Origin of the sequence: Alcaligenes faecalis (assembly GCF_002443155.1) — a bacterium.
In the GTDB taxonomy this organism is placed as follows: Bacteria; Pseudomonadota; Gammaproteobacteria; order Burkholderiales; family Burkholderiaceae_B; genus Alcaligenes; species Alcaligenes faecalis.
In genome coordinates this window covers 1379897-1495239 of the sequence record NZ_CP023667.1, presented here as the reverse complement: position 1 = coordinate 1495239, position 115343 = coordinate 1379897, and the positions used below count along the sequence as shown (strand labels likewise).

105 protein-coding genes and 1 riboswitch (2 of these 106 running past the window's edge) are annotated in these 115343 nt (G+C 56.2%); of the genes, 46 read left to right on the top strand and 59 right to left on the bottom strand.

Annotated features, from left to right (window positions below; translation table 11 throughout):
- The 4 genes from CPY64_RS06860 to CPY64_RS06845 form a co-directional block, all read right to left on the bottom strand.
- Window positions 1-243, bottom strand: partial view of a 3-oxoacid CoA-transferase subunit B gene (locus CPY64_RS06860; RefSeq protein WP_026482745.1) — the 5' portion only. Its footprint begins 426 nt before the window's first position; the window shows 243 of its 669 coding nt (coding positions 1-243); its start codon is at window positions 241-243; its stop codon lies beyond the left edge, outside the window.
- A gap of 26 nt (window positions 244-269) precedes the next feature.
- The gene (locus CPY64_RS06855) at window positions 270-965 is read right to left on the bottom strand and encodes a 3-oxoacid CoA-transferase subunit A (protein WP_009454565.1); all 696 of its coding nucleotides are present in this window, start codon (window positions 963-965) and stop codon (window positions 270-272) included.
- Between the two features lie 125 nt (window positions 966-1090).
- Window positions 1091-2026, bottom strand: coding sequence for a catechol 1,2-dioxygenase (gene catA / locus CPY64_RS06850; protein ID WP_042480043.1), 936 nt, complete (start codon window positions 2024-2026; stop codon window positions 1091-1093).
- 68 nt (window positions 2027-2094) lie between these two features.
- Window positions 2095-3270: a muconate/chloromuconate family cycloisomerase gene (locus CPY64_RS06845; RefSeq protein WP_171902900.1), complete on the bottom strand. Its 1176-nt coding sequence runs from the start codon at window positions 3268-3270 to the stop codon at window positions 2095-2097.
- 143 nt (window positions 3271-3413) lie between these two features.
- On the opposite strand from CPY64_RS06845, the gene CPY64_RS06840 reads away from it, so the two are divergent.
- Complete coding sequence (locus tag CPY64_RS06840) at window positions 3414-4286, top strand: LysR family transcriptional regulator (RefSeq protein WP_042480036.1); 873 nt, start codon at window positions 3414-3416, stop codon at window positions 4284-4286.
- Window positions 4287-4292: 6 nt separating this feature from the next.
- Here the strand turns inward: CPY64_RS06840 and CPY64_RS06835 are convergent, their stop codons facing one another.
- Window positions 4293-5813, bottom strand: coding sequence for an SIR2 family protein (locus CPY64_RS06835; protein ID WP_042480033.1), 1521 nt, complete (start codon window positions 5811-5813; stop codon window positions 4293-4295).
- 214 nt (window positions 5814-6027) lie between these two features.
- On the opposite strand from CPY64_RS06835, the gene CPY64_RS06830 reads away from it, so the two are divergent.
- Both CPY64_RS06830 and CPY64_RS06825 read left to right on the top strand, forming a co-directional pair.
- On the top strand, window positions 6028-6903 hold the full coding sequence (locus CPY64_RS06830) for an alpha/beta hydrolase family protein (protein WP_042480029.1): 876 nt from the start codon (window positions 6028-6030) through the stop codon (window positions 6901-6903).
- A 33-nt stretch (window positions 6904-6936) separates the two neighbouring features.
- A complete protein-coding gene (locus CPY64_RS06825; RefSeq protein WP_042480027.1) occupies window positions 6937-7410 on the top strand; it encodes a MarR family winged helix-turn-helix transcriptional regulator in 474 nt (157 codons plus the stop codon).
- Window positions 7411-7496: 86 nt separating this feature from the next.
- Here the strand turns inward: CPY64_RS06825 and leuA are convergent, their stop codons facing one another.
- The gene (gene leuA, locus CPY64_RS06820) at window positions 7497-9167 is read right to left on the bottom strand and encodes a 2-isopropylmalate synthase (RefSeq protein ID WP_042480024.1); all 1671 of its coding nucleotides are present in this window, start codon (window positions 9165-9167) and stop codon (window positions 7497-7499) included.
- Window positions 9168-9452: 285 nt separating this feature from the next.
- Between leuA and CPY64_RS06815 the strand changes: the two genes are divergently transcribed.
- On the top strand, window positions 9453-10289 hold the full coding sequence (locus CPY64_RS06815) for an AraC family transcriptional regulator (RefSeq protein ID WP_042480022.1): 837 nt from the start codon (window positions 9453-9455) through the stop codon (window positions 10287-10289).
- A 221-nt stretch (window positions 10290-10510) separates the two neighbouring features.
- Here CPY64_RS06815 and CPY64_RS06810 read toward each other — a convergent pair whose 3' ends face one another.
- From CPY64_RS06810 to CPY64_RS06795, 4 genes are all read right to left on the bottom strand, one after another.
- Window positions 10511-10699 (bottom strand): hypothetical protein, encoded by a 189-nt coding sequence (locus CPY64_RS06810; RefSeq protein ID WP_009454580.1) that lies wholly within the window; start codon window positions 10697-10699, stop codon window positions 10511-10513.
- Window positions 10692-11240, bottom strand: coding sequence for an ATPase (locus tag CPY64_RS06805; RefSeq protein WP_009454582.1), 549 nt, complete (start codon window positions 11238-11240; stop codon window positions 10692-10694). Before CPY64_RS06805 ends, CPY64_RS06810 begins: the two co-directional genes overlap by 8 nt.
- A gap of 197 nt (window positions 11241-11437) precedes the next feature.
- Complete coding sequence (locus CPY64_RS06800; protein WP_042480017.1) at window positions 11438-11635, bottom strand: YgaP family membrane protein; 198 nt, start codon at window positions 11633-11635, stop codon at window positions 11438-11440.
- An 88-nt stretch (window positions 11636-11723) separates the two neighbouring features.
- The gene (locus CPY64_RS06795) at window positions 11724-12035 is read right to left on the bottom strand and encodes an ArsR/SmtB family transcription factor (RefSeq protein WP_026482752.1); all 312 of its coding nucleotides are present in this window, start codon (window positions 12033-12035) and stop codon (window positions 11724-11726) included.
- 119 nt (window positions 12036-12154) lie between these two features.
- Here CPY64_RS06795 and CPY64_RS19100 point away from each other — a divergent pair, with 119 nt between their 5' ends.
- Window positions 12155-12331, top strand: a complete 177-nt coding sequence (locus CPY64_RS19100; protein WP_165589465.1) for a carboxymuconolactone decarboxylase family protein — start codon at window positions 12155-12157, stop codon at window positions 12329-12331.
- Between the two features lie 22 nt (window positions 12332-12353).
- The gene (locus CPY64_RS06790; protein WP_042480014.1) at window positions 12354-12728 is read left to right on the top strand and encodes a DsrE family protein; all 375 of its coding nucleotides are present in this window, start codon (window positions 12354-12356) and stop codon (window positions 12726-12728) included.
- Window positions 12729-12842: 114 nt separating this feature from the next.
- On the opposite strand, the gene CPY64_RS06785 is transcribed toward CPY64_RS06790, so the two are convergent.
- The 10 genes from CPY64_RS06785 to CPY64_RS06740 form a co-directional block, all read right to left on the bottom strand.
- Window positions 12843-13883, bottom strand: coding sequence for a hypothetical protein (locus CPY64_RS06785; protein WP_042480010.1), 1041 nt, complete (start codon window positions 13881-13883; stop codon window positions 12843-12845).
- 4 nt (window positions 13884-13887) lie between these two features.
- Window positions 13888-15078 carry an MFS transporter gene (locus CPY64_RS06780; protein WP_021446681.1) on the bottom strand — a complete coding sequence of 397 codons (1191 nt, stop codon included), beginning with the start codon at window positions 15076-15078 and terminating at the stop codon, window positions 13888-13890.
- Window positions 15075-16268, bottom strand: a complete 1194-nt coding sequence (locus tag CPY64_RS06775) for an acyl-CoA dehydrogenase family protein (RefSeq protein WP_042480008.1) — start codon at window positions 16266-16268, stop codon at window positions 15075-15077. The genes CPY64_RS06780 and CPY64_RS06775 overlap by 4 nt, the downstream gene beginning before the upstream one ends.
- Complete coding sequence (locus CPY64_RS06770; protein WP_042480006.1) at window positions 16265-17926, bottom strand: AMP-binding protein; 1662 nt, start codon at window positions 17924-17926, stop codon at window positions 16265-16267. Before CPY64_RS06770 ends, CPY64_RS06775 begins: the two co-directional genes overlap by 4 nt.
- On the bottom strand, window positions 17923-19734 hold the full coding sequence (locus tag CPY64_RS06765) for a CoA transferase (protein ID WP_042480003.1): 1812 nt from the start codon (window positions 19732-19734) through the stop codon (window positions 17923-17925). The genes CPY64_RS06770 and CPY64_RS06765 overlap by 4 nt, the downstream gene beginning before the upstream one ends.
- An 83-nt stretch (window positions 19735-19817) precedes the next feature.
- Entirely contained in the window at window positions 19818-20090 is a 273-nt protein-coding gene (locus tag CPY64_RS06760) for a MoaD/ThiS family protein (RefSeq protein WP_003801260.1), read from the bottom strand.
- 73 nt (window positions 20091-20163) lie between these two features.
- A complete protein-coding gene (locus CPY64_RS06755; RefSeq protein WP_042479999.1) occupies window positions 20164-20571 on the bottom strand; it encodes a M67 family metallopeptidase in 408 nt (135 codons plus the stop codon).
- A gap of 19 nt (window positions 20572-20590) precedes the next feature.
- A complete protein-coding gene (gene moeB / locus CPY64_RS06750) occupies window positions 20591-21763 on the bottom strand; it encodes a molybdopterin-synthase adenylyltransferase MoeB (protein WP_042479995.1) in 1173 nt (390 codons plus the stop codon).
- A 160-nt stretch (window positions 21764-21923) separates the two neighbouring features.
- Window positions 21924-23159 (bottom strand): MFS transporter, encoded by a 1236-nt coding sequence (locus CPY64_RS06745; protein ID WP_042482042.1) that lies wholly within the window; start codon window positions 23157-23159, stop codon window positions 21924-21926.
- Between the two features lie 5 nt (window positions 23160-23164).
- Entirely contained in the window at window positions 23165-24199 is a 1035-nt protein-coding gene (locus CPY64_RS06740) for a methyltransferase domain-containing protein (protein ID WP_042479993.1), read from the bottom strand.
- 175 nt (window positions 24200-24374) lie between these two features.
- Between CPY64_RS06740 and CPY64_RS06735 the strand changes: the two genes are divergently transcribed.
- The 9 genes from CPY64_RS06735 to CPY64_RS06690 all read left to right on the top strand — a co-directional run bounded on the left by CPY64_RS06735 (window position 24375) and on the right by CPY64_RS06690 (window position 35977).
- Window positions 24375-25352 carry a helix-turn-helix domain-containing protein gene (locus tag CPY64_RS06735; RefSeq protein ID WP_052362840.1) on the top strand — a complete coding sequence of 326 codons (978 nt, stop codon included), beginning with the start codon at window positions 24375-24377 and terminating at the stop codon, window positions 25350-25352.
- Between the two features lie 317 nt (window positions 25353-25669).
- A complete protein-coding gene (locus CPY64_RS06730) occupies window positions 25670-28837 on the top strand; it encodes a TonB-dependent receptor domain-containing protein (RefSeq protein WP_042479987.1) in 3168 nt (1055 codons plus the stop codon).
- 64 nt (window positions 28838-28901) lie between these two features.
- On the top strand, window positions 28902-29780 hold the full coding sequence (locus CPY64_RS06725; RefSeq protein ID WP_042479985.1) for a Slam-dependent surface lipoprotein: 879 nt from the start codon (window positions 28902-28904) through the stop codon (window positions 29778-29780).
- A gap of 118 nt (window positions 29781-29898) precedes the next feature.
- On the top strand, window positions 29899-31386 hold the full coding sequence (locus CPY64_RS06720) for a surface lipoprotein assembly modifier (protein ID WP_042479982.1): 1488 nt from the start codon (window positions 29899-29901) through the stop codon (window positions 31384-31386).
- A 457-nt stretch (window positions 31387-31843) separates the two neighbouring features.
- Window positions 31844-32446 carry an ATP-dependent Clp protease proteolytic subunit gene (locus CPY64_RS06710; RefSeq protein WP_042479978.1) on the top strand — a complete coding sequence of 201 codons (603 nt, stop codon included), beginning with the start codon at window positions 31844-31846 and terminating at the stop codon, window positions 32444-32446.
- A gap of 21 nt (window positions 32447-32467) precedes the next feature.
- Window positions 32468-33088, top strand: a complete 621-nt coding sequence (locus CPY64_RS06705) for a glutathione S-transferase family protein (protein ID WP_042479975.1) — start codon at window positions 32468-32470, stop codon at window positions 33086-33088.
- Between the two features lie 204 nt (window positions 33089-33292).
- Window positions 33293-33718, top strand: a complete 426-nt coding sequence (locus CPY64_RS06700; protein ID WP_042479972.1) for a DUF2946 family protein — start codon at window positions 33293-33295, stop codon at window positions 33716-33718.
- A 52-nt stretch (window positions 33719-33770) separates the two neighbouring features.
- Window positions 33771-34307, top strand: a complete 537-nt coding sequence (locus CPY64_RS06695; protein WP_042479969.1) for a YcnI family copper-binding membrane protein — start codon at window positions 33771-33773, stop codon at window positions 34305-34307.
- Between the two features lie 47 nt (window positions 34308-34354).
- A complete protein-coding gene (locus CPY64_RS06690; RefSeq protein WP_042479968.1) occupies window positions 34355-35977 on the top strand; it encodes a copper resistance CopC/CopD family protein in 1623 nt (540 codons plus the stop codon).
- 16 nt (window positions 35978-35993) lie between these two features.
- On the opposite strand, the gene CPY64_RS06685 is transcribed toward CPY64_RS06690, so the two are convergent.
- Entirely contained in the window at window positions 35994-36875 is an 882-nt protein-coding gene (locus CPY64_RS06685; protein WP_042479967.1) for a LysR family transcriptional regulator, read from the bottom strand.
- 121 nt (window positions 36876-36996) lie between these two features.
- On the opposite strand from CPY64_RS06685, the gene CPY64_RS06680 reads away from it, so the two are divergent.
- Both CPY64_RS06680 and CPY64_RS06675 read left to right on the top strand, forming a co-directional pair.
- Entirely contained in the window at window positions 36997-37611 is a 615-nt protein-coding gene (locus CPY64_RS06680; protein ID WP_042479966.1) for a glutathione S-transferase family protein, read from the top strand.
- Window positions 37612-37636: 25 nt separating this feature from the next.
- Window positions 37637-38047 carry a VOC family protein gene (locus tag CPY64_RS06675; protein ID WP_042479965.1) on the top strand — a complete coding sequence of 137 codons (411 nt, stop codon included), beginning with the start codon at window positions 37637-37639 and terminating at the stop codon, window positions 38045-38047.
- A 223-nt stretch (window positions 38048-38270) separates the two neighbouring features.
- Here CPY64_RS06675 and CPY64_RS06670 read toward each other — a convergent pair whose 3' ends face one another.
- Window positions 38271-39500 carry a glycosyltransferase gene (locus CPY64_RS06670; RefSeq protein WP_042479964.1) on the bottom strand — a complete coding sequence of 410 codons (1230 nt, stop codon included), beginning with the start codon at window positions 39498-39500 and terminating at the stop codon, window positions 38271-38273.
- Between the two features lie 88 nt (window positions 39501-39588).
- Here CPY64_RS06670 and CPY64_RS06665 point away from each other — a divergent pair, with 88 nt between their 5' ends.
- Window positions 39589-40194 carry a TetR/AcrR family transcriptional regulator gene (locus CPY64_RS06665; protein WP_042482040.1) on the top strand — a complete coding sequence of 202 codons (606 nt, stop codon included), beginning with the start codon at window positions 39589-39591 and terminating at the stop codon, window positions 40192-40194.
- Between the two features lie 235 nt (window positions 40195-40429).
- Here CPY64_RS06665 and CPY64_RS06660 read toward each other — a convergent pair whose 3' ends face one another.
- Complete coding sequence (locus tag CPY64_RS06660; protein ID WP_042479963.1) at window positions 40430-40816, bottom strand: hypothetical protein; 387 nt, start codon at window positions 40814-40816, stop codon at window positions 40430-40432.
- A 156-nt stretch (window positions 40817-40972) separates the two neighbouring features.
- Entirely contained in the window at window positions 40973-41227 is a 255-nt protein-coding gene (locus CPY64_RS06655) for a hypothetical protein (RefSeq protein WP_042479962.1), read from the bottom strand.
- 94 nt (window positions 41228-41321) lie between these two features.
- Between CPY64_RS06655 and CPY64_RS06650 the strand changes: the two genes are divergently transcribed.
- Both CPY64_RS06650 and CPY64_RS06645 read left to right on the top strand, forming a co-directional pair.
- The gene (locus CPY64_RS06650) at window positions 41322-42107 is read left to right on the top strand and encodes an AraC family transcriptional regulator (RefSeq protein ID WP_042479960.1); all 786 of its coding nucleotides are present in this window, start codon (window positions 41322-41324) and stop codon (window positions 42105-42107) included.
- Between the two features lie 94 nt (window positions 42108-42201).
- Window positions 42202-43170 carry a LysR family transcriptional regulator gene (locus tag CPY64_RS06645; protein ID WP_193216156.1) on the top strand — a complete coding sequence of 323 codons (969 nt, stop codon included), beginning with the start codon at window positions 42202-42204 and terminating at the stop codon, window positions 43168-43170.
- A 4-nt stretch (window positions 43171-43174) separates the two neighbouring features.
- Here CPY64_RS06645 and CPY64_RS06640 read toward each other — a convergent pair whose 3' ends face one another.
- From CPY64_RS06640 to CPY64_RS06625, 4 genes are all read right to left on the bottom strand, one after another.
- Window positions 43175-44107: an NAD(P)H-dependent flavin oxidoreductase gene (locus tag CPY64_RS06640; RefSeq protein ID WP_042479958.1), complete on the bottom strand. Its 933-nt coding sequence runs from the start codon at window positions 44105-44107 to the stop codon at window positions 43175-43177.
- A gap of 3 nt (window positions 44108-44110) precedes the next feature.
- Window positions 44111-44656: a cytochrome b gene (locus CPY64_RS06635; RefSeq protein WP_042479956.1), complete on the bottom strand. Its 546-nt coding sequence runs from the start codon at window positions 44654-44656 to the stop codon at window positions 44111-44113.
- A 63-nt stretch (window positions 44657-44719) separates the two neighbouring features.
- A complete protein-coding gene (locus CPY64_RS06630) occupies window positions 44720-46396 on the bottom strand; it encodes a cation acetate symporter (RefSeq protein ID WP_042479954.1) in 1677 nt (558 codons plus the stop codon).
- Window positions 46393-46695, bottom strand: a complete 303-nt coding sequence (locus tag CPY64_RS06625) for a DUF485 domain-containing protein (protein WP_042482037.1) — start codon at window positions 46693-46695, stop codon at window positions 46393-46395. Before CPY64_RS06625 ends, CPY64_RS06630 begins: the two co-directional genes overlap by 4 nt.
- Window positions 46696-47126: 431 nt before the next feature.
- On the opposite strand from CPY64_RS06625, the gene CPY64_RS06620 reads away from it, so the two are divergent.
- The 3 genes from CPY64_RS06620 to CPY64_RS06610 all read left to right on the top strand — a co-directional run bounded on the left by CPY64_RS06620 (window position 47127) and on the right by CPY64_RS06610 (window position 50392).
- Window positions 47127-48644 (top strand): CoA-acylating methylmalonate-semialdehyde dehydrogenase, encoded by a 1518-nt coding sequence (locus CPY64_RS06620; protein ID WP_042479951.1) that lies wholly within the window; start codon window positions 47127-47129, stop codon window positions 48642-48644.
- A gap of 92 nt (window positions 48645-48736) precedes the next feature.
- A complete protein-coding gene (gene hmpA, locus CPY64_RS06615) occupies window positions 48737-49921 on the top strand; it encodes an NO-inducible flavohemoprotein (protein ID WP_042479949.1) in 1185 nt (394 codons plus the stop codon).
- Window positions 49922-50002: 81 nt separating this feature from the next.
- Window positions 50003-50392, top strand: a complete 390-nt coding sequence (locus CPY64_RS06610; protein WP_042479946.1) for a tautomerase family protein — start codon at window positions 50003-50005, stop codon at window positions 50390-50392.
- Between the two features lie 15 nt (window positions 50393-50407).
- Here the strand turns inward: CPY64_RS06610 and CPY64_RS06605 are convergent, their stop codons facing one another.
- The 5 genes from CPY64_RS06605 to CPY64_RS06585 all read right to left on the bottom strand — a co-directional run bounded on the left by CPY64_RS06605 (window position 50408) and on the right by CPY64_RS06585 (window position 56115).
- On the bottom strand, window positions 50408-51841 hold the full coding sequence (locus CPY64_RS06605) for an efflux transporter outer membrane subunit (RefSeq protein ID WP_226791342.1): 1434 nt from the start codon (window positions 51839-51841) through the stop codon (window positions 50408-50410).
- A 9-nt stretch (window positions 51842-51850) separates the two neighbouring features.
- Window positions 51851-52780 (bottom strand): HlyD family secretion protein, encoded by a 930-nt coding sequence (locus CPY64_RS06600; RefSeq protein WP_042479944.1) that lies wholly within the window; start codon window positions 52778-52780, stop codon window positions 51851-51853.
- Window positions 52773-52967: a DUF1656 domain-containing protein gene (locus CPY64_RS06595; RefSeq protein WP_042479943.1), complete on the bottom strand. Its 195-nt coding sequence runs from the start codon at window positions 52965-52967 to the stop codon at window positions 52773-52775. Before CPY64_RS06595 ends, CPY64_RS06600 begins: the two co-directional genes overlap by 8 nt.
- On the bottom strand, window positions 52957-54984 hold the full coding sequence (locus CPY64_RS06590) for an FUSC family protein (RefSeq protein WP_226791341.1): 2028 nt from the start codon (window positions 54982-54984) through the stop codon (window positions 52957-52959). Before CPY64_RS06590 ends, CPY64_RS06595 begins: the two co-directional genes overlap by 11 nt.
- Before the next feature lie 198 nt (window positions 54985-55182).
- The gene (locus CPY64_RS06585; RefSeq protein ID WP_042479936.1) at window positions 55183-56115 is read right to left on the bottom strand and encodes a LysR family transcriptional regulator; all 933 of its coding nucleotides are present in this window, start codon (window positions 56113-56115) and stop codon (window positions 55183-55185) included.
- 132 nt (window positions 56116-56247) lie between these two features.
- Window positions 56248-56366, top strand: a riboswitch (TPP riboswitch).
- A gap of 44 nt (window positions 56367-56410) precedes the next feature.
- On the opposite strand from CPY64_RS06585, the gene CPY64_RS06580 reads away from it, so the two are divergent.
- Window positions 56411-56884, top strand: coding sequence for an NUDIX hydrolase (locus CPY64_RS06580; RefSeq protein ID WP_042479933.1), 474 nt, complete (start codon window positions 56411-56413; stop codon window positions 56882-56884).
- On the top strand, window positions 56881-57705 hold the full coding sequence (gene thiD / locus CPY64_RS06575) for a bifunctional hydroxymethylpyrimidine kinase/phosphomethylpyrimidine kinase (protein ID WP_042479929.1): 825 nt from the start codon (window positions 56881-56883) through the stop codon (window positions 57703-57705). Before CPY64_RS06580 ends, thiD begins: the two co-directional genes overlap by 4 nt.
- Window positions 57706-57783: 78 nt before the next feature.
- Here the strand turns inward: thiD and CPY64_RS06570 are convergent, their stop codons facing one another.
- A complete protein-coding gene (locus CPY64_RS06570) occupies window positions 57784-59001 on the bottom strand; it encodes an MFS transporter (RefSeq protein WP_042479927.1) in 1218 nt (405 codons plus the stop codon).
- A 61-nt stretch (window positions 59002-59062) separates the two neighbouring features.
- Between CPY64_RS06570 and CPY64_RS06565 the strand changes: the two genes are divergently transcribed.
- The 5 genes from CPY64_RS06565 to CPY64_RS06545 all read left to right on the top strand — a co-directional run bounded on the left by CPY64_RS06565 (window position 59063) and on the right by CPY64_RS06545 (window position 64551).
- A complete protein-coding gene (locus CPY64_RS06565; protein ID WP_042479924.1) occupies window positions 59063-60061 on the top strand; it encodes an AraC family transcriptional regulator in 999 nt (332 codons plus the stop codon).
- Between the two features lie 298 nt (window positions 60062-60359).
- Window positions 60360-61079 carry a response regulator transcription factor gene (locus CPY64_RS06560; RefSeq protein WP_042479922.1) on the top strand — a complete coding sequence of 240 codons (720 nt, stop codon included), beginning with the start codon at window positions 60360-60362 and terminating at the stop codon, window positions 61077-61079.
- A complete protein-coding gene (locus CPY64_RS06555; protein ID WP_042479919.1) occupies window positions 61072-62430 on the top strand; it encodes a sensor histidine kinase in 1359 nt (452 codons plus the stop codon). Before CPY64_RS06560 ends, CPY64_RS06555 begins: the two co-directional genes overlap by 8 nt.
- 147 nt (window positions 62431-62577) lie before the next feature.
- Window positions 62578-63027 (top strand): tripartite tricarboxylate transporter TctB family protein, encoded by a 450-nt coding sequence (locus tag CPY64_RS06550; protein ID WP_052362838.1) that lies wholly within the window; start codon window positions 62578-62580, stop codon window positions 63025-63027.
- A 3-nt stretch (window positions 63028-63030) separates the two neighbouring features.
- Complete coding sequence (locus CPY64_RS06545; RefSeq protein WP_042479914.1) at window positions 63031-64551, top strand: tripartite tricarboxylate transporter permease; 1521 nt, start codon at window positions 63031-63033, stop codon at window positions 64549-64551.
- Between the two features lie 165 nt (window positions 64552-64716).
- On the opposite strand, the gene hisI is transcribed toward CPY64_RS06545, so the two are convergent.
- The 12 genes from hisI to metE form a co-directional block, all read right to left on the bottom strand.
- Window positions 64717-65181, bottom strand: coding sequence for a phosphoribosyl-AMP cyclohydrolase (gene hisI / locus CPY64_RS06540; RefSeq protein WP_042479912.1), 465 nt, complete (start codon window positions 65179-65181; stop codon window positions 64717-64719).
- Window positions 65182-65221: 40 nt separating this feature from the next.
- Window positions 65222-65680: a ferric iron uptake transcriptional regulator gene (gene fur / locus CPY64_RS06535; protein ID WP_042479909.1), complete on the bottom strand. Its 459-nt coding sequence runs from the start codon at window positions 65678-65680 to the stop codon at window positions 65222-65224.
- A 25-nt stretch (window positions 65681-65705) separates the two neighbouring features.
- On the bottom strand, window positions 65706-67100 hold the full coding sequence (locus CPY64_RS06530) for a dihydroorotase (protein ID WP_042479906.1): 1395 nt from the start codon (window positions 67098-67100) through the stop codon (window positions 65706-65708).
- Window positions 67097-67654 carry a SufE family protein gene (locus tag CPY64_RS06525; RefSeq protein ID WP_226791340.1) on the bottom strand — a complete coding sequence of 186 codons (558 nt, stop codon included), beginning with the start codon at window positions 67652-67654 and terminating at the stop codon, window positions 67097-67099. Before CPY64_RS06525 ends, CPY64_RS06530 begins: the two co-directional genes overlap by 4 nt.
- On the bottom strand, window positions 67551-67826 hold the full coding sequence (gene yidD, locus CPY64_RS06520) for a membrane protein insertion efficiency factor YidD (RefSeq protein ID WP_080723664.1): 276 nt from the start codon (window positions 67824-67826) through the stop codon (window positions 67551-67553). The genes CPY64_RS06525 and yidD overlap by 104 nt, the downstream gene beginning before the upstream one ends.
- Window positions 67827-67956: 130 nt before the next feature.
- Complete coding sequence (folE2, locus tag CPY64_RS06515) at window positions 67957-68898, bottom strand: GTP cyclohydrolase FolE2 (RefSeq protein WP_042479896.1); 942 nt, start codon at window positions 68896-68898, stop codon at window positions 67957-67959.
- Between the two features lie 63 nt (window positions 68899-68961).
- Window positions 68962-70185: a zinc metallochaperone GTPase ZigA gene (zigA, locus tag CPY64_RS06510; protein WP_042479893.1), complete on the bottom strand. Its 1224-nt coding sequence runs from the start codon at window positions 70183-70185 to the stop codon at window positions 68962-68964.
- Between the two features lie 275 nt (window positions 70186-70460).
- Window positions 70461-72173 carry an acyl-CoA dehydrogenase family protein gene (locus CPY64_RS06505; RefSeq protein ID WP_042479890.1) on the bottom strand — a complete coding sequence of 571 codons (1713 nt, stop codon included), beginning with the start codon at window positions 72171-72173 and terminating at the stop codon, window positions 70461-70463.
- 21 nt (window positions 72174-72194) lie between these two features.
- Window positions 72195-72842, bottom strand: coding sequence for a TetR/AcrR family transcriptional regulator (locus CPY64_RS06500; protein WP_042479888.1), 648 nt, complete (start codon window positions 72840-72842; stop codon window positions 72195-72197).
- Window positions 72843-73093: 251 nt separating this feature from the next.
- Window positions 73094-74122, bottom strand: a complete 1029-nt coding sequence (locus CPY64_RS06495) for a methionine synthase (RefSeq protein WP_042479886.1) — start codon at window positions 74120-74122, stop codon at window positions 73094-73096.
- Between the two features lie 28 nt (window positions 74123-74150).
- Window positions 74151-75128, bottom strand: a complete 978-nt coding sequence (locus CPY64_RS06490) for a DUF1852 domain-containing protein (protein WP_042479884.1) — start codon at window positions 75126-75128, stop codon at window positions 74151-74153.
- Window positions 75129-75366: 238 nt separating this feature from the next.
- Window positions 75367-77658 carry a 5-methyltetrahydropteroyltriglutamate--homocysteine S-methyltransferase gene (metE, locus tag CPY64_RS06485; RefSeq protein WP_042479880.1) on the bottom strand — a complete coding sequence of 764 codons (2292 nt, stop codon included), beginning with the start codon at window positions 77656-77658 and terminating at the stop codon, window positions 75367-75369.
- A gap of 111 nt (window positions 77659-77769) precedes the next feature.
- Between metE and CPY64_RS06480 the strand changes: the two genes are divergently transcribed.
- The 8 genes from CPY64_RS06480 to CPY64_RS06445 all read left to right on the top strand — a co-directional run bounded on the left by CPY64_RS06480 (window position 77770) and on the right by CPY64_RS06445 (window position 86855).
- Window positions 77770-78684 carry a LysR family transcriptional regulator gene (locus CPY64_RS06480; protein ID WP_042479878.1) on the top strand — a complete coding sequence of 305 codons (915 nt, stop codon included), beginning with the start codon at window positions 77770-77772 and terminating at the stop codon, window positions 78682-78684.
- A gap of 193 nt (window positions 78685-78877) precedes the next feature.
- The gene (locus CPY64_RS06475; RefSeq protein WP_042479874.1) at window positions 78878-79615 is read left to right on the top strand and encodes an SDR family oxidoreductase; all 738 of its coding nucleotides are present in this window, start codon (window positions 78878-78880) and stop codon (window positions 79613-79615) included.
- A gap of 107 nt (window positions 79616-79722) precedes the next feature.
- Complete coding sequence (locus CPY64_RS06470; protein WP_042479872.1) at window positions 79723-80046, top strand: DMT family transporter; 324 nt, start codon at window positions 79723-79725, stop codon at window positions 80044-80046.
- Entirely contained in the window at window positions 80043-80681 is a 639-nt protein-coding gene (locus CPY64_RS06465; RefSeq protein WP_042479870.1) for a TetR/AcrR family transcriptional regulator, read from the top strand. The genes CPY64_RS06470 and CPY64_RS06465 overlap by 4 nt, the downstream gene beginning before the upstream one ends.
- 36 nt (window positions 80682-80717) lie before the next feature.
- A complete protein-coding gene (locus tag CPY64_RS06460; protein ID WP_042479867.1) occupies window positions 80718-81440 on the top strand; it encodes a haloacid dehalogenase type II in 723 nt (240 codons plus the stop codon).
- A 412-nt stretch (window positions 81441-81852) separates the two neighbouring features.
- Window positions 81853-82320, top strand: a complete 468-nt coding sequence (locus CPY64_RS06455) for a helix-turn-helix domain-containing protein (protein ID WP_042479864.1) — start codon at window positions 81853-81855, stop codon at window positions 82318-82320.
- A complete protein-coding gene (locus CPY64_RS06450) occupies window positions 82317-82922 on the top strand; it encodes a PIN domain-containing protein (RefSeq protein ID WP_435301247.1) in 606 nt (201 codons plus the stop codon). Before CPY64_RS06455 ends, CPY64_RS06450 begins: the two co-directional genes overlap by 4 nt.
- Before the next feature lie 96 nt (window positions 82923-83018).
- Window positions 83019-86855, top strand: coding sequence for an SIR2 family protein (locus CPY64_RS06445; RefSeq protein ID WP_042479862.1), 3837 nt, complete (start codon window positions 83019-83021; stop codon window positions 86853-86855).
- A 258-nt stretch (window positions 86856-87113) separates the two neighbouring features.
- Here the strand turns inward: CPY64_RS06445 and guaA are convergent, their stop codons facing one another.
- Window positions 87114-88700, bottom strand: coding sequence for a glutamine-hydrolyzing GMP synthase (gene guaA / locus CPY64_RS06440; protein WP_042479859.1), 1587 nt, complete (start codon window positions 88698-88700; stop codon window positions 87114-87116).
- Between the two features lie 161 nt (window positions 88701-88861).
- On the opposite strand from guaA, the gene CPY64_RS06435 reads away from it, so the two are divergent.
- Complete coding sequence (locus CPY64_RS06435) at window positions 88862-89752, top strand: alpha/beta fold hydrolase (protein ID WP_080723663.1); 891 nt, start codon at window positions 88862-88864, stop codon at window positions 89750-89752.
- Here CPY64_RS06435 and CPY64_RS06430 read toward each other — a convergent pair.
- Window positions 89749-90555, bottom strand: a complete 807-nt coding sequence (locus CPY64_RS06430) for an AraC family transcriptional regulator (RefSeq protein WP_042479856.1) — start codon at window positions 90553-90555, stop codon at window positions 89749-89751. The genes CPY64_RS06435 and CPY64_RS06430 overlap by 4 nt on opposite strands.
- A gap of 85 nt (window positions 90556-90640) precedes the next feature.
- Between CPY64_RS06430 and CPY64_RS06425 the strand changes: the two genes are divergently transcribed.
- Complete coding sequence (locus CPY64_RS06425; protein WP_042479854.1) at window positions 90641-91546, top strand: DMT family transporter; 906 nt, start codon at window positions 90641-90643, stop codon at window positions 91544-91546.
- A 446-nt stretch (window positions 91547-91992) separates the two neighbouring features.
- Here the strand turns inward: CPY64_RS06425 and guaB are convergent, their stop codons facing one another.
- From guaB to CPY64_RS06380, 9 genes are all read right to left on the bottom strand, one after another.
- Complete coding sequence (gene guaB, locus CPY64_RS06420; RefSeq protein WP_042479851.1) at window positions 91993-93453, bottom strand: IMP dehydrogenase; 1461 nt, start codon at window positions 93451-93453, stop codon at window positions 91993-91995.
- 43 nt (window positions 93454-93496) lie between these two features.
- A complete protein-coding gene (purL, locus tag CPY64_RS06415) occupies window positions 93497-97558 on the bottom strand; it encodes a phosphoribosylformylglycinamidine synthase (RefSeq protein ID WP_042479850.1) in 4062 nt (1353 codons plus the stop codon).
- 232 nt (window positions 97559-97790) lie between these two features.
- Window positions 97791-98384 (bottom strand): transcription elongation factor GreB, encoded by a 594-nt coding sequence (gene greB / locus CPY64_RS06410; protein ID WP_035268090.1) that lies wholly within the window; start codon window positions 98382-98384, stop codon window positions 97791-97793.
- 17 nt (window positions 98385-98401) lie between these two features.
- On the bottom strand, window positions 98402-99250 hold the full coding sequence (locus CPY64_RS06405) for a 3',5'-nucleoside bisphosphate phosphatase (protein WP_042479845.1): 849 nt from the start codon (window positions 99248-99250) through the stop codon (window positions 98402-98404).
- A 6-nt stretch (window positions 99251-99256) separates the two neighbouring features.
- A complete protein-coding gene (locus CPY64_RS06400; protein WP_042479837.1) occupies window positions 99257-100153 on the bottom strand; it encodes an alpha/beta fold hydrolase in 897 nt (298 codons plus the stop codon).
- A 121-nt stretch (window positions 100154-100274) separates the two neighbouring features.
- A complete protein-coding gene (locus tag CPY64_RS06395) occupies window positions 100275-102743 on the bottom strand; it encodes a DNA internalization-related competence protein ComEC/Rec2 (RefSeq protein WP_042479833.1) in 2469 nt (822 codons plus the stop codon).
- Window positions 102744-102941: 198 nt separating this feature from the next.
- Entirely contained in the window at window positions 102942-103775 is an 834-nt protein-coding gene (locus CPY64_RS06390) for a TatD family hydrolase (RefSeq protein ID WP_042479831.1), read from the bottom strand.
- Window positions 103776-103848: 73 nt separating this feature from the next.
- Window positions 103849-104562 (bottom strand): ABC transporter ATP-binding protein, encoded by a 714-nt coding sequence (locus CPY64_RS06385; RefSeq protein WP_026482826.1) that lies wholly within the window; start codon window positions 104560-104562, stop codon window positions 103849-103851.
- The gene (locus CPY64_RS06380) at window positions 104555-105829 is read right to left on the bottom strand and encodes a lipoprotein-releasing ABC transporter permease subunit (RefSeq protein ID WP_042479828.1); all 1275 of its coding nucleotides are present in this window, start codon (window positions 105827-105829) and stop codon (window positions 104555-104557) included. The genes CPY64_RS06385 and CPY64_RS06380 overlap by 8 nt, the downstream gene beginning before the upstream one ends.
- A gap of 42 nt (window positions 105830-105871) precedes the next feature.
- Here CPY64_RS06380 and CPY64_RS06375 point away from each other — a divergent pair, with 42 nt between their 5' ends.
- Window positions 105872-106813 (top strand): hypothetical protein, encoded by a 942-nt coding sequence (locus CPY64_RS06375; RefSeq protein ID WP_042479827.1) that lies wholly within the window; start codon window positions 105872-105874, stop codon window positions 106811-106813.
- Window positions 106795-108504: a single-stranded-DNA-specific exonuclease RecJ gene (gene recJ / locus CPY64_RS06370; protein WP_042479824.1), complete on the top strand. Its 1710-nt coding sequence runs from the start codon at window positions 106795-106797 to the stop codon at window positions 108502-108504. Before CPY64_RS06375 ends, recJ begins: the two co-directional genes overlap by 19 nt.
- A 60-nt stretch (window positions 108505-108564) precedes the next feature.
- On the opposite strand, the gene CPY64_RS06365 is transcribed toward recJ, so the two are convergent.
- Window positions 108565-109479, bottom strand: coding sequence for a DMT family transporter (locus tag CPY64_RS06365; protein WP_042479820.1), 915 nt, complete (start codon window positions 109477-109479; stop codon window positions 108565-108567).
- Between the two features lie 348 nt (window positions 109480-109827).
- Here CPY64_RS06365 and CPY64_RS06360 point away from each other — a divergent pair, with 348 nt between their 5' ends.
- Window positions 109828-110763: a bile acid:sodium symporter family protein gene (locus CPY64_RS06360; RefSeq protein ID WP_042479818.1), complete on the top strand. Its 936-nt coding sequence runs from the start codon at window positions 109828-109830 to the stop codon at window positions 110761-110763.
- 113 nt (window positions 110764-110876) lie between these two features.
- Here the strand turns inward: CPY64_RS06360 and CPY64_RS06355 are convergent, their stop codons facing one another.
- Window positions 110877-111788, bottom strand: coding sequence for a DMT family transporter (locus tag CPY64_RS06355; protein ID WP_042479815.1), 912 nt, complete (start codon window positions 111786-111788; stop codon window positions 110877-110879).
- A gap of 694 nt (window positions 111789-112482) precedes the next feature.
- Between CPY64_RS06355 and infA the strand changes: the two genes are divergently transcribed.
- The 3 genes from infA to prfB form a co-directional block, all read left to right on the top strand.
- A complete protein-coding gene (infA, locus tag CPY64_RS06350) occupies window positions 112483-112755 on the top strand; it encodes a translation initiation factor IF-1 (RefSeq protein WP_009458008.1) in 273 nt (90 codons plus the stop codon).
- 111 nt (window positions 112756-112866) lie between these two features.
- Window positions 112867-114576 carry a methyl-accepting chemotaxis protein gene (locus CPY64_RS06345; RefSeq protein ID WP_042482031.1) on the top strand — a complete coding sequence of 570 codons (1710 nt, stop codon included), beginning with the start codon at window positions 112867-112869 and terminating at the stop codon, window positions 114574-114576.
- Between the two features lie 110 nt (window positions 114577-114686).
- Window positions 114687-115343, top strand: a protein-coding gene (gene prfB / locus CPY64_RS06340) for a peptide chain release factor 2 (RefSeq protein ID WP_096917380.1) whose coding sequence is annotated in 2 segments (ribosomal slippage) — window positions 114687-114767 and window positions 114769-115343 — 1104 coding nt in all; it runs 448 nt beyond the window's last position. Because the reading frame shifts where the segments join, the coding sequence is not laid out codon by codon here.

The window sequence follows — 115343 nt, the reverse complement described above, 5'->3', positions numbered from 1 at the left end:
CAGCGTCACCGCCTGCTTGCCCGCATTGATCAAGTCGTAATCTTCCTGCCCGGCTGCCGGTGCCGGGCCCATGCCCAGAATACCGTTCTCGCTATGCAGCACCACTTCCACACCGGCGGGCAAATGGTTGGCCACCAGGGTTGGCATGCCAATACCCAGATTTACGTAGGCGCCGTCATGGATGTCCTGGGCGACGCGCTGCGCCAATTCGTCTTTACTGCGGCGCTGATAATTGAGCGTCATGCTGTCCCCCTTCATGCTCTGTCCGTTCATGCCTTGAACCCACCTGCTTCTGTGCGACTGCGTGGCACCACCACGACGCGGCGCACGTGAATGCCGGGCGTCACAATGGTTTCAGGGTCCAGCTGACCCAATTCCGCCAGTTCAAACACACTGGCAATGGTGGTGCGCGCCGCGGTCGCCATGACCGGACCAAAGTTGCGCGCCGCCATGCGGTAGGTCAAATTCCCCCAACGGTCCCCCCGCTCGGCCTTGATCAGGGCGACATCTCCATGAATGGGCTCTTCATAGACATGCCAGCGACCATTGATCAAACGTGTTTCCTTGCCCTTGGCCAGCTCTGTGCCATAGCCTGTGGGGCAGAAAAAGCCACCGATACCCGCACCGGCGGCGCGCAATCGTTCGGCCAGATTGCCTTGAGGCACCAGCTCCAGCTCGATCTTGCCGCTGCGATACAAGTCATCAAATACCCAGGAATCAGCCTGACGGGGGAAGCTGCAAATAATCTTGCGTACCCGGCCCGTTTTAAGCAAAGCCGCCAGCCCCACATCGCCATTACCCGCGTTGTTGTTAACGATGGTCAGGTCGCGAGCGCCTTGCTCGATCAGACCGTCGATCAACTCCGTGGGTATGCCAGCCGTTCCAAAACCACCGACCAGAATCGTGGCGCCGTCCTGCACATCATGCAAAGCCTGTGCAACACTGCTTACCTGTTTATCGATCACTCCGTTCTCCGTATAAAGCACTGACGCCACGGATGGGCTTGGCCCTTACGTCAGGCACAGCAAAAACAAGTCAGCCCAGGGCCTGGTTTGACTTGGCAAACACAGGCCCTGGACTGAATCAGTACTTAGGCAGCCAGACGTGGACGATTCACGATCTGGTTGTCCTTGCCATCGACCAAGGGGGTCAAGGAAATATCAAACACGATCTCTGCAAAAGGACCATCCAGGTTTTCGGCAGCGATACGGGCAGGATCCGTGTGCTCGGTCAGTGGTGGCACCAGACCGTCGCGAGTGGCGTAGGCGAAGTCGTCATACACCAGCGGATCACCGTCAATATTGATCTGCGTGGTCAGCTTGCGGTGGCCAGGAGCCGTCACAAAGAAGTGAATGTGCGCAGGACGGTTACCGTGGCGGCCCAGCTCGTTCAGCAGGCCTTGGGTAGGACCATCCGGAGGACAGCCGTAGCCCTTGGGCACAATGCTCTGGAACTTGTAGCGACCGTTCTCATCGGTAATGATGGTGCGGCGCATATTGAAGGGCTGTTGCTCGCCGGTGGGGTCAAAGTGCGAATAAAAGCCTTTGGTATTGGCGTGCCAGACTTCAACCTGAGCACCCGCGATAGGCTTGCCGTCCGCAGCAGCCACGACACCGTGCATGATCAAAGTTTCGCCAGCGGTATCGGAACCGTCATCCAGGCGAACAAAACCTTGCGCCACAGGAGCTCCCGATACGTACAAAGGACCTTCAATGGTGCGTGGAGTCCCGTTGTCCAGACCCAGTTCCTTGTCCATGGCGTCCATGCGCATGTCCAGGAAACGGTCAAAGCCCAGACCGGGAGAAAGCAGACCGGCTTCGCTGGCCGTACCCAGACGGTTCAGGTAAGCCACGGCTGCCCAGTACTCGTCGTTGGTAATTTCCAGATCTTCAATGGTCTTGAACAGATCGCTGATGATGCGGTACATGATCTGCTTGACGCGTGGATTGCCACCAGGCTGATCCAGGCCGGAAGCCAAACGCAGGAAGTCTTGTACATCGGGGGTATCAAAAATCTTAACGCTCATTCTGTGTCTCCTAATATCCTGAAAAAAGTGTTCCAAGCAAAGCCGCTACGACTGGCTTCTTATTGCGCCTAGGCAGCCGAGCCAACACTGATTTGTGTCCTGTCGCGGCGGAAATACTGGACACGATCCTCGTCCAGTACGATACCCAAACCCGGCCCTTGAGGTATCTGTAATTCAAAATTGCTGTAATTCAACGGCTCTGCCAGGATTTCCTCGGTCAAGAGCAAGGGCCCGAACAGTTCCGTGCCCCACTGCAATTGGTTCACTGTGGCAAACACATGGGCAGCGGCAACCGTACCGATCGCGCCTTCCAGCATGGTGCCGCCATACAATTCAATACCAGCGGCTTCGGCAATCGCGGCGACTTGCAAGCCTGCACGCAAACCACCGGACTGTTCAATCTTGATGGCGAACACGTCGGCAGCACAGTCACGGGCCAGCTCAAAGGCAGAGGCCGGGCCAGTCAGGGATTCATCGGCCATCAAGGCAATCGGGAAGCGACCTTTCAGGTCAGCCAGCGCATCGGCGCGTCGTACCGGCTGCTCTACCAGGGAGCAACCTGCATCAACCAGACCAGCCAGCCCGTACTGGGCTTGCAAGGGGCTCCAGGCCATGTTCACATCCACGCGAACATCTGCACGGTCACCCACCGCTTTCTTGATGGCCGCCACGTGCGCCACATCGTCCTTTACCGGGCGGCGACCAATCTTCAGTTTGAAAATACGGTGACGAGCCTGCGCCAACATGCGCTCGGCTTCATCAATATCCTTGGCGGTATTGCCCGACGCCAGTGTCCAGGCCACCGGCAGGCTGTCGCGCATGCGACCACCCAGCAGGTGCGAAACCGGCAGACCGGTGCGCTTGCCCAAGGCATCAAACAGCGCCGTTTCGACCGCACTCTTGGCAAAACGGTTATCCTGAATCGCCGTGTTCAAGCGGGCCATGATGGCAGGCACAGCATTGGCATTGGCGCCCAGCAGCAAGGGAGTGAAATAGGTGTCGATGGCCAGCTTCATGCCTTCGGGCGACTCGGCGCCGTAGGCCAGACCACCAATGGTCGTGCCCTCGCCGACACCCACCGTACCGTCCGAACAGTACAAGCGCACCAGCATCAAAGTCTGGCCTTGCATGGTCGTCATCGCCAATTGATGAGGACGGATCGTAGGCAGATCCAGCAGCAAAGTCTCCACCCGTTCGATCAGGGCCGGAGCTGCTAAAAGTTGAGAAGATCGCGTGTGTTCCATGGCTTGATTGAACACGAATCAGGCCCGCTATTTCCAAGACTAAATAGGTCTAGTTCTATACCTTAAGAGTATAGTTTCTGATATAAATATTAAAAATCAAGAAACTAAACACCATCAATTCAGCCTAGGTATGGTTTTCCCTTATGGATCTACGTCAGCTCAAATATTTTGTGGCCGTTGCCGAAACCCGCAACTTCACACGGGCATCCGAACGCCTGCATATGGCTCAGCCCCCGCTCAGCCGACAGATCCAATTGCTGGAAGAAGAGCTGGGTGTCACGCTGCTACTGCGCAATAACCGCCCCTTGCGGCTGACCGAGGCCGGACGGGTGTTTTATGAGCAGGCCTTGCAGATATTGAGCCGGGTGGATCAACTGGTGCATACAACACGGCAGATCGGGCTGCATCAACGACAAACCCTCTCGATAGGCTTTGTGGCTTCTACTCTGTATGGCGGCCTGCCCGCCTTGATGCGCAAGCTAAGGCATCAGTATCCGGAAGTGGATATGCAGACGGTGGAGCTGACCTCCATGCAGCAGTTGGAGGCTTTGAAGTCGGGACGGATTGATGTGGGCTTTGGGCGGATACGGCTAAATGATGCGTCGGTGCAAAGAACGGTGCTGCGGGAAGAACAGCTGGCTTTGGCACTTCCACCCAGCTCGGATTTAGCAGATTCGGATGAACCTATAAGCTTGAAAAAGGTACAGGGGCAAAAACTGATTGTGTACCCAAAAGAACCTAGACCGAGTTTTGCCGATCACGTCCTGCATTTATTGCACGACCAGGGCGTCCGACCGGCGGAGGTCTATGAGGCAGGTGAGATCCAAGCCGCCCTAGGTCTAGTGGCCGCCGATTCGGGGCTGTGCTTAATCCCCACATCGGCGCGCCTGCGTAATGACCTGCACTATCGCTTAGTGAAAGAGCCGCAGGCGACTTCGCCGATTATCTTGACACATAGAATTAATGATCAGGCCTGGTATATCGAGGCGATAAAGAGCCTGGCGGAGAAAATGTAAAGACATTTAAAATCCGTACAATTTCCAATCATAATATGCCATCAATCTCCGAAAATGATACCTATTACCACAACCAATAAGATAGGAATAATTCCTCTTAAGATAATCCCCCAATACATCTAAATCTACATTCGATAGCAATGGGGTAATACTTACTATTTCAGACTCAGTTGCATTTTCCATAAAATCAGAAAAAGAATAACCACTATATCTTGAGGCCTGCATAACACTGCCTGTGGCAAAGTCAGCATCTTTTTTAACGACAAGCCTATCAAGATCAAACCCTGATTTATCGTAATCGCTCTTAGATATAACCCCAAGCTCTCTTAAATACTTAAAAATAGGGACAAATCTAGTTCTTCTCGGCAACAATGAAATCGTACTTTTAATTAGCATATCAGGATCGAATCCTTTATTTTTCATAATAAGATCCTCAAACAAATCCTCAACCGAAATCCCTTTATAGCCAGTCTCCCCAAGCTTACCTATCACGCCAAGTCCAAAAACAACCTCTATATCATCTTTATGCTCTATCTCATCATAATCAACAACAGCAATTTTCCTATCCGGATTTTGCCCTTTAACTATCTCGTAAACCCTTTCCTTACAAAACCTTAAAACCCTAGCGGGAAGCTTACGCTCAAATTGAGAAATTGCATCATAGATAGGAGTAAAATTTTTTGTTTTTACCACTTTAATAGGTATTTGAACAGACTCAAACTGAAGATATGAGACCTCAATCACTGGCCCTCCAGGAGGTTCATTTCTATCAATAAAAATTAGATTATCCCTAAGCTTATCTATATTTTCCGCACCAATACACAATGATATAGATTTTAAAATCTCACGAATATTTGGATCAGAAATAGAATAACCTATAAAAATAATTGGATGCTCAACAAAAATTGTAATTAACTTTGACGCTAAATATGCATTTCTATTATTATAATCCTCATAGTCCGATTGAGTTAAAACTAAAGACTCAGGAAAATTACAACATCCATGAATTTTATAAATCTCCCCAACATTCATCGTATTGGAAAAAAGAAGCTCTTTTTGCCCTACATATACCTTATGACCCGGAAACAGGCTCTCCGCAAAAACATCCCAATTTGTAGTAATTACACCATCAACATCACACTCCTTAAGAGCTTCTATTTCCTCGGAAATATCTGACGGTATTTCTTGTAAATTTTTATTCTTAATATAATCGCAAATCTCTAATCTAAGAGGAGAAGTCCTATCAGAGATTAGGCTAGAATAACGTTCCCTACTAGGCGCATAATCAGCTCCCTCCCACCAAAAATCATGAAACTCATCTGCTATTATTTGAGCAGAAACTGGAGTTTTATTATTAGAGCTACTTTTATAAAAATTATAAGGCCTTCCCATTAAACAATAACGACTCAACAACCCATCCCAATCCTCTAATCCAATATATCTTCTAGAAAACCCAGAACCTAAAAACAAAAAAGGCCCAGACGATCTCTGAGAAAAAATAGAACTTAATTCAGCCTCAATATCCATAAAAAACCTATAAAATTAAATATAAGAAACCAACACCAAAACAACACAATAAACAGGACAAGTAATAGCAATAAATTAAAAATTTTACTGCCAATAACAAATAATCCAAAAACAATACTACAACCCACCAAAAAAATCATGCTACCCAAACCTATGTTGATGTTTTCATACTCTACTTTTATTATTAACACGTTAAATAAAATCAGAGGTAAACATGCAACAGGTGACGATCCAGCAAGCTGGCAAGGACCCGATCAGTGCAACCTTATGGCCTGCTGCTGATGCCAAAGCGAGCATCATCATCCACCCCGCCACAGCCGTTCCACAGGATTTTTATCGTCCTTTTGCTGAGCATCTGAACAGCCTGGGTTTCATTGTTCTGAGCTACGACTACCGGGGCATAGGCCGATCTCGTCAGAAGGACATTCGGCAATGCGATGTCTCCATGTCCGACTGGATGCTGGAGGATGCGGTTTACGTCACGGATTGGCTTGCTCATCACTTTGAAGGTCTGCCCATTTTGGCCATTGGTCATAGCGTTGGTGGGCATGCGATTGCTATCTCTCCCGCGACACGTTCCGTGAAAGCTGCCGTCATGATTGCGTCTCATGCGGGGATTACCGCTTTGATCGAAAAGCCCATGGAGCGCTTCCGGGTGGGCTTGATCATGCGGGTGCTCACTCCTGTGCTTTGCGGCCTTTGCGGCTATATGCCGACTCGGCGTTTGGGCTTTGGCGAGAACCTTCCGCGGGGTGTCATGCAGCAATGGAGCCGCTGGACACAAAAGCCCCATTATTTTTATGACGATCCACAGCTGGATGCCAAAAAACGCGCCAGCCAGGTCGATATTCCCTTGCTGGTTCTGGGTTTTGATGATGATCCCTGGGCCAATCCGCAAGCTATTTCCCGGCTGCTGGAACCACTGAGCAAAGCCCCTATAGAAAGGCTGCAACTGGAGCATAAAAAACTGGGTTTGGCGCATATTGGTCACATGGGTTTCTTTCGTAAACGCAATGCCGAGGCACTTTGGCCTATAGTGATTGACTGGCTGATCGCACAAAGCGAATCCGGCCCCGCCTCAAACCCGTAACGCCTAACCCATACCCCTTCAGCCGTCGCCAAAATGAGCCAGAAATCACAGCCACGCTTTGTCTTTTTGTTGAACCACGCCCACAAGGCTTTGCAGCGCTGGATTCAGAAGCAGCCATCGGCCTGGACAGATATCAGCGCGGCTCAAGTTGGCATGTTGTTCTTGATTCGCTCTCAAGGCTCTGTCACGGTGGGGGAAGCAGCCAGCGCCTTGCAAGTGGCTCCGGCTGCGATTACCGGGCTATCCAAACGCATGCAGGCAGCAGGCTTGATTCAACGTCTGACGGATGATGTGGATACGCGCAAGATTTGCCTGACACTGACTCCGGCTGGTGAGGAAGCCAGCATCAAGGCCAAATCAACGTTGCAGGGCTTGAATCAGCAACTATCCGACGGCTTTACGGAGGATGAACTGAAGGTGGTGGCACGCTGGTTAAGCCAGGTGATAAATCTAGACCTGCCCACAGACAACTATGTAAAGCACTCTTCAAGCAGAGTCGCCCCCTGACTCAGAGCCACTAACGCGTCAAAGGTGGCCCGCGCCTTTGTATTACACACAGAAGCTAGCGCGGCCCACCGCAGCTTGACAGCTGCTTATGCCTCCACCTCCTCGAAACGCGCCGCCGCATTCATCACCGCCATCACACTGGCCGTAATGATATTCGCGTGCTTGCCCACGCCAAATTTCGATCCAGGCACACCCGGCATGACCGCTTCCACAATCGCCATTGCGCAGGCGTCTGCACCAGAACCCAGGCTACGTTCCTCGTAGCTGTCGATACGCAAAGGCAGACTCAAGGCTGCCACCGTCGCCGCAATCGGGCCATTGCCTGTTCCGGTATAGGTTTCAGTCTCGCCATTGGCATTCACGCATTGCAGCTCTATACCTTGCTGACCTTGTGCCTCATCGAACAGACGATGCGTACGGTAGCTTATGTTGCTTTGGCGCTGATTGGCTTGCAGATAGGTAGTTTCAAACAGTTCCCAGATCTGCTGACTGTTCAACTCCGTTTCGCTGGAATCGGCTATCTGCTGAACAACGGCACTGAACTCCACTTGCATGCGGCGCGGCATCACAATGCCGTAGTCGCGTTGCAGCAGGAAAGCGATACCGCCTTTGCCGGACTGGCTGTTGACACGCACGATGCTGTCGTAAGTACGGCCCAAATCCTTGGGGTCAACCGGCAGATAAGGCACACGCCACGGGGCGTCTTCTTTCTGCACCGCGAAGCCCTTGGCAATCGCGTCCTGATGAGAACCGGAAAAAGCGGTAAAGACCAGATCGCCCACATAGGGATGACGCGGGTGGATAGGCAAGGAGGTTGCTTCTTCCGCGATACGGGCCACTGCTGAAATGTCGGAGAAATCCAGGTGTGGCGAAATACCCTGGGTATACAGATTCAGAGCCAAGGTCACCACATCCAGATTGCCGCTGCGCTCGCCATTGCCGAACAGGCAGCCCTCGACACGCTGCGCACCAGCCAGCATGGCTTGTTCGGCGCAAGCAACGCCTGTGCCACGGTCGTTATGCGGGTGTACCGACAGGACGATATGTTCACGTCTATCCAGATGGCGATCCATCCATTCAATCTGATCGGCAAAGACGTTCGCGGTCGTCACTTCTACTGTGGTGGGCAGATTGATGATCATGGGTCGAGCTGGACCAGCATCCCAGGCATCGATAGCGGCATTGCAGACAGCCAGCGACACATCCAGTTCCGCCATGCAAAAGGTTTCAGGCGAATACTGCAACACCCACTCCGTTTCCGGGTGCTGGGCGGTCAGGCGCTTGAACAGCTCCACATGGTGCCGCACCATGTCAATGATTTGCGGCACTTCCATGCCAAAGACAATTTCACGAAACGCCGGTGCAATGGCATTGTAGAAATGCACAATCACACGACGCGCCCCCGCCACGCTGCGTACCGTGGTTTCAATCAGATCCTCTCGCAGCTGGGTGATGACCATGGGCGTGACGTCATTCGGAATCATGCCCTCGTCAATCAGTTGGCGGACGATATCAAAATCTGTTTGCGAGGCAGACGGAAAACCCACCTCGATTTCCTTGAAACCAATGCGAACCAGCTCCTGAAACAGGCGCAATTTGCGGTCGCGATTCATGGGCTCGAACAGGGCTTGGTTGCCGTCACGCAAATCGGTAGACAACCATACGGGCGCCTTGTTCAGGGTGCGTTGGGGCCACTGGCGATCGGGCAAGTTGACGACGGGAAAGGGACGGTATTTGTGGGAAGGATCAGTCAGCATGAGAACCTCGAATATAGGGAATGACATACCTGGCTTCCCTGCTCCAAGGAGCTGGCTACAGTCGGGGTCTGGGGAAACCAGGATAGGACCATTCGCACACACAGGCGTACGGACCCCGACCGGATGTCAGGGCTAGTAGGCCTAGCGATAGCAAGTGCAAATGAGTCACAGCAGGTTCAATCCCAAGATGCTTGATGAAGACGATAAAAGCAATTTAGACTGCAAGGCACTTGGCTTTCTATCAAAAAATAGTCATTTGTTTTATCTTTTTGGACATTTCTGAACATGGGCTACGCATCCCCTGAACGCGGTGGGCGGGCGCTGGACTTGTCGCACTCCGATACCTCGCCCTTGCTGGTCAGCGGGGTGATCGAGCATTACCCGGCCGGGCATGAAGTGCCCCGCCATAGCCACCATCGTGGGCATCTTTTGTATGCCACTGAAGGCGTACTGCTGGTGCAGGCCGATACCGGTCAGTGGCTGGTGCCACCCACCACCGCCGTCTGGTTGCGACCCGGTGTGCCGCATCAGCTCAATGCCACCACCGCAGTGAATGTGCATGGTCTGTTTATTGATGAAATTCTGGCCGCGCAACTGCCGGACCACGATTGCGTGATCCATGTCACGCCACTGGTACGTGAATTGATTGCCGCACTGGTGCAGGTGATTCCGCAAGAAAACCCACCTTTGCGAGACGCACTGCTGGGCCAGCTATTGATCGAAGAGCTGCGCGTGCTGCATCCCCTGCCTTTTCATTTGCCCTGGCCAGAAGATGAGTTGATGCGGCGGATTTGCGAAGATCTGGTGCGCTCGCCCGCCCAGCAAAAAACAATGGATGAGGTGGCGCAGCAATACGCCTTGACGCCGAAAACCCTGCATCGGCGTTTTCTGAAAAGCACGGGGATGAATCTGGGGAAATGGCGGCAGCAGATGCGGCTGATGGCCTCGATCCAGTTTCTGCTGCAAGGCAAGTCCATCACGCAGGCGGCGCTGGAAAGCGGCTATGAAAGCCTGAGCGCGTATTCAGTGGCCTTTAAAAAGACCTTTGCCTATCCACCTTCGGAGTTTTTGGCGACCTTGAGCCAGTACCTCGATGCAGGGCAGGATGCAGGCATGGTCTGAGGCCGATCTGTATGGCAAGAGTGCCTGGCAGACTGCAGTAGCAACTCAGTCCACCAGCCTGCTTCCAGGCTAATTCAATGCTCTATATGGATATTCATGCGACCACCCCAAGTCGCTCTACAAGACCCATCGCCCCCTTGAGCACGTCAAGAAATCGGCCGCTCAGCAGAAATAAAAGTACCGTATGAGCAGGCCAGAACAGCGATAGCATCCCAACGTCATCAGCTTTTGCAGACTTCCTGCCGCAATTGCTCTGCAGAGAGCTTGATCATCTTGCCGTTCTCCACCAACACCACCGAGGTATTGGTTTGCATGGCCACAAAACGTGCCGACTGCGCGGCACGCTCCAGAGCGGCCAGGGAGGCCCGCAAGTCCGGGTTCTTTGCTTTGGAAATATCTTCTTTATTCATCTTTCTCTCCCCACTCCAACAGGACTGGCACACTACCTGCGTTATCGTACAAAACCCAATCATCCACGGTATCCCGATAATGATGCAGGAAGTTCTTCATGCCAGCCGCAAAGCGGCGACGAATGACGGGTTCGGGGATGTTATGACCACCCTGACGTACCCGTTCTGCCACCCGCGCGATCGCCATATCCGCATCGGGCAGACTTAAAAAATACAAGCTGACTCGATAGCCCTGCGCCTGCCATTTTTCAATATGACGCACATAGCCCTGGCCAGACAAGGTCGTTTCCAGCGCGAAGCTCTCGCCCAGGCGAACCGCTTCTTTCAGCTCATCCAGCATCAAACGACCGGCCTTGATGGCCGCGCTTTCTGGTGCAAACGGAGACAGGCCCGCTGCGATCAGATCTGCATTGATAAAGCGCAGCACCTCCGCCTCGGCCGGGAGGAAAGAGCGCGCAAACGTCGTCTTGCCTGCCCCGTTCGGGCCAGCAATGATCAGAATCTTTTTGCTCTTGCCCGTGTCAGCGTTGTTGCCAGACATAAATACACCTAAACAATGTCCACATTGAACAGATTTGTATCATACATTGGCGAAAAGGCCAGCCAAGCGCCTTGCTTTGGCCGCCACGCATCCGCTGGGCAAAGCCGATTCTCAGGCAATAAAAAGGCTCCTTGAGCCGAATGAATCCTCTCAAGGAGCAGGTGGGAATGGCCCGCTATTGGGCTATGGGGACTGATTTACTGACGCTTTTTCAGCGGGCAGGTACTCAGACCCAGCATGGGGTACAGCGGGCAAAAACCGACCAGGCCCGTGATCAGGGGAATCAGGCCCAGCCAGCCCCACCAGCCTATGACCTGCGTGGCTGCCAGCGCAATCAGCACCACACCCACAACGATACGAACAATACGATCCAAACCACCTACATTGCTTTTCATGGCGAATCCTTTCAACAAAGAAGCAAGGGAAAAACGGGTCGGGCGATGGCTGGAAGGCGATGCGCCCTGCTCCCTGCGGCCTTCAGGCTCAGGGACAGAAAATATCTTTCAAGGTGCCAATCAACTTGGCGACGTTCGGATCCTCAATGCGGTAATACAAGGTCTGCGCCTCGCGCCGGTAGCTGACCAGGCCTTCCTGGCGCATACGCGCCAAATGCTGTGACAGGGCCGAAGGGCTTAGCGCCACCATCTCGTTCAGTGCTCCTACACTCATCTCGCCTTGCTGAATCAAGAGACACAAGATCACCAGGCGTTTGGGATTGCCCACCGCTTGCAACAAGGCCGCGGCCTGATCAGCGCTCTCTTGTAAGAGCTCGATGTCCGATTTGCTTTGGATCATGGTTTATCCAGCTTTTCTTGCTTATTAATTTAGATAAATATTAATTTAGCATATACTTAATTAATGCAGTCAATAATTTCAGCATTCCTTTGCTTTTGTTAATACGACAGGAGTTATGCATGAGTGAAACTAGCTACAAGCGACTGACCCAAGGTATTTCCAGCAATCTGGCGCAGATGGGAGCCAGTCTGGAAGAAGAGCACGAAGCCTTGAGCGTGGCGATTTATATGGGCGGTGGCCCGTCCGTGATGTACGCCGCCAATGCCGTTGCAGCATTCAACGAATTCAAGTCTTGAACCGAAACCAAGGAGAACTGTGATGCCTAAACCCGCTGCTTTCGTATCCACGCTGTTTCATGCACAGGGCAATCCCGATAAGGTAACCGTAGCCCTGACCATGGCGGTCAATGCGGTTCAGAAAGGACATAGCGCCTGCCTGATTCTGATGGCTGAAGGAGTCGCGCTGGGTGTACCCGGTGCCGCCGAACCTATCAGTATTGGCGCACCCTTTGAACCGGCCGCAGATCTGTTGAAGAAGTATCTGGAGCAAGGTGGACGCGTGGCCGTGTGCAAGTCCTGCATGCTGCATAACGGCCTGAGCGCCGAGCAGATGGACCCGCGTTTTGAGATCATTACCGCACCGGATGTGATCGACCTGCTGATGGGTGCGACCGGATCTTTACAGATTTCCTGATACGCTGCATCGTCAAATGCAAAGCAGGCCAAAACCATTTCTGTGTTTTGGCCTGTTTGTTATCGACACGCCATGCCCCTGTTCAGTAAAGCAAGCAACCGACCTGTAAGCGCATCAAGCCGAATGCGCCAGCAAGGCCTCCAGCAAAAAGAAGCTGGCGCAGGCCGATTCCACCAGTTCAGACTGCCCCGGTGCAACTTTATAAAGATGCCCCACAAAGCGCCCTGTCTCACTTAACTCGGGAGTCAGCAAGGCATCCAGGTACAAGCGCGATTGCTCGTGCAGCCATTGCTGTTCCGGCAGAATCTGCCACAGCTCATACATGGCCAAAGAAGCAATCGCCCAGGCTGAACGGTCTACCGGGCTCAGTGGGGACTCTTGCGTCAAAAAGCCATGCGCAAACTTCCCCCAACGCTCGTGCCAATATCGGCAGGCATTCAGGGCTGCTTGAGCATAGGACTTTCTGTCATACAAGCGCGTTGCGGTTGCCATACCCAACATGGCCCAGGCCTGCCCTCGTTGCCAGGTTTCAGCCCCCTGCTCGGCCAGCACATCGTTCCCGCGTAGCAAGACCGTATCCCGCCAGGCTCCGCTGCGCTTCTGCAGATAACGCAGGCAGGCATCCACATGCCATTGCCCAAACTGACGCGCCACCGGCCCGCCCTGCGCATCCAGCACCAAGAGCGTAGGAGCCAGAGCATCCACATTCAAAATGTGATTGCCCGCTTCCCCGCCCCCCATTCCGGAACCCAAGGGCCAGAATCCGCTGGAGGCATCAAAGCTGTTCAGCAGAGCCTGAGCAGCCTGATCGACATGGGCTTCGGCCTCTCTATCCCCATGCCAGATGCTGCCCAGGCCGGAGCCATACCAGAACACAAAGCTGCGATTGATGCTGGGCTCTTCCAGCCAGACTTGCAGCTTCTGGCTCCAGTTCAACGCCTGCTCCCTATCCTGCTCCTGACCACTGATCAAGGCACGTCGCCACCACAAGCCCGCCCAGAAGCCCCCCAACCAGGAGCCGCGTCGCGACAAGGTCCATTGCTCGGACGAGGACTGTCTGAACAAGGGAAACTGCTCCCCACATTGCTCGGCAACCTGGTCCATATTCGCAAAAATGGACTCTATGCTGGCTGATCCCAATACATCTACAGACATCCCATCATTCCCCTTTCGCCATGCGACGAACCTGGTACAGAATCAGGCACAACAAGCTGGCGCACACCAGAATGCCCATCAGGAAAGGCCAGGCAGCGGCAAAGCCTTCGGGCGAGCGCAGCAGCACACCAAACAGTGGCGGGCCAAAGGCAAAGCCACCAAAGAACCCGACGGACAACAGCCCTGCTGTACGAGCCGGTGCTCCAAAGCGGGCATCTCGCAGCAACATGCTCATGGCAATTGCATTGGTCGCCACCAGGGTCAGGCCAATGGCCAGCACGCCGGCTCCCAAGGGCCAAAGCCTGTCCGGTGCGGCCATCATCATCAGCAACAAGGCCACAATCGGGATGACAAACAGGATGCCCAGCAACAAGGTTTCATCACCAAAGCGGGCAGCGATAGGCGTCAAGAGCACTCGGGACACAATCCCCATCACCCCAAAGCCACTGACCAACATCCCTATCCAGTACGGCGACACGCCCAGCTGCTGCGCAAAAACACCCAGAAAAGTGATGAAGGACGACAGCACCAGACCCGCGCACAGCTGAATGGCCATCAATAGCCAAAGCTGTTGGCTGGGCCAGGGCAAGCGCCAGGACATGCTGCCAGCTGCAGTGCTGGCTCTGGCTGGCAAAAGCTGCAGGGCAAAGTAGGACAGGCACAGCATGGCAGGTACCCACACCACAAACGCCCCCCGCCACCCCAGTTTGTAGGCCAGGGTGGGTAGGACCAGACCGGCCAGCAAGGCCGAAGCCTGCACGCCGGACTGCTTGATACCAACCAGCCCCGCCTTGCGCTCTGCCGGTACCAACTGGGCAATGGCCTGATTGGTCACCGGGTTGGCCAAGGACTGCGCCAGGCCGCACAAGAGCAAGGCCGTCAGCACACCCCAGAAACCCGGCAACACCGCAATCAGGCTAAAGGACATGGCCACCAGCAGGAACAGCAAAAACAAACCGTGCCGATTGCCCATGCGCTGCACCAAGGCCCCCGCCCACGGCGAAAGCAAGGCAGCCAGCCCAAAGGTGCTGGTGGTCAACCACCCCAGTTGCTCGCGCGAGATGCCCAGATCCTGAATGATTTGCGGGCCCAGGACGCCGATGGCGTAGAACACCATCATGGGCATACCCATCGCCAGAGTCATCAAACTGGCCAACACCCAGGGAGAACGGCTTGCCCGTGTCGATAGCATCATGCGACTGCCTTGTTCATGTCTGCCGTCTCCTGAATGGCGTAGTGGGCTTGCAGCAAGTGCTTGCCGACCGTACTGATCAAGGCATCGTCCGCCCCATCCAGAATATGCGTGGTACGCGCTGCCCGGTAAATGCCGGACAAGGGGCTCCAATCGGCCAGCCCTTCGGCCCCCATGATCTGGATAGCGGAATCTGCCGCCTCGCTGACCGCATCCGACGCCGCCAGCTTGGCCACATTCACCTCCACGGAATTGGGCAAGCCCGCATCGAACTTGACGGCGGCTTCACGCAGCAAGCACCGAGCCGAGGTAATGGCGCGATACACCTGATAGACCCGCGCCCGAACCAGTTGCTTGTCTGCCAGACGGGCCAGTTCTCCGCGCTCTGAATGAATGCGCTCGCACATGATTTCAAAGCTGCGTTGCGCCAAGCCCAACCATTGCACGGATCGCAGAATACGGCCCAGAGCCAGGCGCTTTTGCATCAAGGCAATGCCCTGCCCGGCGCTGCCCAGAACATAGTCCTCCGGCACGGTCACATTGTTGAACAGCAGCTCGTTCTGCCCCTGATAACGTCCCAGCAAAGGCAAGGGGCGCACGACTTTAAAGCCCGCCGCATCCGTGGGCACGATCACCATGGACAAGGACTCATTCACGGGACCGTCCGCGCTGCGCGCCACCACGGTCGCGAAGCTGGCCAGTTGCGCCCGGCAAATAAACCACTTGCGGCCATTCACATGCCATTGCCCGTCTTTCAGGCGGGCCTGACATTGCATGGTGGCCGGAATGGAACCAATGCTGTCCGGCTCGGACATGGCGTAACTGGACACTGCATCGCCCTTGAGCAAGGGCGTCAGAAAGCGCTGTTTGACGCTGGCCGAGCCATGATGACTCAACATATACGCATCCAGCGTGGCATCTGCCCCGAAAATGCCGGGGCCATATTCGGAGCGTCCTTCCTGTTCAGCCACGGGCAAGTATTCGACCAAACTGGCGATCCGACCGCCGCGATGCATGGGGTAAAAACTGCCGAACAAACCCGCCTGTTGAGCGCGGCGTGTCAGGTCCAGAGTCAGCTCGCGGGCCAGATTATCTCCCTGTGCCAGAATTACCTCGTTGGGGATGATCTCGGTATCCACAAACTGCCGCAGCTTGCGGCTCAAGGCCGCGCTGGAGATGGCAAGGTGGCTCATGCTGCTATCCCCGCTGCAGTCTTGGCCCCGGAACCCAATGCAGCAGCATCAGCAGCCAAGGCGCGCTTGTCGATCTTGCCCGCAGGCGTCAGCGGCAAGCTGCGGTAAAAGCGCAGATACTCGGGCAACTTGTTCACTTCCAGACCCTGCTCACGCAAGAAGTCGGTGATCTCTTTCAGGGAGAAACGCGGCACGCCTTCACGCACTGTCACGCACAAGCAAATACGCTGACCCAGATCCGCATCGGGGACCGGCACGCAAGCCACGGTAACCACATCCGGGTGAGCCATGACCAAACCTTCAATTTGCACCGGGCTGATGTTCGCACCACCACGAATGATGATGTCTTTCTTGCGGCCCGCCAGCACCAACTGCCCTTGGGCATTGATGTAACCCAGATCGCCCGTTTTCACCCAACCCTGCTCGTCCCGATACTGGGCATCCAGTTCCGGGGCGTTCACATATTGCATGGGGCTCAAGGGACCACGTGCGGTGATTTCGCCTACTTCACCTTGCGGCACTTCGGCACCCTCGTCATCAATCAGACGGATCTCGCACACTTGCGGATTGGGGGTCCCCACACTGCTCAAGACCACTTCGATGGGATCGTCCAGCGTGTTGTGGCAGTTCACCCCATCGGCCGAGCCGTACAGGCTGATGAAGCCGCAATCAAACGCTTCCACGCAACGGCGTACTGTGGCTTCGTCAATGACTGAACCACCCACAATCAAGCCGCGCAAGCTGGCTTTATCAGCCTTCTCCAGTTCAGGTGCAGCCGCAATACGCTGGAACATGGTGGGCACGCCCAGAATAAAGCTGGGTTTGAAGGCATTGATGGCGGCAATCGCACTAGGCACATCAAACTTGGGCAAGACCACCAAAGAACCACCCAGCCAGCACAGCACGCCGAAGGTGGCCGTAGAGCCAAATGAAGAACCCAGCGGCACCAGATACATGCCCCGGAACTCCACATCATTGGGAGAAATGCGTTGCAGGAATCGGCCGCGTCCACCCACCAGCGCATTATGCGAATAGGCCACCAGCTTGGGCTCGGACTCGGTGCCCGAAGACACCAGCAAGCGCACGGGCGAATTGGGTGACACCACCGGCAATTCGGACAAGGCCAAAGGCTCGCCCTCGAACAAGGAATCCAAAGTCATCCAGCCCGGACGCGATGGGCCTTGCACAATCAGGACACGCAAGGACAGCAGCGTAGGCCGCAAGGACTCGATCACTTCGCACAAATCAATGCCTGCATATTCATGCGGCACAATCACCGCCCGTGCATCGCAACGACGCACCAGCGACTGAATATCCAGCTTGCCCCGTCCGGGTGGGAAAGGCGCCACAATCGCCCCCAAAGCAGCGGCGGCCAGATCAATGGCGCAGCACACCCAATGGTTGCTGAGCTGATACGCCACCACGTCGCCCGCCATAATCCCTGCCCGACGCAAGCTGCCTGCCAGACGCAGAGCCGCGTCCATCAAGGCGCTATAGCTGATATTGCCTTCCGGCGAGAGCACCGCCAGCTTGTCCGGATGAGCCTGGGCTTTTTCCGCGAACAGCGTAAAGACCGGCTTGTTCGGGTAGGTACCGTCCTCTATCCAGCGTTGGCGCAATGACGCAGGGACCAGATCGATGATGCCAGCGTGATTCATAAAAACCTCCAGGGAGAATTAACAGACGAATAGCCCTTGTCATGGAAATGGGAAGCCAGGCGTGGATCAGCACGCAGTTGCGCCAGATTGCTATAGACACGGCGGGCCGGTATGCCCAGCACATCCAGTTGCGCTTCCAGGCTCAGGGCAGACTGGGACAGAAGACGATCCGGCAAGACCGTCCAGACGGCATCGGGCGACACATTCAACCACCCGGCCAGGGCATGCAGATGCGTTTGATCCTGACAGTCGATGACCATGAAGCCCTCGCCCGTCTGGAACACCGCCGACACGCCGGTTTTACTGATGGGAGAAACGGCCTGGGCCAGATGATCGGCCGTGGCCAGCAAAGAGCTGTCGACCCGCAAGCCCGACCCGCTCAGGCCCCGGCGCAGCAAGGCGGCACTGATACCCAGCGCGGCCATCACCCCGCCCAGCACATCCAGCACCGTAAACAAAGACCCACCCCGTGCATCCGAGGTTTGAGAAATGGTGTGAGCAATGCCCGACCAGGCTTGCACCGTGAAGTCCGTACCCGGCGCGTCCACTTGCTCCTGGCCCCAACCGCCCGCATAGGCGTAGACCAGATCCGGGCGCACCGCGTGCAGGTCCTGGGCATCCAGCTGCAGCTCGGCCGCCTTGCCCGGTGCCCAGTTATGCAGGAACACATCGGACTCGCTCACCAGCTCGTAAATGGCCTGGCGGCCTTGTGCCGACTTGATGTCCACTTCCTGCACCGTCTTGAATTGATTGAGCGCATCAAAGCGCACCGAGCAGCCATCCACACACGGAGGCATGGCGCGCAAGGGATCGCCACCGGGCGGCTCCAGACGAATCACCTCCGCCCCCAGCAGCGCCAGCAAATGACCGGCAATAGGCCCTTGAATTCGGCGGCAGGACTCCACCACCCGCAAACCGCGCAGGGGCAAATCGGCGTTGGACGGCAAGGTGCGCAATGAGCCGGGCGCGGTATGAGTCTGGTGCTGCCACAGACCGGCCAAGGCCGCGTAATCACTATCGCTCTGGCGTTGAGCCGGGGTACGTACCGGCAAGATGGCCATGCCGGTCTGCAAGGCCAGTTCCTGCAAACGGCCAAAGTTCAGGGTTTGCAGGCTGCTTAAACACGCCGCTGGCATGGGGCACACCGCCTTGGCATAGCGCAGCAAAAACGCTTTCCAGGCCTGGCCAGCCAGATCAGCCGGTACACCCACCGCTTCCCAAAAGGCGCGCCAGGGTCGGGGGTCCAGCGTTTCCAGCTCAAAGACCACACCGTCCTGCGAAATAAAGGGTGGCCGCAAGCCGGGATCGTAACTGCCTGCCAATAACTGCTCGGGATCCTGAGCCGCCGTTGCCCCAGCCAGATACTGACCGATACTGAGCAAGCCACAACCCAAGGGCGAGACCGACACCGTGGAGAAACGTCCGCCACGCAACTGACCCAAGGCGGCCGCCAAGGTCGCCTGCAGGCTCATGGCTGAACTGAGTACAGCCAGATAATCCAGACCCAGCGTGCCCGACGGGCCACTGGAGCGTCCATGCACGGACAAGATACCGCTGGCGGCCTGCATGCTCAGCTCGCTGATCGCGGCTTGCGTCATGCCACCTGCCTCGGTTTCCAGACGCGTGCTAATCGTTCCAAAATCAGGCGAATGCAGGCTGAATGCTGCTTCGTCTTGCTGGCGTGCGGCTTGCTCGGACAAACCCAGCAATCGGGCCTGACGGCTCAAGGCAGCGGACAAGCCCGGCCAATACGGGGACTGTGAGCCCATCTGCCAACGTAATCCGCAGCCATGTAGTAATTCAGACATAGTTCCAAACCAGAGTGATGCGTACGCCAAGTGCTGATTGCAGAAACCAGCACTTGCGCCATGAAAATCCAGACCAGACGGTCTTAGCCCCCTGCTACGGCAGGCAGTACGGTCAGGCTGTCGCCAGCGCGGGTGGCGGTTTTCAGGCCATCGCTGAAACGGATGTCCTCTTCGTTCACGTAAATGTTCACGAAGCGATGCAGGTCTTCGCCGCTCATCAAACGTGCCTTGATGCCGGGAAACTGACCTTCAAGATGCTCGATCACTTCGCCTACCGAAGCGCCCTGGGCCTGGACTTTCTTCTCACCGTTCGTCAGTGGACGCAGCAAGGTCGGGATAGAGACTGAAATGGACATGCTTAAAACTCCTTTGAAATAGTGGTTTCCAACAGCCGGGACGCACGCGCCCTTGGGGGAGCGACGCTGTTCCCTAGACAATCACAATGGTTTCTTCGGTCACACCGCCGTCGATAATCCGGAAGGATCGAACCGGCACGGTGGCTTGGTCCCAAGTGGACACGATCAGGTAATGCAGTTCGGGATGGCCCGCAAAATCAATGTCGTCCTTGCTGGGAAAAGCCTGGCTGGCGGTATGGGAGTGGTAGATCACGCAGCACTCCTGACCGTCCTCATCCAGACGGCGGTCGACCTGAAATTGCTCGCGCGAATCGAACTGATAAAACACCTCCGAGGCCGCCCGGTTTTGCATGGGCAGCACGCGTTCGGCCACCAGCGAGCCCTCCTGGGCGGCAATCAGTCCGCATGCCTCGATGGGATGATCCTGCTTGGCATGATTCAGAACTTGCTCCAGAGCAGAACGACGAATCTGCAAGGCCATGATGTGCTCCCTCCCGCACTTAGTAAGACGCCAATTCGGGAGCGACCTGCTCCACCCAAGCCAGTACACCGCCTTCCAGATTGCGCACATTGGAGGCATTCAACTTGATCAGCTCTTCGCACACGGTCCTGGAACGCGCACCGGAGCGGCACGAGATCACCAGATCCGCATTCGGACCAAAGGCAGCCAGAATCTCGGCAGCGACGGTGGGAGATTTGGGCATCAGAATCGCGCCAGGAATGTTCACGATTTCCCATTCATTGGGATCGCGCACGTCCACCAGGACGGGGGCCTGTTCTTGGTCCAGCCGCTCCTTCAGCTCCAGCACAGTCATGACAGGCACGGGGATGGCCATGGCATCAGCCGGTGGATTCAGGCCGCAGAAGGTTTGGTAATCGCCCAGCTCGGTCACGGGCTTGCGATTAGGCAAGCGACGGATGGGCAGTTCGCGGTAGCACATATCCAGTGCGTCGTAAGCGATCAGACGGCCGATCAAAGGATCGCCAATGCCGGTAATCAGCTTGATGGCTTCGGTGGACATGATGGAGGCAATCGAAGCGCACAAGACACCAAACACACCGCCCTGCGCGCAAGAAGGAGCCAGCTCGGGTGGTGGGGGTTCGGGGTACAGGTCGCGGTAGTTCAAGCCTATGCCACCGGGTGCGTTTTCCCAGAACACCGAGACCTGGCCTTCAAAGCGGAAGATCGAACCCCAGACATAGGGTTTATCGGCCAGCATGCACGCGTCATTGACCAGATAGCGGGTCGCAAAGTTGTCGGTGCCGTCCAGAATCAGGTCGTAGCGCGAAAACAGCTCGACCGCCATGTCCGGTTCCAACCTGTCGGTATACGTTTCTACCTTGATGTGGGGGTTGAGCTTGTGAATCGCACGCTTGGCACTTTCCACTTTCAGCTCCTCAATGCTGTCTACGGTGTGAATGATCTGGCGCTGCAAATTGGATTCATCCACCCGGTCGAAGTCGATGATGCCCAGTGTGCCCACCCCGGCTGCGGCCAAATACAGCAAGGTGGGCGAACCCAGGCCGCCTGCCCCGATGACCAGCACTTTGGCATTTTTGATGCGGCGCTGGCCTTCCATGCCCACATTGGGAATCAAGAGGTGACGGCTATAACGGTTAACCTCTTCGCGGCTTAAAGGCTCACCGGGCTCAACTAAGGGGGGCAAGGTCATAATGACTCCTGGTTAAATACATATGAATACGAACAAGACTTATTCTCAAATATGACTGAAAATGACACAATAGCCTTTGGGTTCTAATTTCTATGCGAGACGGAGCAAAAACGATGAACGCCAACGCAAGCTGTGTGCGCTGGCGTTTTCAGGCCCTGACTTACTGACTACGCAGCAAAACTTCGGTGCTGGCACCAACGCTGTGGCGCACGCGCCAGGCCAGTACAAAGGCGAACAGAACGCCCAGGGTGAGCACGCCCAGCATGACAACCTGACCGAAACGGTCCAGCAAGATGCCAGCGGCAATGGGGACGGCCATACGGGCCAGGGTGAAGATGGTCGATTGCAAACCGTAGTCCGAGGCATTGCGCTGTCTGCGGGTAAAGAACATGGTCAGCCCAAAGAGCAAGGCCGACACCGCCCCCATGCTGGCTGCAATCAACATGGCACTGCTGATCAGCCACACCGGGCCCAGCTTGGCCCAGACCGAGACCATCAGCAGAATCAGGGACAGCAAGGCCGCCAGCAGATAAATAGGAATGGCACGTGCGGCACCCAGCAAGGAGGCCAAGCGACCACCAATCAGGCTAAATACAGCACCGGTAATGCCACCGGCAATCCCTACCGTCCAGGCCACCTCTTCCAAAGGCATGCCCTGGTCCAGCATCAAAGGCTTCAGGTAAAACCAGACAGCGCCAATAAAGGGGAAACTGGTCAGCAGCAGACTGGTCCACTGCTTGGCCCCTTCCTGCCCGAAGAAGCTGACCCAATCGGCAACAAAACCGGGCGGTGCCTGCTCGGTTTCAGCCGCTTGCAAACCGGCTTTGGAACGCAAAAAGGCAAATGGCAAACAACCAATCACCAGCCCCAGGCCCATCAAGGCAAACGGTGCCTGCCAACCCCAGCGGGCCTGCACCAGCACCATCACTCCCGCCCCGACAATCGCGCCCAGAAACAAGGCAGCAGAACGAATACTGCCCGCACGCAACTGTTCCTCGCGCGGCAGGTATTGCACGGCCAAGGCATTCAAGGGAATGTCCATCCAGGTCGCCACAATGCTGATGGCAAACGTCAGGGCAAACAGCAGGGTCCGCTGATCAATCAGATTCTCGCGGCCTATGCCCACATACAAAGCCAGCAACAAGACCGCCATCAACCACAGCCAGTGCACAAAATGTCCGCCACCCAGGCGGACACGCTGCACCGGCATGGCCAGCACCAGCTTGAAAATGGCGGGCAAGGCCGCCAGCTGGAACAAGCCTATCTCGGTGCCGGACCAGCCATGCTGGCGCATCACCAGGGGCATACCCAGCATCAGGTAAATACTGGGGACGGCCAGCACCAGATTCATCCAGCCAAACAGCAGCTGCGCCCCCCACGCTTTCCACGTCTTCATTGTCATCACCCTTTGCACGTCTTGCGCGCAATCAATGCAGTGACGGGCGCAACCGGAAAGCGCACCTCATCAAACTGCTGAACATCATCAAATCCGGCTTGTTCCAGCAACTGGGCCAACTGCCCTTCCGGCAACACATGGCGGCCTTGCATACGCATATGCAGGTAGTAATGCAAAATCCGTCTGGCCTTGCTGACCTCGGTATGCACTTCGGCGTGACAGCACACCAGCACCCCACCGGGACGCAGCGCACGATACAGACGGGCCAGCAAAGCGGGGATGTCCGGCACAAAATGCAGCACGGAGGAGCACCAGATCAGGTCGTAATCCGACCCGAAATCGTCCACCAGCAGATCACCAGCCAAGGTGCTGACACGCGCTTCCAGACCGGCATCAAGAATTTTTTGTTGGGCGACGGCAGCCGCCGCTTCATACTCGAACACCACGGCATTCAAGTCCTGCTGCTGTTGCGCCAAGGCGATGGCTACCAGTCCTGGCCCACCGCCCAAATCCAGCAGACGTTGCGCCTGCCAGAACTCCGGCACTGCCCCAAAAATCTCACAGGCCACCTCGGCCGTGACCGTCGTTTGTTCCTGGGCAATTTGCGAACGTGCCGCCGCTGCCCAGCCTTGCTGAATCAATGCCGGATCCGCTGGAGGCGATTTGCCATTACGCAGCAGTTCGTCAAGCTGATTGCCCACCTGGCGCAAGACGCCATGCCGAAACAGCAAGGCATCGCCACAATATTGCGCCGAACCCGGATTCAGATAACGCGCCGTTTGCGGCAGGCTGCGATAACGTCGCGGACAGGTCCACTGACACTCCAGCAGCTCCAGACTCCACAGCAACTCCAGCAGGTAGGCGGTGTTGTCGGCGTCCCACTTGAGCACAAGCGCAAGTTCCTCCGCAGCGATAAACTTATCCAGATGCGCAAATACGCCATACCCCAAAGCCAGGTTCAAGGCATCTGCACTTAAACCCGCCAATTGCGCGTCCCAACAGGCTTGCAGAGCATGCGACTCCAGCAATTGCTCCGACAAAACGACTTCTCCTAGCGATCGATCCAGCACTGTTTTTTACCTCCGTGAATTCCACAATGGCCCTTCCCTCTGCCATCACAGCTAGAAATGATATATATTTAATGAGAATTATTTGCATTAAGATCTATGCTGAACGGAGCAATTCATATGCGAGGCGCTTTTAGCAGGAGAAATGATGAGCACGCGCAAATTTGGCTATCGCTTAACCACGGATGAACCCAGGTCATGCCGCGCTCTGAGCGATGGCCGAGTCCGGCTGCAACTACCCGAAGAACTGGGCCACTGCTATTCCGAATGCGTGGAACTGGAACAAGGGTTTTTGTTGGGCCGTTTGCACTATCACCCCAGCCGATCGCTGGTTGAAGAAAGCAACGGCCCCCATGCGGGCCGTGTCATTGTGGTGACCGTGGGTCTGCAAGGACAATCGGCCTATCAGGGTCGGGAGAGTTCAGATCTGCTGTTCAAGGCAGGCCATACCACGGTGACGGCTTTCCGATCCCTGCGGGGGGAACGTCACTATCAAGAGGACCAATCCGTATCGCAATTACGGCTGGTCATCAGCGAGGCGGCCTTGAACAAATACGTGGGCCCGGAACGCGCCACCCAGTTGATGGATTGTGTGGGACTGCATCGCCTGTCCTTTCATGCCAGCAGCCAGGCCACCATGGCCCATGCGGCGGCACTGGCACGCTATATGCAGCCGTGCACCCCGGAGCAGCCCATCCATAACCACAGGCTGAACCTGCAAATCCATGCGCTAAGCTTGCTGGCCGAACAGTTCAACCGCCTGGCTCCGCCCGACGCCCCCAACAGCGCCCCGCTGTCGGTGGATGATATTCAGCGGGTTGAGCGAGCACGCGATTTGCTCAGCTCGCAACTGGACCAGCAAATCACGGTAGAGTATCTGGCGACGACGGTGGGCATTAACGAGCACAAACTTAAAGAAGGTTTTCGCTATCTGTACGACAACACGCCTATCGGCCTGCTGCTGGAACTGCGTATGCGCAAAGCCTATACCTTGCTGGAGTCCGGCCAACAAGTAGCCCAGGCCGCCTGGCAAGTCGGCTACAAATACCCCAACAATTTTTCCGTCGCCTTTACGCGCTACTTTGGCCGCTCGCCCAAATCCATTTTTGGCAACAAGCGCGCCTAAACCCTTGTATTTTCGCTGTTTTCGGCCTCTGCATTCATAGAGGCCCACCCTTCTTTTCGGGCCGCCCCCTGCGGCCCTCTCCCTGAAAAGTTCCCTTTCTGCTTTGACAAATTCCTGCAATTGCAGCGGATTTCCGATCCTGCATAGGAATTGCTCCGTCCCGCATATCAATCTAAGTGATAATTATTCTCATTAATGTGAATAATATCCCCGTGCCTTTCCTCACCTTTTGAGACAAGTGGTGAGCCTGGCCATTAAACGGGAAGTATTTCCCCACGACAGATTGTTATTTTTCGCACGGAGCCCTGGTTCGTTTTATGTCCGCTACCCTTTCACCCTACACAAAAAAACACGCGCTCAAGCCGCTGGTGTATGCCTTGATTCTGGCCTCCTGGGCCGCGCAGACACAGGCCCAAAGCGTGGGCAGCTCCCCCCCCTCCTCCCGTCAGGACGAGAGCCAGAAAGACACGGACAGAGCCACTCGTCTGGACACCATTACCGTCGTGCGTGAAACCCGCGATGAGGCCGGCAAAACCGATGTATTCGAGAAAGACGTCTCCAATGTGTACGCCGGCAAGGAAGAGATCGAGCTGTACAAGGGCAGCTCCGTGGGGGATTTGTTCAAGGGCCTGAACGGTGTGTATGCGGGGGACTCTCGCAATAGCGGTGCGCTGGACCCGAACATTCGCGGTATCCAGGGTGAAGGCCGAATTCCACTGACGATTGACGGCACGGAACAGGCAACATCAGTCTGGCTGGGACCGGCCGGGGTCGCCAACCGCAACTATGTTGATCCCAATATGATCAGCAGCATTCTGGTGGAAAAAGGCGTGTCGGCAACGTCGGGAGCCAGCGGGATTGGCGGATCGGTGCAGATCCGCACGCTGCAGGTGGAGGATATTGTCAAACCGGGCGAGACCTTCGGGATTGAGCTGAAGGCGGAAACGGCGACGAATTCGACCAAGCCGAATGAGCGTTCGTTCGGAGTGTTCGGTAAAGACTATAGAGACATCCCTGGCGCAGTATTTGATAAAGGTGGTACTAACGGCGTCATTCTGCCGGGATCCGTTTCGCCAGAGCGTATGCCTAAAGAAGGCAATGGCGGCAAGAACTTCAACTTCGAAGACCACTCCTATCGCCTGGCAATCGCAACCAAACAAGAGAACTTTGACCTGCTGGCCGCATACAGCTACCGCAGTCGCGGCAACTATTACAGCGGTAAAAAGGGTAGCGAGAAATACGAGTACGACTCGTGGCAGGAAGATGCCAAGAACGATAAAAGGCCGGGCTTCTCATCCCCAAGCATCAGCTACATCGCCAAATATTTCCGCCCCGGTGAAGAGGTCCTGAACACATCCAGCGAACTGGAAACCACCCTGCTCAAGGGAACGCTGCGCTTACCTCACGATCAAGCCATTGATATGAGCTACATGCGCAGCAACCATACCTTTGGCGAGAGTGTGCCTTGGAACGTGGTCTGGGCCGTGCATGCGCTGGATGGTCAGGGCGAGAAAAAGATTCTGCAAAACGAGAACCCCTATAGCAAGGTCAAACAAGACACCTGGAATCTGAACTACTCCTGGAACCCCGAAGGTAACCGTTTCATCAACTTGAAAGCCGGCGCCTGGATTACCCAAAGCGACAGTGCTCGCCATCAGAACGGTGACGTTATCTATGGCACTCAAGGCGACGGGTGGAATGGTCGGGATCACGCGTGGGATGACTATACGGATTGCCACGTCCTTGGCAGAGATCTACCCATGTGTGCCAACGTCCCTACGACTCCACCCGATAAAGAATCCAATGCGGATGGTCGTTTCAACATTGTGCCTCGCGCCTTGCAAATTACCGATCACCGTCGCACAGGTTTGAACCTGAGCAATGAAATGACTTTGCACTCCACCCTGGACTTGAGCTTGCAAGCGGACTTTACGCGCGAAAAACTCAAACAGCATGACGCTTCGGAAAACCTCACGCACCTGACTGAACTGAACTGGGGCGTAAACCATATGGGGCCGCGTTCGGGCACCCGCCAACAATGGAACTTTGGTTTTAATTTTGATTGGCGCCCGATCGACTGGTTGCAGGTGAATGCTGGCGCTCGTTACAGCGACTATTGGTCGTATGACGACAAGCTGGCCGAGATGCGTAGCCAGCAACATAAGGATTGGGCTATTAGGCCCGCTCTGACGGGCTACAACTATCAAGTACAGCGTTTGATGACGGATCAAGAGGCAAACGCGTATGAGAACAAGATTATTCAAAGCTTGACGCCAGCCTATGAAAAATACAAAGAAGACTGGCAAACCTGGTATGACTTTGACCCCAGTTTTGTTGATGGCCCCCTCTTAACCCCTGAGGAGTTTATGGGTGACCAACTGCAACGAGGGAAGGTCAACGGGTATCGCTACACAGACGAATCAGTTTTTGTGCCATCTGGCCAATCACATGCCGGCTTTACTGCAAACAACCCCTTCACGAATGGCGAAATCGATACAAGTGAGAAGGTCACCGATGCCCAGGGCCAAAAAGGCACAGTGGATAAATATATTGCATCGAATGCCAACCGAAAGCCAGTTTATCAAGATGAGTCTGAAATACCGAATAAATGGGAAGAGCCCAAAAAGCAAAAAGATCACGCTTGGGTTCCCCATATTGGGCTGACTGCTTTCGTCACAGACGATATCCGTATCTATGCGCGGTACAACGAGTTTGTCCGCTTCCCTAGCCTGTTTGAGTCCTCCATGGCAATGGCTGGCAGCAGCAAAAGCTCCACAGGTGTCGCAGTTAGCCCGGAGCATGCCTACAACTGGGAAATTGGTTATGCCCACAACCTGAGCGGCTACTTTCCCAGCCTGGACTACGCAGACATCAGGATCAACTACTTCAATAACCGCATCAAAGACTATATAGACCGGGATTGGGACTTCAATGTCGTGCAATTTGCCGAGAAAAAAATGTCCGGCATTGAACTGCAAGCTCGGGTGGATAGTGGCAAATACTTTGCCAACTTTGGTGGCACGTACCGCCTGAAACAACAACTGTGCGACCACGACTACGCACAAACTTTTAATCCCATTCCTGGAGCGTCAGGTGGTCGCAACGTCCCTGGCTGCGTAGATGGTGGCTTCCCTCGCACCTTTGCCAGAACCAGTCTGCAACCCCAGTACTCACTGAATCTGGATGTAGGTGCTCGTCTCCTGGAAAAGAAGCTATTGCTGGGTGCACGCGCCGTTTATCACAGTGCCGCCAAGAACAAAGACGAGGGTGCCTTTGGAGCTATGGGCTGGGCCTATAACCGAGCCAACTACTGGAACCCGATCCTGGTCTTTGATGCCTACGCCAGCTATCAGGTGCAGAAGAACCTGAATGTAGACGTGGCGATCAGCAATCTCACCAATCAGTACTACCTGGATCCCATGGCCCGCACCTCTATTCCGGCCCCTGGGCGAACAGTGCGCGTCGGTATGACAGCACGTTTTTAAGTTAATCAGTTTTTTTGGTCGTTTTCGTAAAAACGCCCTTTTTCTTCACTTAATGGAGTTCGTAATGAAAGCAAGTCTGAATGTACAAAAACTGGCTATTGTTTCGGCTTTCCTGCTGGCCTCCGCCAGCAGCTTCGCCGCCCCCGTTGCAGGTGGCGCTTCCAAAGGTTTTGTCGTTGCTGACAAACCCTCCACGATGATGGCTATCGGCGAAGCAGGCATCTCCATGCCCGGCACCGGTCCTTACACTGCGAACCCAGCCGATCAGTCGGGTGTGGTCAGCTTCAAGAGCGGTCCCATTTGGCAAACAAACCAGGTGTTAAGCAATGCAGACGGCCATGGTTACATTGAAATGCCTGCTGGCACGAAAATCTCTGAAACTTGGCGTCACACGATTAGCAGCGGTACTGGTGCCGGCACTCAAATCTACGCTTATCGTCAAATGAACGACCCCCTGACTGGCTACCCACACTTCGGCGGTGAGGTCGTGGCAAAAGTTTCTGGTCAAGAAGTGTATTTTGGTGAATGGGCTCCGCGCGTCGCCAACCCTAGCCAAGGCAGCAGCACCAACTTGAACATGAACAGCGCAGACCGCACAGTGTTCTACACAGGCGAAAACCCAACCACTGCCATGCCTGCTCTGGTCAATGCTGAATACAACGTTGTAGCTGTACGTAAATACAATCCAGGCACTCAAGGTGGTGTATTTAGCGGCGTTTTGACAGCTAACTACGGCGGCGGTAGCGGTACATTGGCTGGCTCTGTCGGTGGTGTGAACTTCAACGGCACCTCCATTGCTTCCAATGGCCAATTTGCACAAGACTTTAGTGACTCCTCGAAAATTCGAGGCCAATTCTACGGTTCCCAAGCAGAAGCCTTGGCAGGTATTTACTACAACCCAGCCAACGGTGCCAAAGACATGGCCTTCGGCGGTGCCCGCTAATAACGGGTAGCTGACAACACTCTAGTGTTGCCATAAGAAAAGAGGGATCGACAAGCTCGATCCCCTTTCTCTCCGGACCCTGCGTCCATCTCCCCTTTTTCTTGCAAGGTTTTCATTCATGCATGGGCGAGCCCTTCCCCTTTTGTGCCTGCTGCTGGCCATGGCATCCAGCGCGGTGCAAGCCAACGACGACGATACGCGCCGACTTCTGAATCAAATCGACCGCAATCTGAACGAACGCGAACGCTCCCATTTAGTGGAAGAAACCCCGCCTGATGTGGACCCATCAGCCCTGATCACCATCAACGGCACAACCTATAGCGTCGATGCCACGCTGACCGATCTGGAACCGGCCATTTATGTCGCCATCAATCTGCAACAGTGGGCCAAGGTGGATCAGTTTGTAGAAAAGTATCAGGAGCTGCCCGGCCACAACCCTGCCCTGGTGTTGATGGCTCAAGGGATGGTGGCCCGTAGCAAGGACAATCACAGCTTGGCTATCAGCAAGCTGCGCCAGGCTCAGGAAAGCGATCCCAATATGATGCGCGCCAAGCTGGAACTGGCCCGCCTGCTGTTCGAGGACTATCAATCCAGCGAAGCCAAGGAGCTGTTCAGCCAGATTTCCTCTGCCGGTATTCCAGAAGAAGTACGGCCCGTGATCGAAGGCTTCCAGGGTGCTTTGCAGGACCGCAATGCCTGGCATGGTTCAGCCTCGATTGGCCTGGGCTACAACAGCAATATCAACAAGGAAAACGGCCAGGAAGACACCTTCTTTACCTGCTATTTCTTTGGGTGCTTTCCGTCAGTGCGCAAGATGCCAGACCCGGTCAAATCCACGGCCATGGTCTACGACCTGACCTTGAACCGGCGCTTCCAGCTAAGCGGCAACCACAATCTGCTTCTGCGCGGTCTGAGCTACGGCAATCTGTACGACAAGCATAAGGAAGCCGAGCCCAAGGACATTTATTACAGCGACAACACCAGCATTATTTACGCGGGCTACAACTACCAGGATGCTAAAAACGATCTGTCGATTACGCCCTTGTTCGAGAACAATTACACCAACCGTCGCACCAGCTATCAGTCCTGGGGCGGGCGCGTGGACTGGAAGCATAATCTTAGCGACAGGCTGCAAGTAGGCGTGAATGCTCAGCACAAGAGTCTGTCCTACAAAGGCGATTTACGGCAGTACTTTGAAGGCGTCAAAGAGAACCAGATAGGCTTGTACGGCTCGTATCTGATTGATGCCAAAACCGTGGTCTACGGGGGCCTGAATTACACCCGTAATCTGCAGTCTCAACAAACCGCGCAAAGCCGCAGCTATATGGCAAACCTGGGAATTTACAGGGCCTTTGATGCGGGTTTCAACATCAACGCCACGGCACTGTACCGGCAGACTCGACACGATGCCGAGGACTTGTTTTTGGGTGGACTGCGCAAGGACCGGCAACAGATTTATATCCTGAACGTGGGCATGCCACGCTTTGCGTTCCAAGGCATTACACCCAATCTGTATGTGAAGCACACCTTCAACAACAGCAATATCGACTGGGCTTTCAAATACAAGCAAACCGAAGTCGCGCTGAAGCTGGAAAAGCGTTTTTAAGCAGGGACTTCTTCGACCTTGGCGGGCTGATCTGGTGCAGTCCCGTTTTAGCATCAAGCGCCTGTAGCGACAGGTATCTTTTTTAGTGACAGGGAGCGTCGTGTCACTGTGGAGAGAAGCGCTTCCAATGATGTATCGGGGTTCTGTGGCAAGTCTCCAGGCCCAGCGGCAGCGTGTAGATCAGCCCTTCCCGTAATGCTGGTCCAAGAGACAGGACTATAAGGTCTTGTTCCCTGGATAAAACACGCAACAAGCATGAGACTATGATGAGCTTGCAGGGCCGACCGCCCTGCATTTGCTTTGTCTGCTTGCGTTGCGCCCTATTGCGGCCCCAGGCCCGGACAAAAAAAACCACAAAATTTGCCAAGTGAAAGCCCGGTTGACCATCAGCCGGGATATAGTCGAGCAATCGATTTTCCTTAGCAGACAGAATACTTATCCCTTGGAGTCTTTCCCCATGCTTGGCCAAGAAAAAGAAACTCGCTCTGATACCAGCCCTCAAGACAGCGCCTTTCTGGAAGAAAAAGCCTTCCGCGCCCGCACTGTGCTGGTCTTTGGCACCATCACGGATAAGCTCGCCTCGGAAACCGTGCGCAAGCTGCTGGCGCTGGATGCCGAATCCACCGCCCCCATCACCATGATCGTGTCCTCGCCCGGTGGGCACCTGGAATCGGGCGATGCCATCCATGATGTGGTGCGTTTTATTTCCTCGCCCGTCACCATGGTCGGTACCGGTTGGGTTGGCAGTGCTGCCACCCACCTGTTCCTGGGTGCGGCCCGCGAGCGCCGCGTGTGCCTGCCTCAAACCCGTTTTCTGATTCACCAACCCAGCGGTGGCGCCGGTGGTCAGGCCAGCGATATGGCCATTCAAGCCCAGGAAATCATGAAAGCGCGCGAACGTATCGCTCAGGTGATTGCCCGTGAGACTGGCCAACCTATCGAACGTGTACGTGACGATATCGAACGCGACAAATGGATGGGTGCCGAGGAAGCCATTGAGTATGGCCTGATCTCTCGCATTATCGAACGTCGTGACGAACTGCTGCCCGCCAGCAAGTAAATATCACCTGAGAGCCCCATCATGCTGACTATTCTTGGCAGAGAATCCTCCATCAATGTGCGCAAAGTCATGTGGACCTGCGCGGAGCTGAATCTGGAATTTGAGCGGCAGGATTGGGGCATCGGTTTCAAGGACGTCAACACGGACGAGTTCCGTGCGTTGAACCCCAACGCCAAAATCCCCGTCCTGCTGGATGGGGATCACGTGCTGTGGGAGTCCCATACCATTGTGCGTTATCTGGCCAACCGCCAGGCACCAACGGCCTTGTATCCGCAAGATGCCTGGCAACGAGCCAAAGTGGATCAATGGCTGGACTGGCAGGCGTCCGAGCTGAACCCGACCTGGACGTATGCGTTCTGGAGTTTGGTGCGTCAGTCGCCCAAGCATCAGGACGCCTCACAGGTTCAGGCATCCTTGGCGGCCTGGACGCAGGTAATGGGGATTCTGGAAAAGCACTTGGCGCAGACCCAGGCCTATGCGGCCGGACCGGAGTTCAGTCTGGCCGATATCATTCTGGGCCTGTCCATTCACCGCTGGCTGAATACGCCGTTTGATCGCCCGCTGCTCAAGGCAGTCGAAGACTACTACCACCGCCTGGCCGCGCGGCCTGCATTTGTAGAGCAATGCGCCGGTTTTCCCTAAGCACTGCGTTGCCTTGCCTGTCCAAAGCCGCCTGCTGTGTTCGCGGCTTTTTTATGCGTGACTGAACATCGGGGCCACTTGACGCCCTTTTTACATCAACGGCAAACCAGCAAACTCTAAATCCAAATCCACTTAAAATTTGGCGCCAGATAACTGGCAAACGCCTCCTCAGTCAGCCACCACTTTTGTAATATACTTTTCCGCATGCGCGCCCTGGGTCCCCGTTTCGTTTTCCGCGAAATCCGAGTTTGGCAACTTCTGTTTTGCCTGGCTCTGCTGGCCTACGTCTGTCGCGCCATCGTCCCGGCGGGCTACATGCCTACCCGCTCAGCCCAGGACAATGGCTTTGTCATTACCTTCTGTACCGCAGGTAATCCAGCCAATACACTCTGGATTGATCTGGTCGGCCAGGATGGTCAGGCGGATTCCGATACGCATCAAAACCAGCAGGATTGTCCCTTTGGTATCGCGGCGTCCCCCGCCTTGTTGCCGACCTTGGATGCGCCTGTCCTGATCAGCCTGATTACATATCGACCAGTTTTGTTGGCCGAGAGCAATCAAACCCGGCCCCCGCTACCTGCACAAGGCCCACCTTTAGGTTCACGCGCCCCACCCTTACGCCTCGCTTGATATGTCCCCGTCCTTGGACGGTCTCTCTTTTTCTATCTAGCCGAGGTTTTCAATGTCGATTTCTTCTACGTCTTTCCGTGCCACTCTGGGCATGGCTGCTGTGCTGTTCGCCTCTTCCGCTGTTGCACACATTTCCCTGCAAACCAAGCAAGCCCCGGTAGGCAGCAGCTACAAGGCTGTGCTGTCCGTACCGCATGGTTGCAAAGGCTCTGCCACCACCAAAATCCGTGTCCGTATTCCTGAAGGCGTGGTCGGCGTCAAACCACAACCCAAAGCTGGCTGGACCCTGGAAACAGTAAAAGGTGACTACAAGCAGGCCTACACCCGTTGGGGTGCCAAGGTCAGTTCCGGTGTTCAGGAAGTGGTGTGGGCTGGCGGCCCCTTGCAGGACGAGCACTATGACGAGTTCGTGTTCATCAGCTATCTGGCCGATGAACTCCAGCCCAATAGCACACTCTACTTCCCGGTTGTACAGGAGTGCGAACAAGGCGTGGAGCGCTGGATTGATCAAGCAGCTCCGGGCACCAAGGAAGCGGCTGACCATTCCGACACCCCCGCTCCTGCGCTGCAACTCTTGCCCAAGCCTTAAACACCCAGGCGGCTGGTGCCCTTGGGCATCAGCCTGAAGGAGATCTTATGCAAACGCAGACCCTGCGTGGGCGGGCTTATTGTCATCCACTGTCGGTGTTATTCCTTGCCCTGCTGTTGCTGGCCTGGACGCCCGTCCTTTATGCCCATGCGTCCTTGGTAGCCAGCAAACCCGATAGCGGCACAGTACTGGCTCAGGCTCCCAAAACAGCCAGCCTGAATTTCAACGAGTCCGTATCCCCCTTGCTGGTGAAGTTGATTCGTCCCGACGGCTCCTCCGAAGAGCTGGGGGATGTACTGACCCAAGACCATGGACTGGAATTGGCCTTGCCCCCCATGGACGCAGAAGGCACTTATGGTTTGAGCTGGCGGGTGATTTCAGCTGATGGCCATCCCGTGGGCGGGACGCTGACGTTTTCAGTTGGATCGCCCAGCACCAATCTGGTGGAAGATGCCAGCAGCAATCCCGTCAGAAACAGCCTGATCTGGCTGGCCCGACTCCTGGGCTATCTGGGTCTGTTTACGGGGATAGGCTGGGTGATCTACCGCGCCCTGATTCCAGAATCAAACGACGCATCAAGCCAGCAAAGCCGTATCGCACCGGGCATGCTGGCTTTAGGTGCCGTCGCCTTATTGCTGAACCTGGGCCTGGTCGGTGTCGATGCGCTGGACTTGCCCTTGTCCGCCTTGTTAAGTACAGCAGCCTGGAAAACTGCTGCATCCACCTCGATGGGCTTGGCAGTGCTGCTGGGCTGGGTCGCCCTGGCCTGTGCCGCCCTCTCCTGGAAAGCAAAAAACGTCACTAACCAGAAATGGCTGGCTGCTTTGGCGCTGATTCTTTTGGGAACTTCCTTAGCTTCCAGTGGCCATGCCAGCACCGCAGATCCCGCCTGGTTGTCCCGCCCCAGTGTCTGGCTACATGTCGTGGCGGTGACACTGTGGATTGGTTCTTTGCTGCCTTTGGCCTACGCGCTTCAACATGCTCAGGAATCCCGCCTGCTGACGCTGTTCTCACACTGGATTCCCGCCGTCCTGCTGGTTCTGATTCTGAGCGGAGCCGCGCTGATCTACGTGCAATTCGATCAGCTCGCCTCGCTATGGGAAAGCCGATATGGGCAAGTGCTCAGTGCCAAGCTGATTCTGGTCCTGCTTCTGCTGGGCCTGGGCGCCTACAACCGCTATCGCCTGACTCAATCCGTCTTGCAACAGCGTAGCGATGCTCGGCAAGCTCTGCGACGTGTGGTTCGTCTGGAGTATGTGCTGGTAGTGCTGATCCTGGCCGTGGCCGCTTTGTGGCGCTTTACCCCGCCTCCACGCGCCTTGGCCCAGCTAGTCCCACCCAGCGTTTCCAGCCATATTCATACCGAAGCAGGCATGGCGGATCTGTTATACATCCCGGCCACCACCCAGCACCCAGCCATTCTGACCGTCTCTTTATACGAGCCGGATTTCAGCCCCCTGAAGGCTCAAGAGGTCGAGGTGATTTTCAGCAACCCGCAGGCCGGAGTGGAGTCCATTACCTTTCCGGCGGAACTGACCCTGCATGATCAATGGGAAGTGAATCATATCGAGCTGCCGCACCTGGACAGTTGGAATATTCGTATTCAGGTGCTGATTTCAGACTTTGAACGCATACACCTGGATAGCACGCTGGACTTGCAAGCCGACTAAAGCCGGCATCCCGAAATCAGAAGGGCTTCATATAACGCTTGATAGCCTCGATAAAGACGCGAACATTGGGATGATGTTTGCGCCCGCCTTCAAACAGTAAAGACACGGGCAAGGCTGGCGCTTCATCATCACGTAGCAATGGCTCCAGCCGCCCAGCCTCTATCTCGCCCGCCACCTGATAAGACAGGGTACGCAACACACCCAGACCCGCCACCGCTGCAGCAATTGCCGCATCCACATGGCTGACAGACAGACGCGGCACCCCACCCGCACGACGCACCTCATCCAGCCCCCAACCGCGATGCGGCCCGCCTTCATCCTCGACCCAAATCAAATCGTGATACCGCAAATCTGCCAATGAAGCCGGTCTGCCTTTACGCGCCAGATAGTCGGGACTGGCACTGAAAACACGCCGAACCTCTCCGACCGGCACCACATGCAAGGAGCTGTCCGGCAAGTCGGCAATGCGGACCGCAATATCTATCCCTTCCTCCACCAATCGCACCAGGCTGTCGCGCAGAATCAGGCGGATTTGCAGTTGTGGATGCAGGCGCAACAACTCCAGCACCACCGGCATCACATACATTTTTCCGAACATGACGGGAGCCGTGACTGTCAGGGTGCCGCTGGGTTCAGAACGGCTCCCCTGCACACTTTCCACGGCCTGATCGATCTGGGCGATCCCCGCCCGGCAGCGCTCCAGAAACAGGCTGCCCTCTTCCGTCAGCCGCACGCTGCGCGTAGTGCGCATCAGCAATTGCACGCCCAGGCTGGTCTCCAACGCCGCGATGGTGCGCGACACCGTGGTGGGCGACATATTCATGCGCCGCCCGGCCTCGGCAAAGCTGGCCTGCTCCGCCACACAAATAAAAGTACGTAGTGTTTTCAGCCTGTCCATGCGCTCCGCCCTCAAAGACTATGCTCAAGAATCGCAATAATGAAGTGCAATTTTAGGTGATTGTTTCGCACTGTCATAGAAAGCAGAATGAATACCTCTTGTTTATGACTGGTGAACTGCCATGAAGCTCTATCACTACGCCCTGTCCGGGCACGCCCATCGCGCCGCCCTGTTTCTGTCTTTAAGCGGCTTGCCCCATGAGTTGATCGAGGTCGATATGGCGGCCAAGGCGCACAAGCGGGCGGAATTTCTGGCCCTGAATGCCTTTGGGGAAATTCCTGTACTGGATGACGATGGCCAGATCATTGCTGACTCGCTGGCAATTCTGGTCTATATCGCCCGCAAAATTGGCCCCTCGCACTGGCTGCCCAGCGATCCGTACCAGGAAGCGCAAGTACAACGCTGGCTGTCCGTGGCGGCGGGCAAGATTGCCTACGGCGCCTGTGCGGCTAGATTGGTCACCGTGTTTGGTGCCAGCTTCAATCCCGAAGAAGTAATTACGCGCGCCCATGCCACCTTGGCCACTATGGAACGCAGCCTGAAAGACCAGCGCTGGATTGCCGGAACCGAAGATCCCACGATTGCGGACATTGCACTGTACAGCTATGTAGAACGCGCCCCCGAAGGCAATGTAGATTTGTCCGCCTATCCCCGCGTTCAAAGCTGGCTGCGCCAGATCGAGGCCTTGCCCGGCTTTATCCCCTTTCAGAAAACCCGCGCCGGCCTGCAAGCCTGACGACGCTCTTGGAGCCAAACACATCATGAACTTCAACAAACTGGAACTGGACCATATAGGCATACGGGTAACGGACCTGGACATTGCCGAAGCCTTTTATGCCAAGCTGGGTTTTCTGCGCGACCCCGACGAGTTTGCGCCCCAGGCCAAAGCCTGCGGCCTGGTTCACACCAACGGAATGCGTATTCACTTGATCTATAACGGCCTGGCCGCAGAGGAAGGTAATGTGCTGCTGGATGCGCCTGTGAAACGGCCCGGCTACACCCATGCCGCCTTCATCATCGACAGCATGGACGAATTGCTGGGCTGGCTTGAACGGGAGAATATTCGCGTCAGTGAAGGTCCGGTGATGATGGGCCATGGCCGTCGCATGGTCTGCTTTATCCGCGACCCAGATTTGAATGTGCTGGAATTTAACGAGATTCTGGCGGCCTAGTTTGGTACGCAACGTAGGTGCATAACAGCCCCGGCAAGTATTTAAAACTTGCCGGGGCTGTACCCAGCTTTTTCTGACAAACCTGAGCTGCGCTGACTTACGTTGGCACTTGCCCTCTATCGAAGAAGAATCCATTGAGACAAGGAATTCAACAACTTGATATGCAAGAGACCCGCCCCTTTATCCAGGCCCTTCTCTGTTTTGCCAACACGTCAGCCTCCGACTAGCGCATCAAGGCTTCGATCGCCGCAATGGCCACCTCCACCCCATCTTCCTTCTCCATATCCCGCGCGATGTCTTGAGCACGGGCCCGCACAGCGTCTTGCTGAACAAACTCCAAAGCCGCTTTCAGCTGAGCACTATTGACCCGTTTTCCGGATAAAGGCTCCGGCGCCACACCCAACAAGGCCAGCCTGTGTGCCCAGAAAAACTGATCGCCCGCAAAGGGCAAAACAATGGACGGCACACCCGCTCTGGCTGCTGAATGCGTAGTGCCCGAACCGCCATGATGAATCACAGCGGACATGCGGGGGAATAAATGCTGATGCGGCACCTCGTCCACCTTGAAGAAGTTGTCCGGCAAGACCGCCTCTTGCATGCCACTCCAACCGGGGCTGAACACCACACGGCGACCTTGCATGGCTTCAATCATCATTTCAACAAAGCGCGCACGATCAAAACCGGCCATGCTGCCAAAGCCTATATAGACCGGTGCCTCCCCTACTGTCAGAAAGGCTTCCAGTTCCGCATCCATTGTCCAGTCCTGTGTCGGCATGATCCATTGACCACACAGCCGCGCACTGGCGGGCCAGTCTTTGGGTGGAGCCAGCAAGCTGGGGGAGACCCCGTACAACATGGGATGATCGGACCAGACCTTGTCCTGGGCGGGCAGCCCGCAGATCTGCCGCCGTGCCTGATTGGTGACCCGCTTGAACGCACGCCACAGCAGTGCATTCACCCATTCATGACTACGTTTATTCAAGAAGCGCGGCACCTTGTTCGGTGGCAGAAAGGGAGATGGAAAATCAGCGGTGGGAGTAATGGGTATCAGCCCGGTGCCAATGGCCTTAATGCCGCGACGCTCTGCTACGGACAGCCCTACAAAAGCAGCCAGACCCGAAACGATAATCGCATCACAACCCTCGCTGGCATCCAGCACTGTTTGCATCCAGGACGGGGTATTGGCATTGGCAATCGCCGCCAACGCCTTGGCCGTTTGCTGAAAACCGCCCTTTTCCTGCACCGCACTGGACAGAATCTGCCCAGGCATCAGGGCCTGCCGTATATCACCGGCCAGGGGTAGACATGGCACACCCAAGGTTCGAGCAGAGCCTAAAGTGCCACCATCCGCCAGCAGGCAGACCTCATGCCCCGAAGCCATCAAACCCGCCGCCAAGGTGGCAAGCGGACGTACATCCCCCTCGGTACCGTAAGTCACAAGCGCAAGTTTCATGATCTGGCCTTGTTGGCGATAGCATCAATGGCATCATAATATTGCACGTCGTATACTTATGCAATTCGTATACTTTTAAATGCCTACCATGACTACAGACCACGATCCCGGTCGCCGGGAACGCAAACGCTTGTTGATGCTGGAGCAAATACGCCAGACAGCAGCAGCCCTGTTCGAGGAGCACGGCTACGAGGCCGTCACCATGGAGCAGATTGCGGACGGGGCCGACATTGCCAAGCGCACCTTGTACAAGCACTTCCCCAGCAAAGAGGCGGTGGTGGCGTTTCATGTGGATGCGCAGCTAAAGCAGGATCTGACTTATCTGCAACATGAAGTGGCTCAATGCCCTACGTTCCAGGCGCAGGCTTTGTGCATACTGCGTGCCTCGGCAGACTGGTGCACGCAGCACCCTGAGTTTCTAAAAGCCTATCTACGCCATCAATTGCTGAATACAGGCACAGCCAGCAAGGACAGTGACATCACTCAAACCTGGCAGGCATTGATGGCCTTGGCCCAAGACTCGGGGGAGTTGAACTCCTCGCTAAACCCCGAGCAATTGGCCCATTGGTTTCATCATCTGTATTTCGGAGCCATGCTGCGCTGGCTGAATCAGCCTGAGCTGTCCCTGCATCAGGAATTCGAGGCCATGACCCGGTTGTTCTTGCATGGCGCGACAGTAAAAGGCCCGGCATAAAAAGGCAGGAAACACTCCTGCTTTTTCGTGACTGACCAGATCAATCAGAATCAAGTCGCGCCAGCATGGCTAGATGCCCAGCCATAGCTCCGGCTCTGCCGTGCAGTCGGCCAGCAGCGCCAGGCCAGCATTCAGAATATCCTCCCGTGTCAGGCCGGCGCCTCCAGCCGGCCGCCCTCGCCCCCAGCTCATGACTTGGGCTGATAGCGCCTCTGGCAAGCGCGTCGCCTGCCATTTAGCGGGCCAGCAAACGGCTGGCTTCAAGCCGTGCTTCGCCCTCATCCACAACAAAACTGAATTGCAGGCCCAGCACCCGGCCCAAGGTCTGTTGCGCCAGACGTGCTGCAGCGGGAATGGCCCGCCCCTTGCTGATCACCACCATGCCAGCGCACAAGTCCTTCAAGCGCTGCTTGTTCTGCTTGAAGAACAAGGCACGTTGCTTGCGATCTTCGTGGCTTTCTTCATGGGCATGTTTCTCCCCGCCCAGCCTGTCAGTCAGCAAGACAAAGCGTTGGCCTCGACTCAACAAGGCCTCCAGTTGATCCTGCGCTTGTTGCGGCGTTTGCGGCGTGCTGTGTTCTCTTAGAAACACCAATGGAAACTGCGTGTCATCAAGCTGCATGAACGGCTCCTTACCATCAAAAAAGACAGCCACTATCAAAGCGGCGCACGCCTAAATATGGGACGCCTCCAAAGGCCCGGCTCAAGCCGCCGGGCCAATACAAGCAAGCGGTGCCGCGCAGCAAATACGGTCGCACCGTAACGCCTTCACTTCTCATCACAGTCTGGACTCCACAAAATCGCGCAGTTGGGGATCTCGAATCTCCAGCGCATCAAACAGGCCCAAAGCTTTCAAGGCGGGCAAGGCCGCCACAATATCGTTCAAGGCGCGCTGTCGTTCCGCATCGCTGACATCAGGCTGACGCAAGGCCGCTGCATTGGCCAGAAACGCGCCCACCGTGCCTTTACGAATGGTGGTGCCATTGATCTGAACTTCACTGGCGTGATCGGGAAGAATGTCGTGTGCTTTCATCTCAGTTCCTTTTTGACTTGCTTGCTGCTCAGTTTAAGCAGAAAATATTTGGCATATGGACAACAAATCAGCCATTAAATAGCAGAATTACGCCATGAAAGATGAGCATGAGCTGCATGCCCTGGTCACGGCACCGGGCGATCCAATCATGATTGCGGCCGCAGGACACTACAACAAAGAGCTGGCCTCACAAGCCCATCAACATGCTCGTGGGCAGCTGTTTGGTTCTTTCCGCGGCCTGCTCTCGATTGGAGTGGAGGATGCCGTCTGGGTAGTGCCGGCCATTCACGCCGTCTGGCTGCCCCCCAACACCTTGCACTCAGGGCAATCCCACGGCCCCTTCCATGGCTGGAGCGTATTTATCGCCGAGTCTGCCTGCCAGGACCTCCCCAAACAGGCTTGCACGATCCGCATGTCCGGCCTGCTGCGCGAGGCTGTCCTGCGTGCCAGCTCCTGGAAACCTGCGCTCGCTACTCCCTTGACGGATACTCAGGCCCACATCGCGGCCGTCATCCTGGATGAAATTCGTACCCTGCCCGTCGAGCCGTTTGGGCTTCCCCTGCCCCAGGACCCGCGCTTGCAACGCATTGCCCGCGCCCTGATTGCCGACCCCAGCAACAATCAAGGCATGGAGCATTGGGCCGACTGGGCGGCCGTCAGCCTGCGCACCTTAAGTCGCCGTTTCGTGACAGAAACCGGCTTTAACTTCACCGCCTGGCGGCAACGCGCCCGCCTGATGCGCTCCCTGGAAATGCTGGCAGCCGGTGAGCCGGTTGCCACTATTGCCTACGATCTGGGTTATTCCAGCCCCAGCGCCTTTATCAGCCTGTTCCGGCGCAGCTTTGGGCACACTCCGGCCAGCTACCGCAGCCAACTGTGAGCCCTAACCCTAAAGCGCTTTACGACTGCCAATGAATGCCATAAAGTGATGGAATAAAAATTCAAACATCACTTTTAGACATAGGATGGCCGACATGGAAATGCGCCAATTACGGATTTTTTGTGCCGTTGCCGAGCACGGCAGCTTTACGGCCGCTGCCCAGAAGGTGCACACCGTGCAATCCAACGTCACCATGCGCATCAAAGAGCTGGAGGCCGAACTGGAGCAGCAATTGTTCATACGCCAGAAAAGCGGCGTGGTGCTGACTCCGGCCGGCCATACCTTTCTGGCCTACGCCCGCCGTATCCTGCAGTTGACCGATGAAAGCCGTGTCGCCCTGCAAGACACCGGCACTCCCAGTGGTCTGCTGCGTCTGGGTTCCATGGAAACCACGGCCGCCATCCGTCTGCCCCAGGTTCTGACCCAATACCGCGAAAGCTACCCCCAGGTTCAGCTGTCCTTGCAAACCGGCACCACGGCCGAGCTGATCAAGGCCATTGAGACCCATCAGCTCGACGGTGCTTTTGTCGGTGGCTTTCATCAAAACGCGGCCCTGACTCAAGAAGAAGTATTTGAAGAAGAGCTGGTGCTGGTCAGCAGCAAAACAGTGGAATCCCTGCCTGCCCTGATCGAAAAAATCCCCCAACAAACGGTTCTGGTGTTCAGGACAGGCTGCTTTTACCGCTCCACGCTGGAACACTGGTTTTATCAGGCCGGGCTGGTGCCCAACCAGATCATGGAAATGGGCACACTGGACGGCATTCTGTCCTGCGTGGCCTCGGGCATGGGCATTACCCTGTTGCCCAAAGCCATCGCCCAGAACGGCAGCTTGCGCCTGCCCGTGCAATGCCACGAACTGCCGCCTGAAGTGGCGCGGGTGAAAACCGTGTTTATCCGTCGTGCCGACGCGAATCCTGGCTCGGCCCTGCGCAGCTTTGTGGCCCTGGCTCAAGCGCAATTCGCCCAATTGCCCAAACTGGATCAAGGCGAGGCTGAACTGCCTGCTCTGACGGGTCAGCCTGTGGGTCTGCCCAGCAGCGCCGCACAGGCTTTGCCGCAGTAAAGCGTTAGGACAGACCCAAAGCCAGTTCCGCGACCCGTTCTGCCGCTGGCACAATGCTGTGGATCTTGCCCACGCCCTGACCAGCATACAAAGACAGTTTCCTGGCCATTCGGTCCTTATCAATCGCCCGCGCCCCGCCCCCGACCAGACGCAGCACATTCCACTTGTCGCGGTTGGGAATGACGCGATGCGGGGTGCCATAGGTCCAACCAAAGGAATAGCCGGTGCGATATTCCGTATCGTCCGTGCTGGCTTCCAGAATCTTTTGCTTGTAGAGCGGGTGCGCATTGGACTCCTCGCTGGCCAGAAAGGCCGTGCCCACCAGTACGCCGGAAGCCCCCAGACTCATGGCCGCCCTGACATCCTGGCGGGTAGTAATCCCACCTGCCGCCAGTACAGGACGGCCTTGCGCACAGTCCAGAATTGCGGGTAACAACGACATCAGGCCAATGGTGCCGCGATTCAGGTGGCCACCACCCTCGCTACCTTGGGCGACGATAATGTCGGCCCCATGCGCAATCGCTTTGCGAGCCAAGGCCGCCGTGCCGGTTTGTACCATCACGATCATGCCGGCGTCTTTTGCACGGGGAATCATGTCGGCGGAATAGTCCTCGGCATAAAACAGCGAGAGGATGCGGGGCCGCTCCTGCAAGATCACTTGAAACTGGGCCTCGAACACCTCCGGGCCACCAAACTGCGGCACCACATTTACCCCGAAAGGCTGGTCCGTCAGTGCCCTGGTTTCCCGCAGCCATTTACGCAGCATCAAGGGAGCCAGACGCAAGCCGCCCAGCACACCGAACCCGCCTGCATTCGCTACCGCCGCCGTCAATTGCGGCCCGGAAATCGCAGCCATGCCCGCCAGAAAAATCGGATACTGCACACCGCACATTTCCGTGATGACATTGCCCGCAAAGTCTCGATTTGCTTCGCTCATGATTTACAACTCCACCTGTTTGCCCAGCATGCGCCGCAGGGCCAGATTCTTCAGTACAAAATGGTTTTTGAAAGCCCCGAAAAGGTGCAAGGCCAGCCCCGCCAAAAAAGCTGTGGCGCCAATATTGAACAGCACATCGACCACGGCTTTGACCTGCGCATTCGGGCTGATCAAGGTAGGCAAAGCCAGGCCACCAGGCAGCTCCACCGCTACGCCAGCCGCCGCACGGGACAGCCAGACAGCGACTGGCAGCAGCACCATCGCCAAGGCCAAGGCTGTCGCCACGGAACGGGCCACAATCACTTCCACCGGATTGGGCGAACCCACTGGCAAAGGGTGAAAAGACGTCACCCGCGCCCAGAAGCGGTAGATGGAAATCAGGAACAGCAGCATCCCCAGCAGATTTTGCAGATGCACCAGCCGCGCCTCACCGGGGCTTTGGGCAATGGCCACCCCCAAGCCCAGAATGGAAAACAGCAAGGCCGCTACAAGCCAGTGCAGCACAATAGTGATGGGCGAGAACCTGAGTCCGTTGTCTCGCAATTGCATGATTACCTCCTTGAAAAGGTCACCGGGGGCAAGCCCCCTGCGGTGACACGCTGATAGTGATACTTAGTGATTCACCAGACCCGACGCCCCAATGCCGGTATGCGCCCGCACAAACTGATCCTCGAAACGGGCTTGCTCCAGCGCTGCCTGGGCGCTGCGGTCGGTCACCGAGCCCAGCCAGGTAAAGAAGAACGCTACGTTCATGGAAATAATGGCGGGATAGTCATAGGGGAAAATCGCCTGCTCATTGCCCAGCACCTTGACCCAGACAGCCGGTGACAAAATCACCAGACCAACGGCACTCAACAGCCCAGCCACGCCACCGATCAAGGCACCGCGCGTGGTCAAACCCTTCCAGAACATGGACAAGGCCAGAATCGGGAAATTGACGGACGCCGCGACCCCGAAGGTCAGCGCCACCAGAAAGGCAATGTTTTGATCCTTGAACAAGATGCCCAGCACCACAGCCAGCACACCCAGGCAAACCGAGGCAATCTTGGAGACGCGGCGTTCCTTGGCCGGGTCCACCTGATTTTTCTTGATGACCATGGCGTACAAGTCATGGGAGATGGCCGAGGTTCCGGCCATGGTCAGCCCCGCGACCACCGCCAGAATCGTGGCGAAGGCAACGGCAGACAAAAAACCCAGAAACAGATCGCCGCCCAAGGCTTTGGCCAGGTGCATGACGGGCATATTGCCGCCACCAATCAAAGTGCCACCTAACTGGCCACCTTCATAAAAGCTCGGGTCCTGGCCCACGATCACAATTGCTGCCATGCCCAGCACGCCCACAATCAAGAAGAAAAAGCCGATAAAGCCGGTTGCGACAAAAACGGATTTACGTGCCTGCTTGGCATCAGGAACGGTGAAAAAGCGCATCAGAATATGCGGCAAACCGGCAGTCCCGAATACCAGACCAATCGACAGCGAGATCATGGCAATCGGGTCGGAAACCAGCTTGCTGGGCAGCAAAATGGCCGCACCGTTCTTGTGAACCTCCACCGCTTTCACAAACAAGGCATCCAGCGAAAAACCAAAGCGACTCAAGGCCAGAACCGCCAGCAAGGTGCCACCCAGCAGCAAGAGCACAGCCTTGATGATCTGCACCCACGTCGTGGCTACCATGCCGCCAAAGGTCACGTAGATCACCATCAGCAAACCCACGGCAATCACGGCATGGTTGTATTGCAGGCCGAACAGCAATTGAATCAACTGCCCGGCTCCCACCATCTGCACCACCAGATAAAAACAGACCACGGTTAAGGAACCAAAGGCCATCAAGGTACGGATACGGTTCTGGTCCAAACGGAAAGAGCTGATGTCGGCAATCGTGATGCGGCCCAGATTGCGAATACGCTCGGCAAACAGGAACAGCAACAAAGGCCAGGCCACGAAAAAGCTGATGGCATAAATCATGCCGTCGTAGCCGTTAAAGAAAATCATGCTGGTCAGGCCCAGCAAGGCGGCGGCAGACATATAGTCTCCGGCCAGGGCCAAACCATTCTGAAAGCCCGTTACCCCGCCCCCGGCGGTGTAAAAGTCGTCCATGGATTTGGTCTTGGAAGCGGCCCAATAAGTGATGCCCAAGGTGCCAAGCACAAAGGCCAGGAACATCACAATGGCCGTGATATTGATGGGCTGCTTGTGCACCTCCTGCAAAGCAGCCGGGTCCGCTTGCACGGCAAAGGCCAGACCAGATAAAGCAAGCAGAACAGCAATGGAAGAAAGGCGGCGCATCATTTGGCCCTCTTCAGAATCAAGGCCGTCAGGGCATCAAACTCGCCATTGGCACGTCGGATATACAAGCCCGTCAGCAACCAGGTGCCCAGAATCAAGGCAAAGCCCAGCGGCCAGCCCACATTGATAATGCTATTTGCCGACAGCGTGGTCGCCAGCAGCTGCGGCGCAAAACTGGCGACCAGAATAAAGGCGTAGTACGGCAGCAAAGTCAGCGCCGTCAACCAAGCTACAAAATGGCGTCTGCGTCGGACCAGTTCCTTGAATTGCGGCTGTTGCCGGATACCGGCCAGGGTTGTCATGGTGTTCACGTTGTCTCCTGAAGGCGTGTGGATGAATTTGTGTCACAGCGGCCTCAGAACCTTGGCTCTGCCACAGACCGCCGCTTATGTGCCTTGAAGATAGGCGCAGCCATAGATCAAGTAAAATGATGAATCCTGATGATTAAAATCTCTTTCCGTGATTTATAAACAGGCCATTCCCCTCGCGCCGCCAAGCTGCTGGCTTGTGGCCTCTTGGTCTCAAAGCCGCCCGGCACCGGCTCCTGCCAACATTCAGTCCGTGATTAGGGTAAATCTCAGGCCCATCTGAGCCGCCCTTGGATAGATCGTCTTTCGATTCATTATTAATGATCCATCGAATCACTATTCATCATTTTACATGATTCATTCAGTCTTCTATCTTCCCTACAGATAGCTCTGCTTTCCAGACATCAAACAAGGAGACTGAAACCATGACTCACCCTGCTGTCCATATCGATCACTATATAAATGGCCACATCGTGCCTGGCACATCGGGCCGCCACCTGGAGGTGACCAACCCGGCTACCGGCACCGTCACCGGCCATGTGGCGCTGGCCACCCATGCTGAAGTTGACGAGGCGGTTCAGGCCGCAGCGCAGGCTTTCCCTAAATGGGCCGACACCCCGCCCATTCGCCGTGCCCGAGTCATGTTCAAGTTTCTGCAATTGCTCAATGAACATAAGGACGAGCTGGCCCATCTGATTACTGCCGAGCATGGCAAGGTCTTTACTGACGCCCAGGGTGAAGTGGCACGCGGCATTGATATTGTGGAATTTGCGTGTGGCATCCCGCAGCTGCTGAAAGGCGATTACACCGAACAGGTTTCCAGCAATATCGACAACTGGACCCTGCGCCAGCCTTTGGGTGTAGTGGCCGGAGTCACCCCCTTCAACTTCCCCGTCATGGTGCCCATGTGGATGTTCCCGGTTGCCATCGCAGCCGGAAATACCTTTGTCCTTAAACCCAGCCCGACTGACCCCAGCCCCTCGCTGTTCATTGCCAATTTGTTCAAGCAAGCTGGTCTGCCCGATGGCGTCTTCAATGTGGTGCAAGGCGATAAGGAAGCAGTCGATGCCCTGCTGGAGCACCCGCAAGTACAGGCGGTGAGCTTTGTCGGCTCCACCCCGATTGCGAACTACATCTACGAAACCGGCGCCCGTCACGGCAAGCGCGTGCAAGCCCTGGGCGGTGCCAAGAACCATATGGTGGTGATGCCAGACGCGGACATCGACCAGGCCGTAGATGCCTTGATTGGCGCAGGCTACGGCTCCGCAGGCGAGCGCTGCATGGCCATCAGCGTGGCGGTATTGGTCGGTGATGTGGCTGACAAGCTCATCCCCAAACTGATCGAGCGTACGAAAACCCTGAAAGTGCTGAACGGGGAAAACCTGGCCGCCGAAATGGGTCCCATTGTGACCCGTGCCGCACACGAACGTATCTCCAACTACATCGCGCTGGGCGTACAGGAAGGCGCACAACTGCTGGTCGATGGCCGTCACTTCCAGGGCAGCCAGGCCGGTGAAGGCTGCGAGGACGGTTTCTGGATGGGTGGCACCTTGTTTGATGGCCTGACTCCGGACATGCGCATCTACAAAGAAGAAATCTTTGGGCCGGTACTGGGTTGCCTGCGCGTGGCAGACCTGAGACAAGCCGTGGACCTGATCAATGCCCATGAATTCGGCAATGGCGTGGCCTGCTTTACCCGCGACGGCAATGTGGCCCGCGAGTTTGCGCGCCGCATCCAGGTCGGCATGGTGGGGATCAATGTCCCGATTCCGGTGCCTATGGCCTGGCACGGTTTTGGTGGCTGGAAAAAGAGCCTGTTTGGCGACATGCACGCCTATGGAGAAGAAGGAGTCCGCTTTTACACCAAGCAGAAATCCATCATGCAGCGCTGGCCAGAAAGCATCGCCAAAGGCGCGGAATTTGTGATGCCCACTGCACAGTAAACACGGCCACCACTCATCCGCCAGCTAGTCCGGCAGCAGGTGCCCCTGCTGCCAACGCTTCCTGTTTCACCCTCTTTACCCTTTTGATTCTTATGCTGACAGACGCTCAACGCGACATCATCAAGGCCACCGTGCCGCTGCTGGAAACCGGCGGCGAAGCCTTGACCACCCATTTTTATGAATTGATGCTGCGCGACTATCCACAGGTGCGCCCCCTGTTCAACCAGGCCCATCAAGCCAGCGGCACCCAGCAACGCGCCCTGGCCAATGGCGTGCTGACTTACGCCCGCCATATCGACCAACTGGAAGCCCTGGGCCCCTTGGCCAGCCAGATCGTCAACAAACACGTTGCCCTGCAAATCCAGCCCGAGCACTACCCGATTGTGGGCACTTGCCTGCTGCAAGCCATACGCGAAGTCCTGGGCGAGAACGTCGCGACCAATGAGGTCATAGACGGCTGGGCGGCCGCCTACCAGCAACTGGCGGATTTGCTGATCGAAGCTGAACGTCTGATTTACGACGATATGGCCACCGCCCCCGGCGGCTGGCGGGGCGCACGCGCCTTTCAGGTGATACGCAAAGTCCCTGAAAGCCAGGAGATCACCTCCTTTTATCTGGAGCCGGTTGACGGCAAACCCGTACTGAACTTCAAGCCCGGCCAATACATAGGCCTGTGCCTGAAGGTCAACGGTGAAGAAATTCGCCGCAACTACTCCCTGTCTGCAGCCCCCAATGGGCGCAGCTACCGCATCAGCGTCAAGCGCGAAGCCCGTGGTCTGGCCTCCAACTTTCTGCACGATCAGATCCAGAAAGGCGACACGCTGGACCTGTTCCCACCCGCCGGACAGTTCAGCTTGCGTCACAACGACAGGCATCAGGTTTTCATCAGTGGTGGCGTCGGCATTACCCCCACCCTGGCCATGGTGGAGGCGGCCTTGCAGACCGAGCGTCCCATCACCTTTATCCACTACGCCCGCAATGTGCACGTCCACGCCTTTGCCAACCAGCTCACCACCTGGGCGAACCGTTACCCGCGTTTTCAGGCTTATGTGGTGTACGAAGAACACACAGCCCTATCCGGGCCGCAGCCCCATGCCATAGGCCGCCCTACAGCTACGCAACTGAGCCAATGGCTGCCCTGTGACGGCCAGTTCGATGCCTATTACCTGGGCCCCAAACCCTTTATGACCTTGATCAGACGCACTCTGCGCGATCTGGGCCTGCCCGACGAACAAAGCCATTACGAGTTCTTTGGCCCCGCCGAGGACCTGAACTGATACAGAGCCATCCACTTTGGCCTGCGTGTCGAGTGGATGGCCTGCCCGATTTCCCTGCACTCTCATCAAGAATGAACCATCATGCCACTACTGAAATTTGATCTGATCCAAGGCCGCAACGACGAAGAACTGCGCCTGCTGTTGGACACCGCGCATCAAGCCATGGTGCAAGCCTTTGATGTTCCCGCCAGCGACCGCTACCAGTGCGTGACCCAGCATCGTCCCGGCGAGCTGATACTGGAAGACACTGGCCTGGGCTACCCGCGTAGCGACAAGGTGGTACTGCTGCACATCGTGTCCCGCCCCCGCAGCGAGATCCAGAAAGTCCAGTTCTACCGCTTGCTGGCAGAACGGTTGGAACAGAACTGTGGTGTGTCGCCCAATGACCTGATCATCGCTCTGGTAGAAAACAGCGATGCAGACTGGTCCTTCGGGCGTGGGCGAGCGCAGTTTTTGACGAGGGAGCTGTAATCCGGCGGCTGTGCATCAGCTTTCCTGCCAACCAGCTCCCAAGGATTTATACAGTGCAATAGCAGCCAGCACCTCGTCCCACTGGCTAAGCGTCAAAGCATCTCGTGCCTGATTGGCGCTACGTTGTGCCACCAGAATCGGCAAATAGGCGCTTAAACCGGCTTTATACAGTTGCGTCGCGTGCTCCAAAGCCTGTTCACTATTGAGCAGTGCGGCCTGCAAGGACTGCTGACGTTGTACCTGACTGTGCAGGGAGGTCAAGGCATCTTCCACTTCCCGCAAAGCCAGGTGCACATCACGCTTATAAACCAGTTCAGCAGCCTGCGCCTTCGCTTGTGCCGCTTCAATGCCCGATTGCGCACGGCCACCGTCATACAGGCTGTGCTCCGCTTGTAGCCCTGCCGTCCACAACAGGCTGGCACTGGAAAAGATGTCGTGAATCACGCTGACAGCAGTCCCTATTCCCAAGGGAATTCGGAACGTCGGAAAGCGTTGTGCCTCTGCTTGACCTATATGTGCCGTGGCCGCAGCCAAACGCCGTTCATCTGCTCGCAAGTCTGGCCGGGAGCGAATCAGATCCGAGGGAAGGAACGCAGGCAGTTGCGGCGGCACGGGCAAGGCAGGCGCGGTTTGCGTCAGAACGGCATGCCAATCACCCGGAAAACCGCCTGCCAGCACCCCAATGCTATGGCTAAAACGGGCAATGTCGGCTTCCAGTACAGGAAGCTGCGCCTGTGCCATTTCGCGCTCGGCTCTGGCCTGCAAAAGTTCAGACTGGCGAGCCAACCCGCGACGCCGAGATTGCTCCACCAACTGTTCGGTGTCACGCAGGTTGCGTACATTGTCCCTGGCAATATCCAGCCGTCTTTGTGTCGCCCGCAAACCGGCATAATGGCTGACCAGCTCGGCAATCAAGCTGACCTGCAAGGCACCGTGGTCCTGCGCCAACGCTTCAATACCAGCATCGGCGGCCTCTATCGCCCGGCGAGTGCCACCAAACAAGTCCAGCTCCCAGCTGGCATCCAGCCCCAACTGCCAGCTGCGAAACTCCCCTCCGGGCGGCGAGTCCAGAGCTTTACTATTGCGGCGCGCCTGCCCCGAGGCCCCGGCTGATACCTGAGGGCCAAGATCAGCTGCAATCTGGCCGCGTTCAGCCTTGGCCTGCCTCAAACGAGCCACCGCAATATCCAGATCCTGATTACGGCTTAACGCTCTTTCCACCAGCGCATCCAGCGTCGGGTCCTGGAATTGCTGCCACCAGCGACGCAAGCTGTCCGGATCCTGCCTGGCAAAGCCTGTTTGTTCATGCAGCCACGCAGGGGGAAGCGGCTGTTTGGGCTCCACATAATCCGGGCCTACCGTCGCGCAAGCGGACAAACTCAGGAGCAGCAGCACATAGGGTAAAAAGCGACGTGCGTGGTGACGTTCAGGCATCAAAAAATTATCCATGCCCACCTCTTAAAGCCAGCGCTGCAAAAAGGAACTGATGCGGCCTTGTGCACCGCCCGCATCCAACGCGGAGCCGACGGCCACACTGCCTGTCATCCCGGCCGCCAGCAACACATCCGCCGGCAGATCATCAAACTCCACCCGTACCGGAATCCGTTGCGCTAAACGAATCCAGCTGAAGTTGGGCTCCACGCTGGGCAAGCCCTGCGCATCCGCTTGCTGATTGGCATCGGTAATACCGCGCCCGATGCTACTGACATGGCCTGCTATCAAGCCTTCATAGCCCATCAAACGAATGCGTGCCTCCGCACCCGGCTGAATACCTTGCAGCTTGGTTTCTTCAAAATAACCCGTCATCCAGAAGCTATGGGCATCCAGCAAAGCCATATTGGCCTGCCCCGCCACCGCATAATCACCCGCGTTCAAACGCAGGCGGGTCACATAGCCATCAACAGGCGCGTACAGAACTGAACGCTCCAGGTCCAGCTTGGCCGCGTCCACAGCCAATTGCCGACTGCGCTGCTCGGCTTGGGCAATACGCACTGCGTGCTGGGCTTGCTGGATTTCTTCAGCAGGCAGCAGGCTTTCCATACCGCGACGGCGCTTGGCCTCTGCCGCCCTCTGGTTCAGGATGGCTGTTGCCGCCGCCAGTTCGGACTGCGCCTGTTCCAGCGCCAACTGAAAACGCACCGGGTCTAGGCGATACAAGACATCCCCCTTGTGAACCCGCTGATTATCGGTAACAGCCATCTCCCGCACCGTCCCCGAGACCTCGGGCGCGATACGCACAATTTGTGCGCTGACCCGGCCATCCCGTGTCCAGGGCGCACGCACATAGGCGTTCCACAAAGCCACCAACAAATAGGCTGTTATCAACAGCAAGAAGGCCGTCAGCACAAACCGGCTAACTGGCTTGATCAAAGCAGAAAATTTAGACATACAGAATCAAGGCCGAGACAAGGGACAAGGACAAGGCAAACTCAAACAAGGCCGGGTGCCAAACATGGCGCAACACGCCCGTGCGCACCAGCACGTAACGCAGCCCTAGATAGACAGGCACCGCCAGGCAGGCGTAGACAAAAAACGGCGGGACATACATGCCCGCCAGGGCAACTTCACTCAGCATGATCAGCACTTCCTGATTGAGGGGAAACAGATGCCGCGTGGCGCTCCAGCAGCATCGCAATATCCAGCAGCACAGCGGCCAGACGCAGGCCATCGTGCTGCGGCTCCGCCTCCCGGCACGGCACAGCCTGTGCAAGACGCCGGGCATGGCGCGCTGCCAAACGGGGTTGATCAGCCCGGCGAGCCATATGACGCAAGGTGGTTTTCAAGGACTGGGACACATGGGCAGGCACCTGGGCTTGTCGTGCATACGACTGCAAGCGCAGCAGTTCCCAGCCCAGATGCACGCTGTCCAGAGCCTGCGACAAGGCTTGCTGCATTTGCGCAGGCTGCGCCTTTAATCCGGCTCCCAACTGCGCCAGGCGATGTTGCTGTCGCCAACGCCAGATCTGCGGCTGGAAACGCTTGCCACGCAACACCGCCAAGCTGTTCGCCCGAATACGCATTTGCAGACGGCTTAAATCCCGACTCAGTTTGCGAGGCCAAAACAGCTGGAAACCCAGCAAGGTAAAGAAGGTGCACAGCAACCAGGCCACAGACCCATTCACGAACAGTTCGAAGTCGTAATGCATGGGGTTGGATGGCGCTGCCAAGGTCGTAAACGACACCAGATAGGCCACGCCGACCATGGCGTGTTTGGGCACCGTGGTGGCATAAATGGCGGGTAACCAGAACAGCGCCAGCACAATCAGCAGCAGTGGCAAGCCTTCGATCAAAGGCAGGACCACAAAGGTGCATAAAAAGGCCGCCACAATAGAAATCGCAATGCCCTTGACGAACGCCATCGCCGCCGCAGGTGGATTGGGTGCTGGGGACAACAAGGCGCAGGCTGCCGCCAGACCGGCCAGCATCATATTGCCGTCCGTCCAGCCCGTCAGAATCCAGAATGCGCCCCCCAAGAGCACCGTCAACATGGCGCGAACCCCGTTTTCCAATGCCAGCGAGATATCCCGATAAAAAGGAATGGCGGGATATGTGCTTTGCGTGGGCAAACGATACAGAGCACGCAGGCTATCCAGGGCCGCCAGATAATCATCCAGCTGCTCAATCAGACGGTCCCCAGTAATCAGAAACGGGGCCGGTTCCGCCAGGCGCTCCAAAGGGCCAGTACTCAAGACTTCCTGCAAGCGGGCATGCAGCGGCATCAACACTGCACGGGCTCGCTCCAAACCGTCCGGGCCCTGTGAAACCAGTTGGGCAGCCTGCTTCCAGGCCTGCTCCCATTCTTGCCGCAAAGCCGCCAGTACGGGCATGGGAGTCAAGGTTTGCGGAAGCGGGCCCGCGCCTCCCAACATGGCGGAAAACAGGCAGGCAATGGCATGCCGCAAAGCGGTCGCCCGAGCGGCCAAATCGGCGGACTCCGCCTTGCCGACTGACAACAAATCATCCGCCCCGTACACATCCATCATCAATTGATGCCGTACACGCTCCTGGTCGCTCTCTGTCGTCGTGCACGCATGAAGGGCCGGCTCTCTGCGCGCCAGTACACGGGCCGTTTCCGAGGCCAGGCGCAATAACTGGGCCTGCAAGCGACTGCGTACGCTACGGGTACTGAACAAGGCAGACACCACGCCCAGGCACAGCACGCCCACCAGCACCGAGGAACCGCGCCCAATGACATGATCAAAGCTCAGTCGCGCTTGCCCCATGGCGCCGTATACCGCCAGGCCTACCGTATAGCCTGCCAAGGCCGCACCGTAAGACTTGTAGTGGCGCAGCAAACCCATGGCCATCACACACAGGCCCAGCCAGAACGCAAAACCCAGCAAGAACAGCCAAGGCTGCTGCCCGAAGGCACTCATCAACACAAAGGCGGCCAGCATTCCGACCAGGGTTCCCAGCACCCGCCAGGTTCCCTTGCCTATCACCGCCCCTTGCACCGGGTTGATCACCAGTAGCACGCTGGATGCGGCGGAAAACGGCGCATGCAGATCCAGCAAATAAGCTACCGACAAGGCCAGCCACGCGGCCAGAATGGAACGCAGGATGTAGCCTGCACGGGGGCTGGTGCTATCCACGGAACTGAGGGCCAGACCCATCCGAACAAGAAAGGCTGTCAGCCTGGAGGCAGACTGCGGTAAGGGACTGGCAGACGACACAAGGGGACTCTTTACAGTGATGAATGAAAATCACTATAAAAGTCCCCAACGCTTCCGAAAAGTGAATTTATTGCACTCACTCAAGTGCGTGTCACGCACTTGAAAAGCCACCTTGAATTACAGCTTGCTGCGTTTGGCCGCCTGCGCATCGTCCTCGGTACACAAGCGATGAATGGTTGTGCGTAACCATTGGTGGGCCGGATCTGTCTGCAGGCGCATATGCCAGGCCTGCACCAACATGGCTGTCTCCATGGGCACAGGCAAATCAAACACCCGGATCGCCAAGCCCGCCGCTTTGGCACTGCTTGCCAGATGCTTGGGCAGCGGCAGCAAAAGATCGGAATCATGCAAGGCGAACAGCGCGGTGTAGGGATTGGACACCACCAAAGCCACATTGCGCTGCAAGCCACTGGCCTGCAACAAGGCGTCCAGGTTGGATCGGCCCTTGCCCCGCCGCGACACATTAATATGGTCCCAGCGCACAAAGCGTTCCAGCGAAATGTCTTCGTCGAAGATAGGATGGTGCTCCCGCGCGACACCCACAAAATGCGTCGTGAACAAGGGCTGTACATGAATATCCGGGGCCAGCTTGCGTGAGGCGCTGATGAACAGGTCAATACGGCCACTCCGCAAGGCGTCGTCATCCATATCGTCCTCTTCGGGAGACAGACGCAGCATGGCTTTGGGCATTTCCTTGGCCATTGCCTCCAGCAAATGACCCAGATGCACATTCACAAATTCGTCCGTCGCACGCACGTTGAAGCTGCGCTCCAGGGACAACAGATCAATCTCGGTATTGGAACTTAACACCTGGGTTGCCTGCTCCACCGCCGCCCGCACTTGTTCGCGCAAGGCATAGGCTCTGGGCGTAGGTAACAGCTTGCGCCCCACTTGCACAAACACGGGATCATCCAGCGTATCCCGAATGCGGCTCAAGGTTCGGCTCATGGCAGGCGGGCTCAGATTCATGCGCCGTGCCGCTCCCATGACGCTGCCTTCTTCCAGCAAGGCATCCAGTGCGAACAATAAATTCAGATCAGGGCGAGCCATAGTCAAAGCCTTTCATGGTTGCGTCAAACGGAATCGTAATGCCATTCAGATGATACTCAAAGCATGCACCCGCCTGCCATGTCTAGCTACGAAGACAGGTATACTCGCCCAGACCGTTTTTACAGGAACGGTCTTTTCACCGAGGGGAGCCTGGCGAGCAGGCTGAGAAACTGCCTGGCCAGATTGCACCGTAGTGACCCGTTGAACCTGATCCGGGTCATGCCGGCGAAGGGACGGGTATGTACCTGCTCGCCGCTTGCTGCCGGATGGCTATCCTTGACTAGGAGTTGCTATCTTGTCTTCCGACCACTCTCCCTCCCCCGTCGGCCCGGTTGCCGCCACCCTGGCTGCCGTCATCCATCAAGACCGGATTTTGCTGATACGCCGCGCCAATCGGCCCGATGCCGGGCGCTGGGCCTTTCCGGGCGGCAAGATTCGCGCGGGCGAAACCATCATGGAGGCAGCCCATCGGGAACTGGCCGAAGAAACCAGCGTACAAGGCCAGGCCTTGCAGGTCTTTGATGCATTGGATGTGTTTGACCGCGAGCCCAGCGCCACACCCCTGGCCTATTCACATTTCATCCTGATTGCCGTGCTGTTTCGCTGGCAACAAGGTGAACCGCAGGCAGGCGATGATGCTCTGGACGCGCGCTGGTTCAGCAATGCCGAATTGGACAGCCTGGATGTGGCACACAGCTTTGATGTAGTCCGAGTTGCCCGTCAGGCACTGGCATTGGCTGCCACTCAAGATCAGGCAGGCCGCGCATGATTCCCAATGTATTGAGTATTGCGGGCACAGACCCGACCAGCGGCGCTGGTATTCAAGCTGACCTGAAAGCCATGTACGCCTTGGGCGCATACGGCATGAGCGTGATTACGGCCGTCGTCGCGCAAAACACCCAGGGTGTGCGGCGTTTTGTGGCGCTGGAGCCGGACTTTGTGGCGGACCAGTTGGATGCGGTGTTTGAGGATGTGCGCGTGGATGCCATCAAGATCGGCATGATCGCCACTGCAGGGATTGCGGAAGCAATTGCAGACCGCCTGCACCATCACGGTCTGGACTGCCCGATTGTGCTGGACCCGGTCATGGTCGCCAAAAGCGGGGATCGTTTGCTCAGCCCCGAAGCCGTGTACATCGTGCGCGACAAGCTGCTGCCCATGTGTACCCTGCTTACCCCCAACTTGCCCGAAGCGGGCGATCTGCTGCACAAACCGGAACCCGCCTCGCTGCAAGAGATGCACAGCACCTTAAGCGAACTGTGCTTGCTGGGCCCTGAGTGGGTGCTGCTCAAGGGCGGTCATCTGGATGGCCCGGACAGTGTGGATTTGCTGCAAGGCCAGGGGCAAAGCCATGTTTTTCAGTCGCCTCGCATCCCGACACGCAACACGCATGGCACGGGCTGTTCGCTGTCCTCCGCCATTGCTGCCCTGCTACCGGGCCGCAGCGTGCCGGCTGCGGTAGGCTTGGCCAAGGAATATTTGAATGGCGCTTTGGCCGCGGCTGACCAATTGCAGATCGGCCTGGGGCAAGGTCCGGTCCATCACTTCCATGCTTTGTGGCCAAAGCTGGAACCCCTCAAAACATCTTGAACTCAAAAGCCAGGCCGATTGCAACCTGTGGACCGCAGCACATCAAATCGGCCCGGCTCTCTGGCCCAGGCTCCCCTTTTAATGCGCCCGCTCCCCACTGGGGTAGGCCGGCCAATCCGCTGTAACCCGTAAAGCAATCAAAAGCGCAGCAAACAACATCACGCTCCCACCCGTGAGGAACGCCAGAGGAACTCCGCCCAGGCCGAACATGAAGCCACCCACTCCCGCCCCCGCAGCAATCGAGGACTGCACCGCCGCCACCACCATGCCGCCTGCGACTTCCGCCTGATCGGGCATGGCATTGGCCACCCAATTGGACCAGGCCACTGGCACCCCTCCGAAAGCCAGTCCCCATAACGCCACCAGCCACATCAAACCCATATTGTGCACCGGCAGCCAGACCATGCCCCAGGCCGCCAAACCCACCAAGGCGGGCATCACGACCAAAGTCACCCGCAAGCTGCGTTCCATCAGCCAGCCCGCCAACAAGGTGCCTACGAAATTCGCCAGCCCGAAGCCCAGAAGCATCAACGCCAAGCCATCCATATCAATAGAGGCAAAACCTTCCAGCGCCGGACGAATAAAGGTGAACAAGACAAACTGCCCGCCATGGGCCAGCACACAGGCAAACATACCAATCGCAATACCGGGTCTGCGCAGCAAATCCAGTACCGTTGCGGTGCGTGCATGCTGACGCGGTGCCATGCTGGGCAAGGTCAGCCACTGAAACACCAAGGTCAAAACACCAACCGCCGCTGCCGCCAAGAACGCGCTGCGCCAGCCGAACAGGCCCCCCAGATAACTGCCTAAAGGGACCGAAACCACCGTCCCCACGGCAATCCCACTAAAAATAATCGACAAGGCACGCGGCACTAAGGGGTTCGGCACCAGACGCATGGCAACGGCTGCCGCCATACTCCAAAAGCCGCCCAAGGCAATCCCCAGCAGGACCCGCATCAATAGCAACACTGTCAGGCTGGAGGACACCGCCACCAGCAAGTTCGATGCAATCATCAGCAGCGTAAAACCAAGCAACACATTACGCCGGTCAAAACGACGGGTCAGCGCTGGAACCAGCAGGCCCGAAAACAAAGCGACCACCGCCGTTACTGTGACGGCCTGCCCTGCCAAACCTTCCGACACACCCAAATCCACGGCCATCGGTGTCAGCAAGCTGGCTGGCAAATACTCCGCCGTCAACAAACCAAACACACCCATGGCCAATGAAAATACAGCCACCCAGGCAGGTTCCATGACCGGGGCCCGCAAACTGGCATTACACACATCACGACTCATCGCTACTTCCCTGGAGAAACAAAAACAGCCCCCAGTCTAGAGATCAGAAACCGGATGATCTATGATGATCAGTCTTGAAAATTTGATCGAAACGCCGAACATGACCGAGCACGAACAATTCGCCCTGTCCTCCGACCTGATCAGTGAACTGCTGACCGGCATGCGCTTGCGTGGGGTGCAATACCGCCGGATTCAAACTGGGCCTCATTTTGGGCTGGGTTTTGAAGAACGACCCGGTCATGCCTACTTTCACTTTCTGGCCGTAGGCACGGCGTTTCTGCGTACCCGAGATGGCACGCTGCACGAGCTCTCGGCAGGCAGTACGGTGTTTCTACCGCAAGGTGAAAGCCATCAAATCCTGTCCAAAGAAGAAGCCTCGTTTCAAGACATAGACAGCTTCGAGGCCGCTCCGCTGGGTCAGGCCGTCAGCGGTGTCAGCACGTGCCCTAGTTCCTACCCCACCCCTAGCGCAATTTTGTTCTACGGTTGCATGGAGTTTGATCTGGGCGGCATGCACGGTCTGGGCAAACTCATGCCCAGCGCCATGATTGCCAATACCGGGGCGCAATACTACCCCGGCCTGCTGCCCATTCTGGATTCCATGAAAGGGGAAATCTGCGCGGGCCGGATTGGCTATGCCGGCATCATGGCTCGCTTGGCCGAAGTGGCCGCCGCCATGATTGTGCGCGGCTGGATTGAGTCCGGTTGCGGCAATGCCTCTGGCCTGGTCGCTGCCCTGCGCGATCCACGCCTGGCACGTTCCATCCTGGCCCTGCACCGCCAGCCTGGTTATGAATGGACAGTGGCAGAGTTGGCCGCCCAATCTCACTTATCTCGCTCCGTCTTTGCCCAACGCTTTCAGGCTACCTTGGGCATGTCTCCGCTGCGCTACGCCACAGAATTACGTATGGGCCTGGCCAGCCAATGGCTCAGTCAGGAAAAACTGCCTATTGAAACGATTGCCCAGCGTTTGGGCTATACCTCGCAGGCGGCGTTCAGTCGGGCCTACAAGCGTCTGAAAGGACAGGCTCCCGGTGCCAGTCGGAAATCCAGAAGCTAATCCCCCTGCATCCCGGACAGACGCTTTAGCCTGCTGACTGGCATCCGGGACAATTTCCGGCGCTGTTCCGGATTTTCAGCCCGACAGCCCCGGAATTTTTACTAGAATAATGTGCTGACTAATTACTCCTATAATTCAGAGCACAAAACGGATTTAACAGGATGAAGCAATTTTTATATTTCCTGACATCAAACATTACCGTTTTGTCATGTTCGCCTCATAGTCGGCATCAGCCTTTTTGATCAATCCATTTCTTTAATGGATGAATCCGCCAGTTTATAAAGCTCCGGGAAGCCAAATGTGGAATTGTTTACTGATTGAAGATGACCGGGAAAACGCCCGGTATTTAGTGAATGGCTTATCCGAGCTGGGTTATTCGGTGGTGACCAGTCATGATGGCGTTTCCGGTTTGGAAAATGCCATGAAAGATGTATGGGATGTGATTATTCTGGATCGCATGTTACCCAATAATGTTGATGGTCTTTCCATTCTTTTTACCTTGCGATCTTTAGGTAAAAAAGTTCCTGTTCTGGTATTAAGCGCCTTATCCGGCGTAGACGATAAAGTAGATGGTTTAAAAGCCGGTGGCGATGATTATTTAATCAAGCCCTTTTCCTTTCAGGAATTGGCCGCCCGCTTGCATGCCCTGATACGCCGCAGCAGTGACAGTGCGGAAATCAAGAATTTGCAGGTGGATGATCTGGTCATGAATATCCGCAACCAGAAAATCTCCCGTGGGGACGAGGTGCTGGAGTTGCAACCACGCGAAATCAAGCTGCTGTCCTACCTGCTGATGAATAGCCACAAGATCGTTACCCGCACCATGCTGCTGGAAGTGGTCTGGGGCTATAACTTTGACCCGCAATCCAATGTGATTGATGTGCTGGTCAGCCGTTTGCGGCGCAAAGTGGACAAGGAAGGCGCGACGCCCCTGATCCATACCGTGCGTGGCCGTGGCTATGTACTGAGCGACAAGGACAGCATCGACGGATTCAAGCTAAAGCGCTGCGATGATTGAATTCATCAAACGCCTGTGGGAGTCCACCTCCTTCCGGCTGACCCTGAACTACAGCATCCTGGCCATCTTCACCACGCTGTTTTTAATCGGCTTTTTCTATGTTCAGGTGTTTGGGGCCTTGCGCGACGAGCACCTGCGGCAGATTAACGTCGCCGTGCAGCGGCTTAGTATTGCCTACGAAGTGGGCGGGCGCGAAGAGATCCTGCGCATGATCGAGCTGACCCTGTCAGACCGGATTGATTCGGGCCAGGAAATCTATCTGCTGCTGGATGAATTCAACCACACCCTGGTGGGCAATATCAGCGAAATTCCCGGTCTGGACAATCTGCCCGAACGACAAGTGGTGGAAGTGCAGATCAAGCATATCGACGCCCTGTCCGAAGGCAATGTCCGCGTCACCAAGCTGTCTGGCGGCGAAACCCTGGTGGTCGGCCACGAGCTGGGCACCTTGATCGAGCTGCGTGCCATGCTCAGCCGCATCATCGTCACCTCCATGATTCTGGCCTTGATGCTGGTGATTCTGGGGGCCTATGTATTCAGCAATGAGCTGAAATACCGCGTGGGCCGCATCCGCTTGCTGACCGAACAAGTGGGCGCGGGCGACATTTCCAAGCGCATCACCTCCGAGAGCGAGGACGTTTTCGGCCTGATCCACCACGACATCAACCGCATGCTGGACAAGATCGAGAGCCTGATGCAAGGCGCACGGCACATCTCCGATACCGTGGCCCACAATATCCGCACTCCACTAACCCGCATCGTTGGCAAGTTGCGCGAGACCCAGAACCTGCCCGGCGTCCCGCCCCATGTCCGGGAGGCACAGCAAGACGCGATTGAAGAAGTAGAAAACCTGAGTGTCCTGCTGGGCAAGTTGTTGCAAATTGCCGAACTGAATGCCGGTGTGCAAAGACAGAACTTCAAGGCGTGCAATCTGGAAGTGATTGCCGAGGACGTGCTGGACCTGTACAGCTTTTTCGCCGAAGAAAAAGGCGTCACGCTGCAGAAAAAGAAAATCGACAAAGTCATTATTAATGGTGACAGCAATTTATTAGCCAGCGCTTTAGCCAATCTGGTAGATAACGCTGTTAAATACGCTCGCTCCCATACCAGTGTTGAAATAAAAAAACGCTTTGATAATAAAATCGCCATCATTGTGGAAGATGACGGCCCCGGATTACCGGAAAGCGAATACGAAAATGTGGGCAAGTATTTTTATCGATTCAATAATGATAGCGAGGGTTTTGGATTGGGATTAACCAGCGTTGCCGCCATTATTGAATTACACCGGGGCGAGCTGATTTTCTCCAAAGGGGCATCCGGCTTGAAAGTCACCATTGTGCTGCCTGTTTAATCCTTACCAGCCCATTAAAACATGACCAAAAGGTAATGAAACTGTCACCCTAAGCAATCTCCTGCTCCGCTAAGCTAGCCTCATTTTTAATCGCTCTTTTTCAGGGTTTATAAAAATCATGCTTGCTTTAAGGGAATGAGGAGATTCATGAGCAGACAAAAATATTATTCAGCCGGCCTGATGGTGGGGGTGGGCGTATTTACCGTCCTGATGGGACAGAAATACTCCCTGGGCACCATGGCCCGCATGGGACCGGGCTACTTCCCGTTTTTGCTGGGCATCGTGATGATTGTGCTGGGCGCTCTGTACCTGTTTGTAGAGACCGCCGCGCACGACGATGAGCAGGAGGAGGACTACGGCCCGCCGCAGTGGCGTGGCTGGCTGGCGATTGTGAGCGGCATCATCGCCTTCATTATTTTGGGTCGCTACGGCGGACTGATTCCCGCCACCCTTGCCCTGGTGTTCATCTCTGCCATGGGCGACAAAGAACATTCCTGGCTCACTGCCCTGCTGCTGTCCATTTTTGTGACGCTGCTGGGTGTGGTTATTTTCTCCTGGGGGCTGGAGCTGCAATTCCCCCTGTTCACTTGGGGCTAAGCTATGGAAATTCTATCTAACCTGATGCACGGCTTTAGCGTTGCCTTTCAACTGGACAACCTGATGTGGGCCGTGTTTGGCGTGTTCATGGGGAACCTGATCGGGGTGCTGCCCGGCATGGGTGTGCTGGCAGCCATCTCCATCCTGCTGCCCCTGACCTACGCCATGACTCCTACCGCCGCCCTGATCATGCTGGCCGGCATTTACTACGGCTCGCAGTACGGCGGCGGCATTACCTCCATCATGTTGAACCTGCCCGGAACCGCCTCGCACGCGGTGGCGTGTCTGGACGGCAACCCCATGGCTCGTAACGGCAAGGCCGGGTCGGCCCTGTTCATGTTGATGTTGTCCTCCTTTTTTGGCGCCACCATCGGCATTCTGGCCATGATTCTGTTCTCGCCCGCTTTGGTCGATATCGCCTTCAAGTTCGGCCCAGCTGAATACTTTTCCATGATGATGCTGGGCCTGCTGGCTGGTGCCACCCTGGCCAAAGGTTCTGCCATCAAGGGCGTGGCCATGGTCGTCATGGGCTTGATCTTTGGTGTGGTCGGTACAGACGTGAACAGTGGTGTCTCGCGCTTTGACTTCAATATCCCGGAACTGCAGGACGGCTTGCAGATTGTGGCGCTGGCCATGGGGCTGTTCGGTATTGCGGACTTCCTGAAGAACATCAACCGGATCAATAGCGGCCACACCAAGGCCATTGGTAAAGTTTCCACCCGCTCCCTGCGTCCGGAAAAAGGCGATATCAAACAATCCAAAGGCGCTCTGGTGCGCGGTACTGCCATTGGTGCAGCTTTCGGGATTCTGCCCGGCACAGGCCCGACCATTGCGTCTTTCATTGCCTACGCCACGGAAAAGAAAGTCGCCAAGAACCCCGAGCGCTTTGGACGCGGTGCGATTGAAGGGATTGCAGCTCCCGAAGCCGCTACCAGTGCCTCTACCCAAACCAGCTTCATTCCTACCCTGAGCCTGGGCATTCCCGGCGACCCGGTCATGGCCTTGATGCTGGGCGCGCTGATCATTCACGGCATCCAGCCCGGCCCGCAAATGGTGGTCGAGCACGCCGATATGTTCTGGGGCCTGATCGCCAGTTTCTGGGTGGGAAATATCCTGCTGCTGGTGCTGAACCTGCCCTTGATCGGCATGTGGGTGCGCCTGCTGTCCGTGCCCTTCAAGTACCTGTACCCCGCCGCCCTGTTCTTTGTGTGCGTGGGTGTCTATAGCACCAACAACAACCTGTTCGATGTGAACATCGTGCTGCTGTTTGGTGTGCTGGGTTACTTCTTCATGCGACTGCGCTTTGAAGCGGCTCCCTTGCTGCTGGGCTTTGTCCTGGGGCCGATGGTAGAAGAAAACTTCCGCCGTGCCCTGCTGCTGTCACGTGGTGATCCGATGATCTTCCTGGAGCGCCCGATCAGCATGGTCTTTATCATTGCGTGCATCTTGCTGATTCTGGGGCTGAGCTACTCATTCTGGCGCTCGAACAGTCAGAAAAAGCTGGGGGCCTTGGCCAAGGCCTAACAAAAGTGTACTGGTTCGTTCAGGTACTAATTTGAACGCTGCACCCAGCTGAAAACAAGAAAAGACGCCGAGCAGAAATGCTCGGCTTTTTAGCGCTTTCCTATAAAACCCCGGTGTTCTCAGGCCAAGCCAGAACTCATCGATCCTCACACGCAGTAACAAGCGCTAAAGCACAGTAGGATTGGGCACATCCCCATACACTTCTTGGGGATCAAAGGTCTTGGCGGACTCCACAAAGACCAGATTCTGATCCTTGCTATGTTCAGCACCAACCGGCACTTGTCTGTAGAAACAGGAGTAATAGCCCACGTGGCAACTGGCCCCGGAACCGGCTACCCGCACACGTAGCCACACGGCGTCCTGGTCGTCGTCGATACGCATTTCCTCTACCGTCTGCACCAGTCCACTGCTGGCACCTTTATGCCAGAGCATTTGACGCGAGCGGCTCCAGTAATGGGCTTCACCTGTCTGTATGGTTTTTTCCAGGGCTTCCCGGTTCATGTAACCCAGCATCAAGACCTCGCCATTATTAGCGTCTGTCGTGATGCAGGCAATCAGGCCATGCTCGTCAAACTTGGGGGCCAGTTCGTGACCCTCTTCCACTTGCTCTACCGAAATTCGGCGGCTCATTTGTACTGCCGTATTTTCAGCAGACCTGGTGTCTTGTCCTTTAGTCTTCACGTTTCTTCCTTGTCATCATGGGTTCCGGGCGATATTCGCAGTCGGGTTTCAGGCAACGGCCATACAGCACATGGCTATGTTCCAGAATCTGAAAACCCCGTTCTTGAGCAATCGCTTTCTGTCGCTGCTCGATAGCCTTGTCATGAAATTCCTGCACACGCCCGCAGTCCGTGCAGATCAGGTGATCATGGTGCTCGCCATCATCCAGCTCATAGAGCGCTCGGCCGGATTCGAAATAAACCTGCTTTAACAAGCCTGCCTGTTGCAATTGAGTCAGCACACGGTAGACAGTCGCCAGGCCAATCTCGCTGCCTTGTCGGATCAATTGGCGATACACATCGTCCGCCGTCAAATGACGAATGCCGGGGGCCTGAAAAATCTCAAGAATCTGGATACGGGCGGTGGTCACCTTCAAGCCACGCTCTTTAAGCTCTTTTGAATCCGTCATGACGCACTCCTTGCTGAATTGGCGGCTAAGGGACTTCCAGAAAACGCAGCGGCCTGCCTTGCGCCTGCCCTTCCAAGGCTTCATCAAGAACAACACAATGGCCACGAACAATGGTGTGAATCGGCCAGCCCACAACCGGTATGCCGTCGTAGGGAGACCATCCGCTAACGCTGGCAATCCAGTCATTGCGGATACGGCGGCGTGCCTTCAAATCCACGATGCTGAAATCCGCATCAAAGCCCACAGCAATGCGTCCCTTGCCTTCCAGACCAAAAATCCGGGCAGGCCCGGCACTGGTCAAATCCACCAGCCGTTGCAGGCTTAAACGGCCTGCATGGACATGGTTCAACATCACGGGCAGCAAGGTTTGCACGCCAGTCATGCCGCTGGGTGAAGCGGGATAGACCTGGGATTTTTCCAGCAAGGTATGGGGCGCATGATCGCTGCCGATAACATCCACCACACCCGAGCGGATCGCCTGCCATAGCGCGTCCTGATGGGCTTGCTCGCGCACCGGCGGATTCATTTGCGCCAGACTGCCCAGACGCTCGCAGCATTCCGGGGCTTGCAGGCTTAAATGATGCGGGGTCACTTCTACTGTCACGCGGTGTTTGTGTGTGGCCAGAAACTGCATTTCCTCTGCGGTAGACACATGCAGCACATGCAAACAGCGATTCACCTCTGCTGCCAGACGAACAATGCGTTGGGTGGCCTTCAAGGCACTTTCCACATCACGCCAAACGGGGTGTTGGCGCACGTCACCACTATCCAGAGCGATATGTTTGCGTTCACGCAGCCTGGCCTCGTCCTCCGCATGCACCGCCATTCGTCTGTGGCCATGACGCAAGATGCGGCGCAGGACTTCGTCCTCATCCGCTAATAGGTCTCCAAAGGAACTGCCCATAAAGACCTTGATGCCTGCACAACCTGGGAGCTGCTCCAGTTCCTGCAAAGACTCGGCATTCAAGGCCGAGCCACCGATATAAAAGGCGTGATCACACCAGCTGCGGCCTTGGGCGGCATCCAGCTTGGCTTGCAAATCGGCAGCTCCCAAGGTCAAGGGATGGGTGTTGGGCATCTCGAAAACCGCAGTCACCCCGCCCAGGACCGCGCCCCGTGTACCCGCTTCCAGATTCTCCTTATGCTCCAGCCCTGGCTCTCTGAAATGCACCTGGCTGTCGATCACCCCTGGCAATACGTGCAACCCCGTAAGGTCCAGCACACAGTCTGCACTCCAGCCGGGCCGCAAATCACCAAGAGCCATAATCCGGCCTTGTACACAGGCGATGTCGATGCGCTCGGCACCGTTAGGTGTGAGCACCGTGCCGCCACAGAGCAGCAAATCGGCATGACGCAAATCATGCTGCTTGGTCGTCTCTGCGGTTCGGGAGGTAGGAACCTTCGGGGTTTCTGGCGTCATGGTTTTGCCTTTGCAACTTCCGCATCCAGAGCGTCTTGTGCCGTCAAACGAATCCGCTCCATCATGTGAAACAGGCCATTGGCGCGATTCGGTGACAAGTGCTGCTCCAGTTCAATTGCCCGTAAAAAGTCGGGGGGATGGGAGATGATTTCTTCAGGCAGACGCCCCGAATACACCTTCATCAATAAAGCCAACAAGCCCGTGACAATGGCGGAATCACTACGAGCCTGAAAAAACAACCTGTGATCACGCAATTCAGCGACCATCCAGACCTGTGCCTGACAGCCGTGCAAGCGGTTCGCCTCCGTACGCCATTTGTCCGGGAAGTCCGGCAAGGAGCGTCCCAGATCAATCAGATATTCGTAGCGCGCCATCCAGTTACCCAGGCACTGGAAGCTGTCCACAATGGATTGCTGGACTTGGGCTATGGGCTCTTCTGGTGCTGCTTCCTTATCCACGGCCGTCTCCTGAATGCTTGGGTGTGTGACTGCCCTGATCGCCAAGAGCCGGAACAGGGTCGTGCCCGCCCGGATGCCAGGGGTGGCAACGGACAATACGCCGTGCGGCCAGCCAGGTTCCTTTAAAGAGGCCATGCGTTCGCAAAGCCTGAATCGCATACTGAGAACAAGTCGGATAAAAACGGCAGCGTGGCCCCAGCAATGGGCTGATAAAAAGTTGGTAGCCGCGAACCAGCAGGACCAGGACAGAGACAAGAAAGGCTTTCATCGCCGCTCCGAAAGACGGGAGCGAAGCATCAGGTCAGACGGGCTGATCGTGATCTTGCTGGCCTGCTCCAGCAGCAAGGAAGTTTGATGTTGCCGCTGTGTGTGGCAAGGATCAGTAAGGGCTAAAACACTCATAGCACCACGCCTTCCTTAAGCCCTGAAAGGGACATCTCCGCTGACAAAGGAGTCTTGAACGCCACCGCGTCATGGGGATGCAGGCTCTCCAAATGGCGGACCTGAATACCAGGGTTCTGATAGCCCACCAAGGCCGCTTCTATACGACGCGCTGCGTCCTCCACAAACATCAGGTTCTGGCCATTCAAGGCCGCAAAGGCCTGTTCGTCAGCCCGTTTGACGGCGGTTTGCAAGGGGGTTGCCAGTGCCTTTTCAACACGATCAATCAAGGCTAAAAACCCAAAATTCTCGCTATCCTCCGCTACGTCAACCTGAACCAGAGCCTGACTGCGCTGGCTATGCGCAGTGGCCAGACTGGCATGCTTGTGCAGCCAGGCCGCTACCTCATCAGCATGCAAGACAGGCTGCTTTCCAAAGGCCTGCATAAAGCCCTGTTCAATCAACTGCCGAGCTAGCGCAGCCGAACAAGGACAGGTCGACGAATAGCCAATCTGAACCTGCACCTTGCACACAAACATACCGTCTAAAAGTCTGGCTTCCAGCACGACGGGATAGGACTTCCAGCCTGCCAGATTCTGCGTCACCAAGGCAGGCCGTCGCACCAGTAAATCAAAGCTGAAACCCAAGCGCGCACAGCACGTACCGCAGTCCTCCTGGCTCTCCACCATGCTTTGTAAAAGACGCCGCAGCCTCAACGGTGACAAGGCTTGCTCTGGTGGCACGTCATTCAGCAAGCGGTACAGCCTGGACATGTGTATCCCTTTCACATGCGCCAGCGGCAAATCAACCTGGGCATCCACACGCGCATGAGGTTGGCGCATATAACCCGGTTCGACCACGGTAATGGGTAAATCGATTCCTTCCATACCTACCCAGGACAGCGGAGTCAGGCCATAGCTGGAATCGTTCAAAGCCGGGTCGGGAAGTACAACAGTCATACTCAACATCCAATCAAAAGGTCTTGCTCAAGCCAGCAGGAGCTTGGCAAGACCTCAATTCCATCAAGGCCAGTCTGAAAACGGATTCGTCCATGTTGTCCAGGTGCTGGGGCCGCTGGCCATTTCTTCATCGCTTAACAGGCAGGCATCGAAACGGGCGCGCAATGCGGCCTCATCCATATCCATGCCAATCAGAACCAGCTCCTGACGCGCGTCCCCAACCCGCTCATCCCATTTTTCCTTGATCAGGGCTACCGCTTCGGGGTCTTCCGGCCAACGCTCGGGCGGCATGGAAGCCCACCAGTAACCCGCCACGTGATAACGAGCCACCGCGCCAGCCTGTGACCAAGAACCCGCCAGAGTCGGGAAGTTCGCCAACCAGAAAAACCCTTTGGAGCGCACCACGCCCGGCCATTCGCTTTCAACCAATTCCAGAAAACGCTGTGGATGGAATGGACGGCGGGCGCGGTAAACAAAGTTGCCTATGCCGTACTCCTCCGTTTCCGGGGTGTGCGTGCCGCGCAACTCCTGCAACCAGCCGGGGGCTCTGGAGGCTTCTTCAAAATCAAACAAGCCGGTGTTGAGTACGCGCTCCAAGGGCACCTTGCCAAACTCGGCCGTCTCAATACGAGCGCGAGGATTCAGACTGTTCAGAATCGCCATCAGGCGTTCACGCTCTGGTTCACTGATCAAATCAATCTTGTTCAGAACCAGCACATCACAGAACTCGATCTGCTCAATCAGCAAGTCCACAACGGTACGCGCGTCTTCTTCACCCAGGGATTCGCCACGGGACTGAATGCTGTCTTGCGAACTGTAGTCGCGCAGAAAATTAAAGGCATCCACCACCGTAACCATGGTGTCCAAGCGGGCGACTTCACCCAGGCAACGGCCATCCTCGCCTTCAAAGGTAAAGGTTTCAGCCACGGGCAGTGGCTCTGAAATACCGGTGGATTCAATCACCAGCTGATCAAACCGCCCTTCCTTGGCCAGACGGTCGACCTCCAGCAGCAAGTCCTCTCGCAAGGTGCAGCAAATACAGCCGTTGCTCATTTCCACCAGCTTTTCATCCGTGCGCGATAGCTCGGCACCGCCATCACGAACCAGAGCGGCATCTATATTGACCTCACTCATATCGTTCACGATGACGGCGACGCGGCGACCTTCGCGATTGTTCAGAATGTGGTTCAACAAAGTCGTCTTGCCCGCCCCCAGAAAACCGGACAAAACCGTTACGGGAATGCGGGCCGCGGGATCGACCGGCGTGTTATCGGGGTTCATCGTCATTTCTCTTCATCCTTGAGCATCAATGGGCAGTTCCTTGCGCAGGATTCTCGCCAATTTTGAGATGTTATAACATAACAATAATTAGCCAAGAAAAAACCCTCTTGCAAGGAGGGCTGGAAGACTAGAACGGACAACCTGATTCTCCCAGTCCAACGCGGGAATCAGGTGTCAGGTGGCCGCCTCGCCTGCAAAGCCACCCGGTTCAAGCAACAAGGGCTATCCAAGACTTGATCCAGATAGCCCCCGCTCACTCCAGACTGTGCAAACAGCAAAGATCAATCTGTGACCATCGCCCTGCGCATGATTTTCTGCGCGACTGAGGAGGACGTTGCCATTCCCAAGGTGCCGTAATGCGCTCCCCAAGACCCCACATCCCCGCCGCTGCGCGTACTTAAAAAGACATCCACCACCTCTTGAGAGCTATAGCGCAGCAGCTCCGCCGCCTGCAAGACGCGGGCGACGGCTTCGGTCATGGGGCGGGCCAGGAACTCGTCCTCGATCGCCGCTCTCACCAGACGCTCGGTGTGCTGCACCAACGCATCGAAGCGCTTGTCCTGCCCGGCCAAGGGTTTGAGTTCATTGAAAACCGCCTCCACCGTGCGCGGATCCCTGATCATGGCGCGCCGCACATCCATGCACATCATATTGGCCGTCCCTTCCCAAACACTGTTCAAGGGGGCCTCTCGATACACACGAGCCATGGGGTTTTCTTCGATAAAACCATTACCGCCATGACACTGCAAAGCCTCGTTCGCAATAGAGGGCGCGCGCGAGCAATTGAAGTATTTAGCCGCAGGCGTGGCCACCCGAGCCAACAGCCTTTCATGTTCACTGCTTTGCATCAGATCAGTGGCCTTGGCGACTCGCAAGGACATCAAGGTTGCCGCTTCCACTTCTACTGCCATATCCGCCAGCACATTGCTCATCATGGGCCGGTCAGCAATCGAGGTTCCAAAAGCCTTGCGTGATGTGGTGTGACGCAGAGCCAAAGTCAATGCCTGCCGCATCAAACCTGCGGAACCAATCGCAAAATCCAGACGCGTCAAATGCGAGTGCGACAGGATTTCCCGAATACCGCGCCCTTCCTCCCCCACCCGAATCGCCAGCGTGCCGGCATATTCCACTTCGCTGGACGCGTTGGAACGATTGCCCGCCTTGTCCTTCAGACGTTGCACAAAAAAGCGGTTATAGCGGCCGTCCGGCAAGGTACGGGGCAAAAAGAAACACGTGACACCGCCATTGACTTTAGCCAGTGTAAAAAAGCCATCGGACTGCGGCACCGAACAGAACCACTTATGCCCCGTCAGCTCATACCACTGCGCCGTTGCACCGTGATAATCCGCGCTATGGGAGAAGCGCGCGGTCGTCTGCGTCTCGCGCAGATCTGAGCCCCCCTGCTTTTCGGTCATCGCATAACCAATCACCACCGAGGGCTTGTCCCCCACTTCGCGACGACTGTATTCATAGCGTGTCCCTTTGAGCTTGTCTGCCCAGATCGCCAAAGCAGGCTCAGCCTCGAAACCGGCATAAGCCGCATAAGCCATGCCGGTCGGGCAGCCCGTACCGTGCTCCACCTGATTCCACAGATAGGACAAGACGGCGCGGGCGAAGTGGCCGTTTTTCTCTTGGGTACGCCAGCTTAAATTGGGCACCTCGTGCTGCCAGGCCAGACCCATCAACTCATGCCAGCTGGGGTGAAACTCCAGCCAATCAATCCGATTGCCGAAGCGATCATGCGTTTTAAGCTCTGGGATATGGCGGTTCGCCAAACGGGCCAGTTCCTGCACAGTCTCATCACCGGCCACCGCCCCCAAGGCCTGGCAACGCGATGCGGCCCAAGGGGCCTCACGGTTGATGGCATCACGTAAAACCTGATCGCCCGTAAAAGCATTGAAACCACTGGCGGGCAAAGCCTGATTCAAAACCTGATGCGTGCTGTAACGGTCCTCGGGCGCATTCAAAATGCTGGGGGAAAGCGGCTGGTTCATATTTGTCTCCGAACTGTTTTTCTAAGGCGTGGCAGAAGGGACTGCCACACTGGCGCACGCCATCTGGGCAATCTGGTCAGCCAGCGCGGCCACTTGGCGCTGGTAACTGTCCGTGCCATCGTGCTGCTGACGGCTTAAAGGAGAAAGCGGGCCAATCAGCCCTTCCATGAAACCGCCCACAATGACGGTAGCCGCAATATCGGGCTGCACATCCTGGCGCATTTCCTGAGCGTCCTGACCTGTGGAAACAAGGGAGTGGATGACCTGGCTGATCGCGGCGCGATACACCAGACGGGCCGCATCGATTTCCTTATCGCAAGGCTCGGCAATCAAGGCATAAGCCAAGCGAGGATTACGCATGGCACGTTTCACAAAAGTGGAGACAGCGGCATGCAAGCGCAGCATGGAAGAACCATCCGCCTGCGCAATGTCCGTGAGCACATCCACCTCACGCTGGGACACCAGCGACAGGACTTCCGCGAACAGCTCGGCCTTGGAGGGGAAGTAACGATAGACCGTCCCGGTGGCAATACCGGCTGCGGCCGCCACACTGGCTACCTGCGCTTCCTGCCAGCCACCTTCACTGACCAAAACGCGAGCAGCTTCCAGAATACGGCTGCGATTGTCTTGCAGACGGGCTTCAACGGCGGGGGTTTGACGATAGGCCATAAAGAAGTGAACTCTGATTCATTACATGAGTGAATCCTAGTTCATTTCTTTGTGATGGACAAGAATTTCTTTACCCAGAGCTGTCAGAAGACTCACCTATTGGGCTTGCAGGCTGCTTGGGAGCATCTGTTATGTGAAGCGACCAAATAAGCAACCCCAATAAAACTGCCCCCAGCAACGGCGATGGCGAAGCCATCAATACTGTTTGCTGGGGGCAGTCTGAACTCGCTAACGTGCAGGCATCAAGCCTATCAGGCCGACAGTTCCTTACGAACGATTTCAGCACCGGCGCTCAGGGCGTGCAGCTTGCCGCGAGCCACGGCGCGTGGCAAAGGTGCCATACCGCAGTTGGTGGAGGGGTACAGCTTGTCAGCGTCCACAAACTTCAGCGCCTTGCGCAGTGTGTTGGCCACTTCGTCAGCGGTTTCAATCACGTTGGTGGCCACGTCAATGGCGCCAACCATCACTTTCTTGCCACGGATCAGTTCGATCAAATCCATGGGAACGTGAGAGTTCTGGCACTCCAGGGAAATGATGTCGATCTTGGATTGCTGCAGCTTCGGGAAGGACTCTTCGTACTGACGCCATTCCGAGCCAAGAGTCTTTTTCCAGTCGGTGTTGGCCTTGATGCCGTAGCCGTAGCAAATGTGCACGGCAGTTTCGCACTTCAGACCTTCGATGGCACGTTCCAGAGTAGCAATACCCCAGTCGTTCACTTCGTCAAAGAACACGTTGAAAGCGGGCTCGTCAAACTGGATGATATCCACGCCGGCGGCTTCCAGCTCTTTGGCTTCCTGGTTCAGGATCTTGGCAAATTCCCAAGCCAGTTTTTCACGGCTCTTGTAGTGGTTGTCGTACAGCGTATCGATCATGGTCATGGGGCCAGGCAGCGCCCATTTGATCGGCTGCGAAGTTTGCTGACGCAAGAATTTGGCATCATCCACAAACACGGATTTGGGACGCGTCACGGCCCCCACAACGGTTGGCACGCTGGCATCGTAACGGTCACGAATACGCACGGTCTCGCGCTTTTCAAAATCGACACCTTCCAGATGCTCGATAAAGGTCGTGACAAAGTGCTGGCGGGTTTGTTCGCCGTCGCTAATCAGGTCAATACCGGCATGCAATTGTTCTTGCAAGGACAAGCGCAGTGCATCTTTCTTGCCTTCGACCAGGTCCTCACCTTCCAGTCTCCAGGGCGACCAAAGTTTCTCGGGTTCAGCAAGCCAGGAGGGTTTAGGCAAACTGCCAGCGGTGGAGGTGGGTAGCAATTTTTTCATAATAAATAACCTTGTTGTTTTTGATGAATCAAAGCGCGTAACTGGCTGCCCATTGATCAAGAATAACTTTGTATGGCTTGATAAAACTTTCTTCAGTAAACCGGCCCTGCTCAACCGCCAGACGGCTACGTTCTTCACGATCGTAGACAATTTGCGTAACCGAATGATCCGCATTTTTCAGGCTGGGCTGATAGCGCATTCCTGCTGCCGAGTTGGCATTGTAAATCTCGGGTCGATAGATTTTCTGGAATGTCTCCATCGTGCTGATGGTACTGATTAATTCCAGATTCGTGTAGTCACTGAGCAAATCGCCACGGAAATAAAAAGCCAAAGGCGCCACGCTATTTGGGGGCATGAAATAACGAACCTGCAGACCCATTTTTGCGAAGTACTCATCGGTCGGCGAAAACTCATTTTGCTGGTATTCAACGCCCAATACGGGATGCTGATTACCTGTACGGTGGTAGACCTTGCTGCTGGACACGCTCAGGCAAATCACGGGGGATTTGTTGAAGTTTTCCTGATACAGCGTGGAGTTCACGAAAGCCTTGAACAACTTGCCATGCAAGTCACCAAAGCCTTCCGGAGCGCTGAAACCATTTTTGTTCTTGTTGTGCTCCAGCAGAACCACGCTGAAATCGTAATCACGCACATACGAAGAGAAGTTGTTGCCCACAATCCCTTCAATACGCTTGTTTTCCTTGTGGTCAACGATATTGGTTTTCAGGATTTCGATGGTAGGGAATGTAGAGCCATTGCCTTCAACATCAATATCAACTGACATAATATCCAGTTCAACCGAGTAACGATCCCCATTCGGGTTGTCCCAATGGGCCAGATTGTTGAAGCGATTGTCGATCATCTTCAGGGTATTGCGCAGGTTTTGCTGACGGCTTTCACCACGGGCCAAGTTGGCAAAATTGGTGGTGATGCGTGTGTTGTCGGATGGACGGTAGTTTTCATCAAAACGGATGCTTTTGATGCTGAACGCGAATTCTTTGTTCATTTTTATGTATGCCCTAATTTCTGATTTCAATCTCGAATTTATTTTCAGCCCAGCCACTGATCTGGAAAAATAAATTCATCTTATTTATGTATATGTTGCACTGTTTGTCGGATCTGCTTCGGGGGCTGTACTGCTTGCTCTCTTCTTCCTGGTGAAGCCAGAAAACAGTGTTGAATCGCCCTCAAAAAAAGTCCCGGCATTTGGCCGGGACCTTCCGCCAAACTCACTCCTGATCGGATCAGGTACTTGCCCGCAATGCTTTCGCTGCGGCCACCATATTGGTCAAAGCTGGAATCACCTCAGCCCATTGGCGTGTCTTCAGACCGCAGTCGGGGTTCACCCACAGACGTTCTGCTGGCACGCGCTCGGCGGCTTTCTTCATCAAATTCACAATGTGCTGCTCGGTCGGAATATTGGGCGAGTGAATGTCGTACACGCCAGGGCCGATCTCGTTGGGGTACTGGAAGTTTTCGAAGGCTTCCAGCAACTCCATGTCCGAACGGCTGGTTTCAATGGTGATCACGTCCGCATCCATATCAGCGATGGAGGAAATGATGTCGTTGAATTCCGAGTAGCACATGTGTGTGTGGATTTGCGTCTCGTCACCCACGCCGTTGGCGGTGATGCGGAAGCTTTCCACGGCCCAGTCCAGGTAGCTTTGCCATTGCGATTTACGCAGTGGCAAGCCTTCACGCAAGGCGGCTTCGTCGATCTGAATCACATGCACACCGGCCTTTTCCAGATCCAGCACTTCTTCGCGAATGGCCAGCGCCAGTTGCAGGCAAGAAGCCGAACGAGGCTGATCATCACGCACAAAGGACCAGTTCAAAATCGTCACAGGGCCGGTCAACATGCCCTTCATGGGTTTTTGGGTCAGGGACTGGGCGTAGGTGATCCACTCCACCGTCATGGCTTGAGGACGGCTGATGTCACCAAACAGGATGGGTGGTTTAACGCAGCGCGAACCGTAAGACTGCACCCAACCGAATTGGCTGAATGCGTAACCGTCCAGCTGTTCACCAAAGTATTCGACCATGTCGTTGCGCTCGGCTTCGCCGTGCACCAACACGTCCAGACCCAGTTTTTCCTGCTCACGTACGCTGCGCTCAATCTCGGCACGCATGGCGGCCTGGTAGCTGTTTTCGTCCAGACGACCGGCCTTGAACTCGCTACGAGCACGGCGAATTTCTACCGTTTGCGGGAAAGAACCAATCGTCGTGGTGGGGAATGCGGGCAACTTCAGGAATTCAGCTTGCTTGGAGGCACGCTGTGCGTAAACGCTCTTGCGCTTGCCCAGCTCGGCCGAAATACGAGCCACCGCTGCTTTCACCGCAGGATTGTTCACCCGGGGCGAGTTGCGACGGGCAGTCAAAGCGGCCAGGTTCTCGGCCAGCTCTGCCTTGACGGCATCACGACCTTGGCTCAAGGCTTTGCCCAATACCCGCAGTTCATCCAGCTTTTGCAAGGCAAACGCCAACCAGGACTTCACATCAGCATCCAGCTTTTGTTCGCTGTCCAGATCAACCGGCACGTGCAGCAGCGAGCAGGAAGGAGCAATCCACAAACGGTCACCCAATTGCTTGGCGATGGGCTCAACCCAGTCCAGCACGGCGGTCAAATCTGTTTTCCAGATATTGCGACCATTGATCACGCCCAGGGACAAGACCTTCTCATCACCCAAAAGCTTGAGCAGTGCATCCACGCCATCACGATCATTGATGGCATCCACATGCAAACCGGCGACAGGCAAGCTGGCGGCCAAAGCGGCATTTTCCAGCAGTTGACCAAAGTAAGTCGCGACCAGCAACTTCACGCCAGCAGCCTTCAGTTGCTGATAAGCGGTTTTGAACGCTTGCTGCCAATCGGCATCCAGTTCGGTAACCAGAATAGGCTCATCAATCTGCACCCACTCCACGCCTGCTTTGGCCAGCGTATCCAGCAATTGGACATACACAGGCAGCAAGCGATCCAGCAGGGCCAGCTTGTTGGATTCGTCCTTGGCCTTGCCCAGTGCCAGATAAGTCACGGGACCAATAATCACAGGCTTGGCTTTCACGCCTTGCGCCTTGGCTTCAGCCAACTGCTCCAGCAAACGCGAGGCGTCCAGCTTGAACTGGGTGTCAGCCGTAAATTCGGGGACGATGTAGTGATAGTTGGTGTCGAACCATTTGGTCATTTCACCAGCAGCCACACCACCGCAGCAGGCGCTGTGATCTTCCAGACCTTTGGCCGAACGACCGCGTGCTACGCGGAAGTAGTTATCCAGCTCATCACCATGAAAGCCCTGCACACGCTCGGGCAAGTTGCCCAGCAAGAAGCTGGCATCCAGCACCTGATCGTAAAAAGAAAAATCACCCACGGGCACCAGGTCCAGACCGGCCTGGTTCTCCCAGTGACGCTGGCGCAGTTGAGCACCCAGCATCTTGAGTTCGTCACGCGAAGATTCGCCCTTCCAGTAAGACTCCAAGGCGAACTTCAGTTCCCGTTTGGCGCCAATGCGCGGAAAGCCAAGATTATGAATCGTCGTCATGTGCTGCTCTCAATAGGCCAGTGGATTAAAGAATGACTTGCATTGTAGGAAGCCGTATCAATGAAGTAAAATGGTCTTATCTCACCAATCCATGAATATCATTCACGTATCATGTTAGAGCGCATCCATCTGGCCGTCGTCCAGCAAGTTGACAAGCAAGGGTCCCTGACCGCCGCTGCTGCCGTGCTGCACGTTACTCAATCCGCCCTTAGCCACACCATGCGAAAACTGGAGCAGCAACTGGGCACAGAAATCTGGCGTCGCGAAGGCCGTAGCCTGCAACTGACTCAAGCCGGGCAGTATCTACTGGCTGTCGCCAACCGCGTCCTGCCGCAGCTGGATCTGGCCGAAGAGCGCTTGGGCCAGTTCGCTCAAGGCGAGCGAGGCTCGCTACGTATCGGCATGGAGTGCCACCCCTGCTATCAATGGCTGCTGAAGATCGTCTCGCCGTATCTCAGCGCCTGGCCAGACGTGGATGTGGATGTGAAGCAGAAATTCCAGTTCGGCGGCATTGGCGCGCTGTTTGGCTATGAAATTGATCTGCTGGTTACCCCAGACCCGCTTTACAAGCCAGGCCTGAAGTTCGAGCCCGTGTTCGATTACGAGCAGGTGCTGGTGGTCAATAAAGCTCACGCGCTGGCCAAGGTGGACTATGCCAAACCCAAAGACCTGGACCGGGAAGTGCTGATTTCCTATCCGGTGGACATAGACAGGCTGGATATCTACAACCAGTTTCTGCTGCCCGCCGGCATCGCCCCCCGACGCCACAAGGCGATTGAGACAACAGACATCATGATGCAGATGGTGGCTAGTGGACGTGGAGTAGCCGCGCTGCCGCGATGGCTGGTGGAAGAATATGCAGAGAAGCTGGATGTGGTGCCAGTCAAGTTAGGCAAGCACGGGATCGCCAAGCAGATCTTCCTGGGGATGAGGGAGACGGAGGCGGTGATTGACTATCTGCAGGCGTTTATGGAGCTGGCTCGAGCGCCCGCACAGGCTTTTCCCGCAGGCCAGAGCAAGACGTAGAAAAACCGCCAAGCTTGCATCACACCTCCCCCAGATGCTCGCGAATAACAGCAGATGAAAGTCGTTCTCCTGAAGAGCCAGGCCAGAAACATTACTTGCAGAACCTTATTTAAACGATCAGTACAAAATCCTTGCCAAACCAAACGAATGGATTTATATTTTTTAAACCGATCGGTACAAAAAAGGATAAGCAATGCAATTTCATGGCAAAGTCGCCCTCGTAACCGGAGGATCTCGCGGCATTGGTGCTGCAATTGTTCAACGCCTCGCCCAAGAGGGGGCCAACGTTGCTTTCACATACTCTGCATCGGATCAGGCCGCCAAAGTTTTGACCAACAAACTGAACGGCCAAACTGGCCGGGTTCTGAGCCTCAAAGCAGATAGCCGCGACCCGCATGCGGTACGCGAGGCGGTAAATCAGACAGTCCAGGAACTAGGACGGCTGGATATACTCGTCAATAGCGCGGGAGTGTTTTATGCCGGTGCCATTGAAGGCGCCACGCTCCAGGAAATCGACGACACCTTGGCCATCCACGTAAGAGCCGTATTTGTCGCCTCTCAGGCCGCGCTTGCATACATGGGCTCAGGTGGACGCATCATCTCCATCGGTTCTTGTTTCGCACAACGGGTACCCTATGGCGGCGTAACGCTCTACGCCATGAGCAAATCTGCCCTTATAGGTTTTACCAAGGGCTTGGCGCGGGAGGTCGGCGAACGCGGTATCACCGTCAATATCGTTGACCCCGGCTCGACCGACACAGACATGAACCCCGCTAATGGACCCGCAGTTCAGGCAGAGCTGGAATTAATGGCCGTCAAACGATATGCACACCCGCAGGAGATTGCGGCCGCCGTCGCCTATCTTGCACAAGCCCAGAGCCAATTCATCACCGGAGCCTCCCTGGCCGTAGACGGTGGTTTCACCGCTTAACGCTTATTCGTGTGTATCGCTTGGAGCATTGCCCTGCTCCATCGCATGTTGCAACGACAGCCCGATAGCAGGCTCAAGTTCAAGCTGTGTCGTATAAAGGAATAAAAATGCTCAAGGCTTGGGGATTATTAGTCGTTGCTGGCATGCTGGAAATAATCTGGGCTTTAGCTTTGAAACAAGCCGATGGCTTCACCAAGCTCTGGCCTGGCCTGATCGGCATCGTTGTTGCCATGACAAGCCTCATCTTGCTGGGACTGTCGCTCAAGCATCTGCCTGTGGGGACTGCCTATGCAATCTGGGTAAGTATCGGCGTATTGGGGGTTGCCGTTGTCGGCATATTGTTTTTTGGCGAGCAGGTGACAGCCATCAAACTTCTCTTTTTAGCCTTGATCATCATCGGGACAGCAGGTTTACGGATCATCGAAGAATGAGTGCAGATAAAATAGAAAAAAACGCTGAGCAGCGAACTCTGGGCCGTCCTCGACGCTTTGACAGGGACTCCGCTCTTCTGGCCGCCATGCGCGTTTTTTGGGCACAAGGCTACGAGGGCACTTCAATCCAGGACCTTGTCGCTGCCATGGGCGTCAGTAAACCAAGTCTGTATGCGACATTCGGCTGCAAGGAAGCGCTCTTTCAAGAAGCAGTCCAGTTGTACGATCGTCTTGAGGGTCGAGCTACCACTGAAAGCCTTGCAAATGCCAAAACAGCCCGCGACGCTGTCAGGGCAATGCTCGAGGCCAATGCCCATGCCTATTCGACTACAGAAGGCCCCCGAGGCTGCATGATTGTCTTGTCGGCCCTGCTCGGCACCCCTGACAATCAGCCTGTCCGTGCTTTTCTGGCCCAGAACCGCTTGGAGGGCGAGCGGGCTTTGCAAAAACGACTCGCCCGTGGGGTGACAGACGGAGACCTCTCGCCGTCCGCCGATATCGCCCAATTAGCAGCCTTCTACACGACCGTTCTGGAAGGCTTGTCCATCCAGGCTCGAGACGGAGCCTCCCCAGAAAAGCTCAAGAGCATCATTGAGGCGGCGATGCAGGCCTGGCCAGCCGACTCAAAGCCTTGAGTCAGACATTTAGCGCAGAAAAATGGAGACTACTAGATGAAGAATGTTGACGTATTGTTCTTTGACATTTTGGGTACGGTTGTCGATTGGCGAGGCAGCATTACGGATAAAGTTGAAGCATTCCTGAAGCGTCACGACATAAGCCATATTGACGCAAGAGCTCTTACCGACACATGGGTCGGACACTATGACCGTGCTATTGACCCGATCCGTAAAGGTCAACGCAGCTTCACCTCTCTGGACACTATCAATAGGGAGAATCTGGAAACCTGCCTGGCACAATTCAATCTCCCCCCTTCCCAGTTTGATCACGAAGAGCTGAATATACTCAGTCACGCTTGGCATACCTTAGACCCTTGGCCCGATGCAGTGGAAGGCATCACCCGATTAAAAGAACACTACATCGTTGCGCCCTTATCGGATGGACATACCCGGCTGCTGATCAATATGGCCAAACATGCACACCTGCCATGGGACATGATTTTTGGTGCTGATATGTCCCAGTCCTACAAGCCCAGCCCTCGGGCCTATCTCCATGCCTGCGAACTGCTCAACATCTCACCTCAACGGGCCATGCTAGTCGCCGCTCACGACTACGACTTGGAAGGTGCACGTTCGTGCGGGCTAAAAACAGCTTTCGTCCCGCGCGAACACGGGGCTAATCCGTCGAAAGAAACTGACGCACCACTACCAGATCAATGGGATTACAAAGCCGGGAATCTGCTCGAATTGGCAGCGCTTCTGAACAAAATAAGGTGACAGTCACAAGATTTTAAGAAGCTTTTGAAAACACACAAAAAAGCCCGCGTTATCGCGGGCTTTCGACTTCCTATGCCATTAGATGTCTGGGTGTGCCAGACGCGGGATCACTCCCACTCAGTTATCAACAGTGTGAAAAATCCTTTTTAAATCAGAGCATTGAAAGAGACGTATCCGCCAATGCCACGAAAAACACCATGGCAAACCAATCAGCCCGCGCATCAGTGACTCAAACACGCTGCGGTGTCGATCTGACTTCTCCAGACGTAATTGAGTCAAAAGAACTTGTTTCACGTCGCAGGGCAACAGCGATCCGGCTTCATCATCACCCAGCACCATTTCGTTTATTGGGTTTGTCGTTTATTTCGAATAAGCTAGATCCTAAAATTGCTTCACAGCGCAGGAACTAGCCATGACCACTATCACCTCAACCAAGATGACGCTGCCCGCCGAACGGGAGGCTCAGGCAGCTATGCAAGGTCATCGCGCCTTGGCGGCCTACCTGGCAACGAGCTTCGAAACACAACACATCCAGATCTTCGATGAACGGAACCAGGCCCATCAGGTGGAGTTGCCTACCTCCGCGCTGCGTTTGCTCGTCGATATCCTGGCCGAGTTGGCCGATGGCAATGCCGTAAAAGTCGTTCCCATCCATGCGGAGCTGACGACCCAGGAAGCCGCAGACATGATCAACATCTCTCGCCCTCACTTGGTCAAGCTATTGGAGGACGGTGTCCTGCCATTCCATCGAACGGGGAAACACCGCCGAGTGCGGTTCGCGGACCTGATGCAGTACAAGGATGCGCGTGACCGAGCTAACGAGGAGACCATGACCGAACTCGCCCGCCAAGCTCAGGAATCAGGTATGGGGTACGAATGAGGCACTCCCCGTTCACTGCCATCTTTGACGCCTGCGTTCTCTATCCCGCACATCTGCGCGACTTTCTAATGTGGCTAGGGTTGTCGGGACGGTTTCGTGCCCGCTGGAGTCACGACATTCATGAGGAGTGGGAACACCATTTACTACTCAACAGGCCCGATCTAACAGGTGCGCAACTGGATCGCACTTCAGACCTGATGGATCGCGCTATATCCGATGGGTTGGTGGATGGGGATGAAGAGCTCGTTGCGGGACTCATACTACCCGATCCCGAAGACCGCCATGTCCTGGCTGTGGCCATCCGCTGCGGTGCCAGTGTGATCGTGACTTTCAATCAACGGGATTTTCCTGCGGACGTGCTCGCTTCCTACGGAGTAGAGTCTCAACATCCCGACGAATTTGTGGAGAATCTATTCGATCTTGATGCCGCAGCGGTGGTAGCCGCCGCGCAACGCCAGCGAGCACAACTCAAGAATCCACCTATCGATGTCGACCAATCTGGAGATCCTATTCCGGCAAGGACTAGTTCAGATGATCAAAAACTTAACGACCTATCGCTCCATTCTCTAATCGAGCACCATTCTGAACAGCAGTATCACTGAAGCAACGCGAGCTTTGATGCTGTGCTTAGTAGCCAGCGGAGAAGTTGGAGGAACGCCAGACTTTAGTAGTCTAAGATAAACAATGGAGACTAGAATTTGCGATTCTTAGCTGACGGACCATCAATCCCCGATGACCTCCTCCTGGCCAGAGATCAGGGCCGCGTAATTTTCTTCTGTGGTGCGGGAGTATCAAGAGCGCGCGCAAAACTCCCTGATTTCTTTGGCTTAGCTCGTAAGGTAGTTTCCAAGCTTGGCGTTGATCAAAACAGTCCAGCCTATAAACTTATCCAAGAAGCTCAGGAAATTGACCGACGCGTTGGCGTTCCCGGCGTTATATCGGCTGACCGTGTCTTCGGACTTCTGGAGAGAGACTTTGCCTCGCGTGACATTGAGGAGGCGGTAGCATCTGCGTTGAAGCCGTCAGCGGGATGTGATCTCACTGCACATAGAATTTTGCTCGACTTAGCGACCACGCCAGAGGGCGCTGTTCAATTGGTCACGACGAACTTCGACAGATTGTTTGACGACTGCGGTAGAAAACTTCCAACATGGCAACCGCCGAGGCTACCAAACCCTTTACACCAAAATGAGATCAATGGAGTAGTGTATCTTCATGGCCAATCCACGCCGAATTATACCGGCGCTGAGGGTGACGGATTTGTTCTCTCAAGCTCCGAATTTGGTCGTGCATATCTATCGGACGGATGGGCAACAACATTCATTCGTGAAATACTCAACAAGTATGTCGTTGTATTCGTTGGGTATACGGCTGACGATCCGCCCGTTCAATATCTCCTTGAAGCATTACGAAAAGCTTCAGGCAAGCTTGAGAACGCTTATGCTTTTCAGTCCGGTGACTACGATGGCGCTACTGCACGATGGCAGCACAAAGGTGTTGAAGCTATTCCCTATAGCCCTGATAACGAACACGCTGCTTTATGGCAATCCCTTGAAGCTTGGGCAGAGCGTGCTCGTGATCCTCATGATTGGTATGCAAAGGTTATTGACGCATCCAAGAAAGGGCCAGCTGCAGTTCAGCCGCATGAGCGGGGTCAAGTGGCACATATCATTTCCACGTATGAAGGTGTGAAGAAGTTCTGCGTCGGCGAAGTTCTTCCGCCTGCTGAATGGCTTTGTGTGTTCGACAAGTATCGCCGATTTGCAAAGCCGGGCAGTTCGGGCTCATTGGGCCACAAAGGACCCTATGTTGATCCGTTCGATCTATATGGCCTCGATTCAGACACCACGCCCAGCAAACCTGATCCTGAAGATCATTATGCTAAGCGCGAGGCTCCAACCAATGCGTGGGACGCTTTCGAACTTAATCGCCTTGATCGATCCTCAATCCGCGATGAAAATCTTGCCGGGTTTCGCGGGCATTGGGCTAACCATTCCCCACGTCTTGTCCCACGGATAGCTCAACTGGGAGTATGGTTAGCAAAGGTCTGCGACCAACCTGCCGCTGTGTGGTGGGCGGCTCATCAGCTGTCACTTAATCCGAGCATTCAAGAACACATTTCATGGGAGCTAGAGCGAAGCAATCGCCCCATCCACAAGGACATTCGCAACGCTTGGCGGTCGCTTTTTGAAGCTTGGAACTACGTCGAAGACTCCCACAGAGATTGGTACGCGTTGCAAACCGTCATTAAGACCGACGGATGGAGTAGCGCTGTCACTCGGCGACTTGAGGAGGTGCTTCGACCTCGTCTTTCTGCGGAGCCGGATTTCTGGGGTGGCCCAAAGCCGCCTGCACTGGTGCCAGATAGAGAGAACGGTGCTCGCTTGTTGCGGATGGACGTCAAATATCCTGAAACGCATGAAGCAGTTACGGTACCGGACAAGTGGTGTGCAATTGTCGTTAGAGTCCTGCGACAGAATCTTGAGCTGGCCCTTGCACTTGAGCACGAAATAGGAGGTTACGGCCTTAACAATATAAGCCCGATAGTTCAGGACAGTATCGAAGGTGCCGACTATCATCGAACGCACGGGCTTTCGGCCGCAGTTATCCGATTTGCCGAACTTTTCTCGCAACTGAGCAAAATCAATAGAGCAGCCGCTAAGCGCGAGTATTTGTCGTGGCCTACGGACGATGACACCATCTTCGCACGATTGCGAATATGGGCATCAGGAAAGCGAAGCGTCGTCTCAGATGATGACTTCGGGAAATTTATAGCGTCTTTGAGCGATGACGCATTCTGGAATAGCTATCATCAACGAGATCTTTTGTTGGTCCTCGCGAATCGATGGAAGAAACTCAGCGGTAAGTCTCGCAAACTAATCGAAGAAAAGCTGGTGATAGGCCCAAAGCGATGGCGGCGCGAGAAGATTGCAGCCTTCGATAGCAGACGAGCTTGGTCGATTCTAAATCGCATTCAGTGGCTTCAAAACTCAGAATGCAAGCTTTCAGCCAGCACCCGTAGACAAGCGAAGCTGCTCCGTGCTGCTGTACCCGACTGGAAAGAGGATTATGGCGGGAAGGCTGCTGAATCGTTGGAAGGTCGGACTGGATGGGTGAGGACTAATACCAGTCATGAGGAACTAGCGGAAACGCCCCTGTCACTAGTACTGCCGCGAGCTAAGGAACGTAGCGGTCGAGCAGACGATTTTCTCGTCGAGAACGATCCTTTTTCCGGCCTCGCTGCTCAACGCCCTGCGCGCGCTTTTGCTGCATTGACCTATGCAGCTAAACGAGGGAGTTTCCCAAATTGGGCATGGCAACGGTTCCTTAATTCAGAGGCACGGAAGAATGACAAGGCAAGATTAGCCTGGTTGATTGCCGAACGACTAGCTCGTTATCCAAATGCGCAGCTTGCAACGATCCTCCGCCCTGCGACCGACTGGCTGCAAGATGCTAGTGCGAAACTAAACAAAGACTGCCTTCCTGTTTTCGACCGCATTTTGAGGAAGCTGGCTGGCGTCCTCCGTGAATCGCCGAACGAAGGACGTTCGGGTATTGTTCGAGGTTCGAAGGAACCAGACTGGACGATGGAAGCGATTAATTCTCCTACGGGTAAGATCGCGCAGGCGCTTTTTAACGATCCCCGCAAGGATAATCTCAATCGAAATCAAGGCTTTCCTTCCGAATGGCTTATTCACGCTGAGGCCCTGTTGGCGCTTCCAAACGACTTGCGCAGACATGCGATTGTGATCTTGTTTCACAACCTCAACTGGTTTTTCGCTGTCGATCCGAAATGGACAGAACAATATTTGTTGCCTGCGCTTCAAGGTAACGACACGGACGACCGCGACGCAGCATGGTCGGGCTTCTTATGGGGGGCTAGTATTCCAAATCGAGAGCTCTATATGCGGTTGAAAAACGACATGCTGGAGTTCGCCGCTAATCCTCTCCCATCGCGCCGCTCATATGGTGAAATCATCGCAGGTATGATCCTTGCGGGGTGGGGAACTGTCGACAACGTCACCGGCGAGCGCTGTATCTCCAATGATGAGATGCGTAGCTTACTTTTGACGGTCGATGACGAGTTTCGTTCACGAGTACTATGGCAGGCTCAACGATGGTCTGACGAGAAGAACGAAAACTCACACGGGCGATGGGGAGGACAGCTTTCCGAACTGCTGCAGATTTGGCCGCGCCAACTGTCAGCCAGATCACCCAACACGTCGGCCCGCCTTTGCGAATTGGCTTTCTCCAGCGGCGATGAATTTCCGACCATAACCGCATTGATTTTGCCGCTCTTGGGCAAAATCGAGCGTGACCATTTGATGCTGCCAGAGCTTCGTCGATCCGGAGACAACATAGTAAGCCGGTACCCAGAACAGGCGCTGGCGCTACTTCATGCCGTTCTACCAGACAACGCGCTGGCATGGCCCTATGGCATGGAAGGGATGTTGAAACAAATTGGAGAGGCAAGCAGCGCACTAAATAGCGACGATAGGCTGGTTTCTCTGAAGCGACGATGGAACGCAAGGTGATGCACGATATGTCCCTATGGTGCGGGGCGAGACGGGGTGCGATCTTGATGCCATAAAAACTCAAGAACACCCCATGTCTTGTCAGGAATGGCCGATACTCTTCCCCGATACCATGCCAGCGTCATTCATCTAGCCATGGTATCGGCAATTTTTTCATGGCAAATCCTAAGCTTGTCATGAAAACACCATTGATGATGAGGTAGACGTAGTTATTGAAATTTTATTTTTACAACTAAATCAATAACTTATAAAGCACCCTCACTCCCACTCAATCGTCGCTGGCGGCTTGCTGCTGACGTCGTACGTTACACGGTTAATGCCGCGCACTTCGTTGATGATGCGGCCAGAGGTACGCTTGAGCAGCGAGTATGGCAGTTCAGCCCAGTCAGCCGTCATGAAGTCGGTGGTCTGCACTGCGCGCATAGCAACAACGTACTCATAGGTACGAGCGTCGCCCATCACGCCTACGCTCTTCACAGGCAGGAAGACGGTGAAGGCCTGGGAGGTCAGGTCGTACCAGTTCTTGCCGGTTTCTTCGTCAACCGTATTGCGCAGTTCTTCGATGAAGATGGCATCAGCTTGGCGCAGCAAGTCTGCGTATTCGCGCTTGATTTCACCCAGGATACGGACACCCAAGCCTGGGCCTGGGAAGGGGTGGCGGTAGACCATTGCTGGTGGCAAGCCCAGGGCTACGCCCAGTTTGCGCACTTCGTCCTTGAACAATTCACGCAAGGGTTCCAGCAGCTTCAGGTTCAGTGTGTCTGGCAGGCCGCCCACGTTGTGGTGGGATTTGATGCCAGTAGCTTTGCCGGATTTGGCAGCGGCGGATTCGATGACGTCCGGGTAGATTGTGCCTTGGGCCAACCAGCGGGCGTTGCTGAGCTTGGCGGCTTCTTCCTGGAAGATTTCCACGAATTCGCGGCCGATGATCTTGCGCTTGGCTTCTGGGTCGGTCACACCGGCCAGTTTGCCCAGGAAGCGGTCGGATGCGTCGATATGGATGATCTTCAAACCCATATTGTCAGCGAAGGTGCTCATGACTTGCTGGGCTTCATTCAGACGCAGCAAGCCGTGGTCCACGAATACGCAGGTCAGCTTCTCGCCGATAGCCTGGTGGATCAGAGCGGCAGCAACCGAGGAATCCACACCACCGGACAGAGCCAGAATGACCTCTTCGTCGCCGACTTGTTCGCGGATATTGGCAATAGCCTCTTGCACATAGTCGGGCATGTTCCAATCACCCACGCAGCCGCAGATGTCGCGCACAAAGCGCTCGAACAAGGCGCCGCCTTGGACAGTGTGGGTGACTTCGGGGTGGAACTGAACCGCGTAGAAGCCACGATCTTCATCAGCCATACCGGCTATGGGGCATGTTGGCGTGGAAGCCATCAGCTTGAAGCCGGGAGGCAAAGCGGTGACTTTATCGCCGTGGCTCATCCAGACTTTGAGCATGCCGTGGCCTTCTGCCGTAGCGAAATCCTGGATACCGTCCAGCAACTTGGTGTGGCCGTGGGCGCGCACTTCAGCGTAGCCAAATTCGCGCTTGTCCGAACCTTCGGTAACACCGCCCAGTTGGCGGGCCATGGCTTGCATGCCGTAGCAAATGCCCAGAACGGGTACGCCAGCGTCAAAAGCAGCGGCGGGAACTTGCAGAGCGTCTTCAGCGTAGACCGACGCGTGGCTGCCCGACAGAATGATCCCTTTCAGGCCTTCTTGGGAACGGATGAATTCATCGCTGACATCACCGGGGTGAATTTCACAGTAAGCACCGGCTTCGCGTACGCGACGCGCAATAAGCTGGGTGACCTGGGAGCCGTAATCAAGAATCAGAATTCGCTGGTGCATGAAAGTATCGAGCCAATAATAAAGCGGTAAAGGATCTATTTTACGCTGTGTAGCGCCGCTTAGGGAGTGGCTGAAATACTCCAGGCCGAAATTGTCCCGCATCACTGGCATTCATGCGGCAAGGCAGCTACAGTACATGCAGCCATTTTGGGAGTTTCAGCATGTCTTCGAGTCGTACCCCTCGTCCGAGCGAGCTTAATGAACACCATGAATCCCGACCTGCACAGGCCGCGCAACAACAAGGCGGCGGCAGCTACATCCCTGCTCCCGGCCCCTCCGGTGCCCGCTCGCACAGCTTTACCTATGAATGTCAGGAAGATACGGACGAAGTCTCCGACAGCCTGACCTTTGTGTTGGTTCACGGTGCTTGGCACGGTGGCTGGTGCTGGTCCAGACTGGCTGCCCGGCTACGGGCCAAGGGGCATAAAGTCTATACCCCCACACTGACAGGCCTGGGCGAACGCAGCCACTTGCTTAGCGCGGACATCACCCTGAACACCTTTGTAGATGATGTCGCTAATTTGATACGTTGGGAGGAACTCTCCAACGTGGTTCTGGTGGGCCACAGCTTTGGAGGACTGGTCATTAGCGGAGTCGCCGACGTCATGCCACGCTGCATTCAACAACTGATCTACCTGGACGCCTTTATCCTGCCCAGCGGCACCAGCACCTTCGACACCCTGCCGGAAAAGATTGTCGACAGCATGGTGACCTCTGCCGGGAAAAGCGCCGTTCCTGCCGTCCCCCCTCCTCCACTAAGTGCACTGGGCCTGCATGCCACAGAAGATCTGCACTTTGTCGGTAACCGCCTGACACCACAGCCGCTTAGCGTCTACCGCTCTTCCCTGCGCTTACAGAACCCCGTCATCGGCAATGGCCGCCCTTGCTCCTATATCTCCTGCACACAGCCTACGTTCAGAGGGGTGGATACCTCGCGCGAATGGGCCCGTCAGCAGAAAGACTGGGAATTCCGAGAGTTGGAAAGTGGGCACTGCGCGTTGATGACACACCCCGACATGCTGGCCCGGCTTTTACTGGAGCTAGCGGACTAAACTGCGTCGCCCGCGCTGTCTTTAGAGCGATAAAACTCTCTGGGAGTGACCCCAAAATGCCGCCGGAACACGGCGGCATATGCGCTTTGACTGGCATAGCCATGTTGTAAAGCCACTTGCACGACAGGCTCACCGGCGGCCAAACCTTCTAGAGACCCCAGCAAGCGAGCGAATTGACGCCATTGCCCAAAGCTGATGCCGGTATGACGACGAAACAGGCGATGGAAAGTTTTGACGCTCATGGCCAGTTGCTTGGCCCAGGCATTTGCATCCCTATCATCATCAGGGCTGGCCTCCAGATGTCGACACACCAATAGCAAGCGCGGCTCTTCGGGCCAGGGCAGATGAAACGGCAATACAGGCAGCTCGCGCAATTCATCCAGCAATAAGCGCATCAAGCGGCCATCACGACTGTCTTGCGCATACACCAAAGGAATTCGACTGGCCTCCAGAATCAGCTCTCGTAGCAAAGGGCTGACATCCAGCACACAGTTACGCGCTGGCAAGCCCGGAGCGGCATCCTCATCCACAAAGATCGTGCGCATTTTGACCTGTCCGCGCATGCGAACCGTATGAGGTCGCCCCGGTTGCAGCCAAACGCCACGACTGGGAGGCACCACCCAGCGTCCTTCCTGGGCGTCGATCACCATCACCCCTTGCACGGCGTACAAAAACTGCGCCCGTACATGCTGGTGCTCTTGAATAAGATGGCCGTCCGGATAATCTGCCGCCAAACCACTAATGGGCATCTTGGCCAGCTCGACAGGGATATGAATAAGAGGATCAAGCACAAGCTGTCCCATTTGCGCTAATTCAAGTCAGTTTAGCGAAAGACAGGCAAGCCGGTCTACAGCGAGCATACGTCTTCCTTATTGATGGATGCTTCCAATGCGCAACTACGCCTATCCGCTGGTGACCATGCTGCTCTGGTCCGGCAATGTAATTGTTTCCAAAATGGCGCACGGCCTGATCGCCGCACCTGCCATGAGTTTTTATCGAGTCGTGCTGGCGCTGGCCATCATGAGCCTGTTTGCCGCTCGCCCTGTCTGGCGACACTGGCACTCGATCCGCCCCCAACTGCCCAAACTGCTGTTTCTGGGATTTCTGAGCATGGCGTTTTATCAATGCCTGTCTTACTGGGCAGCTGCCAGTACCAGCGCCACCAATATGGCCGTGATTACCGCACTGACACCCCTACTAACCCTGTTGACCACACGTTTGCTGCTGCCAGGCTCTGGCCCTCGCGGCATGCTGCCCGGCGCCCTGCTGGCCTTGTTTGGAACAGTCTGGTTGATTAGCGGCGGCCATCCTCTGCAACTGCTAAGCCAAGGAGTCCGCTCTGGCGACTTGCTGATGCTGACAGCGGCATTAAGCTACGCCTTTTACAGCGTCTTTTTGAAGAAATGGCATATCACTGTGCCAGCCTGGCAATCGACCTATCTTCAAGCCTGGGGAGCCTTGATCACCCTGCTGCCCGTCTTCTTCTGGCTACCGGCTGAACAAACTCAATTGAATGAGCAAACAGTCCCCCTGATCCTGTACGCAGGCATCCTGGCCTCCGTCCTGCTGCCCTACTGCTGGATCCAAGGCATCACACGCTTGGGCCCGGCCCGATGCAGCCTGTTCCTGAACATCCTGCCCTTCATGACCGCCATGCTGGCCATCCCATTGCTGGGCGAACAACTGGGCGCACACCATGTGAGCGGTGGATTGCTGACCCTGGCTGGGGTGATTCTTGCTCAATGGCCACCTCAACAATGGCTTTTCAAAACCAAAGCAGCCCCTGCTAAATAAGAAATATGGGAGTTTTATATCCAACTCCTGCTATGAACTGATTTGCCAGCTATCGGCCATTAGTTTGTGAGTTAACGAGTGATGAACTAATGAACTGAATAGCTGAATCTGAGCCTCTTGCGGCGTGGGTGGGGACGCGGGGCGAGTCAGACTGCTTGCCGCGGGCGGTGTCGGAATACGGGATGCAAGCACTCTGCTGTTTGAACCCGACGCTTGTGATTGGTCCGGGGGACCAATCACCGGGTGAGTTCAGAGTGCGCCCGTATCCCGACACCGCCAAGGACACCGGTGCGCAGCACCGGCAAGCGGTCCGCCCCACGCCCCCACCCAGGCCGCAAGAGGCGTCTATCCTGGGACCACCCCCTACCCCACAATACAAAGGCGGAAACAAAAAAACCGCCAACCCAAAGGCTGGCGGTTTCTGGCATGCAAGAGACTGGCTAAGATCAGTCAGCGCGGTAGTTAGGCGCTTCCTTGGTGATCTGCACATCATGCACGTGGGACTCACGTACACCCGCAGCCGTAATTTCCACGAACTCAGCCTTGGAGTGCAATTCCTCGATGGATTTGCAACCGCAGTAGCCCATGGAAGCACGGATGCCGCCAACCAGTTGGTAAATAATGGCAATAACACTGCCCTTGTAGGGCACGCGGCCTTCAATACCTTCTGGAACCAGCTTGTCAGCGTTGTTCGAAGGATCCTGGAAGTAGCGGTCAGCCGAACCATCGACCATAGCGCCCAAGCTACCCATACCGCGGTAGGACTTGTACGAACGGCCCTGGAACAGCACAACTTCACCCGGAGACTCTTCGGTACCGGCAAACATACCGCCCATCATGCAAGCGGAAGCGCCAGCGGCCAAAGCCTTGGACACGTCGCCGGAGAAGCGGATACCGCCGTCAGCGATCAAAGGTACGCCCGTACCTTCCAATGCCTTGGCAACGTCAGCAATTGCTGTAATTTGAGGGACACCCACACCGGCCACGATACGAGTCGTACAAATAGAGCCAGGGCCGATACCGACCTTGACGCAATCTGCACCGGCCTCGACCAGAGCACGAGCGGCATCAGCGGTAGCAATGTTGCCGCCAATGACCTGAATGCGAGGGAAATTCTTCTTGACCCAGCGAACGCGCTCGATAACACCACGGGAGTGACCGTGGGCAGTGTCCACCACCACCACGTCCACACCGGCTGAGGCCAGTTTCTCGACACGTTCTTCAGTACCGTCACCTACACCAACTGCAGCGCCAACGCGCAGCTGACCGTGGCTGTCTTTGCTGGCCAGAGGGTGCTCGGTGTTTTTGACAATATCCTTCACCGTTGCCAGACCACGCAGCTGGAACTGATCGTTCACGATCAGCACGCGCTCCAAGCGGTGGCGGTGCATCAGGGCCTGGGCTTCGTCCAGCGTCGCGCCTTCGTGCATGGTGATCAGACGCTCTTGAGGCGTCATGACATCACGCAAAGGCAGATCCAGGCGGTCTTCAAAGCGCAGATCGCGGTTGGTAACAATACCCACCAGCTTGCCGGCTTCCACCACAGGCAGACCGGAAATACCGTGTTGACGCTGCAGGTTGATGGCATCGCGCACCTTCATGGTGGGCGTAACAGTAACCGGATCAATCACGATACCGAACTCGTGACGCTTCACACGTGCAACTTCACGTGCTTGAGCATCTGCCGTCAGGTTCTTGTGGATGATCCCGATACCGCCTTCCTGTGCCATGGCAATAGCCAGACGCGCTTCGGTGACCGTGTCCATGGCAGCCGAAACCAGCGGGATATTCAGGGTGATGTCCCGCGTAAAGCGGGTGAGCAAGGATGTATCGCGAGGCAGAACCTCGGAGTAAGCGGGAACCAACAACACATCGTCGAAGGTCAGTGCTTTCTTGATGAGACGCATGCTTTTATAACTCCGTCCAAAAATCGATTATACGCGTAAGCAATTACGCAATCCAGACCCGAGCGTTGCGAAACATCCGCATCCAGGGAGTAAATCCACCATTTGCCATCTGATCAGCACCCTGATCGGCGGCGCCCCACTGCTCTGGCGTCCAGGACATCATGACGTTGCGCGTCACACGTTCCGGGTGAGGCATCATGATGGTGAAGCGGCCATCTGCCGTGGTGACACCCGTCAAACCGTAAGGGCTGCCGTTGGGGTTCAGCGGGTATTGCTCGGTGCGCTGACCGCGGTGATCCACAAAATGAACTGCAGCCGCTACCTTGGATGCATCGCCCTGACGCTGGAAGTTCGCAAAGCCTTCACCGTGAGCCACGGCTACTGGCAGGCGTGTCCCTTCCATACCCTTGAAGAACAAGGATGGCGAAGCGGCGATTTCTACACTGGAGAAACGAGCCTCGTATTTTTCCGACTGGTTACGGGTAAAGCGTGGCCAGAATTCTGCACCTGGAATCATGGGAGCCAAAGCGGCCATCATCTGGCAACCATTACAAATACCCAGACCGAAGGTATCGCTGCGACCGAAGAAAGCAGCAAACTGATCCGACAACTGGTTGTTGAAACGTATGGTCTTGGCCCAGCCTTCACCGGCGCCCAGAACGTCGCCGTAGCTGAAACCACCCACGGCCACCATGCCCTGCATGCCTTCCAGCGATGCGCGACCCGACAGCAAATCGGTCATGTGTACGTCCACGGCCTCAAAACCAGCAGTATCAAAGGCCCAGGCCATTTCCACCTGACTGTTGCAACCCTGTTCGCGCAAGATGGCAACGCGTGGGCGTTTGCCGGTAGCGATGAAGGGAGCAGCAATATCTTCTTGCGGGTTGAACATGACACGCGGCGAGATGCCTGGATCTTGCACGTCTTCCCAGCGATCGAATTCAGCCTGTGCGCAAGCGGGGTTATCGCGACGCTCCATGATACGGCGGCTAACTTCGCTCCACTGTTGTGCCAGTTCCACACGAGGGGCTTGGTAAATGCAAGCACCATCGCGATAGAACTCGACCTGATCAGTCTTGTTCAGACTACCAATCACATGGGAGTGAGCCGACAAACCTGCTTCACGCAGAGTTTGCATGACCTGATCACGCTGGGCCAATGGCACCTGGATAACAGCACCAGCCTCTTCGTTGAACAAGGCGCGCAAGGTGATTTCATCACGCTGCACGGAAACCTGTTCGGCACGAATCTTGTAATCGCCCCAATCGGCAGCATGAGGGTCGATGGTCAGCATGTCCAGATTCACGGACACGCCGGTGTGACCGGCAAAAGCCATTTCGGCTACGGTCGCGGCCAGACCACCGTCGGAACGGTCGTGGTAGGCCAGGATAAGATCCTGGTCGGCCAATTGGCGAATCACCTTCACAAAAGCCAGCATGGCTTCGGCGTCCTGCATATCGGGCACGGACTGGCCAACCTGATTGAAAGCGTGAGCCAACACAGAAGCGCCCATACGCTGTTTGCCCTGCCCCAGATCAATCAAGACCAGAGCGGTATCGCCCACATTGGTTTGCAGTTGGGGGGTCAAGGTGCGGCGCACATCGGCCACTTGAGCAAAAGCGGTCACCACCAGGGAAACTGGCGAAATCACCTGACGGGACTCACCGTCCTGCTCCCAGCTGGTACGCATGGACAGGGAGTCCTTGCCCACAGGAATGGACAGGCCCAGGCTCTGGCACCACTGGCTGACAGCCTGAACCGTGTCGAACAAGGCAGCGTCCTGGCCATCCACGCCGCAAGCGGCCATCCAGTTGGCGGACAATTTGACGTCTTTCAGGTCACGCACATCACTGGCGACCAGGTTGGTCAGGGCTTCAGCCACAGCCATACGGCCGGAGGCAGCAGCGTCAATCATGGCGCTAGGGCTACGTTCGCCCATGGACATGGCTTCGCCGCGCACGCCTTCAAAATCAGCCAAAGTAACGGCGCAGTCGGCCACAGGCACTTGCCAAGGGCCAACCATCTGATCACGACTGCACAGGCCACCCACGCTGCGGTCGCCAATGCTGATCAGGAAAGTCTTGTTGGCCACAGTGGGGTGACGCAGCACCCGGTGCATGGCTTCGGTCAACGGAATAACGGTCAGGTCCAGCGGTTCGGCCACGCCGTCCAGACGCTTGACGTCGCGTTCCATGCGTGGGGCTTTACCCAGAATCACATCCATAGGCACGTCAACAGGACGTTCCTCGATGCTCTTGGGGGTGTGCACTTCGTCCACGCCAGGCAGGCCTTCGCCGAAAGTCACGCGCAATTGGCGCGCTTCAGTCGCCACACCCACGACGGCAAAGGGGCAGCGCTCGCGCTGAGCAATGCGCTCAAAACGCGGCAGATCCTTGGGCAGAATGGCCAGGACGTAACGCTCCTGGGATTCGTTGGACCAGATTTCAGCAGGCGACAGACCCGACTCTTCCAGAGGAACGCGAGTCAGTTCAAAAATAGCGCCACGCTCGGCATCGTTCACCAACTCAGGGAATGCGTTGGATAGACCACCCGCCCCCACGTCGTGGATGGCAATAATGGGGTTATTCTCGCCCTGCTGCCAGCAGCGGTCGATCACTTCCTGGGCACGGCGTTCCATCTCCGGGTTACCACGCTGCACGGAGTCAAAGTCCAGTTCGGCGCGGTTGGCCCCCACGCCCATACTGGACGCAGCACCACCACCCATACCAATACGCATGCCGGGACCGCCCAGCTGAATCAGCAAGGCGCCCACTGGCAGAGGATCTTTGTGAGTCAGGCGATCGTCAATCGAACCCAGACCACCGGCAATCATGATGGGCTTGTGGTAGCCCCAGCGCTGATCGCCAGCCGTTTGTTCAAAAGTACGGAAGTAACCCAGCAGGTTGGGACGACCAAATTCGTTATTGAAGGCAGCACCACCAATCGGGCCTTCAATCATGATGTCCAGCGGGCTGGCGATACGGTCAGGAATGCCGTGGGAGTCTTTTTCCCAGGGTTCCATTTGCTCAGGGAAGCACAGATTGGACACGGTAAAGCCGGTCAAACCTGCTTTGGGCTTGGAACCACGGCCTGTTGCGCCTTCGTCGCGAATCTCGCCACCGGCGCCGGTAGATGCACCGGGGAAAGGAGCAATTGCGGTTGGGTGGTTATGAGTTTCCACCTTCATCAAGGTGTGAACCAGTGCTTCGTGGCGCTGATACACAGGCTCGTTGGCCTGATCATCAATACCGGCATGGAACAGAGTAGCGGGGCCGCCCGTCATGATGGCGGCGTTATCCGCATAAGCCACCACGGTATTTTCAGGTTGAGCCGCGTGGGTTTCGCGAATCATGCCAAACAAGGTCTTGCCCTGGTTTTGACCGTCAATTACCCACTGTGCGTTAAAAATCTTGTGACGACAGTGTTCGCTATTGGCTTGCGCGAACATCATCAATTCCACATCGTGCGGGTTACGACCCAGACGTGTGAAGGCCTCCATCAGGTATTCAATTTCGTCCTCGGACAGCGCCAGACCCATTTCCTCATTGGCCTGCTTCAAGGTCGCCACGCCACCGCCCAGAACATCCACGGTCTGGATGGGCTTGCCTTCCAGTTGGGTGAACAGCGCCTGACCGTCAAAGTCCAAACCAACCACGGTTTCGGTCATGCGGTCGTGCAGCAAGGCAGCCAGTTGCTCCAGCTGAGCCTGATCCAGTTCCTTGGCACCCAGCAAGCCACGCTTAGGGGTGATGATGTAACGCACGCCACGCTCGATACGACGTACCGCTTGCAAGCCACAGTTATGGGCGATGTCAGTCGCTTTACTGGCCCAGGGTGACACGGTCCCCAAACGAGGAATGACACGCAGAACCAAGGCGCCTTTAGGCGGCTGAGGGTCCAGCGCAGGCAGACCATCGTCCAGCAGGTCGCTGAGGTGCTGACGCGCACTGGCATCCAGGCCGGACTCTTCAGTCCAGACATAGTATTCGTGCAAGGCAAGAATGTCGGCAACAGGCAGTTGACGCTGCTCAACACGCTCTAGCAAACGCTCACGACGAAATGCGGAGAGCACGGACGAACCGGGAAAGTACAGGATTTGGCTCACGATACGGGAGGGGCAAAAAAGGTGGGAGAAATAGAAAACACGCCATTTTAACCGGAAGCGACACAAGAGGTCACATCGGTAAATGGCGTGCACAAAAAGGGAAAATTCAGTTCAAACAACGGGGCCGCAAGCGGGGCTGGAGACACAGCAAACCCGGCAAGCTCGACAAGACGTCTTGAGGGGCCGGAGCGATTGGCGCCCCGTAATCTCCAATACGGACCCGGTACGGCGTTCAAATCGGGCTGTCTCCATCCAGATCCGGAGCTGGCGCGGGCTCGGGATAGGACACTTCCAGAATATCCAGCTCTTCCTTGCCGGCGGGGGTGCGCAGCACCACGGTGTCGCCTTCACGCGCCTTGATCAAGGCCCGGGCCACCGGCGAAATCCAGCTGATACGGCCTTGCAAGGGTTCGGCCTCGTCCACGCCCACAATAGTAATGGTGAATTCTTCACCCTGGCTGTCGCTATAAACAACAGTTGCACCAAAAAACACTTGATCGGGGTTGGGCTGCAAGCCGGGATCGACCACTTCGGCAATTTCCAGACGCTTGGTCAGGAAGCGGATACGGCGGTCAATTTCCCGCAGGCGTTTCTTACCGTACAGATAATCGCCATTCTCGGAGCGGTCACCATTGGAAGCGGCCCACGAGACGATCTGCACGACCTCGGGACGTTCCTTGTTCATTAAATGGGTCAGCTCGCCACGCAAACGGCGATAACCCAGGACCGTCATGTAATTCTTGGTGCCACTGGGCAACGCACTGGCCGGTGCGTCCAGATCGTCATCGTCGTCCTGATCGGACTCTTTCACAAAGGCTTTATTCATAGTTTTCAAGGCTCCTGCTAGAGCCACTCCTGCCAAACGGGTTTCAATCCCGAGGGCAAAGGCGGCAGACCGCCTAAATCCACACGCCCTTCGCTGGGACCATGAAAATCCGAACCGCAGGACACCTCAAAACCATAGCTGCGCGCTACCTGGGTATACACGCTGTATTCCTGCGGAGTGTGACTGCCCGTCAGCACTTCAATCCCCACTCCACCCAATTCCAGAAACTGGGTGTACAAGGCATGGCTGCGGGTGCCGTCCAATTCGTAACGTCCGGGGTGGGCAATAATCGCCTTGCCGCCGGATTCACGTATCCAACCCACCGCTTCTTCCAGGCTGGCCCAGACTGTTTCCACGGCGGCGGGCCTGCCGTCCGCCAGATAGCGGCGAAAGGCCTCATTCATATCGGCGCAATACCCTTGCTGCACCAGAAAACGGGCAAAGTGCGTGCGGCTGATCAATTCCGGATTGGCAGCAAAAGGAACAGCGCCTTCGTAAGCATTGGGGAAACCTAGTTCCGCTAAACGTTCGCTCATCTGACGAGCACGTTGCTCGCGCCCGGCGCGCACCTCGTGCAGCGCTTGTTGCAAGGCAGAATGGTCCGGATCTACGCCCAGACCCACAATATGAATGGTTTTCTTCGCCCAGGTGACGGAAATTTCCACCCCGTCCACAAAGCGCATGCCCAGGTCCTCGGCATGCTGCCGGGCCTGTTTCAAACCGCCAATTTCATCATGATCCGTCAGGGCCCACAGCTTCACCCCGTTAGCATGCGCACGCGCGGCCAGCTCCGCGGGACTGAGCACGCCATCTGAATAAATGGAATGGCAATGCAAATCAACGGGCAAGCGGGCCTGAACACTCATAGGGGGCTATCCAGCAAGAAAGTAGTCGATGTGGTCGATTTGCTCGGCATTACGCAGCATGGGCGCATGGCCCACATTGGGAATGGTCACCAGTTGCGAGTTGGGATTGCGCTGCAACATTTCCTGAACGACCTCTGCCGTCAAGAGATCCGACTGCTGCCCGCGCACAATCAGAACCTTGTCCGGCAAGCCTTCATAGGCAGCCCACAACAAAGCCTGTGCAGCCTCCAGATCCACATCTGCCTGCTGAGCAAAGGCTTGCGACAGGCGCAAATCGTAATGGCGACGCCATTTGCCTTCGTGTTCCACAAATACATGACGGGACATATCCGCCCACTCCTCGGCGGAGTGCTCTCCGAAGGAAGCCGAGACAGAACGCACATATTCCACCGCCTGCTCGAAGGTATCAAACAGCACGGACTGGCCAACGTACTCGCTGATGCGCTGCAGGCCTGTCATATCCAGCGCGGGGCCTACATCGTTCAAAACAACACGCCCCAAAGGCAACTGCAAGGGCTCGGCACCCAGACCTGGACCGGGACGAGCCGGACGCAGCAAGGCTGACATCGCCTGCCCCCCTTGCAAGCCCAAGGCAATCAAACCGCCCATGGACGTGCCCACCCAATCCAGCCGTGCTGGCTGCAAACGGGCAATCAGCACCAGCATGTCGGCAACGTATTGAGGGATGGCGTAAGCGGACGGATCAATCAGCCAATCAGAGCGGCCACGTCCAACAATATCAGGGGCGACCACGCGGTAGCGCTTGGACAGGCGCTGGGCCAATTGATCAAAATCCCGGCCTGTACGCGTCAAACCATGCACGCACATCAAGACCTGGTCGTTAGTTGGATCGCCCCACTCCCAGTACGCCATGCGGTGCGTGCCGGATGCACTGGCACACATAACCCAATTAAGGCGCGGCTCCTGAAGATCAGTTGTCATGAACGCTCAGACCAGAATTTGACAGATAAAGGACTATTGTAGCCCAGCCCGAGGGCTTTACTGTGCCGTTTCTGTCCTGCCGTCAGGGTGGTGCCGGGGGCTGCCAGTAACGGGCGTAACGGTCCCGCTCTCCAAAGTAATACAGGGCCGAGGGGCGTGACTCCACCGTCAAGGCGCCCCATTGATCAGTGCGCAGAAATAAAGCACCGGAGCGTTCCCAACGAGCTTGTACCAGTGGATGCGGATGGCTGAAACGGTTCCACCAGCCCAATTGAGCGATGGCCAAGCCTGCCTGTATGTGTTTGACAAAATGCGCCCCCGAAGAAGTCCGGGAGCCGTGATGCCCAACCACCACCACGTCGATAGGCCCCAAACCTGCTGCCACAATGGCCTGCTCTTGTGCCACACCCGCATCACCCAAAAGCAGCGCGCTGTGTCGGGCACCTTGAACTTCCAGCACGCAGCTAATGGCGTTTTTATCTTCCTCGCGACCATAGACGGCCTTGAAGCTGGCCTCATCTGCGGGCGGCCACCAGAACCGGAAACGTACGCCGTCTACCTCCCAGCTCACATCCTGCTCGCAGCGCAAGGCTTGTGCCGGGCGAGTCGTGGAACCAGTTGCCAACCCCAGCAAACGCTCTTCCCGATTCAAATGGGCGTCCAGGTCAAAGCTGCTATAGGAGCGGCTCACGGGCACCGCCTGCAACACACTGCGCGTCCCGCCCACATGGTCCATATCGGCATGAGACAGCACCAAGGTGTCTATCTGCCCTATTCCCTTGGCTTTCAACCAGGGTGCAATGCTGCGCTTGCCCTCATCAGAATCAGGACCGTAGCGGTTTCCTACATCGAACAACAACACCTGATTACGCGTACGCAGCACCACCGCACTGCCCTGACCTATATCCAAGGCAAACAAGTCCCAGTCCCCTTCCTGTAACAAGGAAGGTCGTAAAGCCAAAGCAGGCACCAGCAGAGACAGGCCGCTCAAACGGGACACAAAACCTTTAGGCAAGAGCAACAACAACACTCCCAGCAAAGCCAGAACTGTCCAGGCCCAATGCTGGGCAGGCACCGGCATACTGGCAAGGCTATGCTCCGCCAACCAGACCGTAGGCTGCATGGTGAAGTCCAATACGGTATGAGCAAGATAGGCGACAGACTCGCACCAGACCGGCGGAGCCTGCAATGCCGCCAAAATCAGCAAGAGCAACACCAAAGGCGTCACAACCGAGCCAATCAAGGTGATGGCGTAGGCATTCGCGGGCAAAGAGGCCAAGGATATTTCATGGAACAAGGGGGCCAGTGCAGGTAATAAGGCCAAGGTAATCAGGACCTGCAACTGAGTTGCAAACCAGACCCGCCGCCCCCAGCGCTGCCACCAAGACCCCGGCTGCGGCACCTGCCCCATCAAGGAGCCAAAGGCGAACAAAACCGAGACAGCGGCAAAAGAAAGATAAAAGCCGGTCGTCAGCCCCGCCCAAGGATCGTGTAAAACCACACACATAGCGGCAATCAGTAAAGTCCGGCTGGCCCCCAAATGCAAACCCCGAATACGGCAGACACCCAGCACCAGCAACATTAAAAAAGTGCGCTGGGCAGGAACACCCCAGCCTGCGACGACACAGTAAGCGCCCGCCCCGGCAATACCTACCCAAGTCGCGGCGACCTGGGCGGGAATCTGCTCGGCCAATACCCAGCGCCCCCAGCGGATACGTCGCCAGCACCAGGACACCCAGGCAGCCAACAACACGGCCAGGAACGTAACGTGCGTGCCGCTGATGGAGACCAGGTGCGTCAGGCCACTGCGATTGAAGATCAGCCAGTCCGATGCGGCGATACTGGCTTGATCACCCAAGGACAAAGCCAGCATCACCCCGCCCCAGCGTCGTTCCTGTACGTAGGGCATCAAGACGCTGCGCAAATGATGACGCAGACGCTCCGTCCACGTGGGCCAGGACTGCGCCGGATCGAAGTCTACTTGTTGTGGCTGACCCCGAACGCTGCCCACGGCCCGCCAGCCTTGAATGATGGCATGACGTTCTGCATCAAAGCCGTGCGGGTTACGGGTCCCTTGAGGTGGGCGCACCAATAAGGACATACGCCAGCGTTGACCAGGCATCAATTCCGGAAAGTTCTGTACAGCCGGCTCACGGTATAGAGAACGATGGCCTTGAGCGGCAGTCCAGCGAACCAGAATCTGCTCAGGCAAACCAGGCGGCTGAGAGTTCAGGACTCGAGCCTGAAACTGTCTGTAATTCGGCCCGGCCTGCACCAGGGATTGAATCTCCAGTTCCACGCGACTGACTTTATTGATGTCGGCGACCGGGACGGATTGAGCCAGCCGGTCTTGTATATGCCAAACGCTGTAACCCGCTCCCAAGCAGGCAAAGACCAGAACATAAGCAAAAGAGAAACGCTGTGCCAGCAAGATGCTCAAAACAGCAGCACCCAGCCACGGCCAAACAGGCAGGGCCAGATAGGAAGGTTTCAGGAAATGGGTGAATGTGGCTGCGGCCACAAAAGCGGCTAAACATGCGCGCCCTAGCATGGGCTCTGCCCTGCCATCGCGACCTCCACGCAAATCTATAGCGTAGAGTTCAGGGCTGCTTTAAAGAGTCAGCAAAAGGACACGTTGCTCACATCGGCTTGTACCGATAGGCAAGAAGATCCTCTTAGCTCAAAGATGGGTCGTGTGAAAAGGCACAGGAAAAAGCAGTCCCGATAAGCTCAAAAAACCGAACCCTAGCTAATACCCCTGGCTAGACAAAAACGCATCCAGCCTTGGCAAGACTCGTCGTGCCGTGGCACCGGTCTGGCTAATGACATCAGCCACGTCCATCCCCCGCAGCTCCGCAAGACTTTCCGCGACTCCCTTCACTTCGGCCGGCTCATTACGAACCGAGGCCAGTGGTGTTCCCGGCTCTACCAGCCAGGACGGTGCCAAATCCGGCGCATCGGTCTCCAGCACCATATCGGCAAGACTCATGTCCTGTGCCAGCCTGCGAATCTGCTTGGCTCGGCCAAAGGTCATGGCCCCACCAAAACCCAGCGCACAGCCCTGACGCATAAACATCTGTGCCTGCTGCTCGCTACCGTTAAAAGCATGGGCGATTCCGCCGACTCCCGGAAACTGCCGAAGATATTTCAGTACCCGATCCTGGGAGCGGCGCACATGCAGAAGTACAGGCAAGCCATGGCGCTGCGCCATAGCCAATTGGGCCTCATACAGCCACTCCTGATGGCGGCTGGCCTCGTCGGTTTTCAGCGCTGGCACAAAGTAATCCAGACCGATTTCACCCAGAGCAACAAAACGCGGATCATCCAGCCGCAGCTGGATTTCCTGCTCCAGGGCTTCCAGATCTGCCTCACCCGCCTTGGGTGTAAACAAGGGGTGGATACCTAGCGCATACACACCACCGGGCGCAGCCTTGGCGGTCTCGCGGGCAGCCTGAAAATCGAATACACCGACGGACGGCACCACAATCGAACGTACACCTGCCGCGCGGGCGCGCTCAATGACCTGCTCGCGATCTGAAGCAAATTCGGGAGCATCCAGATGACAGTGCGTATCAATAAGCATAATGAAACTCCCCACAAGAACCGGCCTGCAAAGGAGAAGGCCACGGTTTTACAGACCGTGACCCTGCCGGCTATCAAGACCGGCGCTCGGCCCTGATTTCCTGGGTCAGATAGCCCTTGTCCATAACCAGCTGACGATGGGCCAAGGAGGCCAGGGCCTGGTCATGAGTCACGATGACAAACGCCGTGCCGAATTCTTCATTGACCCGGCTCAACAGCTCAAACATGCCTTCAGCGGTGTAGCGGTCCAGATTACCCGTAGGCTCGTCCGCCAGCACGCAGGCAGGCCGTGTCACCAAAGCACGTGCCAAGGCCACCCGCTGACGCTCGCCCCCGGACAACTGGCCCGGATAGTGATGCACGCGCTGGGACAAACCCACCTGTTCCAGCACCTGCTGAGCCTGCTCACGCGCCTCTGCACGCTTCATGCGGCGCACGATCAAGGGCATGGCCACATTGTCGAGCGCATCAAACTCGGGCAGCAAATGGTGGAACTGGTACACAAAACCCAGCACCTTGTTGCGCAGCTGACTGCGCTCGCTTTCATTCAGGCTTTCCGTCTGGGTGCCGTTGACCTCGATACTGCCGGTATTGGGCTTGTCCAGCAGGCCCAAAGCATGCAGCAAAGTACTTTTACCCGAGCCGGAAGCACCAATAATGGCCACCATCTCGCCACGACACACCTCCAGATTCACCCCGGAGAGCACTTGAATGCTGTTGCCACCTTCCTCGTAGTGGACGCTGACATCGCGCGCGCGCAGCACGGTTGGAGCGATAAGATCAGTCATGACGCAGCACCTGTGCAGGTTGAAGCTTGGAAGCACGCCAGCTTGGATACAGCGTGGCCAGGAAGGACAGAACCAGCGAGACGATGGCAATCAGCACAATATCGTCAACCTGCGGGTTGGATGGCAGCTCGCTAATAAAGTAAATCTGCTGCGGAAGGAATTTACGGCCCATCAGATTTTCAATAAAGGGCACGATCACGTCGATATTGTAGGCAATCAAGGTGCCCAAGCCGACACCCAGCAACGTCCCCACCACGCCGATCAAGGCGCCCTGCACCAGGAAAATACGGGCAATCTCGCTGGGGGTGGCGCCAATCGTACGCAAGATCGCAATGTCCGACTGCTTGTCTTTTACCGCCATCACCAAAGAGGACAGCAGGTTGAAAGCCGCCACGGCCACAATCAGAGCCAGGATCAGGAACATCATGCGTTTTTCAGTTTGCACGGCGGCAAACCAGGTGCGGTTATTGGCCGTCCAGTCCGACACCAACACGTTGCGCGGCATTTTGCTGGCCAATTCCTGAGCCACCATGGGAGCCTGCTGCATGTCCTTAATGCGTAGACGCACGCCGCTATTGCCGCTATCGCGGAAAATCTTGGAAGCATCATCCACGTTCACAAAAGCCAGGCTGGCATCGTATTCGTAATAGCCGGAGGAAAACACACCGGTTACCGTGAACTGGCGCATGCGCGGTGAAAAACCGGCTGGCGAGATCGAGCCTTGCGGAGCCATCAGCATGATCGTATCGCCCGTGCTGACACGTAGTTGATTGGCCAACTGCTCGCCCAGCACAATCCCGAAAGTGCCTGGCTGCAGGTTTTCCAGTCGGCCCATGACCATTTGCTGGGCCAGCTCGGACACCTTGCTTTCCTGATCAGGCTCAATGCCGCGTACCTGCACGCCCATCAATTGATTGCTGCGCACCAGCATGCCCTGCCCGGCCACATAGGGGGCCGAGCCCACCACCGCTGGATTGGTCTGGGCTTTTTGGGCCAGCGACTTCCATTCATTCAAGACTTGCTGATGATCGGCATTGCGCACAATCAGTTCAATATGCGGCAAGACCGACAGCATGCGATCACGCACCTGGGTCTGAAAGCCGTTCATGACGGACAGCACGACAATGAGCGCGGCTACCCCCAGGGCAATCCCCGCCATCGAGCTGCCCGCAATAAAGGAGACGAAACGGTCTTTTCGTCCCCCACGCCGTTTGCGGCCCTTGGCCAGGCCGGCATACCGCGCTCCAATCCAAAATTCGTATCCCATGCGAGCTGCTATCGCCTCAAAGAAAACACTACAATCGCTGTCATGCAGATCGTAATCAACGGTGCGCTGCCGGAACCGGCCATCGCGCGCGAACTCATCAAACACTTGCCCCAGACGGCCCCGTCACTGGTTCAGTTACTGACTCAGGGCAAAGGCACGCTGTCGGTACGTGACCCGTCCGAGGACCTGTGCACGCCAGCACAATCCTGGCTTTTGCACGCTCACGGCTTTACGGCGCACCAAGCCCAGCATCTTAGCGCAGGTCTGGCCCCTTTGCGGCTACGCCAGTTGAAACAAATCCACTCGGCGGCACCGGACCAGGCGGTCTGGCTGGCCGAGCTGGTTCACATCGCCCCCTCTCGTGAGGGCGCCATGCTGATACCGGCTGAACAACTGGCCTTGTCCGAGTCCTACAGCCGTGCCTTGCTGGAGGCCATTCGCCCTTATCTGGACGACACCGGCTTTCAATTCGAGTACCTCAGCCCGGAGTTGTGGCGTGTCACTCCACCCACTGATTTTACGGTGCAAGCAGCCTCCACAGAACTGGTCAGCCAAAGCAATTTGAATAATTGGTGGACGCAGGATGTCCAAACCCGCCCGTGGCGTCGCCTGATCAATGAATTTCAGATGCTGGCCTTTGCGCTGCCGGACAATCAGGAGCGCGAACAGGCGGGCCTGCCCAATGTGAACAGCTTATGGCTGTTTGGCGGGGCTTCCAGTCAGCAATTAGGCCCCGAGCCTGCCGAACTGCGCATTATTGATGATTTGCAAGACAGCCTGATACGACAAGACTGGGGACTTTGGCTGCAACAACTGGCCGAGCTGGATCGTACCGTGCTCGCCCCCCTGGCCGCAGGGCCCATGCCAGAGCTGGTGCTGACCGGACTGGACCGCTACGCTCACGTCGGTCCTGCCTCGCGCCGCATCTGGTCCCTGTTCAAACAAACCTCTAACTGGAGTCAGTGGTGGTCACCCCTATCCTGAAAAACCGTCCCGCTCAAGAAGCTGCCAGCAACGCCCTGAAACAGGCCGGGATTCACGACTTAATGGCCCGTCTGCTGGCTTCCCGGGGTGTGACCGATGCCACCCAGATCGATCCGGCCTGGCGCAACATGATTCCGCCCAATATGCTGACTCAGGCGCGTGAAGCCGCCATCTTGCTGGCCGATGCCATTGCCCGCCGGGATCGCATGCTGATCATTGCCGACTACGACTGTGACGGCGCTACCGCCTGTGCAGTCGGCCTGCGCGCGCTGCGCAGCATGGGGGCTGTTGTGGACTTTCTGGTTCCAAACCGTTTTGAAACTGGCTATGGCCTGTCACCCGCCGTGGTCAAACTGGCAGAACAACACCCTTCGGGCAAGCCGGATCTGCTGATTACCGTGGATAACGGCATTGCCAGTATTGATGGCGTGGAAGCCGCCCATATGGCGGGCATGAAGGTTCTGGTCACAGACCACCACTTGCCCGGCGATGAACTGCCCGATGCCCTGGCGATTGTGAACCCCAATCAACCCGGCTGTGAGTTCCCCTCCAAGAACCTGGCCGGTGTGGGCGTTATTTTTTACCTGATGCTGGCTTTGCGTGCCGAGCTGCGACAACGCGGGGTGTATGAAGCCAATGCAGGCCCACGCCTGAACGAGCTGGCTGATCTGGTTGCCCTGGGCACCGTGGCCGACGTGGTCAGCCTGGATGCCAACAACCGCCTGATCGTCACCCAAGGCCTGGAGCGCATGCGCAAGGGCCAGATGCAAGCCGGACTGCGCGCCCTGTTCCAGGTTGCAGGCCGCGATCCCCGTCAGGCCAGTGCCTTTGATCTGGGTTTTGCCTTGGGCCCACGCATCAACGCCGCCGGTCGACTGGCCGATATGGCCTTGGGGATACGCTGCCTGATCACGGATGATGAAGACGAAGCCGCGAATCTGGCCCGCGAACTGGAGGACATGAACCAGGATCGCCGCTCGATTGAGCAGTCCATGCGCGAAGAGGCCCTGCGCGCGGCCGAACTGGCTGAACCGGACACCAGCGCCACCGTGTGCGTGTTTCACCCGGAATGGCACCAAGGCATCGTCGGACTGGTCGCCTCACGTCTGAAAGAAAAGTACTGGCGTCCTACCCTGGCCTTTGCCCAAGGTGACGAAGGCGAGATCAAAGGGTCGGGCCGTTCTATTCCCGACGTGCACCTGCGCGATGCGCTGGACCTGGTGTCCAAACGCTATCCCGGCCTGATTCTGAAGTTTGGTGGCCACGCCATGGCAGCCGGCCTGACGATCGAAGAAGACAATTACGATGTGTTCGTGCAAGCTTTTGAGGAAGCCGTGCAGGAACTGACGGGCCGCTATCAGTTTGACCCCATCATCGAAACCGACGGTTCATTGGAGCCTGAGCACATTAATATTACGGTGGCCGGGCTGCTGCAAAAACAAGTCTGGGGCGCCGGCTTCCCGGCTCCTGTTTTCCGCGACAACTTCTTCGTGCGCCAACAACGTCTGCTCAAGAACAAGCATTTGAAGTTGAGCCTGGAGCGCAACGGCGAATACTTCGACGCGATCTGGTTCAACCGCGATACCTTGCTGCCTGAAAATATCGAAGCCGCCTATCGCCTGGATCAGAACGAATGGAACGGGAACGTCAGCGTGCAGTTCATTATTGAATATGCACAGGGTCAGGATTAAACCTTAGCGCTATTGCCCAGTCTCCCTGCCCCAAAACCGCTGCTTATGCAGCGGTTTTTTTTAGGACTTCGCCCGGGTAGGCAAGGTCGCCAGCACCAAACCCGCCAAAGCCAGAATGAAGGCGTAAACATGCACGGTGGTAAAACTCTCGCCCAGCACCAGCACACCCACTGCCGCCGTGCCTAAAGGCATCAAGACCATAAAGACGGCTGCTTGCGAAGCGGGTACGGAACGCACACCCGTCATCCACAGCCAGACCGTCCAGACGCTGGCCGCCAAGGAATAAAACACCAATAAAGGCCAGATCCAGCCTGCCGGTGCCGTGAAGTCAAAATCCCAGGCGGCGTACAAACCTAATGGCGTAATCAGGGCCAAGCTACACAGATTGATAATCGCACTGATGCGCTTGGGACTAAGCACAGCGGTCAGGCGCTTGCCAATAACGGCATAGGCCGACTCGCACAAGACGGCACAAAAGATCAGCGCATTGCCCAGCCACATTCTCCCCGGGTCCAATTGATCCACCCCATGATCATCGGCCTGCACCAAAGCCAGCAAGGCAATGCCGCCCATGCCCAAGGCCAACGACGCCCACGTACGAGGGCCTATGCTTTCTTTCAGGAAGTACCAACTGAACAAGGCCACCATGCCGGGAATGGCGGACAAAATAACGCCCGCAGAAACAGCACTGGTCATGCTGATGCCTGTCACCATGCAAAGCGTGAACAGGAAATTACCCAGAAAGGACTCCAGGAAAATCAGGCCACGGGTACGCAGGTCCAGTACGGGTTCGGTCGCCGGCTTGCGCAGCCAGCGCAGCATGGCGATCCCGCCAATGCCAAAACGCAGCCAGGCCAGCAGGAATACCGGCAGCGCCGCGACCAAGGGCCGCGTCAAGGCGATATAACTGCCCACCAAAGACATGGACAAAGCCAAACAGGCGTATGCCGCCAGACGTGATCCCGCTCTATTCACCCACCCTCTCCTAATACACCCATTTGCAAGGCAGCTAATCAAAATACCATGACGGCCTGGGTCTACAATACGCCCGAGCTCGGCCTTCCAGGATAAAAAAACATGGTCTGCCATGTTGCCCGTTTCGCTCACCACCGCCTGTACAACTGACCTTACCCAGATCTGCCCGTACAGCCCCGTGTTGCCAGCGCTTTATCCCACCCCACCGGAAAGTCGTGTCGCCAGTCCTTAAGCAGGTCTGCGATGGACGGCCCTACACCCGGCCCGACCCATGCTGCTCCCCGTAACAGACTAATCCGCACCGCGCCGGCCTACCGGCCAGCCGTGCTCCTTGAAGGATATTTCATCATGCAGGCTATCGCCCGCCTGAGCCGTTTTGTTGGCAATACCTTTGCCATCTGGGTTCTACTGTTTGCCATTTTGGCCTTTTACTTTCCCGACCACTACCGCTGGTTAGGCGCTTATATTGTTCCACTTCTGGGCATCATCATGTTCGGTATGGGGCTGACTTTGTCGCGCAAGGACTTTGCTGAAGTGTTTGTACGCCCTGGCCGTGTGGCTATTGGTGTTGTGGGTCAGTTCATTATCATGCCTGCCTTGGCCTGGTTTCTGACCTACGCCTTTTCCCTGCCACCTGAATTGGCCATTGGCGTCATTCTGGTGGGCTGCTGCCCCGGTGGCACCTCGTCCAACGTGATGACTTTTCTGGCGCGTGGCGACCTGGCCCTGTCAGTTGCCATTACCTCGGTCACCACCTTGCTGGCCCCTATCGTCACCCCTGCCCTGATTTACTTCCTGGCCAGCCAATGGCTGGAAGTCAGCGCCTCGGCCATGTTCTGGTCCATTGTTCAGGTGGTGATTCTGCCCATTGCCCTGGGCATTATTGTGCAGTCCCTGCTAGGTGAAAAAATCAAAGCCGGCGTGGCGGCCCTGCCCCTGGTTTCTGTCGTGGCCATTGTGGCTATCGTGGCCGCTGTGGTGGCAGGTAACCAGTCCAAGATTGCGACCAGCGGTTTGCTGGTGTTCTCCGTCGTGGTTCTGCACAACATGCTGGGCTACGTCCTGGGCTATCTGTTAGCACGCTTGAGTGGCATGCCTTTGCCACAGCGCAAGACGCTGGCTATTGAAGTAGGCATGCAAAACTCCGGCCTGGGCGTGGCTCTGGCCAGTGCCCACTTCTCGCCATTGGCCGCCGTGCCCAGCGCGATTTTCAGCGTTTGGCACAATATTTCCGGTCCTTTGGTCGCGACGATTTTCCGTCGCATGGACGATGGCAAGCAATAAACATTTGCCACGCCCAGGGACTTGAACCCGAGTCCCAAAAATAAAAAGGGACGCTCTACCGGGCGTCCCTTTTTGTATCTGGAGCAGGGTCAGATACCAAGTATTCTCAAGCCTCAACTCTTACGCGAGGACACATAAATCCCGCCCACAATCAGCAGAAAAGCCGCACCGTGGTAGAGCTTGGGGGTATCGCCCAGAATAAAAACAGACATCAAAGCCGCAAATACAGGCATCAGATTCACGAAGAATCCGGCCGTTGCCGCACCCACTCGTTGGACAGCCACGCCCCAGCACCGCAAGGCAATCAACGCCGGGCCTGTCCCAACATACAGAATCGCCAGCAACAAGCCCCAGGACCAGTCGATATGCCAATCGGTGAACTTCCACTCCATGGCTGCGAAGGCACCGGACCAGATCAAGCCAAAGAACACTTGCGCCATCACCACGGTGGCCCAGGTTTCCGCGATGACACCCTCATGGCGGCGCGTGCTGAGCATCCAGCTATAGATTGCCCAGGCAATGGTGGCGATCACCATATACACATCGCCCGGCACAAAACGGAAGGCGATCAGCTCGTGCCAATCCGCACGCGTCAGCACCAGCACCACCCCCAGCAAGGACATCAAGCCACCCACCAGCTGACGCCCATTGACGATGGATTTGAAGAACAGGCGTCCGATCACCAGCATCCAGAACGGCAAGCTGGCATTGACCAGCGTCACGTTGATGGGCGAGGAACTTTGCAGTGCCAGGTATTGCAAAGCGTTATAGATCCCTATGCCCAGCAGCCCCAGAATCGAGTAGCGTTTCCAGTTGGTCCACAAATTGCTGCCGCGTCGCAGAACCTGCCGCCCCACAAAGAGCAGGATGGTGAAAGCCACCAGCCAACGGAAAAAGTTCAGGGTAATGGGCGGAACCTGATCATGAATCAGGCGCCCCACAATGGCGTTACTTGCCCACAAGATCGTGGGTAAAACCAGTAAAGCCGTCGTGCCAGGGGTCAGTTTCTGAGTGCTCACAAGCATGTCCTAAAAAACGGCAACGGCGCATGTGATCCCTCCTCAGGTCAACTTTGCGCCGTTACGATTGGCCTAGTATATAGGCAAGCATGCCCTGCCCTCTACGCCTTTACCTGCCTGCTTGTGACGATGTGAACTGGTCAATCTTTGACCAATCCATAAATATTATTTATAATCATACAATTGTCACGTCATGGCGCTGATTGAATTTTATTGGCCCATCCCATCCACGCTCGTCTGGCTTTAGCAACATCAGATGCAGCTATCCAGGGTAAATCGACCTTGAAACACCCCCACTTTTGGGAATAAAGCTTGACTCAATCAAGCGCCCCAAGTGCATTACTTGGCACCACAACCAGCACCTTTAACCGCAAGGGCCTGTCCCGCGCGTCGTTATGCAGGTCTCTGTTCCTGGCAAGTATTCGTGTTTTTGCCCGTTTTTCAGGTAGGCAGACCTTGTCTGCCCCGGCTGGATCCCCCCATGAACGGCGGGCGTGTTTTCAATTTGATCAACCCGACCCTGTCTGGAACCGAACACTCCTGACAGACACAGATTCATCCCGATTTTTATGGGCCTAGTGCAACGCTGGACTCCAGACACCGCTTGTCCGGTTTGTCGGTCTGCCTTGTTACTAAGCCCGTCCCCGTCCCGCCCAGCAGGGCCAGACGGGAATTATTATTTTTAAAGGAGTCCCGATTTATGGCCAAAGAAGAGCTACTTGAAATGCAAGGTTCCGTCACCGAAATCCTGCCTGACTCGCGCTTTCGTGTCACCCTGGACAACGGTCACGCGGTTATCGCCTACACCGGCGGCAAGATGCGCAAGCACCACATCCGTATTCTGGCTGGCGACAGCGTCACCCTGGAAATGTCGCCCTACGACCTGAGCAAGGGTCGCATTATTTTCCGCCACCTGCCCAAGCGTATTGGCGCGCCGACCTCTGCCCCTCGTCGCACCCCCCACCGCCGTTAAGACATATCGCCACACCCCTGTCACAATTAGATGCAAAGATAGGCGCGCCTGACAGGGGTGCGACAAGAGCCATCAGCGCTCGGGCGCACCCCACATTTTGTGGGAGTCGCCTTGAAAAAATTACTGACGCTCAAAACCGGCTTCATCGCCTATTTTGCAATTCTGAGCCTGTTTCTAATCCTGATGCTGATTGCCCTGCAACATTTGAGCAGCAGCATCGAACAACGCAAGCATCTGGAAGCCCAGCGTCATCAAACGACAGCGCTTAGCAAAGACTTCAAACGCATCAGCGAATTACTCAGCCGTCAGGCCATCGCGTTTGTCTCCAGCGAACAGATCGAATTTCAGGAAAACTTCCGCCACCTCTTGGCGGTATTTACCGGTGTCCAGCCGGATCAGGACGGCGTCACCCTGGCGATGCTGGACCGCTTCAGGGATCTGGAACTGGAACCGGCTGAACAGGACCTGCTGCGCTCTGCTTATGAACAGACCCTGGCACTCAGCCAGGTTCAGTCCGAAGCCATTCAAACCGCCAGCGGCCAGTTTGAAGATGGCAACGGTGCCATCCGCATTGCCCTGCCCAATGCCTTGATGGCCAAAGTGCTGGTGTTCAGCCAGCAATATATTCAAGCCTCCACCCAGATCACGGATACACTGGATCAGTTCGAGCACCAGTTCAGTGAGCGGCTGGACAGCTCTCTGGATCTGGCTGGCCGCAGCAGTGACCGTGCGTTCAGCCTGGCCCTGGCGGCGCTGGCCCTGTTCTTCCTGGCCAGTACCCTTGCCCTGCTCCTCTTGTATCGCTCCATCAAGCAGCCACTGGATCAAGGGGCGAATCTGGCCAAGGAACTGGCCCAAGGCAAGCTCAATGCCCAGCTCAGTGTGCGTCGCCATGATGAGTTCGGGACCTTGCTGACCGCACTCAATGGGATCGGCCAGGGCGTACAAACCGTGGTACATCAGATCCGCGAGCAAACCGGCCTGATACGCGACGGCTCGCACGCGATTGTGCTGGGCAGTCAAAACCTGAGTGAACAGATTCTGGACCAATCCACCGAATTGAATCACACCGTCAAGGCGATGAATCAATTGGCCGACACCGTGCGCCAGAATGCCGAACAAGCCCGAACCGCTGATCACCTGGCGCAGGACACCTCCAGCCAGGTGGCCCAAGGCAATCAGGCCGTGCACAGCCTGCTCGATACCATCAACGCCATTGCCGACAGCTCGCACAAAATGAGCGAGATCACCAAGCTGATCCGCAGCATTGCCTTCCAGACCAATATCCTGGCCCTGAATGCCGCCGTGGAAGCCGCCCGCGCTGGTGTGCACGGTCATGGCTTTGCGGTTGTTGCTGCCGAAGTGCGTAACCTGGCTTTGCGCTCCACCGATGCCTTGCAACAGATTTCCACCTTGATCTCCAGTTCTGTTGAACAAACCGAACAAAGCTCGATGGCCGCGCGCGGCATGGCGCAAGTCATGGCCAGCACACAACACAAGGTCAATGAAATGCGCAGCATCGTGGCCGATATTGCCCAGGCCTCTCAAGACCAGGCTACCCATATCGAGTATGTAAACCAGGTCATGACACGCCTGGACCAGCAAGGCCAGTCTAACCAGAAGCTGGTTGAACACAGCGCCCACACAGCCCAGGAGCAACTGGAACAAACCACCTTGCTGGCCCAGGTGGTCGCGCATTTCAGCCTGGATAGCGAGCCTTCCGAAGCAGACACGCCCGCCCAGCCCGTCGTCTCCAATCGATCTTCCTACCGTTCGGCGCCCGCCTATCGCACCGCTGCTTGCACAATGTCCGGTTCCTGAGCGGCCAATACGTGCCATAGACCTCCGATAAGGGTAAAATCGGAAGTTTGCCGCGCGCCGCCTTGCTGGCTGGCGCGGATGGCCCTCAAATATAGGAAAGCCGCTGAATCATGGAATCGGAACGACTTAATCAACTGGAAGCCCGCCTTGCCGATTATTCGGAGCGGGAAAATGCCTTACGGAGGTATCTTTGACTACGATGACAAAGCTCATCGTTTGCACGTAGTCAATGCCGAACTGGAGGATCCCAACGTCTGGGACAACCCTCAACACGCTCAGGATCTGGGCCGCGAAAAGAAAAGCCTGGAAAACGTGGTGCATGTGCTGGACGCCTTGCACACAGGCCTGAAAGATTCGCAGGACCTGTTCGAACTCGCCGCGATGGACGATGACGATGCCACTATCGCCGCCATCGAAGAAGATTGTGCCGCCATGGCCAGCCGTATTGAAGAGCTGGAATTCCGCCGCATGTTCTCCAACCCTGCCGATCCGCTGAATTGCTTTATGGATATTCAGGCTGGCGCGGGTGGTACCGAAGCCCAGGACTGGGCCTCCATGCTGCTGCGCATGTATTTGCGCTATGCCGAACACAAGGGCTTCAAGGCTGAAATTCTGGAACAGTCTGACGGTGACGTTGCCGGTATCAAATCGGCCACCATCAAGATTGAAGGCGATTACGCCTACGGTTTTCTGCGTACGGAAACCGGCGTGCACCGCCTGGTTCGCAAAAGCCCCTTTGACTCATCCAATGGCCGCCACACGTCCTT

Bases quoted from the DNA above. Each gene is read 5' to 3' on its own strand.
- catA (WP_042480043.1), bottom strand. From the start codon at position 2,026: ATGAGCGTTAAGATTTTTGATACCCCCGATGTACAAGACTTCCTGCGT.
- CPY64_RS06845 (WP_171902900.1), bottom strand. From the start codon at position 3,270: ATGGAACACACGCGATCTTCTCAACTTTTAGCAGCTCCGGCCCTGATC.
- CPY64_RS06840 (WP_042480036.1), top strand. From the start codon at position 3,414: ATGGATCTACGTCAGCTCAAATATTTTGTGGCCGTTGCCGAAACCCGC.
- CPY64_RS06835 (WP_042480033.1), bottom strand. From the start codon at position 5,813: ATGGATATTGAGGCTGAATTAAGTTCTATTTTTTCTCAGAGATCGTCT.
- CPY64_RS06830 (WP_042480029.1), top strand. From the start codon at position 6,028: ATGCAACAGGTGACGATCCAGCAAGCTGGCAAGGACCCGATCAGTGCA.
- CPY64_RS06825 (WP_042480027.1), top strand. From the start codon at position 6,937: ATGAGCCAGAAATCACAGCCACGCTTTGTCTTTTTGTTGAACCACGCC.
- leuA (WP_042480024.1), bottom strand. From the start codon at position 9,167: ATGCTGACTGATCCTTCCCACAAATACCGTCCCTTTCCCGTCGTCAAC.
- CPY64_RS06815 (WP_042480022.1), top strand. From the start codon at position 9,453: ATGGGCTACGCATCCCCTGAACGCGGTGGGCGGGCGCTGGACTTGTCG.
- CPY64_RS06810 (WP_009454580.1), bottom strand. From the start codon at position 10,699: ATGAATAAAGAAGATATTTCCAAAGCAAAGAACCCGGACTTGCGGGCC.
- CPY64_RS06805 (WP_009454582.1), bottom strand. From the start codon at position 11,240: ATGTCTGGCAACAACGCTGACACGGGCAAGAGCAAAAAGATTCTGATC.
- CPY64_RS06800 (WP_042480017.1), bottom strand. From the start codon at position 11,635: ATGAAAAGCAATGTAGGTGGTTTGGATCGTATTGTTCGTATCGTTGTG.
- CPY64_RS06795 (WP_026482752.1), bottom strand. From the start codon at position 12,035: ATGATCCAAAGCAAATCGGACATCGAGCTCTTACAAGAGAGCGCTGAT.
- CPY64_RS19100 (WP_165589465.1), top strand. From the start codon at position 12,155: ATGAGTGAAACTAGCTACAAGCGACTGACCCAAGGTATTTCCAGCAAT.
- CPY64_RS06790 (WP_042480014.1), top strand. From the start codon at position 12,354: ATGCCTAAACCCGCTGCTTTCGTATCCACGCTGTTTCATGCACAGGGC.
- CPY64_RS06785 (WP_042480010.1), bottom strand. From the start codon at position 13,883: ATGTCTGTAGATGTATTGGGATCAGCCAGCATAGAGTCCATTTTTGCG.
- CPY64_RS06780 (WP_021446681.1), bottom strand. From the start codon at position 15,078: ATGATGCTATCGACACGGGCAAGCCGTTCTCCCTGGGTGTTGGCCAGT.
- CPY64_RS06775 (WP_042480008.1), bottom strand. From the start codon at position 16,268: ATGAGCCACCTTGCCATCTCCAGCGCGGCCTTGAGCCGCAAGCTGCGG.
- CPY64_RS06770 (WP_042480006.1), bottom strand. From the start codon at position 17,926: ATGAATCACGCTGGCATCATCGATCTGGTCCCTGCGTCATTGCGCCAA.
- CPY64_RS06765 (WP_042480003.1), bottom strand. From the start codon at position 19,734: ATGTCTGAATTACTACATGGCTGCGGATTACGTTGGCAGATGGGCTCA.
- CPY64_RS06760 (WP_003801260.1), bottom strand. From the start codon at position 20,090: ATGTCCATTTCAGTCTCTATCCCGACCTTGCTGCGTCCACTGACGAAC.
- CPY64_RS06755 (WP_042479999.1), bottom strand. From the start codon at position 20,571: ATGGCCTTGCAGATTCGTCGTTCTGCTCTGGAGCAAGTTCTGAATCAT.
- moeB (WP_042479995.1), bottom strand. From the start codon at position 21,763: ATGACCTTGCCCCCCTTAGTTGAGCCCGGTGAGCCTTTAAGCCGCGAA.
- CPY64_RS06745 (WP_042482042.1), bottom strand. From the start codon at position 23,159: ATGAAGACGTGGAAAGCGTGGGGGGCGCAGCTGCTGTTTGGCTGGATG.
- CPY64_RS06735 (WP_052362840.1), top strand. From the start codon at position 24,375: ATGAGCACGCGCAAATTTGGCTATCGCTTAACCACGGATGAACCCAGG.
- CPY64_RS06730 (WP_042479987.1), top strand. From the start codon at position 25,670: ATGTCCGCTACCCTTTCACCCTACACAAAAAAACACGCGCTCAAGCCG.
- CPY64_RS06725 (WP_042479985.1), top strand. From the start codon at position 28,902: ATGAAAGCAAGTCTGAATGTACAAAAACTGGCTATTGTTTCGGCTTTC.
- CPY64_RS06720 (WP_042479982.1), top strand. From the start codon at position 29,899: ATGCATGGGCGAGCCCTTCCCCTTTTGTGCCTGCTGCTGGCCATGGCA.
- CPY64_RS06710 (WP_042479978.1), top strand. From the start codon at position 31,844: ATGCTTGGCCAAGAAAAAGAAACTCGCTCTGATACCAGCCCTCAAGAC.
- CPY64_RS06705 (WP_042479975.1), top strand. From the start codon at position 32,468: ATGCTGACTATTCTTGGCAGAGAATCCTCCATCAATGTGCGCAAAGTC.
- CPY64_RS06700 (WP_042479972.1), top strand. From the start codon at position 33,293: ATGCGCGCCCTGGGTCCCCGTTTCGTTTTCCGCGAAATCCGAGTTTGG.
- CPY64_RS06695 (WP_042479969.1), top strand. From the start codon at position 33,771: ATGTCGATTTCTTCTACGTCTTTCCGTGCCACTCTGGGCATGGCTGCT.
- CPY64_RS06690 (WP_042479968.1), top strand. From the start codon at position 34,355: ATGCAAACGCAGACCCTGCGTGGGCGGGCTTATTGTCATCCACTGTCG.
- CPY64_RS06685 (WP_042479967.1), bottom strand. From the start codon at position 36,875: ATGGACAGGCTGAAAACACTACGTACTTTTATTTGTGTGGCGGAGCAG.
- CPY64_RS06680 (WP_042479966.1), top strand. From the start codon at position 36,997: ATGAAGCTCTATCACTACGCCCTGTCCGGGCACGCCCATCGCGCCGCC.
- CPY64_RS06675 (WP_042479965.1), top strand. From the start codon at position 37,637: ATGAACTTCAACAAACTGGAACTGGACCATATAGGCATACGGGTAACG.
- CPY64_RS06670 (WP_042479964.1), bottom strand. From the start codon at position 39,500: ATGAAACTTGCGCTTGTGACTTACGGTACCGAGGGGGATGTACGTCCG.
- CPY64_RS06665 (WP_042482040.1), top strand. From the start codon at position 39,589: ATGACTACAGACCACGATCCCGGTCGCCGGGAACGCAAACGCTTGTTG.
- CPY64_RS06660 (WP_042479963.1), bottom strand. From the start codon at position 40,816: ATGCAGCTTGATGACACGCAGTTTCCATTGGTGTTTCTAAGAGAACAC.
- CPY64_RS06655 (WP_042479962.1), bottom strand. From the start codon at position 41,227: ATGAAAGCACACGACATTCTTCCCGATCACGCCAGTGAAGTTCAGATC.
- CPY64_RS06650 (WP_042479960.1), top strand. From the start codon at position 41,322: ATGAAAGATGAGCATGAGCTGCATGCCCTGGTCACGGCACCGGGCGAT.
- CPY64_RS06645 (WP_193216156.1), top strand. From the start codon at position 42,202: ATGGAAATGCGCCAATTACGGATTTTTTGTGCCGTTGCCGAGCACGGC.
- CPY64_RS06640 (WP_042479958.1), bottom strand. From the start codon at position 44,107: ATGAGCGAAGCAAATCGAGACTTTGCGGGCAATGTCATCACGGAAATG.
- CPY64_RS06635 (WP_042479956.1), bottom strand. From the start codon at position 44,656: ATGCAATTGCGAGACAACGGACTCAGGTTCTCGCCCATCACTATTGTG.
- CPY64_RS06630 (WP_042479954.1), bottom strand. From the start codon at position 46,396: ATGATGCGCCGCCTTTCTTCCATTGCTGTTCTGCTTGCTTTATCTGGT.
- CPY64_RS06625 (WP_042482037.1), bottom strand. From the start codon at position 46,695: ATGACAACCCTGGCCGGTATCCGGCAACAGCCGCAATTCAAGGAACTG.
- CPY64_RS06620 (WP_042479951.1), top strand. From the start codon at position 47,127: ATGACTCACCCTGCTGTCCATATCGATCACTATATAAATGGCCACATC.
- hmpA (WP_042479949.1), top strand. From the start codon at position 48,737: ATGCTGACAGACGCTCAACGCGACATCATCAAGGCCACCGTGCCGCTG.
- CPY64_RS06610 (WP_042479946.1), top strand. From the start codon at position 50,003: ATGCCACTACTGAAATTTGATCTGATCCAAGGCCGCAACGACGAAGAA.
- CPY64_RS06605 (WP_226791342.1), bottom strand. From the start codon at position 51,841: ATGGATAATTTTTTGATGCCTGAACGTCACCACGCACGTCGCTTTTTA.
- CPY64_RS06600 (WP_042479944.1), bottom strand. From the start codon at position 52,780: ATGTCTAAATTTTCTGCTTTGATCAAGCCAGTTAGCCGGTTTGTGCTG.
- CPY64_RS06595 (WP_042479943.1), bottom strand. From the start codon at position 52,967: ATGCTGAGTGAAGTTGCCCTGGCGGGCATGTATGTCCCGCCGTTTTTT.
- CPY64_RS06585 (WP_042479936.1), bottom strand. From the start codon at position 56,115: ATGGCTCGCCCTGATCTGAATTTATTGTTCGCACTGGATGCCTTGCTG.
- thiD (WP_042479929.1), top strand. From the start codon at position 56,881: ATGATTCCCAATGTATTGAGTATTGCGGGCACAGACCCGACCAGCGGC.
- CPY64_RS06570 (WP_042479927.1), bottom strand. From the start codon at position 59,001: ATGAGTCGTGATGTGTGTAATGCCAGTTTGCGGGCCCCGGTCATGGAA.
- CPY64_RS06565 (WP_042479924.1), top strand. From the start codon at position 59,063: ATGATGATCAGTCTTGAAAATTTGATCGAAACGCCGAACATGACCGAG.
- CPY64_RS06560 (WP_042479922.1), top strand. From the start codon at position 60,360: ATGTGGAATTGTTTACTGATTGAAGATGACCGGGAAAACGCCCGGTAT.
- CPY64_RS06555 (WP_042479919.1), top strand. From the start codon at position 61,072: ATGATTGAATTCATCAAACGCCTGTGGGAGTCCACCTCCTTCCGGCTG.
- CPY64_RS06550 (WP_052362838.1), top strand. From the start codon at position 62,578: ATGAGCAGACAAAAATATTATTCAGCCGGCCTGATGGTGGGGGTGGGC.
- CPY64_RS06545 (WP_042479914.1), top strand. From the start codon at position 63,031: ATGGAAATTCTATCTAACCTGATGCACGGCTTTAGCGTTGCCTTTCAA.
- hisI (WP_042479912.1), bottom strand. From the start codon at position 65,181: ATGAGCCGCCGAATTTCGGTAGAGCAAGTGGAAGAGGGTCACGAACTG.
- fur (WP_042479909.1), bottom strand. From the start codon at position 65,680: ATGACGGATTCAAAAGAGCTTAAAGAGCGTGGCTTGAAGGTGACCACC.
- CPY64_RS06530 (WP_042479906.1), bottom strand. From the start codon at position 67,100: ATGACGCCAGAAACCCCGAAGGTTCCTACCTCCCGAACCGCAGAGACG.
- yidD (WP_080723664.1), bottom strand. From the start codon at position 67,826: ATGAAAGCCTTTCTTGTCTCTGTCCTGGTCCTGCTGGTTCGCGGCTAC.
- folE2 (WP_042479896.1), bottom strand. From the start codon at position 68,898: ATGACTGTTGTACTTCCCGACCCGGCTTTGAACGATTCCAGCTATGGC.
- zigA (WP_042479893.1), bottom strand. From the start codon at position 70,185: ATGACGATGAACCCCGATAACACGCCGGTCGATCCCGCGGCCCGCATT.
- CPY64_RS06505 (WP_042479890.1), bottom strand. From the start codon at position 72,173: ATGAACCAGCCGCTTTCCCCCAGCATTTTGAATGCGCCCGAGGACCGT.
- CPY64_RS06500 (WP_042479888.1), bottom strand. From the start codon at position 72,842: ATGGCCTATCGTCAAACCCCCGCCGTTGAAGCCCGTCTGCAAGACAAT.
- CPY64_RS06495 (WP_042479886.1), bottom strand. From the start codon at position 74,122: ATGAAAAAATTGCTACCCACCTCCACCGCTGGCAGTTTGCCTAAACCC.
- CPY64_RS06490 (WP_042479884.1), bottom strand. From the start codon at position 75,128: ATGAACAAAGAATTCGCGTTCAGCATCAAAAGCATCCGTTTTGATGAA.
- metE (WP_042479880.1), bottom strand. From the start codon at position 77,658: ATGACGACGATTCATAATCTTGGCTTTCCGCGCATTGGCGCCAAACGG.
- CPY64_RS06480 (WP_042479878.1), top strand. From the start codon at position 77,770: ATGTTAGAGCGCATCCATCTGGCCGTCGTCCAGCAAGTTGACAAGCAA.
- CPY64_RS06475 (WP_042479874.1), top strand. From the start codon at position 78,878: ATGCAATTTCATGGCAAAGTCGCCCTCGTAACCGGAGGATCTCGCGGC.
- CPY64_RS06470 (WP_042479872.1), top strand. From the start codon at position 79,723: ATGCTCAAGGCTTGGGGATTATTAGTCGTTGCTGGCATGCTGGAAATA.
- CPY64_RS06465 (WP_042479870.1), top strand. From the start codon at position 80,043: ATGAGTGCAGATAAAATAGAAAAAAACGCTGAGCAGCGAACTCTGGGC.
- CPY64_RS06460 (WP_042479867.1), top strand. From the start codon at position 80,718: ATGAAGAATGTTGACGTATTGTTCTTTGACATTTTGGGTACGGTTGTC.
- CPY64_RS06455 (WP_042479864.1), top strand. From the start codon at position 81,853: ATGACCACTATCACCTCAACCAAGATGACGCTGCCCGCCGAACGGGAG.
- CPY64_RS06450 (WP_435301247.1), top strand. From the start codon at position 82,317: ATGAGGCACTCCCCGTTCACTGCCATCTTTGACGCCTGCGTTCTCTAT.
- guaA (WP_042479859.1), bottom strand. From the start codon at position 88,700: ATGCACCAGCGAATTCTGATTCTTGATTACGGCTCCCAGGTCACCCAG.
- CPY64_RS06435 (WP_080723663.1), top strand. From the start codon at position 88,862: ATGTCTTCGAGTCGTACCCCTCGTCCGAGCGAGCTTAATGAACACCAT.
- CPY64_RS06430 (WP_042479856.1), bottom strand. From the start codon at position 90,555: ATGGGACAGCTTGTGCTTGATCCTCTTATTCATATCCCTGTCGAGCTG.
- CPY64_RS06425 (WP_042479854.1), top strand. From the start codon at position 90,641: ATGCGCAACTACGCCTATCCGCTGGTGACCATGCTGCTCTGGTCCGGC.
- guaB (WP_042479851.1), bottom strand. From the start codon at position 93,453: ATGCGTCTCATCAAGAAAGCACTGACCTTCGACGATGTGTTGTTGGTT.
- greB (WP_035268090.1), bottom strand. From the start codon at position 98,384: ATGAATAAAGCCTTTGTGAAAGAGTCCGATCAGGACGACGATGACGAT.
- CPY64_RS06405 (WP_042479845.1), bottom strand. From the start codon at position 99,250: ATGAGTGTTCAGGCCCGCTTGCCCGTTGATTTGCATTGCCATTCCATT.
- CPY64_RS06400 (WP_042479837.1), bottom strand. From the start codon at position 100,153: ATGTGTGCCAGTGCATCCGGCACGCACCGCATGGCGTACTGGGAGTGG.
- CPY64_RS06395 (WP_042479833.1), bottom strand. From the start codon at position 102,743: ATGCTAGGGCGCGCATGTTTAGCCGCTTTTGTGGCCGCAGCCACATTC.
- CPY64_RS06390 (WP_042479831.1), bottom strand. From the start codon at position 103,775: ATGCTTATTGATACGCACTGTCATCTGGATGCTCCCGAATTTGCTTCA.
- CPY64_RS06385 (WP_026482826.1), bottom strand. From the start codon at position 104,562: ATGACTGATCTTATCGCTCCAACCGTGCTGCGCGCGCGCGATGTCAGC.
- CPY64_RS06380 (WP_042479828.1), bottom strand. From the start codon at position 105,829: ATGGGATACGAATTTTGGATTGGAGCGCGGTATGCCGGCCTGGCCAAG.
- CPY64_RS06375 (WP_042479827.1), top strand. From the start codon at position 105,872: ATGCAGATCGTAATCAACGGTGCGCTGCCGGAACCGGCCATCGCGCGC.
- CPY64_RS06360 (WP_042479818.1), top strand. From the start codon at position 109,828: ATGCAGGCTATCGCCCGCCTGAGCCGTTTTGTTGGCAATACCTTTGCC.
- CPY64_RS06355 (WP_042479815.1), bottom strand. From the start codon at position 111,788: ATGCTTGTGAGCACTCAGAAACTGACCCCTGGCACGACGGCTTTACTG.
- infA (WP_009458008.1), top strand. From the start codon at position 112,483: ATGGCCAAAGAAGAGCTACTTGAAATGCAAGGTTCCGTCACCGAAATC.